General features: G+C 65.9%; 41 protein-coding genes, 1 rRNA gene and 1 riboswitch (1 of these 43 running past the window's edge). Of the genes, 37 read left to right on the top strand and 5 right to left on the bottom strand.

Features of this window, described 5'->3' with window-relative positions:
• Positions 1 to 977, top strand: the 3' portion of a protein-coding gene (locus G503_RS15450; RefSeq protein ID WP_051190854.1) for an MBL fold metallo-hydrolase. Its footprint begins 1,297 nt before the window's first position; the window shows 977 of its 2,274 coding nt (coding positions 1,298-2,274); its start codon lies beyond the left edge, outside the window; the stop codon is at positions 975 to 977.
• 72 nt (positions 978 to 1,049) lie between these two features.
• Here G503_RS15450 and G503_RS0103205 read toward each other — a convergent pair whose 3' ends face one another.
• Positions 1,050 to 2,177 carry an acyltransferase family protein gene (locus G503_RS0103205; RefSeq protein ID WP_028026451.1) on the bottom strand — a complete coding sequence of 376 codons (1,128 nt, stop codon included), beginning with the start codon at positions 2,175 to 2,177 and terminating at the stop codon, positions 1,050 to 1,052.
• 344 nt (positions 2,178 to 2,521) lie between these two features.
• On the opposite strand from G503_RS0103205, the gene G503_RS0103200 reads away from it, so the two are divergent.
• A complete protein-coding gene (locus G503_RS0103200) occupies positions 2,522 to 3,214 on the top strand; it encodes a flavin reductase (protein WP_035021607.1) in 693 nt (230 codons plus the stop codon).
• 377 nt (positions 3,215 to 3,591) lie between these two features.
• On the opposite strand, the gene G503_RS0103195 is transcribed toward G503_RS0103200, so the two are convergent.
• From G503_RS0103195 to G503_RS13385, 3 genes are all read right to left on the bottom strand, one after another.
• Positions 3,592 to 3,957 carry an Hpt domain-containing protein gene (locus G503_RS0103195; protein WP_028026449.1) on the bottom strand — a complete coding sequence of 122 codons (366 nt, stop codon included), beginning with the start codon at positions 3,955 to 3,957 and terminating at the stop codon, positions 3,592 to 3,594.
• A 186-nt stretch (positions 3,958 to 4,143) separates the two neighbouring features.
• Positions 4,144 to 5,289, bottom strand: coding sequence for a tRNA guanosine(34) transglycosylase Tgt (gene tgt, locus G503_RS0103190; protein WP_028026448.1), 1,146 nt, complete (start codon positions 5,287 to 5,289; stop codon positions 4,144 to 4,146).
• A gap of 3 nt (positions 5,290 to 5,292) precedes the next feature.
• A complete protein-coding gene (locus G503_RS13385) occupies positions 5,293 to 6,192 on the bottom strand; it encodes an HAD family hydrolase (protein WP_202805154.1) in 900 nt (299 codons plus the stop codon).
• 141 nt (positions 6,193 to 6,333) lie between these two features.
• Here G503_RS13385 and queA point away from each other — a divergent pair, with 141 nt between their 5' ends.
• From queA to G503_RS0103010, 31 genes are all read left to right on the top strand, one after another.
• Complete coding sequence (gene queA, locus G503_RS0103180) at positions 6,334 to 7,431, top strand: tRNA preQ1(34) S-adenosylmethionine ribosyltransferase-isomerase QueA (RefSeq protein WP_028026447.1); 1,098 nt, start codon at positions 6,334 to 6,336, stop codon at positions 7,429 to 7,431.
• Positions 7,432 to 7,892: 461 nt separating this feature from the next.
• A complete protein-coding gene (secD, locus tag G503_RS13380; protein WP_084636236.1) occupies positions 7,893 to 10,580 on the top strand; it encodes a protein translocase subunit SecD in 2,688 nt (895 codons plus the stop codon).
• 35 nt (positions 10,581 to 10,615) lie between these two features.
• On the top strand, positions 10,616 to 10,939 hold the full coding sequence (locus tag G503_RS0103170; protein WP_028026446.1) for a hypothetical protein: 324 nt from the start codon (positions 10,616 to 10,618) through the stop codon (positions 10,937 to 10,939).
• A 26-nt stretch (positions 10,940 to 10,965) separates the two neighbouring features.
• The gene (locus tag G503_RS16845; RefSeq protein WP_028026445.1) at positions 10,966 to 11,190 is read left to right on the top strand and encodes a response regulator transcription factor; all 225 of its coding nucleotides are present in this window, start codon (positions 10,966 to 10,968) and stop codon (positions 11,188 to 11,190) included.
• A gap of 82 nt (positions 11,191 to 11,272) precedes the next feature.
• Positions 11,273 to 12,106, top strand: coding sequence for a hypothetical protein (locus G503_RS0103160; RefSeq protein WP_028026444.1), 834 nt, complete (start codon positions 11,273 to 11,275; stop codon positions 12,104 to 12,106).
• Between the two features lie 4 nt (positions 12,107 to 12,110).
• Positions 12,111 to 13,130 (top strand): glutamyl-tRNA reductase, encoded by a 1,020-nt coding sequence (locus G503_RS0103155; RefSeq protein ID WP_028026443.1) that lies wholly within the window; start codon positions 12,111 to 12,113, stop codon positions 13,128 to 13,130.
• Between the two features lie 103 nt (positions 13,131 to 13,233).
• Complete coding sequence (gene nirJ2, locus G503_RS0103150; RefSeq protein ID WP_028026442.1) at positions 13,234 to 14,223, top strand: putative heme d1 biosynthesis radical SAM protein NirJ2; 990 nt, start codon at positions 13,234 to 13,236, stop codon at positions 14,221 to 14,223.
• A gap of 211 nt (positions 14,224 to 14,434) precedes the next feature.
• Positions 14,435 to 15,445, top strand: coding sequence for an ABC transporter substrate-binding protein (locus tag G503_RS13375; protein WP_235715478.1), 1,011 nt, complete (start codon positions 14,435 to 14,437; stop codon positions 15,443 to 15,445).
• A gap of 6 nt (positions 15,446 to 15,451) precedes the next feature.
• Positions 15,452 to 16,450 carry a FecCD family ABC transporter permease gene (locus G503_RS0103140; protein ID WP_028026441.1) on the top strand — a complete coding sequence of 333 codons (999 nt, stop codon included), beginning with the start codon at positions 15,452 to 15,454 and terminating at the stop codon, positions 16,448 to 16,450.
• The gene (locus G503_RS0103135) at positions 16,443 to 17,273 is read left to right on the top strand and encodes an ABC transporter ATP-binding protein (protein ID WP_235715477.1); all 831 of its coding nucleotides are present in this window, start codon (positions 16,443 to 16,445) and stop codon (positions 17,271 to 17,273) included. Before G503_RS0103140 ends, G503_RS0103135 begins: the two co-directional genes overlap by 8 nt.
• A 201-nt stretch (positions 17,274 to 17,474) precedes the next feature.
• A riboswitch (FMN riboswitch) is annotated at positions 17,475 to 17,619 on the top strand.
• A gap of 154 nt (positions 17,620 to 17,773) precedes the next feature.
• A complete protein-coding gene (locus G503_RS13370) occupies positions 17,774 to 18,415 on the top strand; it encodes an ECF transporter S component (RefSeq protein ID WP_257483050.1) in 642 nt (213 codons plus the stop codon).
• Entirely contained in the window at positions 18,416 to 19,276 is an 861-nt protein-coding gene (locus G503_RS0103125) for an energy-coupling factor transporter ATPase (protein WP_235715476.1), read from the top strand. It abuts the gene before it with no gap.
• Positions 19,252 to 20,298, top strand: a complete 1,047-nt coding sequence (locus tag G503_RS13365; RefSeq protein ID WP_051190853.1) for an energy-coupling factor transporter ATPase — start codon at positions 19,252 to 19,254, stop codon at positions 20,296 to 20,298. Before G503_RS0103125 ends, G503_RS13365 begins: the two co-directional genes overlap by 25 nt.
• Complete coding sequence (locus G503_RS0103115; protein WP_028026438.1) at positions 20,291 to 21,100, top strand: energy-coupling factor transporter transmembrane component T family protein; 810 nt, start codon at positions 20,291 to 20,293, stop codon at positions 21,098 to 21,100. Before G503_RS13365 ends, G503_RS0103115 begins: the two co-directional genes overlap by 8 nt.
• 22 nt (positions 21,101 to 21,122) lie before the next feature.
• Positions 21,123 to 21,551: a pyridoxamine 5'-phosphate oxidase family protein gene (locus tag G503_RS0103110; protein ID WP_028026437.1), complete on the top strand. Its 429-nt coding sequence runs from the start codon at positions 21,123 to 21,125 to the stop codon at positions 21,549 to 21,551.
• A 273-nt stretch (positions 21,552 to 21,824) separates the two neighbouring features.
• Entirely contained in the window at positions 21,825 to 23,255 is a 1,431-nt protein-coding gene (locus G503_RS0103105) for an alanine/glycine:cation symporter family protein (RefSeq protein ID WP_028026436.1), read from the top strand.
• Positions 23,256 to 23,588: 333 nt separating this feature from the next.
• On the top strand, positions 23,589 to 25,019 hold the full coding sequence (locus G503_RS0103100; RefSeq protein WP_028026435.1) for an alanine/glycine:cation symporter family protein: 1,431 nt from the start codon (positions 23,589 to 23,591) through the stop codon (positions 25,017 to 25,019).
• Positions 25,020 to 25,064: 45 nt separating this feature from the next.
• Positions 25,065 to 25,958: a pyruvate, water dikinase regulatory protein gene (locus G503_RS0103095; protein ID WP_028026434.1), complete on the top strand. Its 894-nt coding sequence runs from the start codon at positions 25,065 to 25,067 to the stop codon at positions 25,956 to 25,958.
• 132 nt (positions 25,959 to 26,090) lie between these two features.
• On the top strand, positions 26,091 to 28,808 hold the full coding sequence (gene ppdK, locus G503_RS0103090; RefSeq protein ID WP_028026433.1) for a pyruvate, phosphate dikinase: 2,718 nt from the start codon (positions 26,091 to 26,093) through the stop codon (positions 28,806 to 28,808).
• A 632-nt stretch (positions 28,809 to 29,440) separates the two neighbouring features.
• A complete protein-coding gene (gene mtnA, locus G503_RS0103080; protein WP_035021602.1) occupies positions 29,441 to 30,520 on the top strand; it encodes an S-methyl-5-thioribose-1-phosphate isomerase in 1,080 nt (359 codons plus the stop codon).
• A gap of 119 nt (positions 30,521 to 30,639) precedes the next feature.
• Positions 30,640 to 31,401, top strand: coding sequence for a ParA family protein (locus G503_RS0103075; RefSeq protein WP_035021600.1), 762 nt, complete (start codon positions 30,640 to 30,642; stop codon positions 31,399 to 31,401).
• On the top strand, positions 31,394 to 32,203 hold the full coding sequence (locus tag G503_RS0103070) for a hypothetical protein (RefSeq protein WP_028026430.1): 810 nt from the start codon (positions 31,394 to 31,396) through the stop codon (positions 32,201 to 32,203). Before G503_RS0103075 ends, G503_RS0103070 begins: the two co-directional genes overlap by 8 nt.
• A 943-nt stretch (positions 32,204 to 33,146) precedes the next feature.
• A complete protein-coding gene (locus tag G503_RS13360) occupies positions 33,147 to 99,962 on the top strand; it encodes a PASTA domain-containing protein (RefSeq protein ID WP_035021598.1) in 66,816 nt (22,271 codons plus the stop codon).
• Positions 99,963 to 100,275: 313 nt separating this feature from the next.
• Positions 100,276 to 101,193, top strand: coding sequence for an AzlC family ABC transporter permease (locus G503_RS13355; protein ID WP_235715475.1), 918 nt, complete (start codon positions 100,276 to 100,278; stop codon positions 101,191 to 101,193).
• A complete protein-coding gene (locus tag G503_RS0103040) occupies positions 101,190 to 101,519 on the top strand; it encodes an AzlD domain-containing protein (protein WP_028026429.1) in 330 nt (109 codons plus the stop codon). Before G503_RS13355 ends, G503_RS0103040 begins: the two co-directional genes overlap by 4 nt.
• A 278-nt stretch (positions 101,520 to 101,797) precedes the next feature.
• A complete protein-coding gene (locus G503_RS0103035) occupies positions 101,798 to 103,621 on the top strand; it encodes an ABC transporter ATP-binding protein (RefSeq protein WP_028026428.1) in 1,824 nt (607 codons plus the stop codon).
• Complete coding sequence (locus G503_RS13350; RefSeq protein ID WP_156891893.1) at positions 103,618 to 105,570, top strand: ABC transporter ATP-binding protein; 1,953 nt, start codon at positions 103,618 to 103,620, stop codon at positions 105,568 to 105,570. Before G503_RS0103035 ends, G503_RS13350 begins: the two co-directional genes overlap by 4 nt.
• A 100-nt stretch (positions 105,571 to 105,670) precedes the next feature.
• Complete coding sequence (locus G503_RS0103025) at positions 105,671 to 106,513, top strand: HAD family hydrolase (protein WP_084636234.1); 843 nt, start codon at positions 105,671 to 105,673, stop codon at positions 106,511 to 106,513.
• A gap of 180 nt (positions 106,514 to 106,693) precedes the next feature.
• On the top strand, positions 106,694 to 108,241 hold the full coding sequence (locus G503_RS0103020) for a hypothetical protein (RefSeq protein WP_028026426.1): 1,548 nt from the start codon (positions 106,694 to 106,696) through the stop codon (positions 108,239 to 108,241).
• Entirely contained in the window at positions 108,241 to 109,113 is an 873-nt protein-coding gene (locus G503_RS0103015; RefSeq protein ID WP_051190852.1) for an HhH-GPD family protein, read from the top strand. The genes G503_RS0103020 and G503_RS0103015 overlap by 1 nt, the downstream gene beginning before the upstream one ends.
• 15 nt (positions 109,114 to 109,128) lie before the next feature.
• Positions 109,129 to 109,746, top strand: coding sequence for a manganese efflux pump MntP (locus tag G503_RS0103010; RefSeq protein ID WP_028026424.1), 618 nt, complete (start codon positions 109,129 to 109,131; stop codon positions 109,744 to 109,746).
• 109 nt (positions 109,747 to 109,855) lie between these two features.
• On the opposite strand, the gene pheA is transcribed toward G503_RS0103010, so the two are convergent.
• Complete coding sequence (pheA, locus tag G503_RS0103005; protein WP_028026423.1) at positions 109,856 to 110,707, bottom strand: prephenate dehydratase; 852 nt, start codon at positions 110,705 to 110,707, stop codon at positions 109,856 to 109,858.
• Between the two features lie 282 nt (positions 110,708 to 110,989).
• On the opposite strand from pheA, the gene G503_RS13345 reads away from it, so the two are divergent.
• The 4 genes from G503_RS13345 to G503_RS0102985 form a co-directional block, all read left to right on the top strand.
• Positions 110,990 to 112,264 (top strand): hydrogenase small subunit, encoded by a 1,275-nt coding sequence (locus G503_RS13345; RefSeq protein ID WP_084636233.1) that lies wholly within the window; start codon positions 110,990 to 110,992, stop codon positions 112,262 to 112,264.
• A 16-nt stretch (positions 112,265 to 112,280) separates the two neighbouring features.
• Positions 112,281 to 113,954, top strand: coding sequence for a nickel-dependent hydrogenase large subunit (locus G503_RS0102995; RefSeq protein WP_028026422.1), 1,674 nt, complete (start codon positions 112,281 to 112,283; stop codon positions 113,952 to 113,954).
• A gap of 1 nt (position 113,955) precedes the next feature.
• Complete coding sequence (locus G503_RS0102990; protein WP_028026421.1) at positions 113,956 to 114,642, top strand: cytochrome b/b6 domain-containing protein; 687 nt, start codon at positions 113,956 to 113,958, stop codon at positions 114,640 to 114,642.
• A 540-nt stretch (positions 114,643 to 115,182) separates the two neighbouring features.
• Positions 115,183 to 115,343: ribosomal RNA gene (locus G503_RS0102985) — 16S ribosomal RNA — on the top strand; the annotation flags it as partial.

The following is a 115,343-nucleotide window of genomic DNA, read 5'->3' as shown; positions in this document are numbered from 1 at the left end:
CCGTGGCCATGGGTTGGAAGGACGTGGGGGGCACCTGGTACCATCTCGACTGGTCCGACGGCTCCATGAACACCGGTTGGCTCCACGAGGGAGCGAGCCACTATTACCTGAACGGCGACGGTTCTATGCACGTGGGCGCGGGCTGGGAGCGCATCGGGAACGCGTGGTACTACTATGCCGACCAGAGCGGCGCGGTGAAGACGGGCTGGCTTCAAGATGGCCAATCGTGGTACTACCTTGATCCCGACAGCGGCGCCATGGCCACCGGCTGGGTCGAGGTCGGCGGCACCTGGTACTACCTGAATGGCTCCGGCGTGATGCAGACGGGCTGGCAGCAAATCGGTGACACCTGGTACTACCTCAACGGCTCGGGTGCTATGGCCACCGGCTGGCTTGCCGTGGGCGGCACCTGGTACTACTTCCACGATTCCGGCGCCATGGCCACCGGCTGGGCACAGGTTGACGGCACCTGGTACTACCTGAGCGGTTCGGGCGCCATGCTCACCGGCTGGCAGTCCATCGGAGGTGCCTGGTACTACCTCGACGGCTCGGGCGCCATGGCTACCGGCTGGCTTGCGGTGGGCGGCACCTGGTACTACTTCCACGATTCCGGCGCCATGGCCACCGGCTGGGTCGAGGTCGGCGGCACCTGGTACTACCTTAAGGGCTCTGGCGCCATGGCCACGGGCTGGCAGTCCATCGGCGGTACCTGGTACTACCTCGACGGCTCGGGCGCCATGGCTACCGGCTGGCTTGCGGTGGGCGGCACCTGGTACTACTTCCACGATTCCGGCGCCATGGCCACCGGCTGGGTCGAGGTCGACGGCACCTGGTATTACCTGCGCGACTCCGGCGCCATGGCCGCTGAATGCTGGGTCGGCAACTACTATCTGCTGGAATCGGGCGCCATGGCCACCGATCAGTGGATTGGCGAGTGCTACGTCGGCAGCGACGGCCTGTGGGACGCGACGCGGTAGGCGCTATGGCGTAGCGGGCGCAATAATCGAGCGTGCGAGGGCGGCCGGTCTTTCGGGACTGGCCGCCTTTTATTACCCTTCCCGTGTGATGCCCGCGAACCATCGGTCGGCTCTGGCTAGTCGCGCGGCGAACCGTCGGCTGATCCACGCGAGCAGCGGCTTTTCCAGCCAGGTGCGGCGGGCGGCGTCGATGAGGGCGCCGAGGGCGTATACGGCCAGGGCCGCGCCGATGCCGCCGGCGAGGATGGCGGGCCAGCCGGCAGCGTAGAGGCCGGCCACGTGCGGCCAGAGCCATGCCCGCATGATCGGGTTGTCGTGGATGAGGTAGACGCCGAGCGCGGAGGCGGCGGCGCGGTTGATCCAGGGCACGCTGCCGATGGCCAGCTTCTGGAACGCCAGGAACGTGCCGAGTGAGGCGATGAAGGTGGGCACCATGTACTGCCAGATGAAGTAATCGGGCAGGATGCGGTCGAAGCCGAAGACCTGGTGGGCCCAGCCGAGCACGGTCATGCTGGCCCACACGAACCCGACGCCGCCCACGATGGCCCAACCGCCCATCCTTTCCGCAATGCGCACGGGGTCCAGGCGGCAAAGCCCGCCCGCCTTCGCTCTCGACTGCCCCGCCGCGTTGTCGCTTTCGGTCAGGTCGCGTATCCAACCGCCGAGCAGGTACAGGTAGAAGAACCACACCAGGTCCGACCCGAGGGGGTTGAACGTGCTTGCCGTGGGCACGAGCGACAGCACGACGAAGCCCACGGCGGCCAGGCGGCTCATGCCGACGGCGCCCAGGTGGCGGTACAGCAGGTTGAGAAACGGGCTCGCGGCCATGAGCGCCACGTAGCAGGTGATGAACCAGTACTCGCCCGACATCAGGGGCAGAAGCGCCTTCTCCAGCTTCTCGGGTGTGACCAGATCGGGCTGGACGACCAGGAAGATGCCGAGCAGAGCGAATGAGTAGAACCACGTTTCAAGCGCGACGCGCAAAAGCGATGTCACCTTCAGGCTGCCGCGCACCATGAAGTAGCCGGTGATCAGGACAAAGCAGTTCACGCCCAGCTTGCCGCCGAAGCTGAGCATCTCCACGGCCACCTGCGAGGCGAGCGGCCCTGTTTCGGGCCAGGGGCCATGGACGCTGAAATGGAACATGACGATCATGAGCATGCTCGCGATGCGCAGAAGCTCGATGTTGGAACGTCTCACGGGTGCTCCTCGGGGTTGGTTCTCGGGTGCGGGCGGCCTGAAGGACCGCCCCTACGGGGGCTCTGCCGTTGCGGGGCGCCGCGCCCGGGGCGCCTTGAGCGGCCGTGGGTCGTGTGGCACGGTCGGCCGCGGCGCCTCGGGCGGAAGCGGGTCGCGCGGCATTGCGGTTGCGTTGCCGCGTTGCTCCTCCGCTACGGATTGCCTACAGAAGAAGTATAATCTCTGCAGCCGTGATAGGCTCGCTTGTTGAGAAGGTGTCGCCCGAACTCGGTGCAACGCCGTCGAATGGCGTGGGGCTGGCGGGGCGCGTTCCCCGCCATTCCCCGTTCCGAAAGGAGATTTCCATGATCGATCGCAAGGCCTTCCGCTCGCTGAGCTCGGGGCTCTACCTCATCACCGCCCGCAATGGCAATGGCAAGTTCGGTTGTGTGGCGAACACGCTTGTCCAGGTGGCCTCCGAGCCGCCCACCCTGGCCGTGTCGCTGAATAAGGAGAACGCCACCACGGCGGCCATCCTCTCGTCGGGCCGCTTCGCCGCCACGGTGCTGACCGAGGCTGCTCCCATGGAGCTGATCGGCACCTTCGGGTTCCACAGCTCCACCGACATCGACAAGTTCGCCGACTGCAACCACGCCCTGGACGGCTCGGAGGTACCCTATGTGGCCGAGCACGGCTTGGCGCGCTTCTCGGTGTTCGTGACCGAGACCATCGACGTGGGCAGCCACTACCTGTTCGTGGGCACGGTGGAAGAGGCCGAGGTGCTTGCCGCTGGCGAGCCGCTCACCTACGCCTACTACCATGCGGTGAAGGGCGGCAAGACGCCGCCGAAGGCCGCCACGTACAACGGCGGTGACGAGGCGTCTCCCGCCGGCGTCACCGAGACGGCCGCGGGCGCGCCGACAGCTGGGAAGAAGATCGCCTGGCGCTGCATGCTGTGCGGCTACATCGAGGAGGGCTACCCGGACGGCCTGCCCGCCGATTATCGTTGCCCCATCTGCGGCGCCGCCCCCGACATGTTCGAGCGCATCGAGCTGTAGCGGTCGCGCCGCGAACCAAAGTGGGCGGAGTGCGCCGAGGATGGGCGGCCCCGCCCCGCCGTTCGTCGCGCTGTGAAAAATGGCGCAAAACGCCGCTTTGGTTCCCTTGGGTGTGTCGCAAAACGCCGTTTTGGTCCCCTGGTATGGTAAAACGCCTGGTCAGAATTGGCGCCGACAGATGGTTCTGGAACCAAAGCGGCGTTTTGCGCCACAAATGTAGGAAGGTGTGGCGCAAATGATCGCTTCGGTTCCCCGGCTCCGCGCGGCGCCCCTTCCGCATCGTCGGAATATCTCATGCCGCAAAAAAAGCCCCGACGAATCGGGGCCTTTCAATCGCGGAAAGGAGAGCGAGCTCACGCCGCTCGCGCGCCCAGTCGCTACAGTTCGCCGTTCTGCCAGGCCTCTAGGCCCTGGAGAACCAGCTTGTGGGCCTCTTCCACCTGGGGAAGGTAGTCGATGGCAGCATCGGACTCGCCCGCATAGAGGGCATCCGAGACGAGCGCGGCGGTCTGGTAGAGGTCCTTGAAGGACAGATTGCCGGCCACGCCCTTTAGCGCGTGGGCCTCGCTGTAGCCGTCGGAGAAGTTGTGGGCCTCGATGGCCGCCTGCAGCGATACCAGATGGGTGTCGTTCAGGTATTTCATTGCCAGGCGCTCGTAGAGCTCGGCGTTGTCGCCGAAGCGGTCCATGGCGTCCACGTAGTCGATCCCGTAAGGGGCCAGCTTGTCGGCAAGAGTGGTCATGGCAATCATTCCTTTCAACTGTGACGAGGCCGCGCGCCCGCGCGGCGCCGCCCCAGTTCTTCAGTAGAAACGGTTTGGCTGCTCGTCTGACACTGTGGTTCAGTTTAACGTTCCGTCAAAGAGTCGTTGGTATCGGCGACAACCCGTTTCCTTCCCGTAGGAAGTTGTAACCGAACGGTAAGAAACCTAGTAGTCGGCGGCGGCCGGCGAGTCCATCCAGGCCCGGTAGAAGTCCTCGTAGGCGTCGGCCAGCACTGCCTCGCGGGCCCGGCGCATCAAATCCAGCAGGAAGTGCAGGTTGTGCACCGACAGCAGCATGGCGCCGAGCATCTCGTTCTGCTTCACCAGGTGGCGCAGGTAGGCGCGGGTGTAGTTTTGGCAGGTGGGGCAGGTGCAGGCGGGATCGAGTGGCGTAAAGTCGCGGGCGAACTTCGCGTTGCGCATGTTCATGCGGCCCGTGCTGGAGAACGCCGTGCCCATGCGGGCCGTGCGGGTGGGCAGCACGCAGTCGAACATGTCCACGCCCTCGCGCACGGCACGCACCAGGGTGGTGGGGTTGCCCACGCCCATGAGGTAGCGGGGGCGGTCTTCAGGGCAGGCCCGGGCCACCTCGCCCAAGGTCTCGAACATCACCTCGTGGTCCTCGCCGACCGAGTAGCCCCCGATGCCGAAGCCGCCGAAGCGCCGGTGCCCGGCCGCCAGCGACTCGTCCTCGATCTCCCGCAGCCGGCGGATAGATTCCAGGCGCAGATCGAGATGCATGCCGCCCTGGACGATGCCGAAGAGCGTCTGGTCGGGGCGCGTGTGGGCTGCCAGGCACCGGCGCGCCCAGGCGCTCGAGTAGTCCACGGCCTTCGCCACGAACTCGCGGGCGGCCGGATAGGGGGCGCACTGGTCCAGCTGCATGGCGATGTCGGCGCCGATCTTCTGCTGGATGACCATGTTCTCTTCGGGCGTCCAGTGAATGTTGGACCCGTCGTAGATGGACTTGAAGGTGACGCCGTCGTCGGACAGCTTCACGGTGTCGGCCAGGGAGAACACCTGGAAGCCGCCGGAATCGGTGAGCATGGGACCGTCGTAGTTCATGAAGCGGTGGATACCGCCGGCCTCTTCCACCAGGTCGGCCCCGGGGCGCATGGCCAAATGATAGGTGTTGGCGAGCACCACCTGGGCCCCCAGCTCGCGCAGCTGGTCGGTGGTGACGCCCTTCACTGTAGCCGAGGTGCCCACGGGCATGAACATGGGGGTGCGGAAGGTGCCGTGGGCCGTCTCGTAGGAAAGTGCCCGAGCGTGGCCGGAGGCAGCCTCGCAGGTGCAGTCGAACAGTGCCATGGCCTACACCTCCCGGGAGCCGGTCGCCTGGGCGGCCAGCACGTCGTCGGTGGCCGCGGCGGCGTGGGCCGCGGCGGCGCCCCCGTCCAGGGAGCCTCCGTCGTTGGCGGCGCGCACGGCCTCGGCCTCGGCCGGGTCGATGGTGCCCGTCTTCACGGACGCGGCCGGATTGGCGCAGGGCGGCAGGGCTGCCGCGAAGGCGGCGAAGTCGGCCATGGTGCCGTGCTTCACCGAGGCCAGGTCAAAGCCCGCCGGGTCGAGCAGCCAATCGGTCACCAGGTAGCCGTCGGCCCCTAGGTGCATGAAGGAGAGGTCCTCCACGGTGTTGTTGCCCACCATGAGCACGTCGGTGCCGTCCACCCCGGCTGCCGCCAGGTTCTCGGCGTAGTAGAGCGGTCGCGGTTTCACGGTGCGGGAATTCTCGTAGTGGGTCAGGCGGGCGAAGGCCTTAGAGCGTATACCGGCCCAGGCCAGGCGGTGGCGCACAGCGGTCGGCGGGAACATGGGCATGGTGGTCAGCAGCAGGGGATAGCCCTTTGCCGCCAGGGTCTCGATGGCCGCCGCGGCGGCCGGGTTGGGCTCCACATCGGCACCGAGGGCCGCGAAGGGGCCGTCGTAGAACTCGGTCAGCAGCGGCTCCCAGTCCACGTCCGCATCACCCATAAGACCGGTGAAGGTGTCCCAGAAGGCCTCGGCGTTGGTGCGGCCGTCGTCATGGACGGCCATGGCGCGGGTGCCGGCCTTGAGGGCCTCCAAGAAGGGGCCGCCCTCGATGCCGCGGGCCTCCATGAAGTCGTAGAGCGCGGCGAAGTAGCGGCCCATGAACACGTCCAGGTCCATGGGAAGCAGAGTGCCGTCCAAATCGAAGCAGATGGCGCGGTAGGCGCGCGGGGTGGGGTCCATGGGATTCCTTTCCAGGTGGGGCCTTGGGGGGCGGGGCGTGGGCGCGAGCGGCCGAGCGGGCCGTCCGCGGGGCGCTCCCGCCGCCGTTTCAAGATCAACGTGGTAGTATACCGCCGATGCAATTCTTAAGGAGCGCTTTTCATGAGAACCGATGATTTCGACTACGCCCTGCCCGACGAGCTGATCGCCCAGGAACCCGCCGCCGAGCGCGACCGTTGCCGCCTGCTCGTGATGGACCGGGCTACCGGTGCGGTGGAGGACCGCATCTTCCGCGACATCGTCGACTATCTGCGGCCGGGCGACCTGCTCGTGGCCAACGAGACCCGCGTCATGCCGGCGCGCCTTTTGGGTGCCAAGCGCGGCACCGGCGGGGCGGCCGAGGTGTTTTTGCTGCGCGAGTGCGCAGGCCCCGAGCCCCGCACCAACCGCGTGGCCTTCTGGGAGGTGCTCGTGCGCCCGGGCAAGCGCCTGAAGCCCGGGGCTGGGGCCGTGGTGGACTTCACCGACGGCGCGGGGAATGTGGTGCTGTCGGCCGAGATCATCGACTGGGCCCGAAACGGCCAGCGCGGCGAGCGCGTGGCGAGGCTGACCACGCCGCTGCCCAGCCTGGACGAGGCCCTGCACGCCGTGGGCCACACGCCGCTGCCCCCCTACATCAAGGACTATGCCGGCGACGAGGAGCTCTACCAGACCGTGTACTCCCGCCGCGAGAGCTCGGCGGCTGCCCCCACGGCCGGTTTGCACTTCACCCCCCAGCTCATCGAACGTCTGCGCGAGCAGGGCGTCGGTTGGGCCACGGTGGAGCTGGAAGTGGGTCTTGACACCTTCCGCATCGTGGACGAGGAGGATCCCGAGAAGCACGTCATCCACACCGAGTTCTACACGGTGCCGCAGGCCACGGTGGATGCCGTCGCCGCTGCCCGCGCCGCCGGCGGCCGCGTGATCGCCGTAGGCACCACGAGCGTGCGCAGCCTGGAGAGCGCCTGGGATCCCGCGGCCAACGGGGGAGCCGGCGCGCTGGTGTCCCGCAACCGCGAGGCCACGAGCCTCTACATCCTGCCGGGCTACGAGTTCTCCGTGGTGGACGCGCTCATCACCAACTTCCACGTGCCCCGAAGCACGCTCATGATGCTGGTCTCCGCCTTCAGCACCCGCGAGTCCGTCATGGCCGCCTACGAGCACGCCGTGGCCGAGCGCTACCGCCTCCTCTCCTTCGGCGACGCCATGTTCCTGCACTAGGGGAGAGCGGGCGAAGTCCCGCGGGCTCCATCTGCGAACAGTAACCTGCAACGCGGCCCGGCGAACGATCGTCGGGCCGCTTCCAATATCGGACGTTGGGCCTCGCTTGGCCGCTCGTGGCTGTGCATCGCCGGGTCTTTTCGTTTTCTGGCTTGGAATGCACGGTGTCGGGGGCAGGGTACTCCAGTTCGGATCCCGCTGCCATGCGCCATCTGGGGAAAGCCGCTCAAGGTAATACGGTCCCACGCCTTTCGGGGCCATTTCGCCCCCAAAACCGCGTATTCGAAGCCGAAATCATCGATGAAGGGGAGTGGCGGGGTCTATAGTGCCAATTAACGGCTGGTCAGTTGGGATTCGTTGTGGCATACTAGGCAAGTTAACGTGAATGCGTGGGGGCTGTTGCGCTCGCAGGCGTTCACGAGGAGAAGCTTACGCATAAGGTTACAAGGAAAAGGCAACTCATGGCTCTGGAACGTACTGTCAAGAAGAAGCCGGCGCGCACGCACGACCGTCGCAACATCTGGCTGCTCATTCTCACCACGCTGCTCGTCGTCGCATCGGTGGTGCTGTTCATCCCGCCCCAGGAGAAGATCAACCAGGGTCTCGACATCCAGGGCGGCCTGTCGGTGGTGCTCACCGCGAAGTCGACCGACGGGGCGGCGGTCACGCCCGAGGACATGGAGAAGTCCCGCGCCATCATCGAGAGCCGCGTGAACGCGCTCGGCGCGAGCGAGGCCACCGTGCAGGAGCAGGGCACCGACCAGATCCTCGTGCAGATTCCCGGTCTGTCGAACACCGAGGAGGCCCTGGCCACCATCGGGCGCACCGGCTCGCTGGAGTTCGCCCGCCTGGACTCGTTTACCGACGAGCAGGTCAAGCAGGCCATCGAGAGCGGCCAGTACGCCGGCGAGGGCACCGTCACCGACGCCTTCGGCAACGCGTTCCCCTCGGGCAAGCCCGAGCATCTGAAGGTGGAGCCGGGCACCTACACCCCCATCGTCACCGGCGCCGATATCACCAACGTGCAGATCGGCAAGGAGAAGGAGGGCTCCGTCGACTATGCCGTGAACATCGATCTGAACCAGCAGGGCGCCGAGGCCTTCGCCCAGGCCAGTCGCGATCTGGTGGCCGATCACGGCCTCATCGTGATCATCCTGGACGGCGAGGTGCAGTCGGCCCCGGCCATCCAGTCCGAGATCCCCAACGGCCACGTGCAGATCACCGGCCACTACACGCTGGACGAGGCCAAGAACCTCCAGACCATCCTGGAGTCCGGCTCGCTGCCCGTGTCCTTCGAGTACGCCCAGTCCCAGGTGGTCGGGCCCACCCTCGGCCAGGACGCGCTGTTCTCCGGCGTGGTCGTGGCGCTGATCGGCCTGGCCGTGGTCATGCTGTACCTGCTTTTGTTCTACAAGGGCCTCGGCCTCATCACGGCGGCGGCCATGGCTGTGTTCGCCGTGCTGTACCTGGGCATTCTGGCGGCGCTGTCGGCCTTCCACCTGTTCAGCCTGTCGCTGGCGGGCATCGCCGGCATCGTGCTGACCATCGGTATGGCCGCCGACTCGTCCATCCTCACCGTGGAGCGCTTCCGCGAGGAGATCCGCATGGGCCGCTCGGTGAAGGCCGCCTCCATCACCGGCGTGAAGCACGCCATCTTCACCTCCATCGACGCCGACCTGGTGACCATGGTCTCGGCGCTGTGCCTGTTCTTCCTGGCGGCCTCGTCGGTGAAGGGCTTCGGCATGACGCTGGCCTTGGGCATCATCTGCGACATCGCGATGATGCTCATCTTCAAGGCCCCGCTCATCCGCCTGCTGGCGCCGAAGGTGATCGCGAAGCACCCGGGCTTCTGGGGTATCAAGGACTCCATCGACGCGTCGAAGGGCTACGCCGAGCTGGCCGCTGCCGAGGGCACCTCTGTGCGCGATGCCGAGATCGGAAGCCAGATGAACGCCGCCGAGACCCGCTCCCTCGTTGAGGCCGACGATCCGGCCGAGGCCTCCCAGACGGTGAGAGCCGTGCGCAAGATCAAGGGCCGCTTCATCAAGCACGACATCAACTTCCTCGGCTACCGCAAGGTGTTCCTGACCGCGGCCGCCGTGGCCATGGTGGCCTGCCTGGCCGTTGTGGGCTTCCGCGGGTTGAACTTCGGCATCGAGTTCGTGGGCGGCACCTCGGTGGCCTTCCACGGCACCGGAGACGTGACCACCGAGCAGATGCGCGAGGCCTTCAGCGAGGCCGGAGAGCCCGATGCGGTCATCCAGACCACCGAGTCGGGCGGCGAGGCCGGCTTCCTCGTGCGCACCACCACCACGAGCCCCGAGGATGCCACGGCTCGCGCCACCCAGGTGGCTGAGGCGCTGGGGCTCGAGGCCAGCGATTTCGAGGTGACCACCATCGGCCCGGACTGGGGCGCAAGCGTCATCCAGAGCTCGCTTATCGCGTTTCTCGTGTCCATCCTGCTCATCATCGTCTATATCGCCATCCGCTTCGAGTACAAGATGGGCGTCATGGCCATCGTGGCGCTGCTGCACGACCTTATCCTGGTGGTGGGCATCTACGCCTTGGTGGGCCGGGAAGTGAACCCGAACACCATCGCGGCCCTGCTGACCATCCTGGGCTACTCGCTCTACGACACCGTGGTCGTGTTCCATCGCATCAACGACAACATGAAGGGCGAGGACATCCGCTGCACCTTCATGACCATGGCTAACCACTCCATGAACCAGGTGTTCATCCGCACTATCAACACGACGCTCACCTCGTTCATCCCGGTGTTCGCCATGCTCTTGTTCGGCGGCGAGACCCTGAAGGACTTCGCCTTCGCCATGGCTATCGGCCTCATCGCCGGCTCCTACTCGTCCATTGCCATCGCCTGCCCGCTGTATTGTATGTGGAAGACCCGCGAACCGAAGTTCGCGAAGCTGCAGAAGAAGTACGGCACCGAGATCGGCCGCTTCGAGTTCGATCACTCGGCCTCCACGGGCATTGCCCAGGTGCCCCTGGCCCGCCTGGAGGCCCAGCGCGCCGAGGCGGCCGTGGCCGAGGGGGCGGACGAGGTCGCGACGGTTGGTCGCCACGCCGTATCGGCCAAGCCGAAGCAGACGGGCAACAAGAAAAAGAAGCACCGTCACGGACGGGCCCAATAGTGGCTCCGACCGGCGGCGAGTTACAAGGAGATTCTATGGTACGTGAAGGTTCCGCCCCCAATTTCTGCCCGCCGACCGAGGAGGGCGTCACCATCACCCTGGTGGACGAGAAGGGCGAGCAGGTCGAACTGGAATTCCTCGGCCTGGTGCTGAAGGGCGAAAGCTCGTTTGGGTTCTTCTTCCCCATCGACGACGAGCACCCGGCCACCTCTTCGGGCGAGGTCGTGGTGCTGGAAGTGACCGAGGTGGACGAGGAAGGCCAGCCGGCCTCCTTCGAGCTGGTGGACGACGAGGTTATCGCCGCCGAGGCCTACGCCGACTTCCAGGAAGCCGCCAAGGACCTCTACGACTTCGCCTAGGCCCCGGCCGCGAACGCCCCGTCCCCATGATTCTCGTCACCGATCCCGATCACGGGCTGACCCTGCGCGAGCAGCAGATTCTGTACTACATCGCCGGCGGCCTGTCGAACAAGGAGATCGCCGCTCGCCTGACCCTGTCCGAGCAGACGGTGAAGGCCCATCTGTCCCACATGACCGCCAAGTCGGGCCGCGCCAACCGCGCGGCTCTGGTGGCCTACGGCTTCGAGACCGGCATCCTCTGCCGCTGCTAGGGGCGGGATAGCCCGTTCGGGCGATGCCGTCGGGCGGACGGGGCGCTATCATGGAGCCGAAACGAGAGGAAATGCTGGCCCCATGGTCGTCTTCTATTTGGAAATACTCTGCGTCCTGCTCTACGGCACTGCGAGCGCCTGCGCCGCAGTGGGCGTGCTGCGCGATCGCCCGCGCGGGGCCTGGTGGGGCCGCGGGCTGTTCTTCGGCGCGGCGGCCCTGCACTCCGCCATCGTGGGCATTCAGTCGGCGGCCACCGCCGGCACGCTGCTCTCGGGACCCAACATCGTGATGCTGGCCTCGTGGGTGCTGGCCGCCGTGACCGCAGCCGGGCTCATCGTCACCAAGCGCGGCCTCGGCCTGGCCGCGATCACCGCGCCGGTGATCGCCCTGCTCATGGTGACATCCCAATGGATGCACATTCTCGATCCCGCCGGGGCCGACAACCGGGCCTTCTACGAGTGGCCCCTGCTCGTGCCCCATATCGTGCTCGTGTTCATGGCCTGCGCCTGCTTCGCCGTGAGCGCCGCCGCCTCGGTGATGCTGCTGTACCAGCGCCGGCTGATGCGCCGCCACAGCGCCCAGGTGCTCGTGACGGCCACGCCGGCCTTAGACACGCTCGCGAAGATGGCGCGCTGGGCGGCCCTGGTGGGCCTGCTGCTGTTCACCGGCGCCATGCTCATCGGGTTCACTCACATGGTGGCCCAGTTCGCCGCCATGACCCACGCCCACTGCGCGGGGAATCTGGCCTATCTGGCCCCGCGGGTCGCCCTGTCGCTGGCGGTGGCGGCCCTGTGGGCGGTCTATGCCGCCCTGTCCTTCCTCGCGCCCTGGGTGGCGGGCGCGCGCGCCCGTGCCCTGCTCTGTCTCGGCGGCTTCGCGGCCATGCTCGCGCTCATCGCCGTCTCGGCCGGGTGACGCCATGGCCCTGGTCATGGTAGGCGCCAATCCGCGCCGGATATCTTTCCTCCCGCTGCTTTGCGCCTTGGATGCGGAAGGGGCCCGCAACGAGCTGGTGGCCGCCTTGGGCGCCCAGCGCGGGGTGAGCGAGGTCATGCTGCTGGCCGGTGCCGGGCGGGTAGAGGTGTACGCTGTGGTGGACGAGGGCGTTGACGGCTACGAGGCCGTCATGGGCTGCCTGATCGAGAGGGGGCTCGTGCCCTCGGACGCGACGGCCCACGGCTATTTCGCCGCCGAGGGGGACGCCGCGGCGCACCTGTTTGCCGCTGTGGCCGCCGTCGACGAGTTCGCCCGGGCCTCCGAGGGTCCGCCGGCGGTGGGGGAGGCCCTGGCCCGTTCGAGCCGGCAGCAAGTCGCTGGCCCCCAGCTGGCGGCCCTGGCCGCGGCCGCGCGGGCCCTGGCGGCGCGGTTGGATGTGGCCCGCAGCGGCGCGTCGGAGGCGGCCTGGGGCGACACGGTGGCCGCCTTGGCGCGGCGCGTGTTCGACCATCTCGAGCGCCGCACAGTGCTGGTGGTGGGCGCCGATCCGCTGGCGGCGGCCGCCGCCGAGGCCCTGGGTCGGGCCGGGGCGGGACAGTTCGTCGCGGTGGGCCTTCCGGACGCCGCGGGCACCGCCGATGCCGCGGGCACCCTGGTGGCCACCGGTGCGCCGGCGAGCACCGCCGCGCTCGAGGCACTGCCCGTGGTGCTCGGCAATGCCGACGTGGTCGTGGTGAGCCCCGGAGTGACGGCCGCCTTCGACAAGCGCCTGGTGAAGGGCGCCCTGCGCGCTCGCCGGGGTCGCCCCCTCTTGCTGGTGGACACCTCGGACGGCGATGCCGTCGAGGGGCGTGTGGCCGCCCTGGACGACGTCTTCCTCTACAACCGCACCGACGTGACCCGGCTCGTCCGCGACACGCCCGGGACCCGCGGCGGCGCGGGCACGGCGGCGACGCAGCTCGTGGCCGATGCGGTGCGCGACTTCTCCTACCAGTTAGCTTGAGTGTACTTTTTCGGCGGCCAACCTAGGCCGTTCGGGTGATGCCGTGTCGGGGTGCGGACGGCTATGCTTTCCTATCGTTGGGAACGAGAAGAAGGAGAGCCCCATGATCGTATCGTGGATGACCACGAATCAATGTAACCTGAAGTGCGTGCACTGCTACCAGGACGCCGAGGGGGTCGACGAGCGCGAGCTGTCCACCGCCGAGGCGAAGAAGATGATCGACGAGATCGCCCGGGCCGGGTTCAAGATCATGATCTTCTCCGGCGGCGAGCCGCTTCTGCGCCCCGATATCTACGAGCTGGTGGCCCATGCCGCCTCCTGCGGGCTGCGCCCGGTGTTCGGCACCAACGGCACGCTCATCACCGACGAGGTGGCTGTCCGCCTGAAGGAGGCCGGCGCAGCCGCCATGGGCATCTCGGTGGACAGCCTGGATCCCGCCCGCCACGACAAGTTCCGCGGCCTGGCCAACGCCTACGACCTCACCATGGCCGGCATTGAGGCCTGCAAGCGCGCGGGCCTGCCCTTCCAGCTGCACACCACGGTGGTGGACTGGAACCGCGACGAGGTGTGCGCCATCACCGACTTCGCCGAACAGATCGGCGCCATCGCCCACTACATCTTCTTCCTCATCCCGGTGGGCCGGGGCGTCTACATCCAGGAGACGAGCCTGGAAGTGCTGGAGAACGAGGCGCTGCTGCGGGAGATCATGGCGAAGTCGGCCGAGGTGTCCATCGACGTGAAGCCCACCTGCGCCCCGCAGTTCACCCGCGTGGCCAAGCAGCTCGGGGTGGATACCCGCTTCAGCCGCGGCTGTTTGGCCGGGCTCACCTACTGTGTCGTGGGCAGCGAGGGGCTAGTGCGCCCCTGCGCCTACATGACCGAGGAGGCCGGCGACGTGCGGATGCAGCCCTTCGACGAGATCTGGAAGACGAGCCCCGTCTTCGAGCGCCTGCGCACCCAGGCCTATTCCGGCGCCTGCGGCACGTGCGACTACAGGTGCGGCTGTGGCGGCTGCCGGGCGCGAGCCGCCTACTACCACGACGGCGACATCCTGGCCCAGGACGACTACTGCGCCCACGGTCAACAACTTTAACCTCCATTCGTCTTGCGTCGAATGGAGGTTCTGACGCTGCGGTTCCGACTGGCACCTGGCCTTGTACTTCACCGCTTTCCTTCACGGCACGAAGGCCGCTCAGCCGCGGTTCAGCACAATTCCAGGCACCAGTCGAAACCTCGCTGGCTTCCTTGGGCGAACCAGTATCTCAAGAATTAGAATAAGAGGGGAGATTCGAATGAAAAAAATCATGCTGATCTTGAGCGGTGCGGTGCTCGCCCTGGCTCTGGTCGGATGCGGCCAGCAGGCTACCGACGCTCCGGCTGCCGACAGTGCTGCCGCTCCGGAGCAGCAGGCCGCCGCGCCCGATGCCGCCGACGCCGATGACGCGACGCCCGGCCCGGTCACCTTCACCGACGACCTCGGCCACGAGGTGACCGTGGACAACCCCCAGCGGGTGGTGGCCTGCATGGGCAGCTTCGCCAACGCCTGGGAGCTGGCCGGCGGCACGCTCGTGGGCGTGTCCGATGATGCGCTTCAGGCCGAGGGCTTCACCATCGCGAGCCCCGATGTGGCCACGGTGGGGGATTTCGCCAGCGTGAACCTGGAGGCCATCATCGCGCTCGATCCCGACTTCGTCATCATGACGAGCGGTACGGGCGGCCGCGGCGGCGACTCCAGCCAGGCCGACCTGCGCGATGCGCTGGTGGCCTCGAATATCCCCGTGGCCTACTTCGAAGTGACCACCTTCGACGACTATCAGCGCCTCATGGAGACCTTCACTGCCATCACTGGACGGGAAGACCTCTACGAGCAGAACGCCGGGGCCGTGGCCGCGGCCATCGAGGATGTGAAGGCCGCCGTGCCCGCCGGCGAGGCGCCGACGGCCCTCGTGCTCACCACCTTCTCGGGCGGCACGCGCGTGCAGAGCTCGGGCACCCAGACCGGGGCCATGCTGGCCGACCTGGGGGTGCGCAACCTGGCCGACGAGAACCGCAGCCTGCTGAAGGACTTCAGCCTGGAGGCGGTCATCGAGCTGGACCCCGACTTCATCTTCGTCATCCCCATGGGCAACGATGCCGAGGCCGCCACGCGCAGCCTCATGGAGGCCACGGCCGCCAATCCCGCCTGGGAAGCCCTGTCGGCCGTGCAGAACGACCGCTACATCACCCTGGACCCCACGTTGTTCCTGTCGAAGCCGAACGAGCGGTGGGACGAGGCCTACACGGCGCTCTTCGACGCCCTCTACGGGCAGAAGTAGGCGCTCGTGTTCGGCCGTGCCCATAACATCGCCGTGCTGCTGGCGGCCGTGGTCCTGCTGCTGGCTGCCACGGCCCTCGGCTTTATGCTCGGCTCCTCCTCGGTGAGCCTGCCGGAACTGGCGGCCTGGGCCACGGGCGGGGAAGTGACCGACGCCGCCCGGGCCATCCTGGCCAACGTGCGCTTGCCCCGGGTGCTCGCGGCCCTGCTGGCCGGGGCCGCCCTGGCCGCTTCCGGTGCCATCATCCAGGCGGCCCTGGACAACCCGCTCGCGAGCCCCAACGTCGTCGGCGTGAACTCCGGGGCCGGGCTGTTCGTGCTGCTGGCCGCCGCCCTCGTGCCGGGGGTGCTGTGGCTCGCGCCCCTGGCCGCCTTCGCGGGGGCCCTCGTCACAGCCCTCATCATCTTCGGCCTATCCCTCGGCGGCGGCCTGTCGCGGCTCACCGTGGTGCTCGCCGGCATCGCCATCACCACGGTGTTCGGCGCGGGCATGAACACCATTCTCATCGTGGACCCCGACGCCTACATCGGCTCGGCGAATTTCCTCGTGGGCGGCCTGTCCGGCGTGCTCATGGCCGATCTGGGCTGGCCGGCCCTCTACATTGCCGCCGGTCTGGTCGCTGCGGCTGTGGGGGCGGCGCGGCTCAACATCCTCGCCCTGGGCGACGAGACGGCCCACGGCCTGGGATTGAACGTGCGGGCCGCGCGCATGGCCCTTCTGGCCGTGGCGGCGGTGCTCGCCGGCGCCGCCGTCAGCTTCGCGGGGCTGCTCGGCTTCGTGGGGCTCGTGGTGCCCCACGCCGTGCGGTTCTTCGTCGGCCACGACAACCGCTGGGTGCTGCCGGTCTCGGCCGTGGTCGGCGCGGCCTTCGTCGTGGGCTGCGACCTGCTGGCCCGGGTGATGTTCGCCCCCTACGAGCTGCCCGTGGGCATCCTCATGGCCTTCATCGGCGGGCCCTTCTTCATCTACCTCATTCTGAAGAACAAAGGAGGCGGCCTTGACTGAGCTGAGCGATACCGCCGCCGGGCCCGAAGCGCGCCCGGCCATCGCCTATGAGGGCGTGGCCTTCGCCTACGGCCCCGGCGCCCCCTTCATCGAGGGGCTCTCGGCCGCCATTCCCGCGGGCCGCATCACGAGCATCGTCGGCCCCAACGGGTGCGGGAAGTCCACGCTGGTGAAGCTGGCCGCGGGGCTTCTGCGCCCGGCGGCGGGCCGGGTTGTGGTGGACGGCTGCGACACCGGTGCCCTGTCGGCTCGCCAGCGCGCCCGCCGCCTGGCTGTGCTCGCCCAGAGCCCGCGGGTGCCTCCCCTGACCGTGGAGGCCCTCGTGGCCTGTGGCCGCCACCCCTATGGGGGCCGCACGGGGCGCCTGGGGCCTGCCGACCGCGAGGCGGTGGAGGCGGCCCTCGAGCGCGCCGGGGTGCAGCGCCTGCGCCGCCACGACCTGCGCCGGCTGTCCGGCGGCGAGCGCCAGCGGGCCTATCTGGCCATGATCCTGGCCCAGGACACCGACCTCATCGTGCTGGACGAGCCCACCACCTACCTGGACATCAATGCCTGCCACGACCTCATGGCCCTGGTGCGCGATCTGAACCGGCGCGAGGGCAAGACCGTGGCCATGGTCATCCACGACCTGGATCTGGCCCTGCGCTACTCCGATCGCCTCGTGGTTATGGAGCGGGGGAGGGTCCGGGCCCAAGGAGCGGTGGCAGAGGTGCTCGCCGCCGATGCCGTGGGTGCGGCCTTCGCCATGGACGTGTGCCCCCACGAGCGGCGCCGCCCCGACGGGGGCGTCGAGCACGGCTATGTGCTGTACCCGCGCTCCTAGGGGTTTCGCGGCTTCGGGGGGGGGTTCCCGCGGCCGTGAACTTCCGCCGCGGGGCCCTTCTGCGGCCGTGGGCCAGCGGTCCTGCCGCCGCTCGGCGACGGTCGCGCGCCGCACCATCGTCGCTCCCGTCGCTTCTATCGGTCGCGGCGATGGGTGGGGGCTTGCGCGCGGGGAGGGCTTCTCCTACAATAGGCGCCGTGAATTCTGTTTCAGGGCGAGGTGGAAGTCCTCACTGGCGGTAAGCACGGGGCGCAACCCCGCGCGAGCCCGCGACCCTGCGCTTGCGCAGGCTGACCCGGTGAAAATCCGAGGCCAACGGTTACAGTCCGGATGGAAGAGGCAGACGTTCGCTCGCCGCGCTCGGCGCCGGCGACGGTTTTCCGACCGACGCGAACCTACGAGGCCTGTATGAACCGAATTCATACGGGCTCGTTTTCTTTCTGGCGAGGGGAAGGCGAATCCGCGCAGACAAGCCGCCTCGCCGAAAGAAGGTGATCGCCATGGCCGACAAGCCCATGATCCATCCCGCCGATGTCGCAAGCCCCGTTCGCCCCGCGAAGGCTCCCACGGCCCAGAAGACCCTCGCGAACACGAACGTGTGGTCCACCCGCGTGCTCGTGACCATCGCGCTCATGTGCGCCATCTCCATCCTGCTCACGTTCGTAGAGTTCCCGCTGCTGCCCGGCGTGGCATGGCTGTCCTACGACGCCTCGTTCATGCCCGCCATGGTCTGCGGCTTCGCCTACGGGCCGGCGGCCGGTCTCGCCTGCGGCGTCATTTCGGTGGTGGCCCACGGCATCCTGTTCGCCGACTTCACCGGCGCGCTCATGAACTTCCTCGTGGTCATCGGCTACATTCTGCCGGCCGCCCTGGTGTACCAGCGCATCCACAACATCAAGGGCGCTGTCATCGGTCTGGTGCTCGGCATCGTGGTGGCCGTGGCCATGGCCGTGGCGGGCAACCTGCTGGTGACCCCGGCCTGGCTCGGCGTGCCGCTGGATGCCGTGGTAGCCATGATCGTGCCCATCCTCATCCCGTTCAACCTGCTGAAGGGCATTCTGAACTCGGTGCTCACGCTGGTGGTGTACAAGGCCATCTCGAATCTGATCACCCCGAAGAAAGACCAAGTGAAGGGCCTTTAAGTGACGAACCCCATCGATGCCGCCCCCGCCGACGACCTCTTCATCGACGCCGCTGACGCCGGGTTCACCTACGACGGGGAGCACTTCGTGTTCCGTCATCTGAACCTCACGGTGCCCCGGGGGCAGTTCGTCTGCCTGCTCGGCGGCAACGGGTCGGGGAAGTCCACCCTGGCCAAGCACATCAATGCCCTGCTCACTCCCGACGAGGGCGCGGTGCGCGTGTTCGGTTGCGACACCCGCGATCCTGAGAGCACCTACTTCATCCGGTCGAACGCGGGGCTGGTGTTCCAAAACCCCGACGACCAGATCGTGGCGAGCCTCATCGAGAACGACGTGGCCTTCGGCCCCGAGAACCTGGGCATTCCCAATCCCGAGCTGCGCGAGCGCGTGACCCCGGCGCTGAAAGAAGTGGGTCTGCAGGGCTTCGAGGAGCACGAGACCTGCGCCCTGTCCGGCGGCCAGAAGCAGCGTGTGGCCATCGCCGGCGTGCTGGCCATGGACCCGGCCATCCTCGTGCTGGACGAGGCCACGGCCATGCTGGACCCGCGGGGGCGCGCAGGGCTCATGCGCGTGGTGCGCGACCTGCACGCCGCGGGCATGACCGTGGTGATGATCACCCACTACATGGAAGAGGCCGCCTGCGCCGAGCGCGTCGTGGTGCTCGATGGCGGCGAGGTGCGCCTCGACGGCACGCCCCACGAGGTGCTCACCCAGGCCCGCGCCCTGCGCGCCCTGTCGCTGGAGGTGCCGTTTGCCTGCCGGCTTTCCCTGGAACTGCAGGCCCGCGGCGTGCCCGTGGCCACCTGCATCACCGACGACGCCCTGAAGGAGGAGCTATGCGCCTTGCGTTCGAAGCAGTGAGCTACAGCTACGCCGGCGGGGATGCGGCCAAGAAGCGCGGCCGCAAGAAACAGCGCGAGCGCCAGGCCGACTGGGGCAACGCCCCCGATGCCCTGTGGGCGCTGCGCGACGTGAGCCTCACCGTGGAGCCGGGGGAGTTCCTCGGCGTGGCCGGGCACACCGGCAGCGGGAAGTCCACGCTCATCCAGCACATGAACGGGCTGGTGCACCCCACCTGCGGCCGCGTGACGGCCGACGGGGCCGATCTGGCCGAGAAAGAGGTGGCATCGCGCGTGCGCTCCCAGGTGGGGCTCGTGTTCCAGTACCCCGAGAACCAGCTGTTCGCCAACACCGTCTACGACGACGTGGCCTTTGGGCCGCGCAACATGAAGCTGGACGAGGCCGAGGTGGATCGCCGCGTGCGGGAGGCCATGGAGCTGGTGGGCCTCGATCTGGACGCGATCGGCGAGCGCAGCCCCTTCGATCTGTCCGGCGGCCAGCAGCGCCGCGTGGCCTTCGCCGGCGTGCTGGCCATGGAGCCGGAGCTGCTCGTGCTGGACGAGCCCGTGGCCGGCCTGGACCCGCTGTCCCGTGCCGATTTCCTGGCGCTGATCGCGCGCTTCCACGCCCGGGGCATGACCGTGGTCATGGTGTCCCATTCCATGGAGGACCTGGCGGCGCTGTCCGATCGCATCCTCGTGCTGTCCGAGGGTCGCGTGTTCGCCCTGGGAACGCCGGCTCAGGTGTTCGCCGACGCCGCGTCGCTCAAGGCCGTGGGGCTGGGCGCGCCGGCGCCCCAGGCCTTCGCCAGCAGTCTGCGCGATGCCGGCTTCAGCCTGCCCCGCGAGCTGTACGACGAGACGAGCCTGGCCGTGGATTTGGCTGCCCAACTGGCTGCGGGCGCTCCCAATGCCGATGGCACAGCGGCCGGCGCGGCGGAGGCCGAATCGGCCGGGGAAGCGGAGGCGGCCCCGACCGGGGATGCGCCCTGTGGCGCTCCCAACGCCGATGCCCCGACCCGGGCGGGTGATCGGCGTGGGTGATCGCATGATGATGATCGGCCAGTACTGGCCGGCGGAGTCTGTCGTGCACGCCATGGACCCGCGGGTGAAGTTCATCCTGTCGCTGGTGCTCATGGCGGCGGTGTTCTGCGCCGCCACCCCGCTGGCCCTGGCCGTGGCGGCCCTGTTCGTGGTGGGGTTCTACGCGGCCGCCCGCATCCCGCTTCTGCGCGTGCTGGGATCGCTCGCGCCCCTGCTGGTGCTCGTGGCGCTGACGGCCGTGCTCAACGTGCTGTTCGTCCAGGGCGGCGAGGTGTACTTCCAGTGGGGCATCATCTGCATCAGCGAGAAGGGCCTCCAGTCGGCGGCCTTCATCGGGTGCCGCCTGTTCCTGTTGCTCATGGGCATGAGCCTGCTGACGCTGACCACCACGACCTTGGACATCACCGCGGCCTTCGAGCACCTCATGGCGCCCTTGGCCCGCATCGGCGTGCCCGCTCACGAGCTGGGCATGATCTTGGGGATAGCCCTGCGCTTTTTGCCCCAGTTCGTGACCGAGCTCGGCATCATCTACCGCGCCCAGGTCAGCCGCGGCGCGCACTTCAACCTGAATCCCTTCACCGGCGGCGTGCGAACCCTCACGGCCCTGATGATCCCGCTGTTCACGAGCACGTTTCGCCATGCGGAGACTCTGTCGGCGGCCATGGAGGCCCGCTGCTACCATGGCGGCGCCGGCCGCACGCGCCTGGTGCCCTTGCACCTGACCTGGCGCGACGGCGCGGGCTGCGCGGCTCTGGTGTGCATGACGGCCGCCGTCATCGCGACGAATTTCATTCCCCTGTAATATTCCGAGAAAGGAACCGGTTATGTCCCAAGGAAAAGAGACCATCGTCAGCTATCTGACCAGCATCCCCGCCTGGTATCTCGCCACCGTTGAAGAGACGCCTGAGGGCGCCAAGCCCCACGTGCGCCCCTTCAGCTTCGCCATGATGCAGGACGGCGACATCCAGTTCTGCACCGCCACCACGAAAGACTGCTACCGCGAGATGGCCGCGAACCCCTTCGTGGAGCTGACCGCCTGGAAGCCCGGTGCCGGCTGGGTGATCATGCGCGGCAAGGTGAACCTGACCGACACCGCCGACGCCGCCACCCGCGAGGAGGGTTTCAAGCACATGGTGGCCCTCGGCGAGACGTGGGAGAGCGCCGACGACCCCGCGCTCACCTTCTTCACCATCGAGGAGGCCGAGGCCTGGATCTGCGACATCGACGGCTCCTGGAACCCCGTAGAGCTGTAACGATCTCGTTTACTAGGCAGCGAAGGGGGACAGATGGGTCTTGATCTGCGGTAACGCTAAGTGAGAAGCGTATTTTCGTGAGAGAAGCCGAGCGGGGGGCGGGAGGGCTTCGCGCGCAGATTCCGCAGACTCGGAAATAATGGTGTAAAATTTCTACACCATTATTTCCGAAAGCGAGGACTTGTTTGAGCACGGGGCCCTCCCGCCCCCGCTCGGCGGTCGGGGCATGGGGTTCTGGCTCTTTTGCTCGACAGGCAAGTCCCTAAGGACCTCATGACTGAAATTCTCACAACGATCGATTCATTCGTGTGGGGGCCGGCGATGATCGCGCTCCTTCTGGGCACCCACATCTACCTTACCTTCCGCACTGGCTTCATCCAGCGCAAGCTGCCCCAGGCCATCCGCATGTCGGTGCGCCGCGATCCCGACGGCAAGGGCGACATCTCCAGCTTCGGGGCGCTGGCCACGGCGCTGGCGGCCACCATCGGCACGGGCTCCATCGTGGGCGTGGCCACGGCGCTTTTGGCGGGCGGCCCGGGCGCTATCTTCTGGATGTGGATCGCGGGCCTGTTCGGTATCGCCACCAAGTACGTGGAAACCTATGCGGCCGTGAAGTACCGCGTGCGCGACAAGAGCGGGTCTATGCTGGGCGGTGCCATGTTCGTGTGGAAGCGCGCCTTCGCCCGCAAGGACGGCAGCGTGCCCTGGTGGGCGACGCTGGGGGCCGTGGTCTTCGCCGCCTTCGCCATCATCGCCACCATCGGCACGGGCTCGGCGGTGCAGTCGGCGGCCATCTCCGGCATCGTGACCTCCTCGGTGCCCGCTGTCCCGGCCGTGGCCGTGGGCGTGGTCGTCGTCGTGGCCGTGGCGGCGGTCATCTTCGGCGGGGTGAACTCCATCGCCCGCGTCTGCGAATGGCTCGTGCCCTTCATGGCCGGTGCCTACGCGCTCGGCTGCGTGGTCATTATGATCATGAACGGCTCGGTGCTCGGCGAGGCCGTGGGGCTGATTCTGGAATGCGCCTTCACCCCCAAGGCCGCCTTCGGCGGGGCCGTGGGCTCGGGCATGATCATGGCCCTGCAGTTCGGCTGCGCCCGCGGTTTGTTCTCCAACGAGAGCGGCCTGGGCACGGCTCCCATCGTGGCCGCGGCGGCCAAGACCCGCAACCCCGCCGAGCAGGCGCTCATCTCCATGACCGGCGCCTTCTGGTCCACGGGCGTCATTTGCCTGCTCACGGGCTTGGTGCTGGTGTCCACCATGATCGCGCATCCCGAGATCGGCCAGCAGATTCTCGCCGACCCCTCCATCGCCACCGGCGCCGCACTGGCCAGCGCCGCCTTCGCCGAGATTCCCTATTTCGGCACGCCCATCCTGGTGTTGGGCATGTGCTCGTTCGCCTACTCCACCATCCTGGGCTGGTCCTACTACGGCAACCGCTGCGTGGCCTATCTGTTCGGCCCCAAGGGCATTAAGCCCTACCAGGTGGTCTACGTGGCCGTGGCCTTCCTCGGTGCCATCGGCGTGGGCGATGTGGTGTGGACCATCTCGGACATCGGCAACGCCCTCATGGCCATTCCCAACATCATCGTCATCCTGCTGCTGAGCGGTATGATCGCGAGGGAGACGAAGCATTTCGTCTACGACCACCACCTGGACGAGGAATACGCCGAACCCGTCCCCACCGTGGACAAAGCCCAACTGTAGGGCGGCGCGCGGGGGCGGGCTTTAGCCCGTCCGCGGCCCGGGAAGCGTCCGTGGGCTGAGGGCGGCCCGAAGGCCGCTTTCGCGGAGGGGCGTGTGCGTTTTTGTCCACAAAAAGGAAAACTGCTCTCGAAGGGACCATTGGCGACCCGCCGTTCGCTGGTAATTCTCTCATTGTTAACATTGCCGCTCAGCTTCTCTGCCTATAATGCGGATACTTTAGCGCGTTAAAGTGCCGGGGTCGTCCTGTCGGCGGCTCGGGTCGCGGTTGGGGTCCAGGGCCTCACGCTCGCGGCCCCATGCGCTGGCGCGCCCGTAGGAGAGGAGAAGCGATTCATGGACGCGATCGTGAACGCCATCAACGCCGTCGACGGCTTCGTGTGGGGGCCGCCGATGCTCGTGCTGCTGCTCGGCAGCCACATCTTTCTGACCATCCGCACCGGGTTCATCCAGCGCAAGCTGCCCACGGCTATCAAGCTGTCGGTGACCAAGGACCCGGACGCTCCTGGCGACATTAGCCAGTTCGGCGCCTTGTGCACGGCGCTCTCGGCCACCATCGGCACCGGCAACATCGTCGGCGTGGGCACCGCTATCATCGCGGGCGGCCCGGGCGCGGTGTTCTGGATGTGGATCACCGGCGTGTTCGGCATCGCCACCAAGTACGCCGAGACCTTCGCCGCGGTGAAGTACCGTGTGAAGGATCACAACGGCGACATGCTCGGCGGGGCCATGTACGCCTGGAAGCGCGGATTTGCCGACAAGGCCGGCAACACCCCCTGGTGGGCCCTGCTCGGCGCCGGGGCCTTCGCCCTGTTCGCGGGCATCGCCTCCTTCGGCATCGGGAGTGCGGTGCAGTCCTCTGCCATGACCGAGGTCATCGCCACGAACCTGCCCGGCGTGCCGGCCTGGGGCATCGGTCTGGCCATCGTCATCATGGTGTCCATCGTCATCTTCGGCGGGGTGAAGGTCATCGCGAACGTGTGCGAGAAGCTCGTGCCCTTCATGGCCATCGCCTACATCTGGGGCTGCGTGGTCATCCTGGGCATGAACTGGGAGTTCGTCTGGCCCGCCCTCTGCCTCATCGTGGAGAGCGCCTTCACGGCCAAGGCGGCCTTCGGCGGAGCGCTCGGCAGCGGTCTCATGCTGGCCCTGCAGTTCGGCTGCGCCCGCGGCCTGTTCTCCAACGAGTCGGGCCTGGGCTCGGCGCCCATCGTGGCCTCGGCGGCCGCCACGCGCAACCCGGCCCGCCAGGCCCTCGTGTCCATGACCGGCACCTTCTGGGACACCGTGGTCATCTGCCTGCTCACGGGTTTGGTGCTCGTGTCCACCATGATCGGCAACGCCGATTTGCAGGCCGAGATCATGGCCGGCAACATCGCCGCCGGCGCGGCGCTGTCCTCGGCGGCCTTCGCCGAGATCCCCTACATCGGCACGCCCATTCTCATCTTCGGCATGATCCTGTTCGCCTACTCCACCATCCTGGGCTGGTCCTATTACGGCAACCGCTGCGTCACCTACCTGTTCGGCAAGCGCGCCATCCGCCCCTACCAGGTGCTCTACGTGCTCGTGGCCTTCCTGGGCGCCATCGGCGTGGGCGAGGTGGTCTGGACGGTGTCCGACATCACCAACGCGCTCATGGCCATCCCCAACATCATCATGGTGCTGTTGCTGTCGGGGCTCATCGCCCGCGAGACGCGCCACTACGTGTACAATGGCAACTTGGATGAGCGCGACGAGACGCCCATCCCGCAGCTCGACAGCAAGTAAGCCGGCGGCTGCGCTATCGCGACCATTCCGATAAGGCGGCCAACTATGCATAACCATACCCCCGACGAGCGAGCGGCCCGGGTCCCCACTATCCACGTGGTCTCCGATTCCATCGGCGAGACCGCCCAGGTGGTGGCCCGGGCCGCCGCCGCGCAGTTCGGCGTCACGAACCCCCGCCTGGAAGTGTTCTCGAAGGTGAAGAGCTACCGGGAGGTCCACGACTACCTGACCGAGCACGTGCGCTACCATCAGCAGACCTTGGGCGACGATCGCATCCTCGTGTTCTACACCATCGTGGACGCGGGCATCCGCCGCGAGCTGGCGGCCTTCACCGCGCGCCACCCCAACATCTTGGCCGTGGACGTGATGACGAGCGCCGTGGATGCCATCGCCGAGATGAGCGGCATGGAGCCGGTGAACGAGCCGGGGGCCCTGCGCGTGGTGGACCAGAACTACTTCCGCCGCATCGCCGCGCTGGAGTTCACCATCGCCCACGACGACGGGCGAGCGCCCGAGGATCTCACGAAGGCCGACATCGTGCTTCTGGGCGTGTCGCGCTCCTCGAAGACGCCGCTGTCCATCTACCTGTCCCAGCAGGGCTACAAGGTGGCCAACGTGCCTTTGGACCCGGCCACCGAGCCGCCCTCCCAGATCTTCGACGTGGACCGCACGCGCCTGTTCGGCCTCATGACCACGCCCGAGGTGCTCGGCCCCATCCGCCAGCGGCGCATGAAGAAGTCGGGCCGCGTGGGGCTCATCTCGCAGCGCTATGCCGACCCCGCCTACATCTACGAGGACCTGGAGAAATCCCGGGCGCTCATGCGGCGGCTCGGCTGCATCGTCATCCACACCGAGCAGCGCGCCGTGGAGGAGACCGCTCAAGAGATTTTGCGTTACTACGAGCGAAGCCACCCGACGAGCGCTGATATTATCGATTAAATCCCTTATACTAGGGAACGTTCGCGCGCAACCGGGCTTCGCGCCTGGTGGCGAGCGCGCCTTCCGGCTCGTGCTGGCAGGGCGGACAAGGCAATCGCACCGCGCGGTGCACAGCTCTTAAGGAGAAGTAAGGTGACAGAAGCAGTGAAGCGCGTCTACGCCTTCGGCAAGGACGCCAACGGGAACAACGTGACCGAGGGCAACACCGACATGAAGTGGATCCTCGGCGGCAAGGGCGCCAACCTCGCCGAGATGGCCAACATCGGTCTGCCGGTGCCTCCGGGATTCACCATCACCTGCCAGACCTGCATGGAATACGCCAACGCCGACAACGTGTGGCCCGAAGGCGCCCTCGACACCATCGCCGAGTACCGCGCCGATTTGGAAGAGCGCATGGGCAAGCGCCTCGGCGATGCGGAAGACCCGCTGCTCGTGTCCGTCCGCTCCGGCGCCCCCTTCTCCATGCCGGGCATGATGGACACCGTGCTGAACTTAGGTCTGAACGACGCCTCCATCCAGGGCCTCATCAAGCAGACCGAGAACCCGCGCTTTGCCTGGGACTCCTACCGCCGCTTCATCCAGATGTTCTCCAACGTGGTCATGGGCCTGGACGGCGACCTGTTCGAGAACGCCATCGTGGCCATGAAGAACGACCGCAACGTGGCCTCCGACACCGACCTGACCGCTGAGGATCTGCAGGAGCTCGTGGACGAGTTCAAGGCCATCTTCGCCGAGAACGTGGACGCCGAGGCCTACCCGACGCTGGTGGTCGACGGCGCCGTGCAGTTCCCGCAGGATCCCATGGTGCAGCTGCAGCTGGCCATCGAGGCCGTGTTCGGTTCTTGGAACAATCCCCGCGCGGTGCTCTATCGCGCCACCAACAAGATCGCCGACGATCTGGGCACGGCCGTGAACGTGCAGTCCATGGTGTTCGGCAACAAGGGCAACACCTCTGCCACCGGCGTGGCCTTCACCCGCAATCCCGCCAACGGCGCCAAGGAGTTCTACGGCGACTACCTGGTGAACGCCCAGGGCGAGGACGTGGTGGCCGGCATCCGCAACACGAGCCCCATCGCCGAGCTGAAGGAAGTAGAGGGCCTGGAAGAGGCCGGCGCCCAGCTGGAGGAGATCTTCGGCGTGCTGGAGAACCACTTCCGCGATATGTGCGACATTGAGTTCACCATCGAGCAGGGCAAGCTCTGGATGCTGCAGACCCGCGCGGGCAAGCGTACCGCCGCGGCCGCGTTGGGCATCGCCATCGCCATGGAGCGCGAGGGCCTCATCTCCAAGGAGGAGGCCGTCATGCGCGTGGCCCCCGACCAGCTCGATCAGCTGCTGCATCCGCAGTTCGACAAGGACGCCACCTACGACGTGGTGGCCCGCGGCCTGAACGCGTCCCCGGGCGCCGCGGTGGGCGAGGCCGTCTTCTCCGCCGCCGACGCCGTGGCCGCCGCCGAGGCCGGCCGCAAGTGCGTGCTCGTGCGCTGGGAGACCAACCCCGACGATTTGGCCGGCATGATCGCCGCCGAGGGCATCCTCACCTCCCATGGCGGGAAGACCTCCCACGCGGCCGTTATCGCCCGTGGCATGGGCGCGCCGTGCGTCTGCGGCGTGGAGGCCCTGAAGATCGACGCGGCCAAGAAGGAGGCGGCCATTGCCGGCACTGACATCGTCATCCGCGAGGGCGACATGATCTCCATCGACGGCACCACCGGTATCGTGGTGCTGGGCGCGGTGGATCTGGTGCTGCCCGAGCTGACCGGCGATTTGGACACCATTCTGGAGTGGGCCGACGAGTTCCGCACCCTGGGCGTGCGCGCCAACGCCGACAATCCCGAGGACGCCGAGCTGTCCCGCGGCTTCGGTGCCGAGGGCATCGGTTTGTGCCGTACCGAGCACATGTTCCTGGGCGATCGCAAGCAGATCATCCAGACCTTCATCCTGAACGACGATGAGCTCATCCGCGAGAAGGCCGTGGCCGATCTCTACGAGGCCCAGGTGGGCGACTTCTACGGCATGTTCAAGGCCATGGACGGCCTGCCGGTCATCGTGCGCCTGCTGGACCCGCCGCTGCACGAGTTCCTGGAGAGCCCGCGCGAGCTGGACGTGGAGATCGCCAAGCTGGAGGTGTCCGGCGCCTCGGCCGACGTCATCGCCGAGAAGCGCGCGCTTTTGGAGAAGATCGACGGCTTCGCCGAGCAGAACCCGATGCTCGGCATGCGCGGCTGCCGTCTGGGCATCGTGTACCCCATCCTGCCCGTGATGCAGGTGCGCGCCATCGCCACCGCCTGCGCCCGCCTGCAGAAGGAGGGCTTCGCGCCGAAGCCGGAGATCATGATCCCGCTGGTGTCGGTGCTGCCCGAGCTGGCGAAGCTGCGCGGCGTGGCCGAGGCCACCATCGCCGAGGTCGCCGAGGCCGAGGGTGTGGAGCTGTCCATCCCCGTGGGCACTATGATCGAGCTGCCGCGCGCGGCCGTCACCGCCAACGAGATCGCCACCGAGGCCGACTTCTTCTCCTTCGGCACCAACGACCTCACCCAGACCACCTTCGGCTTCAGCCGCGACGACGTGGAGGGCGAGTTCGTGCCGCAGTATTTGGCCGAGCACCTGCTGCCCTACAACCCGTTCGCCACCATCGATCCCGGTGTGGCGAAGCTCGTGGAGATGGGCGTTGAGTTGGGCCACGAGGGCAACCCGGACATCGTGTGCGGCGTCTGCGGCGAGCACGGCGGCGATCCGGAGTCCATCCACACGTTCAACCGCATCGGCCTGGACTACGTGAGCTGCTCTCCCTACCGCGTGCCGGTGGCCCGCCTGGCTGCCGCCCAGGCTGCCATCCAGCAGCGCTAGGGCGCGATCGCGCATCGAGAAGGGCGCGGGAGGCTTCGGCCTCCCGCGCCTTTTTGCGTGGAAGGGGAAGAGATAGGGGAGGAGGCCGTAGGGGAGGCCTTTAGGCCTCCCGCGAGCCGCCGTGAGTCGCGGGCGGGCTAAAGGCCTCCCCTACGGGCCTGGTGGGGCGGGTCCTCGGCTCTTGTGCGGGACGCCCGAACTTGTTAGAATAGGCGCCAACGGAGGCCCGGCTGCTAGCGGGCAGTGCCGTTGGGTTTGTGAGCCTCGAGTGCGCTATCACTCGAGGCTTCTTTGCTGCGTGGGGCCGTCTTGACAACGGGGGACGGCATTCTATAATGGGGCAAATGACAGGTGGACACCTTGGACGGGACGGCTGCCTCTCATTTTCACATTGTGTGAAGAGGGGCCGTGCCGCCGGTTGGCGGGGCGGCTCTTCTACTCTTGTCTGCGCTCCAAAAGGTCGCTGGTCAAGCGTATAAGCTCAATTACAACTAGGCAAAACGTGAGAAGTTCCTGCGTAGTAACCATGGTTGGGCTCCTTCCTAGGAAAGAGGCAACCACTCCACCTGTCATGCTTACACTATACCATGGATATAATACAAACAAAAGTACTATTTTCGAAAGAGTCTGCGATGACGTTGCATCTCGATAACCTGCCCCGCACCATCTACGTTGAGCGGGAGGGGGATAAGCCGCAGGTCGTGATGATCGACCAGCGGGCGCTGCCTGGCGAGCTCCTTTGGATTCGCACCGATGACTGGCGCGCGGTGGTGGACGCGGTGAAGACGCTGGCGGTGCGGGGTGCTCCGGCCATCGGCATCGCCGGTGCCGCGGCGGTGATGCTGGCGGCCTTCTCGCTGGCGGAGGAGTGCTCGAGCGCGGCCCTGTTCGCCGCGCGGCTGCGGAAGGTGGCCGCTCGGGTAGCCGAGGCGCGCCCAACGGCGGTGAACCTGGCGTGGGGCGTGCGCAGAGCCACTCAGACGGCCGCTCGGGCGCTGGAGGCGGGGAGATCGACTCACGAGTGCGCCGAGGCGCTCTACGGGCTCACCGAGGCCCTCATCGCCGAGGACGAGGCGGCGAACCGGGCCATCGGTGCCCACGGCGCGGCGCTCTTGCGCGCGCGGGCGGCCGCGGCGGGTCGCCCTCTCGGTCTGCTGACCCACTGCAACGCCGGCAGCCTGGCCACGGCCTTCTACGGCACGGCTTTGGGCGTGGTGTACGCCGCGGCAGAAGAGGGGCTGGTGGCCCGCGTGTACGCCGACGAGACGCGGCCCGTGGGCCAGGGTGCGCGCCTCACGGTGTGGGAGCTGGCTCAGGCCGGTGTGCCCACCACGCTCATCTGCGACAACATGGCCGCTACCATGATGGCCGCCGGCCTCATCGACGCTGTGGTGGTGGGAGCCGATCGCATTGCGGCCAACGGGGATGCGGCCAACAAGATCGGCACCCTGGGCGTGGCGGTGCTGGCACGTCACTTCGGCATTCCCTTCTACGTGGCAGCGCCCGTAAGCACGGTGGATCTGGATACGCCCGACGGGACGGCCATCCCCATTGAAGAGCGCGACGCCTCTGAGGTGCTCCCCGCGCCACTGTCCGGCGTATCGGTGCGCAATCCCGCTTTCGACGTCACGCCGGCGGAGCTTATCACGGCCGTTGTCACCGAGCGCGGCGCGGTCAGTCCGGCCGACATCGGCTCCTTTGCGAAGGAATAGTGGTTACACCCTATATTCCCAACAACATTATATGTTATAGTGCTTCTTACCAATCAGGGGAGAGCGGTCTGCGGCCGCAATGACCGCAGGTGGAAACGGACGACGAAACGAGGAAGCCCATGATTACTCTTGCGGCGGCGTCGCAGAAGGGCGGCGTGGCGAAAACCACTACCAACTTGGCCATTGGCGGGAAGCTGGCTGCCGACGGGGCCCGGGTGCTCTACATCGACCTCGACCCGCAGATGAACCTGTCCACCACGCTGAAGGCCGCTACCTCCGGCGTTGCGTCGTCGCTCGATGTGCTCACTGGTGATGCGACCATCGCCGAGGCCGCCCAGGGCATCGGCAGCTACCACGTGGTGCCTGCGAGCCGCCTGAACGGCAAGGCCGACGACCTCATGTCCAGCGTGGGGAAGGACTACCGCCTGCGCAAGGCCCTGTCCACCGTGGCCGACGACTACGACTTCGCCATCCTGGACACGCCGCCGGCGTTGGGCACGCTGACGGTGAACGCGCTGACGGCGGCGGACTGGGTGGTCATCCCGGCTCAGGCCGACACCTATTCCCTCGACGGCGTGACCGATCTGGCCGCCACCATCGAGGCCATTCGCGAGTACACCAATCCCGACCTGAAGATCGGCGGCATCTTGCTCACGCGCTACAATCCGCGCACCTCCATGTCGCGCATCATCCACGAGGACGCCGAGGCCATGGCCGCGGAGCTGAACACCAAGGTGTTCCGCGCCTGGATCCGCGAGGCCACGGCCATCAAGGAGGCCCAGGCCGTGAAGCAGTCCATCTTCGAGTACGCGCCGTCGGCCAAGGTGGCCTACGATTACCGCTTCTTCATCGAGGAATTGATGGGGGACATCCATGGCTAAGAAGGATTTGCGCGCCCAGATGGATGCCGCCCGCGCCGCCGCGGCCTTCATCGGCGCCGCCCAGGAGGTCGAATCGCGCACGGCCGACCGCGAAGAGGCCGAGGCGGCTGGTGACAGGGCTCCTGTGGCTCGCGCGGGCGTCGCTGGGGCTCCGGCCGCAGGTGCGGCGGAAGAGGCGCCGGCTGGCTCTCGCGCCGCGGCCGCGGGAGCGTCCGCGCCGCGCGTGACAGGCGACGGGTCGCCCCTCGCCGACGGCGCGACGGACGCGGCATCGGCAGGGACCAAGGACGCACCTCGGGCCAAGCGCTCGGCGCGTTCGGCGAAGGGCGCTGCTTCCGACGGCACGACGGGCACCGCACGCGATTTCTTGAGTGAAGAGGCGGCTGCTCCCTCGGTCGAGGAGCTGCTGGGCTTCTCGCAGTCTGCCGGCGCGGGCGGGGCGCAGGATGCTGCAGCGAGGGGGACGGCGCCCGCGGCCGAGGCTCCTGAGGGGGCCGCGGGGCGCGGGGCGACGACGGCGTCGCGCTCCAAGGCGACGCGGACGCGCAAGCCCCGCAAGAAGGTCGAGGCGGCCGACGAGGCCGAGGAGGGCGAAGGGGCCAACGCCCGCATGACGGCCCAGGTGCTGGTGCCCATGACCGCCGAGCAGCGCGAGCACGCCGATCTGCTGGCCCAGGTGATGAAGGTCACCCGCGCCGAAGTGATGCGCCAGGCTCTGGACGAGTACTGGGACAACCACAAGGCCGATCTGCAGGCCGCTGTGGCCGCCTACGAGCAGCTCATTCGCAAGTTGATGAAGTAGCCTTGAGCGGCAAAAGCTCATTTGGTAAAATGGATGCCAACGGAGGCCCGGCTCTTAGCGGGCAGCGCCGTTTTTGGTGTGAGCCTCGGACGGGTCAGCGTCCGAGGCTTCTTTTTCACCAAACCTGCTTCTCTGCTCGGTGCTCTGGGTGCAGAGCTTCATGATCGCTGTGGCCAACCCTGTTAAAGCGGTTAGCAACCTTATCGCGAAAAGAATTATCTCCATAGGCCATCACCTCCCGCCTTGTTGGACGAGCCATGAGGGTTCAGGAGGCGCTGCCAGCACGCGGGGCTTACACCGTCGGTGCTGCCTGCTATATTGGAGCCGTTTACCGAATGGAATTGGAAAAAAAATTTCAAGGGATGGGACTTGTTGAGAAATTGTTACTTTTCTGATGCTTATGACATATAAGGATTATCACAAATAATGTCATAGTTACTATTCCACTTTGGAAAAGGTGAGAAATATAGTCATAGAATCATTTTATAATTATGCAAAAAATGAGAAAGTAAATATTCTACCAGGCATTCTTTCACTAATGCTTATGGCAATAAATGTCTCTACTATTAATTAGTAGAATGATAGAATCATATAATGACTATTCATTTTCAGGAAATTTTCAAGGATGAGTGAATTTCTCGCAATTTTGTGTGGCGGCATGAAGGGCGAAAGAGGGGTTGCGGAGCACAAATCTAACGCCGAGTCAACAGTAAAAGCCCCGTATAACAGCCGAAATTGAAACCTTCTCGACTTTACTTCGTTGCCATTTTGTAGATAATTATCCATGAACAAAAACGCTCTTTGGCATTCCTATGCCCAAAAGGCGAAACCGACGTTTTTGAGAGAGAAAAAACCTGTCGGCCTCAAAAGGGGAAACGACAGCGAAATAGCTGATCAGAGACAAAAAACCTCTGAAAAGGCAAGAGAGAGAACGAGCGAAGACATGAGCAACGAACGAATCGAAACTCAGGGTTTGAACGAAGAGACCGCCTTCCGCGAGCCCGGTGTGGTGCCGACTCCGGTGGACGTGAGCGCCTTGCAGCAGGGGGTGATCAGCCGCAACGCGCCCCGCCAGCTCAGCCCCATGGGCAAGGCCCTGGCCTGGGTCCTGTCGGTGCTGCTGGTGCTGACCTGCTGGAACACCTACGCTCTGGAAGAGGCCAAGCGCATGATCATCGGCGACGATGCCGTGCCCATGGCCTCGGGCAACGGCGGCGACGAGATCTTGGACGATCTGGATGACGGCGACACCAGCCAGATGGCCAACAAGAGCGATGACGCCGAGGCGGCCGACGAGGGGTCGGAGGACGGCGATGAGCCGGCCGACACCGGGGACGACGCGGCCGCTGACGATATCGTCAGCGAGGCAGATATGCAGGCATATCTGCCTGAAAATCTGCTCGATGCCGAAAAGGTGCTGCCGCAGCTGTCCGACGACGCTCAGCAGAAGAAGACCGAGGGTATCCAGAACGCCGCCTCCCACAGCGACGAGGAACTGGCCGCCGCCTTGGGTGCGCGCGCTGCGTTCTCGCTGAGCGCCACCGGCGCCTGGCGCGCCTCCGACGAGGCCTTCCAGGTGGCCGCCGGCTCGCTTACGCTCGTGCCCTCTCTGGGCAATCTGGCCCTCAGCCTGGAGGGCGGCTACCTGGGCGGCGCCGAGGACGCCGATGCCGTGGCCCTCACCTTCACCGCGCCCTACCTGTACCAAAACGCCGCCGGCGAGTGGGTGCGCACGAACTCCGCCGAGGACTGGAAGGCTCACGGCGGCGAGGCCGCCAATGCCCGCGCCGTCCTCAGCTTCCCGGGGCTGCCCGCGGGCTGGACGGTGTACACCGAGCACATGGGCCAGTACCTGAAGCACACGGCCGAAGAGGCCGCCGCCGGTCTGTCGGGCACCATCGTGGTGCGCTTCGACGGCGTGCAGGACGAGCACGGCATCACGGTGAACGAGACCCGCGGCCAGCTGCCCGCGGGCACCGCGCTGCCCGGCGCCATCGCCACGCTGACCGAGAACACCCCGGCCGCCGAGGCTGTGGAGGTGTCGGTGGCGGCCACGGTGAACTCCTACACCGCGCCGCGTAACGAGGACGGCACCCCCATCCTCGCCGATGACAACAAGACCCGCAAGATCGAGGACGTGCGCTACGTGGCCGCCGAGGACGCGCCGGTCACGGTGAAGCTGACCAACGCCGAGCCGCAGGTGGCCCTGACCACCAAGGTGGAGCCCGTGGGCGAGCCGGTGATGGAGAACGGCACCGGCTGGATGGCCTATCTTATTACCTTGGAATCCGCCAAGGGCGCCATCGCCGAGAAGGGTTATACCCTGCGCGTGGCCGACCAGCCCGACACCGCCGAGGGCGCCGGTGCGGTGAACGCCGCCGGCATCGTGGCCTTCGACGCCACGGGTCTGACCGCCCAGGATCTGGCGACGGTGAACCCGGCCGACCCCGCCACCGCCGAGGCGCTTCTGGCCGAGGCCGACAAGGATAAGCCCGAAGAGAAGCGGCGCGCCCTGGCCGCGGTGACCCCCGTCTCCGACGGCGTCGCGGATGTGGCCATCGCCACGAATGAGGGCGACGCGCTCACCTACGACGCCATGGAGGGCAAGGCTGAGAACAACCGCGTCATCTATGTGGCCGTGCCCTATGCGGAAGGCGCGCTCACGGTGCCCGCCATCGAGGTGGCCCCCGAAGCGGTCGAGGGCGACAACGCGGAAGGGGAGGGCGACGCCTCCGAGGGGGCCGAGCCTACCGAGGTGCCCGATCCCGACGCTACCACCTACAACCCCGAGACCTTCGCGCTCACGCTGACCGCGGCGGTGAACGTCAAGGCGGTGCAGGAGGAGAACGTGGCCGGCGCCGCCACGGTGAACGACACGTTGGCCGACGAGGATGCTACCTATATATATAGTATAGAGTCGCAGACCGTCACCTTCCCGAAGCCGGCGGCCCCCGAGCCCGTCGAGCCGACCGAGCCCGAGCCTAGCGACGAGCCCGCGACCGATGAGCCCGCGACTGACGACGAGCCTGCCGCTGACGAGTCGACCGACGAGCCGGCCGCTACCGACGAGCCCGCTGCCGAGGACGAGGCCGCCCCGGCCCCCGAGCCCGTGGATCCCGACCCCATCCTGAACGCCTCGCTCGAGGAACTGATGATGCCGCTCATGGCCTTCGGCATCGACACCTATGCCCTCGCTCCTTCCACGAGCACCGGCGGCGTGCTGTCCGATACGCTGTTCAATCCCGCCCTGGTTGTGGACAAGGTGTCCACGGCTCTCGGTTCCGATACCTATTTGGTGAATAATCAGGAAAAACCGACGATTTCGATGCAGGTGGAGTCCAGTGGCGGACAGGGTTACTGGGGCGGTTGGAGCCTTTATGGTGAAAACTACTTTGGCACTTACGTCAACAATACCTACAAGCAACCTACTACGGCGAATGGTATGACCTATGCCAGCGCTGATGCCGCTATTGCCGCTGCTGAGAACCCGGCTGGTGTGGCAGGCCTTACGGTGTCGGCGGCTTATAAATCGCGCGTGGAAGCTGCTGAGGCCAAAGGCGATACCAATCTTGTGAAGTCGCTGAAGCTCGAAGACTACAATCAACAGATGGATGCTCTGGGCTACCAGAAGTTGGGTACCCGACTGTACCTGCATGTTCCCTACTTGTACTATGATGCTGCCAGCGGTGCCACCATGTCCACCTACGAGTACAGTGACTGGAAAAGCAAGGGGGGAGCCTACAATCAGCAGACGGGCGAGCCCATGGAGCCTTCCAAGCACCAGCTATTCGCGGTGGAGTTGCCCAATGTAAACAATCTGCAAAACAATTGGAGTGTTTACCTCATCTTCACCCATGAGGGCGATGAAGTGAAAGTGAAGCTGGACGGTTTTCTCTCTTCGGGTGGTTTAGATACTTCAAAAATTCAAGACTTCGACAAATATCCCGAGCTTGATGGTCTGAATTTCATGCGTGGCGTGACGGGCAAAATCATGTTCGAGTGGCACGGCTCCACCGTGGGGTATCCGGCCGAGGATAATCCGAGCGGCACCGCTACCGGGTATGATGAAAAAATGCCCAAATATCAGTTGAACTCGAAGGTGCCCAATGGTGTGGTGAACATGATCGGCAATCTGCCCGAGAACGCGGGTGGCACCATCTACTATGGTGGTGAGGCTGGCGTGTGGACCGAGAATGTACTTGGCGTGGATAAGTACTGGTATCCCGCGGGCGGCCGCGGCGAGAAGCTGGTGGCCGAGATGGGAAAGGGCTATGGTGGCAAGTCCCGTAAACTGACGCTGTTGCGCACGAACCTGAATTGGGACACCACCTACGAGGCCATCTCCGACAACGTGCTGTTCGACCGCTACAACTATATGGTGTACAAGGTGGACACGAAGAACTCCTCCACCGGCAACTCCGAAGTGGACTATCTGGAGTACTTCTTCCGTCTGTTCAACACCTCGGACAACGGCAACCAGGGCATCACCAACCAGGACCTCATGCAGTGGAAGTACGACCCGGCCACCGGTTCTATCGACAAGAACACCTTCGGCCAGGTAACGCGCACTCCCTCGCTTGCGGCCGATGGCGATGACGAGCCAGCGGCCGATAACTCCATGTACATCGGCAAGCCCAACGAGGGCGGCGTGCTCATTTACAACACCACCGACTGGCTGCAGAAGGACTATGACGAGCTGGATATGCGCACCTTCGCGAATATCGACTCCATCAACACCCGCGCCAAGAGCCGTCCGAAGAACTATGTGGATTCCTATGATAAAGATGGCAAGCTCATCGGCAAGAAGATCGAGTACGACACGAGCCACGACGACGATTACCCCATCGTGGACGGCAAGATCGACCCGACCACAAAAGCGGAATTCAAATACCCCGCCGTTTCCATTCCCTACCGCACCAACGGCCAGTCGGGTCTGGTGAACTTCAACGTGTACAACGATAAGGACGAGAACAACAATCCCGTGAAGCCGGAGTACAGCGGCGGTCATCTGTACCCTGAGAACCGCATTCCCGCTGAAGACACCAGCGGTGCGGCTGATTCCCACTACAGCTTCCTGTTGGCCTCGCCCTACACCACCAACATCAACCTGAAGTCGGGCGCGGTGGGCAACGCCTACTACGTCACTCTGGGTGCTGTTACCACCATCAGCTTCGGCAAGCTGGGCGTGGGCAAGGACTACTCCTGGTCGAAGACGAACCCGTCCTTCGAGTCGCCCTTCGGCGTGCCCGAGTCGTCCATGACCGGCGAGAAGGCCGTCATCGACACGTGGCAGCCGCGCAAGAACGCCGGCGGCACCATCATCGGCTTCGATCAGCGCGAGAAGCCCGTGGAGACCCGCACCACCACCAACACCTTCTTGGGCTATCCCTTCAGCTACAAGATCAAGAACTTTACCACGGAAGGCAACATGCCGCTCTACGGTGAGCAGGCCCTCTCGCTTACGGCCGGTCCCGAGATCCTGGACACCCTGCCGAACAACTTCCGCTTGCACAATTTGGAGCTGTTGGTAGACACCGACTACGAGCTGGGCACCGACAAGAACAAGCCTCTGGAGGAGTACTTCAACACCCACAAGGGCGACTTCACCGAGCAGATCAGCAACCTGCCCGGCGGCGCGCTGAACGACTCGGCCGTGGCCCAGTTCGAAATTGCCGTGACGGGCACCTCGGAAGAAGAGGGGGACGCCAACAAGGAAGAGCACTACTGGGTGAATCTGGGCATGCCCAGCTACCTGAAGTCCGAGCAGGTGACCAACGAGAACGGCGAGACGGTGTGGCGCCACACCTATCGTTTGGGCGGCGACGATGACGACCGCTCTGCCAGCCTGGCCGCCAAGATGGAGGCGCGCGGCATCTCGCCTATTCCCGGCATCGCCACGAAGCTGACGCCCGAGAGCGACGAGATTATCGCGTTCACGGGCCGTATGCGCATGCAGCTGGTCACGCCCATCGACATCGAGAAGGACGAGCAGGGCAACCCGGTGCCCCTGCCCATCGCGGTGAAGGTGACCGGATCCATGCTGGTACCCCAGACCGACTACAAGAACACCACCAGCGTGAAGTACGGCCAGCGCACGTGGAACCACGCGGCCCAGAACTACACCTCGAAGGTGCAGACCTCCGAGCAGTCCACCGCCACCTTCCTGCAGGATCGCACCTGGACGCCGCCGAAGCCCACCGTGTCGGCCACGGCCGTGGCCATGGCCAGCCAGCTGTACGACCCGAAGAGCGCCATCAGCTCCAGCGATCCGGATGTGCAGCCCATCCTGTCCCGTTCGGGCGCGGGCTGGCGCTTCACCCTGGGCAATGGCGACAACTCCATGATGGACCCAGCCACGTTCACCGTGGGCGACATGTTCACCCGCAACGACGTGAACGGCAACCAGGAGGCCGCGGGCTTCACTACCGATTGCGTGGGCCTGTCGGAGGACCTGCTGAACGCCGGCACCATCACCTCCATCACCATCCGCTCGCTGTCGCAGCTGGGCAACGGCGCCATCACCACCACACCGACCACCTACACCGGCGAGGCATTGCAGAAGATGCTGGACGCCCATCGCGTCACCTTGGCCGACGGCACCCCCAACGGCGTGACGCTCACGCCGGAAGTGTGGCTGAACCAGTACTTCAGCTCCATCAGCGTCGAATTCGAGCAGTTCAAGGGCACCCACGAGCTGTCGGGCAAGAAGATGTACGTGGAGATCAACGGCACTCCCGAGGAACTGGCCACCATGGCCATGACCGGCGTGTTCACCACGAGCTACGAGAAGTACTCCACCACCTTCGGCGGCCGCAACGTGAAGGCCTCGGCCACGGCGTCGTTCACGAGCCGCAAGGCCCCCTACAACCTGCAGGTGGTCACCGAGGGCATGCGCGAGAGCCAGACCTACGGCGATGCCGAGGCGCTTCTGGGCAACTGGGAGTACCTGCGCAATGCCGACGGCTCCATTCGCTGCGACAAGAACCACACCCACCAGGGCTCCTATAAGAGCCAGGACGGCTGCCGCCCCCTGATCGAGAAGGACACCCAGAACAACGACAAGGTGTTCGAGGGCTACATCGGCGACCCGGGCACCGGCTGGCGCGTGAACGTGTCCAACGACTCCAACTTCGCCATCGGCAACGCCGTGATCAAGGGCGGCGTGGTGCTGAAGGACTCCCAGGGCGCGGGCATTCCCGTGTCGTCCACCGAGACCGAGGATCGCAAGATCCCCTTCATCACCAACGGCCGTACCGACTACAACACCCAGGCTTTGGTGATCAGCCCCGCGCTGTGGAAGACCACCACGGTGACCGAGGACGACGGCGAGGGCAACTCGGTGACGAAGGACGTGTTGAAGGGCGGCGTGCTGGCTGACCTGAAGCTGGAGTACTTCGATGCCACCAACCCCGATCCGAACCAGGCGCCGCAGTACCTGACCATCGACGGTCTGCTGCTGCGCGCGGCCACTAACACCTTTACCGAGCAGGACGAGGCCGCCTTCGCTGCGGGCACCAAGACCCGTCCCACCGCCGCCGAGATCGCCGACGCCGGCATCAGCGTGGTGAACGATTACGTGATCATCAACCTGGAGACCAGCAAGCTGTGGGGCAAGAACAACTACCTGCGCGGCTTCGAGCAGTACTTCACCAACTTCGGCATGGGGCTGAAGCAGGAAGACCACGCCTACATGGACGTGTACGGCACCATCGTGAATCAGGACCTGCTCACCTTCGGCGCCGTGTTCTCCACGGCCTACGCGAAGGCCAGCTGGGACACGGCCGTGGACTCCCTGGGCAAGGTGGACGGCATGCCGTACCCTGCCAACGGCACGCCCATCGTGGACGCCTATGCGAACCTGGATTCCGCGAGCGACGTGGCGGGCCAGTTCAACCCCGACTTCATCGGCCTGAACCGCGACGGCCAGGTGGAGCAGGATGGCCTGCAGCTCGACTGGAAGCGCGGCATCCTGACCAAGAGCGCCACGGGCCTGGAAGAGAAGCCCGTGCTTGATGCGAACAACAAGCCCGTGGTGGCCCCGCAGCAGAAGTCCTTCTACGACTACGAGTCGGGCTATCGCGTCACCCTGGCCAACGACACCAAATACGCCATGAGCCTGGGCGCCACGGTGGACATGGGCCCCATGTCGCACCACAGCCTGGTGGATGCCCGCGACCATTCCGACGGCGTGGAGCGCCTCATCGACTTCCAGACCTATCAGGTGGTGCTGTCCAAGGAGCTGTTCTCTGGCAAGGCCTCGGGCCTGGATGAGAAGCAGAGCTATTATGCCGGCGACATGATGGACGCCTACATCGAGTACTTCGAGATGGACGATGCCGACGCCTCCGATCCGCTGCGCTTGGAGTTGAAGGATCTGATCGAGGGCATCTACGGCTATGAGCTGAACGACGACGGCACGCTGTCCTCCACCCCGGCGGCCATGCCCGCCTGGGCCGAGGCGTTCGTCACCGACGAGGCGGGCAATCCCACGGCGACCAAGGTGGTGTCCCAGGACGCCGAGGGCAACTACATCATCGACTGGCAGGCCTGGGGCCGCGGCTATCTGAACCGCGTGTTTCTGGACTACGCCAAGTTCAACGGCTGGGTGAACGAGAACACCGGCGCCTATGTGGAGTTCCACGGCAAGAACACCAACCGCGGCACCTTCCAGCTGGACGCCAAGTTCAAGACGAAGCAGGCCATCGAGGAGTGGACCCGTTCCTGGACGAGCAGCGTGGCCCTGCACGCGGTGCTGCCGCCGGTGCGCCCGAATTCGGCCATCGGCGCCTACGGCCATGAGGCCAACGCGAGTGCGCCCGGTACGCCGGACGTGGCCACGAAGCACGTGAACCAGCAGACGTTGTACGATCACCCGTCGAACTCGGTGGCCGACCGCACCAACTTCGCGCAGAACTATTACAAGCAGTACCCGGCCGTGTCGGGCGAGATCAAGGTGGACAAGCCCATCGCCTACCGCGAGGAGCGCAATTCCGGCTACCGCGCCATCGTGACCAACAAGTCGGCCTACCCCATGTACATGGGCGCGAAGTTGACCATCGGCAACCTGGTGCCCCGCTGGGACAGCTTCGGCAAGGCCCTGGACGAGACGCTGTCGTACCACGCCACCGACCTCACACTGTCGGAAGGCCTGCTGAACCACGCGAAGGTGGACTACATCACCGTGCGCCACATCCCCGCGAACAGCAAGGTGGCGAGCGGCTCGGGCTCCGGTAAGCTGAACGGCCAGTACGTGGTGCCCAGCGGATCGAACAACCAGATCGTGGTGGGCGGCAACATCGGCCTGGTGGCTGTGACCGGCGCTGCCGTGGCCACGCTGGACTGGGATACCACGCTGAAGAAGTACTGGGATACCGACGGCGACGGCGCCTGGGACGGCGGCAACGTGACCATCCCCGCCATCGAATGGCTGAACAACGACGCCTACTATTTCGAGGTGCACTTCAAGCGCATCGACGCCAATGTGACCGAGGCCGACAAGGCCTGGGCCGACGTGTTCGGCTACGCCATCGACTCGGCCAACGTGTCGCTGGCTACCGACCCGTATCACGCGGAGTCGAGCGACTATAACCCTAACTTCAATCAGCGCGATGTTGTGCACATTGGTTCGAACCACTCGTGGGGCTGCCCGGGCGGTGGCTATGGCGTGTCGGGTCGTGATCCAATTGCTAGCGATCACGGCGGTATCGACAATCGCTATCTAGGCTACAACGCTTACGTGGGCAACTACTACGTATGCATCCAGGCCGACTCGCGCCTGAAGGCCACCTATCCCAACAAGGATTGGGATCTGGCCGGCAAGCCGGGCGCGGTGAGCCCCGACGGCGAGCTGACCTATTCCGACGACCAGGCGAACCTGTACGCCATCGCCGGCATGCCGAACATGGCGCTGACGGCTAAGGCCTACTTCGATGCCGGCAAGACCGCCGATGAGGCCATGAACGATCTGGCTCCCTTGAACCTGAGCTCCCAGAACGACAACGGGGGCGCGAAGGCCTACTGGGGCGAGGACGGCGCAGCCTACCGCTTCAGCTTCAGCAACACGGGCCGCGCCGTGTTCGAGAGCGAGCTGCAGATCGGCACCACGAACCGCAAGAACTACCAGTACGCCGACGGCACCACCGACAACGGCTTCGTGCCCACAGGCTCCAGCGTGTCCTACGAGCTGGTGGCCAACCGCGACGACGTGGAGGAATACGAGAACGTGGTGCGCGGCTTCCAGACGAAGAACATCATGCTGTCGGCCGACCTGTTGGCGTCCGCCGATGTGAAGGAGATCGAGGTCCAGTACTTCCCGCGCGGTTTGGCCGCTTCCGGTCCTCTGACCGCGGTGCCGGCGAAGCAGACGAAGTACTTCGCCCTGGGCGATACCCGCGATATCATCACCCATCAGGTGCGCGTGGGCGGGGCCGTGGGCACCGACGCGCCGCTGGTGACCCATACCGGCGTGGTGCAGCTGCCCCGGGCCGATTACACCGATGAGGATGGCAACACCGTGGTCGGCTTCATCAACGGCGACGGCAACCTGATCATCCCTTGGGACGAGTGGGGTCAGGGATACGTGACCAACGTGGTCATCCGCTTCAGCCACATCGATGTGGATGCCGGCGCCACCAGCAAGAACGGCCAGAACGCCTATGTGGATCTGTGGGGCGAGGCCAACAACGTGAAGGACATGCCGTTGTCCACTTGGTTCGGCTGCACCTACAAGTATGACGGCTGGCACTACATGAAGGACGAGCCGACGCGTCCCTACGGTGCAAATGTGGCCAACTACAAGTTGGAGACTTGGCCTAACAAGTGGAACAACGGATCGAGCTCTCCCTACGGACACATCACTGGCTATACGCGCGTTGGAGATTTTGTTCAATACGCTTTTGGCAATACTGGCTGTCCTCAGTATAAGCGCTGCGTGGCCGAGTGGCAGACTTACTGGCGCGGCGCGAACGTGTACCAGTCGGGTGACGCCACGGCCTGGATCTACGGTCGTCCCTATGAATCGGACGAGCAGATCACGCCCACCACGTTCATGCGCTCGACCCATCCGGCCTCCGATTCGGGCTACGACGACTACACCGACGGCACCGATCAGACTGGCAGCAAGTTGCAGCGCGCCCAGACCACTACGGCCTACTATGAGGACGAGGGCTCGGGCTTCCGCTTCACCCTGCGCAACGAGGCCCAGAACGATCCGGTGAATACCAACATCGCCTTCGACATGAAGAAGGCCTACTTCGCTACTGAGGCCATTCCCTTTGTGGAGAAGATGGTGAAGGACGAGGACGGCAACGCGGTGAAGGCAGGGGAGTACGTGAACTTCACCACCGACGCCGTGGTGGTGTCCAAGGGCGTGTTCGATCGCTCGCGCCCCGTGGACCTGTCGCTGTTCTACCGCGTCTACGATGCCGCGGCCGACGAGCATATCACCGTGCAGGGCGCCGACCTGATCGCCCTGACCGCCGGCGAGGTGACCCCCGATCCCACCGATACGACGGCCGAGAACCCCTATTCCGGTGATGACTGGGTGAGCACCGTGGCCGTGGAGGACGGCTTGGTGACCGCTCGCAACGCCGCCGGCGAGGTGACGCTGTACCGCGATGCCGACGGCAACGTGATCATCAACAAGGCGACCTGGGGCGGTCACTACTTCCGCAACGTGGAAACCCACCTGCGCGACTTCAAGGCCAATACCACCGCCGCTGAGAACGCCTTCATCGAGTTCTGGGGCACGGGCACCTATCGCTGGGTGGACAACTCGGGCATCTCCCAGGCGGCCAACAACACCATCTACGCCACGTTCCGCTCGGACTGGCTGACCAGCTGGTGGAACAACAACACCCAGAACCGCTACGATGCGGCCCAGAGCAACCGCGGCTCCATCACGTCGCTGAACAGCAACTTCGCGGTGACCACCATTTACGATAGCCAGATCAAGAACTACGACTACCCGGCCGTTATCGGCAGCAACAACTACAGCGGGTACTCCACCTACAACCCCTATTCCACCTACCGCGGCTACTGGTTCAACCCGGTGGTGGCCGGCTCGCCCACCACGGCGAATTTGGCCAACCATCCCTCGGCCCACCAGTACAAGGACGCCTCGGTGGGCGGCAAGGCGTCGTACAACTACACCACCTGGGCGCGCCTGAACGTGGCCCTGCAGCCCGTGCGCCCGAAGGTGGAGATGTACTCCTACAACAACGCTGGCACCTGGAACCTCAGCCTGGATCAGCTGGGCGCCAACGCCGTGGAGGCGCCGCAGAAGCGCGCCACCACCTCCTCGGCCAACCAGGGCACCACGGGCAGCGCCCTGCGCTCGGTGACGTGGGAGTCGAAGCCGAAGGCCTACTGGCGCGACGAGGCCGTGGGCTACCGCGCCGTGGTCAGCAACGACACGCGCTACGCCATCAACCACGGTGCCCGGGTCACCCTGGGCAACATCCTGCCGCTGTCCAACAGCGCCGCCCCGGCCCTGCTGCAGAACGCGGGCTTCCGCACCACGCACCTCACGCTGTCCAAGGCGCTGTTCGACGCGGGCCAGCAGCCCGTCTTCGACGCGGCGGGCAACCAGACCGGCACGAAGAACGCCATCAAGTCCATCACCTTCAACTGGTACGTGAAGGACGCCACGGCCGCCTCGTTCCACGGTACGCCCGACTCGGGCGGCACCATCACTGAGGCCGGCGCCGTCATGGGCTCCCCGGTGTTCAGCACCACCTACACCGGCGAGCAGGTGGAGGCGTGGTTCACCAGCGGCGGCGACCTCACCGGTACCATCACCGTGCCCGGCGACGGCACGCCCGAGAACCCCGATTCCACCACGACCGGCCCTCTGGAGGGCACCTCCACGGGTGACTCCGGCGACAACGGCAACACCACTTCCACCCTGGGTGCTATCACGAAGAATGCCGCAGGCGACGTGGAGCTGACGAGCGCCAAGTGGCTCGGCGGCGACTTGGCCGGCGTGACCATCGAGTACGACTACTTCGACAAGCAGCTGAAGGCCACCGACAATGCCTACGTGGACTTCTTCGGCTATGCCATCGACTCGCCCGACGTGAACAAGCGCCAGGAGTACAAGGACACCTGGTGCGAGAACCACGGTTGGGAGAACAACGACGGCAATTCCGTGGTGCAGTTCTGGGATTGGTACTACGACATCGTGCGCCTGAAGAGCGAGTTCCGCACCACCTACGATGTGGACGAGTGGAACTACCTGTACGCCGGCAACGACACCGGTGCCAACAAGGCCCCCAACAGCTTCAACGCCTACGGTGCCAACACCTTCAACGAGCTGACCAACACCCGCGACTTTGGTGATCTGTACGCGCACATGCCGGCGTCCAGCCAGAAGGTGACCGCGAAGGCCTACTTCGTGGACGCGGCGGAGCCCTTGAAGAACATCGCTTTGGGTGCCGATTCGGTGAGCGTGCCCGACGACAAGCTGCACGACTCCACCCCAGCCTACTTCCGCTACTACGGCGCGGGCTGGCGCTTCACCTACACGAACTACGCCAACCCGCAGGTGGCGCAGTCAAACAACGCCTATACCGGCCTGACCGGCGGCAAGTCCACCTGGGATCCCGATTCCTACGTCTACGATAAGGCGAACCCGGCCACCGAGGGCGCCTACGAGATGTTCGACAGCTACATCCAGGTGGGTGCCATGCCCGAGGAGAAGGTGCCCGACGGCACCGCGGCGAACACCGTCGACGAGCGCAGCGACTACGACAACGACTGGCGCAGCTTCGACGCGAAGTACGTGAGCCTCTCGAGCGGCCTCATCGATGCCATGACCTGGGATCCCGCAACGTGGGACAACGCCACCTGGCATCAGCAGGCCATGACGGGCAACGGCTTTGCCGACGGCCGCGGCAACGCGATCAAGACCATCAAGCTGACGGTGTTCCCGTCCACGAGGAAGGCGGCGGGCAACACTGGGGAAGGCGGGGCCGATTCCGGCGACGCCGACGGTGACGGGGAGGCCGACCAACCCCTGTTCACCGAAGGGACTCAGGTCGACCCGGCCACTGGCGCCACCATCGACACCGTGCAGCGTGCCGATGGCACCTTCGTGCGCACCTACACCTTCACCGTGGAGCAGATTCTGAAGGTGCCGGGCGTTGAGTATAAGAACGGCAACCTGATCATCCCGGCCGAGGCCTGGGACGAGGGCTACTTCTCGGTGCTGCGCGTGGACATGTACCACTTCAACGCCAACGTGAAGGAAGCTGCCGAGGCCACCATCGACGTGCTCGGCCGCACCGACGTGTCCGAGAAGGACCTGGTGCTGCACTCCACCTTCAACACGAACTACGGCGAGCAGGACCGCGCTGGCCATCCCAACGGCGGCCGCCAGCAGCACGACGTGAACGCCGATGCCACCAAGAGCGGCTCGTGGGACCACCGTGCCGACAGCTACGCTCTGGGCAACGACACCATCGGTCGTGGCATGGACCTGGACGACGCGGCCACGCTGCGCGCGCAGATCGACCCCATTCGCCCCCGCATTTCCGGCTATACCTACCTGTACGCCGAGACGGTGGGCGAGGAGCAGGCCTATCCCAAGATGGAGTACAGCCCTGACGGCGTGCACGCCGGCGCCAACGGCGTGCTGAACCAGCCGAACACCCCGCTGGAGACGCTGATGGGCTCCGAGAACTCCGGCTGGCGCTTCTCGCTGACCAACGAGCCGTCCTACGCCATGGACTCGGCCCGCATCACCATCGGCACGAAGTACGATGCCAAGGAAGTGACGGGCGACAACAAGGGCACGGGCTGGGGCACCACCGATACCACCACCGGCGAGACCACATCCACCGGCTCGGCGGGCCACGCCGTGCCCGTGAGCGGCGCCGCCAACAACTACGACGGCGGCGACGCCATCTACGGCGAGCTGGTGGACGGCCAGTGGCGCGGCTTCGAGATCAACGAGCTGTACTTCAACAACGCCGCCGTGGCCGCTCTGCTGGCCGGCAAGATGGCCGAGGATGCGTCCGCAAGCCGCGTGGCCACCGGTGACTACGAGCAGCAGGGCAGCTACGTGGCCCCCACGGCCGATGCCGCGGCACTGAACGCCCTTTCCGAGGAGCAGGTGAAGAAGTACCTGGCTGATGCCACCGTGGACGTGTACGCCGTGGGCCACACCGACACTACCTTCAGCGCCACCAAGACGGTGCAGCGCGTGCAGGGCAACGGGTCCTACGCCACCGAGACCATCACCGTGGCCACCAAGCCCGCCAGCCTGCTGCCCATCCACCAGATGGCCGGCGCCGCCGACACCACCCCGGCCGATAAGGACGGCAACCAGGTGTACACCTACGCTGACGGCACGGCGAAGTTCGCGGCCATCAACCTGGCGAACTACGTGAAGAAGGTGGACGGCCAGTGGGTAATCGACGTGCCGCGCGAGGCGTGGCTCGCCCACGATAAGGACTGCCAGCACAAGGACGGCGTGAACCACACCGGCACCCTGTGCAAGGACGAGCTGTACGTGGTGGGCGTCACCTTCCACCTGCCCGGCTTCGCCGCCAATGTGACGGCTGCCGACAAGGCCTTCGTGGATGTGTACGGCGTGCCCACCCGTGCTACGGTGATGGCCCTGAACGGCGAGTTCTCCACCGAGTACAAGACCGAGAGCTGGAACCGCAACGTGAACAGCCGCACCATCGACGGCGACTTCGCCAAGATGCTGCCGCTGACCGCCGAGCCCGAGCTGAAGACCTTCTTCAACTGGACGGGCGGCAAGACGGCCGAGAAGAACCTGGAAACCGACCTGGTCACCCATCGCCCGCTGACGCAGACCACCAACAACGCCGGCGCTACGGTGAACACCAACGTCATCGACGACGCGCTGCGCTATACCGTGACCCACGTGCCCTATCGCTGGGGCGAGGGCAACTTCGCCAACATCGGCGCCGACGGCAAGCCGGTGTTCAGCACCGACAACCCCCAGGAGGACGCCTGGTACGAGTACATTCTGGTGAACCGCTCGAAGTCGACGGCCACCGACGGCTATGTGGACTTGGCCCTGAACGGCATGATGTCGCTGACGGGTAGCGACGGCCTGACGACCGCCACCCGCGGCTTCATGGGCGAGCGCCTGGAGATCGACGGCTACTACCGCTATGCCGACGGCGACGATCGCAACCGCGCCAAGCTGCCGGCGAGCGACACCACCACGAGCTACCACTGGACCAACCGCGCCGGCACCGTGAGCACCCTGTGGCTGTACGGCCACACCGCCACCGTGCCCCATTCCGGCAGCGTTGACTTCACCGACGGCAGCGTGAGCTGTCGCCGCTTCGTGGCCACGGCCGCCAACGCCGCCGCCTCGGGCGGCAAATACGAGGCCGGCGATATCGTGGTGCAGAAAAACGATGCCGCGGGCACCTTCGTGTCGGCCACCAAGCCCGTGGCCGTGGTCACCTTGGACGATGCCACCATCGAGGCGCTTCTGAAGCGCTCGGGCAGCTCCATCGCCTACACCACGAAGGCCACCACGGCGAACGCCTCCGAGCACGAGGCCACCCTCAGCCTGCCGCTGAATATCGACGACTTGGAGGCCCTGGTGGCCGCCGGCGGCGTGAACATCAAGCTGAACCCCAACACCCAGGGCAAGCTGGACGACATCGCGAACGTGCGTCTGGTGTACAACACCATGAACGCCGAGCTGTACGAGACCTATCCGACCGACGGCTTGAAGGCCACCGACAACCCAGCGGTGGTGGGCACCAACACGAGCCTCACCGCCCGCATCTATGGCGACGTGCAGACCCACGGCACTCCCACTACCCCCATCACCGGCTTCAACACCCTTACCGTGGGCGACCGCAACGCCAGCTTCAACGAGCAGACGTCGTCCACCATGTACTACTTCCCGCTGTCCAGCTTCTACGGCAACATCGACCGGTCCAGCGAGAAGAAACTGGATATCATCAAGTACGCCGGCGCCTCGGAGGCCTCGGCCATCAAGGCGGCCGCCTCGCGCCCTGCTACGAGCGCCGACAGCGTGAACAAGGCCAACGAGTACGTGACCAACGACACGCTGTCGTCGAACCAGGCCGTGGTGACCCTGGCCAACAAGTCGGCGGGCGGCTACGAGTTCACCCTGCGCAACACCACCCGCGCCCGCGCCGACAAGACCACGCTCTCCATCCGCTTCGAGAGCGTGGGCATGAAGGCCAAGAACATGCTTGTGCCCGGCTATGCCGACGACGATCTTGATTCCAACGGGCTGTACGCCTACCGCGGCGTGGTGCGCGGCTTCAAGACCGATGCGCTGACCATCTCGAAGGCGCTGAAGACCATGGGCGCGCTGACCAGCGTGGACCTTACCTTCTACCAGCCCAACGGCGAGAAGTTCATCCTGAAGGTGCCGGCGAATTCCAGCATCCTCACGGCCAAGACCGATGGTTCCTACGAGATCGACTTCAATGCCGTATGGGGCACCAGCGTGGTGAACACCCTGGGCATCGACAAAACGCGCGAGGAGTACATCCCCGTGGGCCTCGCCACGGCTGCAAACGATTTCAAGAGCACCGCCACGATGCCGAACCGCGCCGACTACACCGGTCCCACCACGGTGAACTCCCTGGCCTACAAGGTGACTGACTGCTACCTGTACCAGGTGGACTTCCAGTACGACTCGCTGGAGCCCTCGTGGCGCGCCAGCAAGGTGAGCAGCACCCAGACCGACGCCACCGGCGCCGCGGGCAAGCTGCCTGCCACCGCCGCCAACAACGGCCAGCGCGAGAGCGCGGCCGATGATCTGGGCATGCTGACGGTGAAGGCCCGGGGCAAGGCCGACTGGTACAACTCGGTGGGCAACACCGCCGCCTACAACACCTCCAACGTGAACAACAACAACTGGAGTGCAGCCGGCTTCCTGAACGCCACCGACAAGACACTCACGCCTTGCGTGAACGGCTACCGCACTTACTCCTACTCCTCGGGCGGCAATGACTACTACAACCATTACTACCCGCACAACCAGACCCTGCACGCGCGCCTGTTCCTGAAGCAGAAGGGCGACTACGACTCCCGCGGCAGCCGCACGAGCGACTGGCAGGACAACAGCGCCCTGAACACCGCCGAGAAGGACCAGACCTCACAGAGCAGCGCCCAGTTCACGTACGACACCGTGCGCAAGTGCGCCGCCCTTTCCGTGGCGCGCCCCTATATGGAGGTGCACTCCTATGTGCGCTACGGCAGTCGCGACAACTACACCAACGCCACGGTGGGCGGCGAGTCGTCCACCTACGCCTCCGACGGCAACCGCACCGAGGTAAGCGTGCCCTACGGCAAGACCTTCAACTTCTGGGCGAACCTGAAGAATGAATCCGCCGTGTCGAAGCTGGACGACACCGATGTGAACATCACGTTCCCCATCGACTACGAGCGCGACATCAAGACCGACAAGGGCGCCATCGCCAATTCCGTGAAGAACATGTACACGGGCTTCCATCCCATTAGCTACAGCATCTCGCGGAACTACCTGAAGTGCTTCCCCGACGAGTCGGTGGGCAAGATCCGCATCTTCGGCTACTCGCCGGCCCAGGTGGCCGAGGCCTCAAAGACCAGCTTCACGAGCGATCCCTACGCCAACGCCCGCGCCAAGGCCGTGCTGTGGCCCTACTACAAGGAGGAGGGCGGCAAGAAGGTGCTGGCCGGCTTCGAGCTGGAATACACCACCGGCGCCGCCACGGGCGAATCGGTGCTGCAGGCCCGGGGTGCCGCAGGCATCAACGAGACGGTGCTGAATGCCGCCACGCTGACCAAGCACGGTTTCACCGTGGCCGATGCCACCGTGGGCGGTAAGGCCGTGAAGAAGCTGCGCATCCCGCTGAACGGCGATGGCAGCTTCTCGCTGACCGAGCAGCAGGTGTACGATATGGGCATTGAAGTGCCCACGCTCTTCCAGCTGTACGCGTGGAAGAACATGGCCGAGGACTGCGCCAAGAACGCCAACAACACGGCCGGCGGCATCGACAAGCAGACGGTGCTCATCCAGGGTTACACCGACAGCAACTTCGAGACGTCCCGCTGCATCAATGTTAAAACATATAATCATTTAGACTCGTTCCGTGAGGCCCCGCTCGACCTGCCTGCCATCAGCGGCGGCGTGATGGGCAACGGCGACAAGGTGGTGAACAACACCGAGGATGCCTACACCCTCACGCGCCAGGACCGCTCGCTCATCTTCGTGTCGAAGATGTACTTCGATACCGTCAGCCGCACCGCCTACGCCGACGTGGATTCCGGCGAGACCGTGAACGACAAGAACCACGAGATGGACGACGCCAACAAGAGCGAAGTGGACAAGGTCGTCGGCACGAAGTACGAGGAAACGGCCGATGCGCCCGTGGTGGCCGTTGACGGCAGCGCCCAGAAGTTCTTCCGCTTCAACCAAAACCTGGTGAACGACGGCTACGCCGCCATCGACGCCGCGGACATCGACGCCTACGTGACCACCACTTCCACCGACCCGGAGAACCCGGCGCCCACGCCGCAGCAGGCCTACGTGAAGATGGAGGACGGCACCTACCTGGAGGCCGTCCTCACCCGCGCTGAGGACGGCACGTTGATGTTCCGCACCAATGAGGACGGCAGTGTTGACGCTCCCGCCGGTGACACGGTGTTCTACCGCATCCACGACGGCTATGTGGCCGTGGCCACCGAGGACTTGGTGAGCACCCAGAACGGGGCGGGGGAGACCAAGGGCACCCAGCTGTATATCAAGCAGGAGATTACCGAGAACGGTAAGAAGAAAACGGTTTACTACGCCGCCGTGGTGGAACAGGACAAAGAGGGCACCCTGACCTGGTGGCAGTCGACCCGCGGCCCGGCACCCGAGGAGGGCGCCCAGGGCGAGCTGTACGCGCCCACCGAGGCCGACAAGGAAACGGCCAAGTGGATTCTGCGTAATCTCGATTACGAGCTGCAGGTGACCTACGAGTACAGCAGCGCCACCTACCAGGTCGTGGACGGCACGGGCAACGCGGGGGAGACCCTGTACGAGGCCGTGGTGGACACCGACAGCGGCAACACCACCTATGTGGAGGTGGCCGATCCCACGACCGCCGTGCAGGCGGGCAAGCAGCTGTACCGCCTGGTGCCCGGCGTGCAGGCCGGCTACGTGATCTCCGCCGAGAAGGTGAGCGAGGCTACCGAGGCTTCGAAGGCCGTGGTGAAGGTAGTGGTGTCGCGGGGCGAGGAGCCCGTGGTGGACGAGGCCGCCGATCAGGTGGGCAAGACCCTGGAGGCTGCGCGCGAGGCCCTGAAGGAGTTCAACTTCGTCATCAACGACGCCGATATCACCTATGCCTACAGCGACAGCAAGGCGGGCACCATCATCAGCGCCGTGAAGCTGACCGAGCCGGTGATGAGCGACGACGGCAGCACTCCGCAGACCCAGGGCACCGTGAGCGTGGTCATCTCCCGCGGCCCCGACCGCTTCGCCGATTTCCGCGGCATGACCCAGGCCGAGGCCCTGGAGGCCCTGCCGAGGGCCACCTATACGGTGGGCGAGGAGACCTACACCGGCTACGAGGTGAAGACCATCACTATGGCCTTCAGCGACGTGGTGGCCGCCGGCGACGTGATGGACTACAAGGTGATCACCGAGGCCTTCACCGAGCCGGCCGTGGAGGGCACGCTGAAGCCCGAGTACCAGCCCGGCTACGTGAACCCCGACACGAACGCGCCCCTGCCCGAGCCCGATAACGAGGCCGACAAGTACGTGGACGGCATCGTGCCCAAGCCCGCCGTGGCGCACCCGGCCCAGATTGAGATGACGGTGTCGTCGGGCAAGAGCCCCGACGCCTTGGAAGTGGAGGAGCTGGCATCGAAGTACCGCGGCTGGGAGCTGGATGCCGCCATCGCCGACTTGGAGGGCCTGGGCTACACCGTGGACCGCACCCTGGGCGTGGTGGAGGCCGAGAGCGACCCCGTGGGGGATGCGGCCGCCGTGCCCGCCGGCGCGGTGATCAGCGTGAAGCGCGACGGCGCCTATTCCGTGGACCGCGACCACCGCGGTGCGGTGACCATCACCATTTCCAAGGGGATGAGCGCCACGGCCACCCGCGCCCTGCTGTTCCAGGATTGCGTGAACAACACCGTGGAGGAGGCCACGGCCAAGCTGACGGCCGCCGGCTACACGGTGGACGTGGCCACCGATTTCGCCTCCAGCGACGAGATTCCCGCCGACCACGTGGTGTGCGTGGGACTCGTGCAGGTGACCACCGATCCCGACACGAAGCAGGATGTGGAGGAGATCATCACCGGCGACGACGCGCCCCTTGATCTGAAGCGCGTGCGCCTGGTGGTGTCGTCGGGTGCCGACAGCTCGTCGGGCGGCACGGGCACGCTGACGCCGAGCATCCCCGGTGCGGGCAGCACGGCCAGCGACGAGCCGAAGTACGACACCTGGGACGTGCTGAACGGCGGCACGGTCGACCCGAAGACCTCGCGCTTCACGAACTACTCCGTGGGCTCCAACGACGGCCACTCCCACTACGGGCACAGCGAGTGCTGGGGCAACTCGCTGGACGAGACCTCGGGCGACTTGGCCATCGGCTACAAGGCCCAGGGCTCGTTCTTGGTGGACTTCCGCCAGGTGGACACCTATCCCACCGGCTACCCCAACGCGCTCGGCAACATCACCTACCGTCCGGCCAACCATTCGGGCTACGACCCGAATCCGGCCCGCGGCACGGTGACGGCCAATGCCCCCGAAGGCACCTTCTTCATGGAGCAGGGCAACTCGAACTTCTACCTTACCCGCTGCCCCAGCTGCTACAACTGGTCGTTCTACGACCGCAACAGCCGCTGGATCTACGGCACCAAGGCCGTGGGCGCCGGTTCCACCGATCCGGCTGCGGCGGGCAACATCGTGGACCAGGCCCACTACCATGCCACCCATTACGGCCATGCGTCGCACTACTGCTACGACTGGGCCAATGGCAACCCGAAGTACAACTCCATCGGGTCGTACACCTACAACACCGGCGCGCATCTGGAGATGGTGCAGAATTTGCAGGGCGACGGCTTCGATGCCTACTACATCAAGATCAAGCGCCAGGCCTTAAGCTACATCGACAAGGTGACGGTGAAGTACGAGCACACCGACGGCTCCACCAAGACGATGACGGTGTCGGGCAAGGACATCCGCGCCGCCTACTACAATTCCCTGGCCACCGACCGCACCCAGGCCGAGGCCAACGGCGCGGCGGCCGGCAGCGCGGCGGCGGCCACGTCGGTGCAGCTTGATAACGGCACGGGCAAGAGGGCCGATAACGGCACGAGCACCAGCTACGGCGCGGGCCAGTACTTCTTCCGCCTGAACCTGATGAAGTACGAGGACGGCCAGCACAAGCCCGACTTCGGCAACAACCCCACCTACGCCTACCGCGATTCCTTCAACGACTACCCCGAGGGCAGCCAGCCCGAGTTCAAGGTGACCCAGATCGTCTACGACGTCACCATCAACCAGGGCACGCTGGACACCGCCGGCAACCCGAAGTACCCCGACTACGGCCAGTGGTTCTCCGAGAGCCTGAGCGCCTCCAGCGCTGAGTGGACGAAGAACATGTCCTTCGAGGTGACGGGCCGCTTCATCAAGACCGACTCCCCGAACAACGCCGAGGTGACCTCTGCCACCGACAACAACACGGTGACGAGCACCACCACGGTGAACATGACCATCGGCGGCGATTACTCCGGCTCCGACTACGTGCATCCGGCGGCCCAGCGCTACGACTCGCCCGACCAGCGCGCTGACGGCGCCAACGCTACTACGCCGCCCAAGCGTCTGTCGACCGGCGCCTGGGCCGATGCCTATGGCGGCAGCGCTCTGGGGAATGTCTACGGCGAGACTGCTACCAGTGGTGCGGCTGAGTCGTTGAACATTTATTCCGATGAGTATAACCGCGGCACCTGGGGCTACAAGAACTTCCACCGCTCGGGCGCCTGCTGCCGCAGCGGCTGGTGCAGCTACCACGGTTATCACCACCACGCTCACTACTACCAGTTCGACGAGGGCAAGATGCGCCATTTGAAGACCTCGTCGCGCATGATCACCTATGAGAGCCGCAACTACGTGCAGAAGTCCGTGACGCGCGATAGGGGATCGCTGGGCTGGGCCGGTAACACGAATGTGTCGGATAATCACACCGATCAGGCAGAGTTCGGCGGCGACGAGGCCTACTACGTGTCGCTGTACCGTACCGAGCCGGGCACGAACGACACCTCCTACAGCGACCACGACTACAAGCCCTGGTCCACCTACGTGTCGGCGGCCGACAACATCCGCATCACCGACAACCTGCCCACCATCTATCCCGACCAGGATATCGAGTACTACGGCTATCTGGGCATGGGCATGAAGTTCTTCCGCACCAACGCGGCCAACGCGAACGCGGTGGACACGGTGAACAGCAAGGTGAGCTCCATCACCGGCATGACCGCCGCCAACGTGTGGGCGCACCTGAACCCGCTGACCAACTACGCCGGTATCGAGCGGGCGGGCAACCTGGACCGTGTGTTCATTACTCTGCGCACCACCGCGTGGGACAAGGACACCGATTGGACCGAGGATGACGCCGCCACCGACAACGGCTGGACGAAGAACGCTGCCAAGGCCCGCACCATCCGCATCCGCCTGAACAACATGTACCTGGTGAATGCCGACGGCACCGAGACCATGGTGGACTCCAGCCTGCAGCCCACCACCGACGAGAGCAAATCGCCGGGCCTGACCTACCTGTTCACCAAGGGCCTCGATGCCAACGGCGACGCGGTGATGTACTTCAAGCGCGTGAACGACGCCGGCGAGGCCGTGGACTACACCCCCGACTTCATGGACGCCCGCTACTGGAACAGCGCGCCCAAGTACAGCTACGTGAAGAAGGGCAAGGACGCCGCGGGCAACCCGGTGTTCGAAAACGACGGCAAGACGCCGGTGGTCGATCGCCTGACGCTGGACGCCCTGGAGGGCGACCATGCGCCGCTGACCATCCAGCTGGCCGAGGGCGAGTTCGTGACCAGCTACACGCTGGATCTGGGCCCCTACGGCGGCGATGCCGACGCCACGGCCGAGACCGCCCGCGCCTACGACGGCGACCGCGGAAGTGGCCAGGGCGTGAGCGACTACGCCGTGCTGGGCCGCCCCTTCATCTACAAGGGCCAGAACAACAAGCTGTTCGTGAAGGACAGCACCGCCCAGGAGACGAAGTACCAGGACTACATCAACAACGCCATCTCCACGGCCACGGTGGACTTCAACCATTTCTACGCTCCCGACACGTTCAAGCGCAGCGAGGACAAGCAGACCCATTCCTACAACAGCTGGACCATCACCAACACCTACCAGAAGCAGTTCAATTCCGTGGGCGCCGGCAACCGCTGGGTGCCGCGCAACTCCGCGGTGGACACCACCTGGATGGCCGGCTACAAGGTACGCTACGGATACAACACCGGTATCCAGACGGAGAACAACGGCGCTAAGGGCATCGCTCCCGAAACCGTGGTGGGCAACGGCACTAAGAAGGCCAGCGAGAACTACCGCAGCGAGGTGCTCACCCAGGGCAACAGCTTCGGCTACACCGGCACCTCGGCCTCCATCGTGCCCGCGGCGCCGTGGAACTACGACTTCACGGTGAGCTCGTCCACCTCGGGCGGCTACACCACCAACACCATCACGCGCCAGACCGACATCAAGCATATCTACGACTTCGGCGACGGCGTGGATGCCGATAACCTGACGCCCACCAAGGCCACCTACGAGGTGCGCTTCCAGAACACCAAGGACGCCGCCAAGGAAGGCGGGGTGCTGGGCGAGGACAACCTGCGCGCGGCCCATCTGTCCCGCGTGAAGCTGAAGAGCACCTTCGACGACAACATCACCAAGGCGGGCAAGGCCGCCTCCGAGAAGGTGTTCCGCCTGCAGAACGTGTACGTGCCGGCCTACCTGGTGCGCGACGGCGGCGCGAACGCCAACCAGTACACCGACCACGCCCACTGCGCCGACCACCGAAATGGCACCTGCATCGCCTACCAGTACACGCCCTATGTGAAGGTGGACGACAAGACCTACGAACCCTACACGGGCAAGCGCGTATTGAGCGCCGATTGGACCAAGCAGGTGACCGAAGACGGCCGCCAGATCTACCTGTCCATCGTGGGCGAGCAGTACACCACCGAGGACTATGCCTCCGGCCGTGCCTTCATCGAGGCGCTGGCCTGCGGCGGCCAGGACGGCAAGGACTGCCATTGCGTGGAATGCGACGGCGGCTGGTTCAATGCCACCGACTTCACCTTCACCTACATCGACGCCTTGGGCGTTGAGCAGCAGAAGTCCATCACCTGGGGCGAGCTGAAGGAGGCGGGCCTGGTGAGCGGCCCGTGGAAGATCGCCGACGGCACTCCCGTAGTGGACGCTTCCGGCAATCCCATCGCCACCACCGACCACAACGACAACGCGCTCGACGGCAAGGTGACTGCCCAGTTGGTGTACGGCCCCGACCATAAGCCCATCTACGACCCCGACGGCGATTACGTCATCGACTTCGAGGGCCTGTTCCGCCAATGCGTGGCCACCGACACCAACATGGGCACCGACGACGATCCGAAGCTCATTACAACATATAATCATTTAACCATTAAGAACGACATCCTGCTGAAGGACGCCAACGGCAAGGTGACCGAGGTTCAGAAGAACGTCGGCGATGCCCTGTCTTTCGGCACCTATCGGGCCACCGAGGCCACCAACTCCATCGCGGGCTTTGCGAACCCCGGTGCGGCGGCCGACCCCTACGACGAGGACGAGGTGGACCAGGTGTACGCCAAGGCGCTGTTCACCTCGCTGCAGATCACCTTCGAGGCGCCCAACGCCAACCGCCGCTTCACCAACACCCTGCTGGATTCGGGCCAGTGGCTCGCCCGTGCCAGCCAGGTGAACGTGGGCGCGGCCAACAACGCCACGCCCACCGCCGACGACATGCTGCTGAACTACGCCTTCAAGTACGACGGCACCTTCGTTGATCGCCCCGTGGCCCAGTTTTTGGCGGCCACTGCGGCCACCAACACTCTCACGCCGAACAATGTGCTTGACGGCGACAAGGACAACGCGGCCCGTTGGGACTACAACTCCACGCCGACCTTCGGCAAGGAGGCCAGCCACTTCCGCGGCACCGACGCCCGCCACCTGCTGACGGTGGACCTGAAGGCGAAGGATCCCAACACCGAGTCCATCGTCATCTCCAACGACGACACGGCCACCTACCGCATTGACCACAAGCTGGGCACCATGGACGTATCCTACGTGCGCGGTACGAAGATTCAGCCCGTGGGCCATGGCAGCGCCTCGGGCACCTACAACAACGGCACCGACGGCGACGGAAACCCGATCACGGCCACCCAGACCTACCCGGTGAAGAAGGACACCGTGTTCGCCTACGACGCCGACGACCGCTCCGTCACCAACATCTTCAGCTACCAGCCGGCCAATGCCGACGGCATCGCCAACGACATTCCCGACGGCGCCCTGTACGCCGGCGACTACTTGGAGTATACCCTGTACGTGGGCGCCACGCTGAATTCCATGCTGCCCTTACAGCATGTGGACGCCCGCTTCACCGTGGGCCGCGGCCAGCGCATCGTGGGCTGGGAAGTGGTCACCGAGAAGGTAGGCGCGGCGAAGCTGTCGCTGAACTCGGTGGGCAACGACACCGTGTGGGGCGTGACCGACGACAACGAGAACAAGCTGGCCGACAAGACGGCCACGGTGACCGCGCGCCTTCTGGGCGACGCCATCGTGACCGACAACGGCGACGGCACCACCACGACCTCGGACAACGTGACCATGGCTGTGGCGCCGGCTTCCACCGACCTCACGAAGTTCCCCCACGACAACCCCGCCACGCTGACGGCCGGGCCCTCGGCCCAGTCGCTCGTGGAGGGCGTGGCAGGGGAGTACGCGGCCTCGAACCGCGGCCTCGCCTTCTCGGTGGGCAGCCTCACCCAGCAGGTGCAGCCCGGCCAGGGCGTGTATCTGCGCGTCATCACCCAGATGACCGACGAGCTGGAAGCCGACGAGCATTACAACGACACGGTGAACGGCGCCTTCAACAACGACGCCGACGCGCCGGCCTACGACGCCGACAAGATCAACGCTACCTTCGAGGTGACCGCCAAGCCGCGCCACGGCTACACCCAGTACAAGGTGCAGCAGGCCGATGACCGGGGCGACGCCACCTACAAGATCATGCACGACGAGGCCCGCGACGTCATCGAGTACCACCACAAGGACCACGTGGACGCGAACCTGTCGGGCAAGGACCAGTACGGCGCCTTCGTGGAATCCAACGTGCAGTACTACAGCAACGGCGCCAACGCCAACGGCTACCATTCTACGGTGACCAACCGCACGAGCGGCGTCGCCCTGCCCTTCGACCCGGCCACGGCCGGCGATCAGCTGATCAAGGTGACGGCGGAGGACCGCGAGCTGAAGAACATGACCACCCTGGACGGCGTCACCGATGCCGATGGCAACCTGACCGACCCCAACCTGGCCCAGATCGCCGGTTGGAAGGGCACGACGCTGACGAAGCCGACCGACGTCATCACCAACAGCGGCGACGTGATGAGCGACGTGAAGGACGACCACTTAAACGACGTGCGGATCACCACGGAGTACCCCGAGGTGTCGCCCACCCGTAACACCACGGCCAACCAGGACGGCAACCCGCTGAAGGTGAAGATCTCCAACCTGGCGAACCCCACCTTCCACACCAACGACATCCGCGTGACGGTGCGCTTCACCGAGCGCTTCAACGACGAGCTGCAGCGCCCCGAGGGCAAGCGCATCTTCGAGGTGTACGGCCACAACCTGGCCTACCCCGAGAACCTGCCCGACAACACCACCATGGCCCCGGGCGGCGATCGCCAGAACACCGCCTTGGACGACGTGACGCCCAAGCACCGCTACGACACCATCTTCGGCGACCGCTACCCGGCAAGCGCCGAGGGCGCGGGGGATACGGCCCATCGCACGAATAAGGGCCGCGAGAACATCAAGGTGGAGTACTACGTGCCGCTTGCCTTCGACGCCGACCGCGCGAAGGTGCTCGCCATCATGGAGGCCGATGCGGCCGCGGTGGACCTGGTGTATCTGACCACCGTCACGCCCGAGGAGACCGATGGGGAGGGCAACGTGACCGCGCCGGCCGTGACCGACACGGCTCTCGTGGGCGCGTGGCTGACCGAGGATCAGGAGCACAAGGCCCTGACCAGCTACATGGCCGGCCGCTCGAACAAGGTGGCGGGCACCACCGGTGTCATCGACATCAACCTGTTCCGCGAGGCCGAGGCCATGCGCTGGACCTACTACGATATCCCGGCCACCGCCGACGGTCTGAACCCGTTCAAGCTGGACGACGTGGTGCTGGACGGCGTGGCGCGCTTCAACGACACCCGCGACCTGCTTTCCACCACCCACAGCGACATCAACAACTACTATACCGGCAACGTGGCCGTGGACGTGGCCTACACCCACCATCACAACGAGACCACCACGCTGCCCTTCGACGGCCCGCTGTACGACAAGGCGGCCACGGTGAACGGCACCGAGGCCGGCAAGGCCGCCTCCACCAACGTGCAGCATCTGGGCTGGAAGACGAAGCAGAACCAGTGGCAGACCTCCGCCGACTTCCGCGTGTACCGCCGCGCCCCCAACGCGCAGTTCCAGAACCAGGTGTTCCAGACGCGCGAGGAGGCCACGGCCCTGTACAACGAGAACGCCCCCCAGAAGGTGGGCTATGTGGCCGGCGAGACGTTCTGGTACAAGGACACCCTGATCAACGCCAAGCTGGCGGTGGCCGCCAGCGCCATTCAGTACAACATGGGCACCTGGGCCAAGGGCGACTCGCACAACCGTGGTGCCCAGTACTACTCGACGAACCATGCCGATGGCTCGAACGGTTCCATGAGCGTGAGCTTCAAGGTGTACAGCACCACCACGCTGTCGTTCCAGTACTTCGTGTCCTCCGAGAGCAACTACGATACGATCAACTGGAGCTCGTCGGGCACTGGCTCGAACTTCAGCGGCTGGTCGGGCAACATGGGCGGCTGGGCCACGGCCACCTACAACGTGACCCCCGGCACCTACACCATCACGTTCACCTACCACAAGGACGGCTCGGTGAGCCGTGGTGACGACACCGCCTACCTGCGCAACTTCTCCATCGTGAACGGCGCCGACGGCGATGCCTCCTTCGACTACGGCAGCGCGGACGCGGCCCCGGTGAAGACCAATACCTCGGTGACGGGCACCCAGGAGGAGAGCGCCGGCGAGGGCGAGATCTACAACCCGGTGTTCTACGAGCGCATCCCCATGGACTATCTGAAGCAGGCGGCCTACGGCGGCAACAGCTACGGTGATGCCGCTTCCCAGATCGGCCAGGACATCACCACCGAGTATCTGGAGAACGTGCTGAACACCCGCGCGGCCGACGGCACCCTGGAGAGCTTGGCTTGGTACGACCGCTACGGCAACGACGTCACGGCCGAGCGCACCCGCGGCCTCAAGGTGAAGGTGACGCTCGTGGGCGTCAGCGAGGAGGCTGCCGACGGCGACGGCACCACCACCGCGCCCGACTACGGCGGATCGATGAACTACGAGTCCCACGAGCTGGGCGTGTGCCCCAACGGCGGCCTGAAGAACCCCTGCACCTTGGGCGGTTCCTCGAACTACACCGCGGGCAAGACCTACAACGACATCGTGCCCACCGATGAGGGCGTATCGAACACCACCACCTTCGGTCTGTTCAAGATCGAGTGGGTCATGGATGACCAGTATGATGGTATCGCCGGCGTGGCCGATCCGACCGATCCGGCCGACACCCGTTTCCTGCCCGAGAACGAGCTGAAAACCGGCTCTCAACTGTGCGACGGCACTCAGCCCCAGAACGGCACGGTGCCCACCGACAAGCACCAGCAGCTGCGCCCGGTGGACCGTCCCGGCAACAACGGCACCGTGGTGGAGGTGGGCGACACCCTGTCCATCGCCATCCCCGTGCGCGCCGCCACCGAGAACCTGCCCCAGGTGTTCAAGGATCTGGACGCCTCCACGACCACGGCCACCGTGGGTGCGGCCCGCGTGGACGATCCGAACGCCGTGTCGAACACCACGGGCACCCGTCCGGCCTACCTGCCGCGCCTGGGCGAGTACTACTTCTCCAGCTACCACCTGCACTGCGGCCACACCGGCTGCGCTGCCGGCTCGTTCTTCGTGAACCCGGGCCCGGGCAGCGCGAACTTCGGCCTGTCCAACGCCGTGCTGGATCCGTTCGGCACCGGCACGGTGACGGGCAACCGCATTTGCAACGAGAACGTGCTCATGGACATGGACTCGCTGCTGCACGAGGCGGCGTTCACGGCCGACAAGCCGAAGAACGTGGACACCTACGAGATGTTCGACCATACCTACACCTTCATCCCGGGCACCGCGTCCAACGTGGTGAAGAACGGCTCGGGCGCCATCGGCGAGAGCGTGGTGAACACCGCCGGCTACACGGCGGCCAACGATTACGGCTCCTCGGGCCGCAACAACCAGTTCATGGACGCCGACGTGATCACCACCAACAACATGCAGAAGGTGAGCTATCTCACCACAGCCGGCAAGCCGGCCACCATGGAGCTGGGCCGCAACCACCTGCCCATGGAGTACACCTATACCACGCCGGATTCCTGGCAGCTGAACGCCCAGGGTTACTCGGTGGTCGATAAGAACTACGTGCGCGACTACTTCCGCTTCGTCACATCGAGCCGCATCGCCGACGCCCTGTCCACCAAGGCTGGCGGTGTGGGAGACGTGCAGTCGACCACGGTGAAGATGGGTGTCGACTCGCCGCTGCGCGACGCCGCCGAGGCGCTCTCTCCCACCCCGCTCGTGTGGTCTCAGACCCGCCTGCACATGCAGAAGGCGTGGCTGGCCACCACCTCCGAGATGGTGAGCGACTTCGATCGCGGCGTGGGCGCTGCCAACAGCACCGACGACTACAAGGCCGCGCGCAAGTACAGCCACGAGACCACCCTGTCCACCGGCTCCTCGGGCAGCTTGGCCCTGAACACCCGCTTCCCCCTGGCCCACGATGTGAACTACACCGACCCGAACAAGGATCTCTACGACGTGTCCTGGGCCAACGATCTGAAGCACTGGCAGTACGCCGCCGACTCGCAGATCGAGTTCGGCCAGTACGAGGACGCCTTGGAGCTGGGCCAGGAGTACACAAGCCAGCTGACCGCCTACAACTACGGCGACCGCAACCTGGACGGCGTGGAGTTCACCTACATCATGCCGCGCGGCGTAGAGCCCGTGCTGAACGACGACGGCACCGTTCAGGTGGGCGCCGAGCTGCTCAGCAAGGTGAACGGCATCTCCAAGGGCATCGGCGCTGACAACGACGGCGCGCCCTACGTGAGCGAGACCTACGCCGCCATCCCCGACGAGCTGATCGACGTGGAGATCGTGCAGACGCCCTACGGCGAATACAAGGGCTACGACGCCCCGGCGGCCAAGCAGGATCCGGCGGCCTATCGCACGGGCAACGTGACCACGGCCGATGTGGACTACTCCGAGCACGTGGAGCGTTCTACCTACACGAGCGTGAACGCCTCCACCGGCACTGCCTCGGTGCTCGGCGAGGGCGCCGACACCGTGGTGGACGGCAAGATCGTGGCCGACAAGGCCAAGATGACCGGCGCCGCCTATACCCAGGCGAGCCAGCCCTGGGTGCTGAAGATCACCGTGAAGCAGGATTTGGGCAAGTGGTTCGGCCGCGCCGTGGACAACGCCGCCAACGGCACCGACCTGGACCCCGTGTCCATGAAGGAGTGCTACGCCGAGGGCGGCTACAAGATGCGCGTGAACCTGCGCAGCCACATCTTCGGCAACAACGAGGCCGAGGCCTGGTACGACCGCGTGCTCACGGCCCCGTGGGACGATCTGGACAACACCGGCAATGTGGACGCCGCCACGGCCGGCACGGCGGGCGATGAGACCACCGCTGCCGTGCCCGGCAAGGAGCCCTTCAACTCCAGTGCCTTCTACCAGATCTACGACGTGGACACCTACGAGGGCGGCGCGGCCCTGCAGACCCGCCGCCAGAACGTCCAGCCCTTCGGCATGGACTTCAACTGGACCCTCATCGCCAAGGGCCGTCTGGGCGTGCACGCCCCGCTGTACGGTCAGTTCTACGGCTCGCCGAACATGCCGGCCGTGAACGGCTACACGGTGCTGAACAACGCCGTGGCCGCTGATGAGTCCTTCGCCACCAACGACGAGCAGAAGGCCTTGAAGAACATGGGCCTGCGTCTGACCGACAACGAGAAGATCGACTACACCGACGCGCTGAAGGGCGGCGTGAAGCTGTACGCCCAGACGGGCACCCATGCCGTGATGCGCAAGCCCCTGGTGCGCGTGTGGAACACCGTGAGCGCCTATGAGCCCGAGGTGGGGAAGACCTCCGACTCGGTGATCGCCGTGAACGAGACCTACTACGTGGACACCGAGGCCGACACGCGCCAGATCAACGTGCACGTGGAGAACCGCTACTGGCTCGATGAACAGCCCTACCAGTGGGAGCAAGTGGGCGGCTACCATGACCGCACCGTGTACACCTCGGCCTACCACAACAACTACGCCGTGGACGGCGGCCAGAAGGGCTCGCTCACCCTGCCCGTGGTGACCGTGGTGCTGCCCTACGGCGTGGCCCTGTACTCCAAGACCACCAAGAAGCCCTACTCCATCGAGGGTACCCAGGCCGTCGACGTGCGCGACTGGGACATCTCCACGCCGAGTAAGGCCGATGCCGACAACTACCACAAGCTCCAGATCGGCGAGAAGGCCTACTGCCAGTACGTCCCGGCCACCGACGCGGTGTTCACCGCCGTGGCCGACCCGGCGAACTTTGCCGGCGACTTGTACGTGACCGATACCGACGCCGACGACAACACCATCTACGTGAAGAAGGCCTACGACCCGACCGACACCACCGGTACCGTGTACTACGAGCTGACCACTCCGGCCGTGGCCGCCACCTACCAGGCGCTGACCCGCGACGAGCTGGAAGCCTTCAAGGGCGACATCTTCCTGCTCGCCGCCGCCGATCCCTCGGCAAACGCCGATGGCTACGTGCAGTACGCCCGCACTACCGACAGCCTGTGGGTGGAGAAGGTGTCCGTGCGCGGCACCGAGCGCGACGTGAACCTGAACAGGGATGATGCCTGGAAGAGCGCCAACTGGAAGGTGACGAGCACGTTCGAGCCCGTGACCACCAACACCGGTGCCACCGAGTACCGCTACGTGGTGCGCTTCGAGCCCACGTCCACCGGCTACAACGACGCCAACGACCTGGTGACCCAGATCATCTCGGGCGACATGGACATCTTCAAGCTGAACGTCATGACCTTCGACGAGCCGAAGATGGGTGTGGACCCGGCGGCCATGGCCCGCTCCTACGAGAACATCCGCGCCTTCGTCACCTCGAAGGTGGACGGCTACAAGTACCTGACCGACGACATGATCACCGTGGCCAACGCGCCGGAGACCAAGTCCATCGAGCAGCGCGACGCCGCGGGCAACGCCCACTACCTGGCCGGCGCCGGCTCCGACAACCCGTTCACTCCCGGCGCTGCCTCGCAGCTGTCCGACGAGGGTGGCATGAGCGCGCGCCAGAAGAAGCTGACCTGGCTGAAGTACCGTGGCGACAACGCCAACTGGGGTTCCATCAATTCCACCACCTACAACAACAACCTGCGCGCCACCGGTTGGTATTCCGCCGACAAGCGCCTGGACGCCACCGAGACCACCTACTACACCTACGCCGCGGTTCCGGGCGAGGGCTGGGGCGGCTCGGTGTACACCGCCGTGCCCCACACCGAGGGCTTCATCCCGGCGAAGTACATCAACAGCGGCCAGAACACCTCCGAGAAGGTGCCGAGCAACTACCTGGCCGGCTTCTCCGGTCGCTACACTGAGAACCAGGACGGCAACGGCACCACCCGCAGCCGCCTGGCCCTGGGCGGCAACGCCGTTGCCACCCGTCCGCTGTACGGCGCCGACATGGTCACCGTGGGCATCAACGGCGAGGCGCTGCCCGCCGATCAGCAGCGCGAGCAGGGCCGGGGTCTGCTCGTGGGCGACTACTTCTTCGACGGCACCCAGTACGGCCTGTCGAAGGCGACCACCGAGAACCTCAATCGCGAGGGCGATAACACGGCCAGCCGCGCCGAGCTGTTCGAAAGCCGCGTGACCGGCGAGGCCGCCACGCACTTCGACGACGGCGTGTACGCCACGGTGAAGCTGCGCACCAAGTCGCCCACGCTGAACGTGGACTACGAGGTGGAGGCGAACCCCACCGACCGCCCGAGTGACACGGGCAAGAACTACGCCGACAAGACCGACCCGAACTACGTGCACGGCACCGAGAAGACCGGCATGGGCGCGGGTGCCGGCTCCATCATCAAGGTGGACGGCTCCATCATCTCCGCGCCCACGTCCATTGTGGACGCGGCCGGCAACACCATCACCGACCGCGTGATGAGCGACGCCAACGGCCACGAGCTGATCAAGGTGGAGCGCACCGAGCGTCCCGACGGCTCGAAGGTCACCACCATGCACCACGACACCTACGACGAGGCCACCGATACCTCCATCCCGCAGCGCACCGCCAAGCGCGAGGTGAGCGCTGATGGCAAGACCATCGTGGTCACCCTGAAGAGCTACAAGAACGGCCAGGTGGAATGGTCGCTCGTGAAGACCTTCAAGAAGTCGCAGATCACCGATACCGTGGAGTCCACCGAGGCCAAGCTGTACACCGGCGACGTGGACGCTGGCGCCATCAACGTGGTGACCGAGAAGTACAGCCGCACCAACAAGGTGACCCTCACCGACATCGTGGGCGGCGGCACGCCCGAGACGGCCGTGGGCACCACCTTCTACACCCGCCAGAAGCACTTCGAGGAGGCCGAGGCGGGATACACCGGCGTGAAGTACGTGAAGCGCGTTGACAGCGCCAGCGGCAAGGACATCTACCTGCCCGAGGACCAGGCCACACCTCCCGCCACCACCACCGAGCCGCGCTACAAGCACGTGTCCGAGTTGGACGTGTACACGCCGGTGCCCTACACCTTCGAGGACCTGGAGCGCGCCTATAAGGCCCAGCTGAAGGGCGATGACGATGCGAAGCTGTACGTGGGCGAGGCCTCCGGTTCTGGCGAGGCCTACGTCGGCGTGGTGCTGACCATGCTGCCGCCGAAGGTGGAAGAGGCGGTGGATCCCTACAGCTACTTCGAGTACCAGGCCGGCAACCCGGGCAACCTGGACGTGTTCGGCACCACCTTCTACACCCAGAACCGCACCTCCAAGGAGTACGAGGTGGTCAGCCTCACCTCCGAGGTGGATCTGGAGTACTACAGCGGCGCCAGTGCCCCGAACCTGTACGTGAAGCAGCAGTTCGGCGACACGGTGAACTACGTGCGCGCCAAGCTGGCGAAGAAGACCATCGACCCCATGGAGTCCCACGGCTACATCGTGGAGGGCACCACCAAGGAGCTGTCCTTCGACGATGTGACCTTCTACACCTACAAGCAGGTGGAGGAGCCGAAGCTGGATGGCGATGGCAAGCCCGAGTATGACGACAACAACAACCCCGTCATGGTGAAGAAGGACGTGTACACGCCCTTCACCGTGGACGCCACCAACGTGGAAAGCCTCGTGGGCGCCCTGGACGCCGATAGCCAGCTGTACGTGGAGACCGCTTCGGGCTCCGGCACGTACAAGAAGGTGACCATCTGCGAGAAGACCGTGCAGCCGGCCACCAAGTACACCTACAGCCTGGACGCCTATCCGCAGGTGAGCGCTGTGGGCGGCGAGTTCTTCGTCATGGAGGAGAAGCAGCAGCAGAAGCTGGACGAGGACGGCGAGCCTATGGTGGACGAGTCGAACCAGCCGGTGATGGAGACCATCTACGTGCCCCGTGCGCTGAAGAAGGACGACATCAAGCTGGGCGACTATTTGGAGCCCGAGGCCGACCGCCTGTTCGTGAAGCTGGAGAACGCCCAGAAGCTGGAAGTGGACGGCGAGCTGAAGCAAGGCTCGGTGGTCTACGTGCGCAACGCCACCACCAAGGCGGTGGACGTGTACGTGCAGATCGATCTGGTGCGCGTGAAGGACGAGCCGGTGGCCGTGGAGCCCGACGAGTACGACCGCTTCGAGTTCAGCCGCGACCAGGTGGTCAGCGACGTGCGCGTCGTGGTGAACCGCTCGGTGGACTTCGTGGCCCCCTTCCGCGATCCTGACCACCTGCTCAACGACGACGGCACCGACCACTACATCGAGGGCGGCACCTATTCGGTGAACAGCAAGACCCTGGAGTGGGTGGCGGCCAACGACCCCTACTTCCTGTTCAACGAGTACGTCTACGATCCGAAGTTCCTCGAGCAGTTCGGTATGGAGAACGACTGGGTGAACCACGACACGCTGTTTTTGCCGGCTTACGAGAACGACGCCTGGCAGTACGACCAGACCCCGTGGTTCGCAGCCACCGTGCAGAATCTGGCCGACGAGAACGCCAAGCCCGGCGAGCCGGGCTACCTGGAGCCGGGCGACTACACCGACATCGTGGAGGCTCAGGGCGACATGAAACACGCCAAGCTGGTGTACGCCCTGCATCTGCCCAGCCAGGTGACCTTCTACGACGACCGCATGCTGACCGACAACAAGGAATTGGCCCAGGTGGATGCCGCGGGCGTGTCCAAGTCGAAGGACTACAAGTACATCGGCGACTACACCGATGACGATTACGCCTTCTACGTGGAGCGCGTCTACACCGATCGCAAGACCGGCGAGCGCGTGACCGAGCGGCTGACCCCCAAGCAGCTGATGGAGAAGGGCTGGACCGTGAAGGTGTCCTATCAGCCCAACTACGGCGACAACAACTTCGCCACCACCGGCACCCTGGCCCTGCGCGGCAAGGCGAACAACGCCCACTACGGCAAGGCCGATACCGATGATATCGAGGATACCGTGGCCAGCCGCGGCCTGGTGACCGACGTGCTGTCCGGTTCTACCGACGCCAACCAGGGCGAGGGCTCCTACAGCACCGTGAAGCCCCGCGTGCACGACCGCGAAGTGGTGGTCTTCGAGATCGCCGCGCCCGACGACGCCTCCGACTCGGAGTTCGCCGAGTTCGACTCGCTTTTGGGCGCCTACTACGCCGGCGTGCATCCCGACGGCTTCCTGGGCCATGGCGATTCCATGACCCTGAAGGTGAAGACCCGCCTGGACAACTTGGGCGACACCGACACCGCCCTGGACGACAGCCTGTTCAACGGAGACAAGCTCGTCAGCTACAAGAAGCAGATGGAGACTATCGCCAGCTGGACCGGCGACGATTCCCAGGTGTACGCCACGGCCCACGAGACCAAGCTGAACTGGATCGACGACGAGGACGAAGAGGGCTGGGACCACATCTACGACGGCGACGATTTGACCGGCGTGAACCCGGGCGATACCGGCCTCGGCCAGCTGCCCGACAACGGCGGCAGCGTGACGCCCGGTGCCGACGGCTCGGTGACCGAGGGCACCACGGGCCTGAAGCCGAAGAAGGATGTCATGACGCTCATCGGCACGTCCTTCCACGGCCAGTCCGTGAACCGCTTCTACCGCTCCGGCGAGAAGGCCGCCGACCATGCGGCCACCAACGTCAACTTCGACCGCGACAGCGATCTGGACGATCTGTACGTGACCGACGCCTCCGGCTGGTTCCGCATCCGCAAGCCCTCGGCCTCGGTGCGCATCGACACGGAGAAGGCCCGTACGCTCATTTACAACTCCGACTTTAACGTGTACTCCGGCCAGGACGTGCAGCTGCGCGGCTCCAACGGCTTCTACCTCACCCAGGCCATCAACACCGGCGGTGCGGTGAACAGCTTCGTGGTCGACTGGCAGGTGCCCTTCTGGGCCACCGCGTCGGAGAACCCGGCCAAGAGCGCCATGACCGTGGCCAACGCCCCCTTCACCAAGGACACCGAGTACGCCGTGGGCCGTATCCAGTCGGCCTTCGAGAGCGTGTCCACCGGCGTGTGGGAGGTGCCCGGCGCCCTGTACACCGATGACACCCGCGCCTATGTGGCGGGCAACGCCCCCGGTGCCAAGCCGGCCAACGAGGCGGCCGAGACCGAGACCCAGCTGCGCCTGTTCATGTTCGCCCGCGTGTCGTCCACCAACTTTGCCACGGCCGGCAACGTGTTCGTGGAGCAGAACGGCAACGTGGAGCGCGACCGCGAGAACTTCGCCCTGGCCGGGTCCGACGCCGACCGCGACTACTGGTACGGCGAGGACGAGATCGACGAGGCCTTCGGCGAGAGCACCGACTTCAACACCGCCGATGCCAAGCAATGGGTGCAGATCGGCGCCAAGGAGGGCTACGACATCTCCAAGAAGGAGAACCTCACCATCACTCGCAAGGAGATCGTCGGCGACGACGACTCGGTGCAGGTGCGCCAGATTCGCTGGGTGATCAAGGCCGTGCCCGCCGGCTCGACGGTGGAGGACGACTCGCTCGCCCACGAGGTGCCGGTGCCCCACGGCTTCCGCCTGGACGTGGACGCGGTGCCCGACAAGGCCACGGGCCTGAAGGAGCTGAACGGCCACATCTACGAGGACGACGATCCGGCCCTGTTCAAGGATGCCGCCAAGACCGAGTACAAAGACGGCGTGACCGATCCGACCTTAGACGACGGCACCGTGCTGTCCGACACCAAGGGCAAGTATTTGGCCGACAACGGCGTCCTGGTGGAGACCGCCGGCAAGCAGGAGGCCGACGACTTCGACCCGCTGCGCCTGAACGTGGGCTGGGGCTACCGCAAGACCAACATGGGCAAGGTGGAAGTGCTCGATGCCGCCGGCAACTACCATCCCGAGACCGTGGACGCGATGCACGCGGGCATCACCGACAACGCCCCCTACGTGAAGTTCACCACGAGCAAGCTGACCGAGCCCTCCCACGGCCAGGCCGTGGACGGCGTGCCTGACGATGCCGAGGACACCGGCAGCGACCTGGACGTGCACGTGAACCACTTCGCGAGCGCCACCCCGCGCTACGACGACACCAAGAGCGTGGAGACCGAGCGCTCCCGCGGCGGCTTCATCCGCACGGCCGAGTCGCCGGTGCTGGCGCTGGAGATCTTCCAGGGCTACTTCTCCGGCTCGTCGCGCAATTCCGGCTACGCCGAGGCCGATCCGACCGAGGGCTACAGCTGGACCCGCGGCGCGAGCACCATCAACAAGGGCTCGTCGCTGATGATGCGCTACAAGATCGTGCTGACCAACCTGTCCGACAACCAGATGAAGGCGCTGAACTACACCGGCTACGAGCAGGACTCCTGCGCCAACCCGCAGATCTCCCAGGTGCTGCCCTTCGTGGAGGGCTTCTCCTTCGATTCATCGGGCAACCTGGTGTCGCCGAAGGGCAAGCGTCTGACCTATGTGTCCTACAACGACCTGCAGGCCGATAAGTACAACGCCGACGGCACTGAGAAGACCATGTGGGAGCGCGCCTACGGCCACTTCGACTGGGATTACACTTCCGAGTGGATTCCGGGCAGGCCCTACGTGAACATCGACAACAAGGATCCCATCTGGACCTACTATGTGGCCGATATGACCGATTACCTGGAAGTGGAGTCGGTGAAGACCACCCTGTCCGAGTCGACCCCGCGCATGAACGACCCGGTGATCGGCAGCGCCTACAAGATCGTGGACAAGGCCTCCGGCGTGGATGCCGGCTCCAACCTGGCCCGTAAGTTCATGAACTGGCGCTTCACTGGTCAGAAGACCGACAAGGGCGCGGCCCGCGGTGTGCTGCAGCCCGGCCAGGCCGTGATCGTGGAGCTGTTGGTGCCCATCGACCCGGATGCCAACGATCTGATCTCCGAGGATTTGCTGACCACCTCGGGCTACGGTTACAAGCCCGGCAACTTCAAGCCCTACACGCCCTCTACGGCCTCTTCCGACGGTTCTACCCGCGGTTTGGTGTCCGATACCCGCGACGTGAACCTGGACAACCAGACGAGCCAGTCCATGATCATGATGCAGCTGCCCACGTTGAAGTTCGAGAGTGCCGGCACCGTGGACTCCGACAAGACCGTCACCACCCAGCTGGAGAGCTTGGCTAATTGGGCAAAGAACGGTCCGGCCGGCGTTCCCGAGGGCACGAGCTACACCTACTACAACACCGTGACCAACCCCGAGGGCGTGGGCGAGGGCGGCGTGAACTCGCCGACCCGCTTCCGCAACGTGGTGTTCTACGACATGCTGCCCCATGAGGACGACGTGGACGTGTTCAATAACAACAACACTATGGAGCCTTCCAAGCCCCGTGCCTCCAAGTGGGCCGGCACCTTGGCCAACCTGGATTCCATCCAGGTGCGCCGCTACACCGCAGCCGGTGGCGGTACGGCCGATCCCAACGGCACGCCGCTGGTGGACGGCCTGGACATGAACATCTGGGTGGGCCCGTTCAAGAAGGTGAACGGCGAGATCGTGCCCGGCGAGATCGACAAGCTGCTGTGGCTGTACAAGTTCGGCGAGCGCCTTGATATTGATGCGGGAAAGCCCAATGATAACGGCATCAATGATTACCAGGCCGACACCCGCTTCCAGGTGTTCGAGGAAGTGCGCAACGGCACCTACAAGTACGTCAACGGCCAGGCCGTGCCCGACAAGACCGGCGACGAGGTGAAGGAAAGCTACCAGATGGTGAAGCTCTCCGAGCTGAAGGACTACGTGAACGCCAACCCGGATAAGGAAGCCGAGCTGACCCGTGCCCTGCGCGCCATCTGGGCCCAGCCCAAGAGCGAGCTGCACGTGCAGGCCCGCGGCTACATGCGCCTGGTGTACGAACTGGATGCGCCGCTGAACCTGCCCAAGTTCCTGGGTACCAAGACTGGTGACCCGAGTACTGACCTGCAGGCTGAATTGGCCAACCCTGAGGGCACTTACAAGACTCCCGAGGAGCTGGCCGCCTACTACAAGCGCCTTAACCGCGCCAACCAGCTGCGCTCTGTGGTGCAGCAGAACTCCCTGCTCGTACGCGTGAACCAGAACGATGCTGGCGACCAGGCAGGTACTTATTTGAATGAGGTTGCTCGCGCTGGCGCCTTCATCGACGCCCCCGACGGCCGCGGCTACATCGGCGATTACGTGTGGCTGGACTCCGACTGGTCCGGCAGCCCCGAGGACGACGTGCTCGGCAAGGACGGCAACGACGTCACCGTGGACGCCAACGGCTCCGGCGGCGCCAACAGCGCCTACCAGACGAGCCTGAACGGCCGTAAGCTGCTGCGCGGCATCGACCCGGCCACGGGCAAGGCCTTCGACAACACCGGCAAGGACGGCTCGCACCTGAAGGATCTGGACTACGACAAGGAAGTCGAGGATCCGGGCATCAACGACGTGAAGGTGGAGCTGCTCAACGAGTACGGCAACCCCGTGAACCGCGATGGGGAAGTGGTGCAGCTGGTGAACAACGAGGGCACCGGCTTCCAGGACCGCTGGGTGCGCTGCGACGCCCGCACGGGCAAGCCCGAGCGCGACGCCTGGGACAACTACATCAACGCCGACAGCGGCGCGCCGTACGTGACCTACACGAAGTTCGACTACTACGGCAACCCCGGCTACTACATCTTCTCGAACCTGGCGCCGGGCTCCTACCGTCTGCGCTTCACCTTCCCCGAGGAGTACTACAACTTCTCGCCCACCCAGAAGTCCATCGGCCAGAAAGATATCTACTCCAACGCCGGCGATATTGAGGTGTCGGTCGAGCGCGTGGAGCGCGACGATGTGGCCGGCACCGATGCCGCCCTGCGCATCACCACCGCCGCCATCGAAGTGAACGAGGTGGCCTACGACAGCGCGAACATCGGCACCGACAAGTACAATGCCGCTATCCACGAGGCCTATGACGCGCGCATGACCTCGATGAAGTTGGGCATCGCCCAGGGCGTGACCTTCGAGGGCGTCACCTACCGCGATGATGTGCTGGCCACCGGCGATGTCGAGGAGAGCACCGAGATCAACTCGCTGCTGGATTCCGTGCGCGCCGGCTCGGGCGACACCGAGGCCCAGATGAAGGGTGCCACCTATGTGCCCGAGAAGCGCCTCGAGGGCATGCGCGTGTCGGTGTACGAGTACGAGGACGGCGTTATCAAGGCCGCCCTGGCCGACGACGCCGACGGCCAGCCCGCCACCGTGGTGACCGACGACACCGGCTTCTTCCGCTTCCGCCTGAAGGCCGGCCATACCTACGTGATCAAGACCTCCGACACCGTGTCCACGCGGCTCATCAAGCCGACGCTGGTCACCTGGAGCCAGGACCCGCTGGAGTACCAGCAAGACGGCCTGTTCTACGACGGCACTCGCAACCTGGTGTCCGACAATGACCTGCGCTACGTGTCCGGCTCGGCCCGTACCTATCCCATCAAGGCCCAGCTGCCGCTGGTGGACGGCAAGGCCGTCTACGAGGACGAGAAGGCCAAGTGGAAGGGCTACAAGCGCCAGAACAAGCTGGCCTTGGGCTACATCGACGGCACCAAGGGATACTTGGGCGACAAGGTGTGGGCCGACGAGAACTACGACGGCCTGCAGCAGGATACCGAGACCGGCGTGGGCCAGGGCCCCGAGAACGGCGGCCTGAAGGTGAAGATGGAGACGTGGTACTACGCGCCCGTGTCCTCTTCGGTGAAGTACCAGCAGGCCAAAGACGAGGCCGGCAACCCCGCGTTCTACAAGAAGGACGACGGCACCTACGAGCTCGACCGCGACGGCCATCGCATCCCCGTGATGGAATGGGTGGTGCAGGACTCCGAGGAGTACCAGTGGCAGCTGTACCCCGGCGAGGAGCTGCGCGAAGTGTACACCGGCGACCAGGCGGCTGCCGGCACCTACCTGTTCCGCGACGTGTCCAGCTACGTGATCGACCCGCGCGACACCCGTGATGTGGCCGACGACTACAAGACCAAGCGCTTGGCCGGCTACCGTCTGCGCGTGGATCAGGAGGACATGGCCAACCTGGACGAGGACTACGCCATCACCATCCGCGACGCCTTCCAGAAGACGACCGGTTCCGAGGGCCAGTCCATCGGCACCGATTCCGACGCCATGACCAAGCCTGTGGCCACCACCGTCATGCGCCAGGCCGATGCCGCCACGGTGAACGCCGTGGATAGCACCGAGTACTTCCGCTACGACGCCGCCTCCGGCGACTACGTGGCCACGACCGCCGATTTCGAGGGCGATCTGTACACCAAGGTGACCGATATCGAGAACGGTGCGCCGGTGGACATCTACGTGAAGGTGGAGGGCAAGGCGCCCACGGCGCCCGCGGCCCCGACCGATCCTGCGGCGCCCACGGTGCCGGCGTCCGGCACCCAGAACGCCGACGGCACCAACGACTTCGGCGGCAGCACCTATGCCTACTATCTGAACGAGAAGGGCAGCCAGCCCGAGACCGGCTCGTTCACCGACGGCTACATCGTGCTGGCCACGGTGGGCCAGCACGCGGCGAGCCCGGCGGCCTTCACCGAGTACAACGAAGACGAGACGGTGGACATCACCTACACCACCACCTACCGCAACGCCACCGAGACCACCCAGATCCTGAAGCTGACCGATCCGTTCCCCGAGGGCAACCTGCCCGCGGGCGCGGCCTCGAAGTTCGTGAGCGCTGCGGGCTCCTACACCCTGGACGGCACCACGGTGCCCGTGACCGGCGTGGTGGGCAAGGACGCGCAGCTGGGTGATGCTGTGGTGTTCCAGAACATCACCCTGAAGCCCGGCGAGACCGTCACCATCAAGGTGCGCTACCGGTTCGTGGCCACCCGCACGGTGACTCATGCCGTCACGGTGTCGGGCGGTCCGGACGGCGATGTGGAGACCAACACCATCGCCCATAAGGTCAAGCGCGACCTGGAGCGCATCAAGCCGAAGTACCCGCAGTTCAAGGGCGGCATGATCGACGATGCCGACATCATCATCCGCGACGAGGTAACCGACCAGATCCAGCAGACCATCAAGCCGAGCATCCCGACGCCCAACGTGGTGGGGATGACCTATGCCCAGGCCGTCACTGCCATCGAGGCCGCCGGTCTCACCATCGGCCGCATCACCTACGAGATGCCGGTGACCGTGGCCCCGCCGGCTACCGCCACCCCGGGCACCGTGATCCGCCAGATCACCCCGGCCGGCTCGCTGAAGCACGCCAGCGCCCCGGTGGAAGTGGTCGTCTACGGCACCAAGGCCCTGGAGGACTCCGGCGTGGTCACCGAGAAGGTGAACCGCTACGCTTCCAACGAGGACGTGGAGAAGGCCCTGGACAACCTGTGGAGCAACGTGTCCACGCTGAAGGCCCAGATTCCCAAGAAGCCCACCGAGCCGGTGAACCCCGACGAGCTGGATCCCGACAAGAACGAGAAGTACGATCCCGAGAAGTTCCTGACCGGCGTGGAGCCCGGCACGGCCCCCACCGACGACCAGCTGGCTGCGGCCGAGCAGGCCGCCAACCTGGCGTGGCTGGCCGACTGGCAGCTGTTCTGCGCCAGCTACTACGACGTGATCGGTTTCGGCTACTACGATGCCAACGACAACGGCAACCTGCGCATCCTGCCCACCGACGAGAACGCCGCCGAGGTGAAGCAGCCCTACACCAAGGAGGGCATCATCCTGACGGGCAACAGCGACAAGGAAGCCTTCCTGGCCTACAAGAACGCCTACGAGGGCGCTCCGGGCAAGGAGTACGTGGTCAACAGGCCCGATCCGGACAAGCACACCAACACGACCATCACGACGCTGCCCGACTTCCCCGGCTACAAGAAGATCTACGACACGCTGAAGGCCGAGTACGACTTGCGCGTAGCCCGCTACGAGGCGGCGCTGGCCATCTTCAACACATTGAACGACGAGTTCAACACCTATAAGAGCGACTACAAGCACTACCTGTCCGAGAAGCTGGCCTACGAGTCGGAGCAGGACTACAGCACCGGCAAGCTGCTGGACGGCCAGACCGTGAAGAAGGAGCCCGGCAGCCTGAACCCGGACGACGATCCGCTGGCGGCCACGGCCCCGGTCATCTACGACATGGGCGACGCGGCCCGTCTGTACAACTGGGATATCGGCCTGGTGCCGGTGCCCCGCTCGAGCATCGCCGGCAAGGTGTGGGACGACTCGCACTACACCGAGGTGCCCGCTCCCGTCGCTCCGGTGCGCGCCGACTTCGCCACCGACGACGAGTACAACGGCGCTGTGGCCACCTACAACGCCGATCTGGCCCAGTGGAAGGCCAATGCCGAGAAGAGCTACAACGGCATCCAGGACACTGGCGAGCCCGGCATGGTCGGCGAGACCGTGTACCTGACCCAGTGGTACTACCTGCCGCTGGCCAACCTGAACGCCGGCGCCGGCGACCTGTCCAACCCGGACGACACCTCCTTCCAGTGGAAGGCCGATGCGGCTTTGGCCGAGCTGGCCGCGAAGTGGGCCGCCGGCACCCTTTCCGCCGAGGACGAGGCGGCCCTGACCGAGGCGGCCAAGAAGGCCGGCGTGCCCGTGACCTACGCTACCGACGAGGACGGCAACGCCACCGACGTGGTGGACTCCATAGCCGACTTCGAGCCCGCCAGCGATGGCTCGGGCTTCTGGGTGCGCAACATGGAGTTCGGCCACGACAAGCTGACCGGCCGCTTCAAGACCGAGACCTACCGGGACGAGACCTCCGACGAGATCATCACCACGACCGAGTTTTTGGGTCCGCGTTCCACCGATTCGTGGTACGTGGAGGGCAAGCGCGGCGTGGTGGCCGTGAAGACCGCCGACGCCACGGTGGCCTCCGAGGAGGGCGCCGACGGCACCGTGACCGAGACCGTGGACGAGACGACCCGCGGCACCTATAAGTTCGATCACCTGCCCGCAGCCTACACCGCTCCCGACGGCGGCCACTACCTGGCCTCCTACCGCGTGGAGCTGGCGAAGACCCGCGAGGTGGACACCGACGCGGCCCATGTGGCCGACGATGCCAAGTGGCTGCTGTCCCGCTACCACCAGCCCCTGCGCACCGGTGCCGATCTGGTGCTGAACCTGGCCGAGGGCGTGGTGGCCGATATGAACGACGCCGCCCAGGTGGAGGCCCTGCGCAAGTGGGCCGACTCCGATGCGGCCAGCACCCGCGGCGCGGCCGACGGCCTGGCCCTCACCGCCGATGACACCGTGGTGTCCATCAACGGCACCTCCTACACCGGCACCCGTGCCCACACGGGCCATATCGTGCTGGCAGGTGAGGCGGCCGATACCCGCAACAGCAACATCGACGTGCGCACCCGCGGCGTGGATCTGGTGGCCTCCCGCGTGACCGTGCCGGTGACCGACCTGGTGGACGTGGCCGTGACCGGGGATGCGGTGACCGATCCCAACCTGCTGGTGCCCACCGATCGCTACATTACCTACGACTGGCTGAGCTACCGCTCCAAGACCGATGCTCTGGGCAACGTGATCACCGAGGAGGTGCCCGAAGTCGACCGCAACGGCAATCCGGTGCTGGACGCCTCCGGCAAGCCGAAGGTGACCGAGGTGCCCGTGCGCGAGGTGTTCGGCGGCGACGCCGGCGAGGTGGCGCCCCCGAACCAGGCCATTTCCGGCGTGGTATGGAACGACGCCGACAACGACGGCATGCGCGGCGTGGCTACAGCCGACGGGTCGGGCCGCGAGCTGGCCGAGGGCGAGGAGATGCTCGCCGGCATCCAGCTGACCCTGGAGCGCTACTACTACGCGCTGGACGACGCGAATGCCACCTGGACCTACGATGCCGACTGGGCCTCCAACGACGGCGACTACGCTACCGATCCCACGGTGGGCCTGGCCGGCCATAACACCCTGGGCGCCTACGTGGAGCCCGACCCCGAGCCCGAGCTGGACGAGGACGGCAACCCCATCGAGCCCGAGGAGGACGAGGGCGCCGACGAGCCCGCCGAGCCGGCCGAGCCCGCCACCCATAACACGGTGACCGACGAGGACGGCGCCTACCGCTTCGACAACCTGAAGAGCCAGGGCTTCGTGATGGTGCCCGTGGCCGCGCCGGCCGCCGACGCCGACGGCACGGTGCCCGTGGTAGACGGCGACGGCGCGACGCTGTACGTGCGCACCGAGGCCGCCAAGCCCGGTCGCATCGAGTACGTGGCCGCCGACGACGCCACGGCCGCCGACGCCCAGCGCTACGTGAAGAAGCGCGCGGTGTTCGGCTACAAGGTGCGCGTGACCGACGAGAACTGGTGGAACCGCTACTGGGGTACGGCGAAGTACCTCCAGGGCGACGACTACAGCCTTGACGGCACCGACTACTTGGCCGACTCCGATCTCGTGCACGAGACCGGGTATCTGATGGCCGCCGCCGAGGACGGCGTGCCCGCCGAGTACACGGTGCTGCTGGATGCGGCCACGGCCACGTCTCCCACCGAGAACGACGCGGCCATCGCCAATCCGAACCATGCCGCCATCAACACCATCGACCGCTACGGCGACAACGTGCGCTACGGCACCGCCGATGAGGGCTACGAGCCCCGCGACGGCGAGACCAAGATCGTGCCCGACGTGTACACCACCGGCGCGGTGGATGCCCACAACAAGACTGCGGCCGATGAGGACAAGCTGACGTTTGCGGCCACCACCACCTTCGACATGGCCCGCGGAGCCGACCGTGCCGGCAACGACGCCGGTCTGCGCGAGCCGGTGTTCGAGTCCATCGAGGGCATCGTGTTCCACGACGCCGACTACGACGGCCTCTACGCCGCCGACGAGAACACCGCCGATGCGGGCCTGGCCGGCAAGCGCGTCATCCTGAAGCAGTGGTACTGGGCCCCCGTGCCCGTGGAGGCCGAGGGCGATGGCGAGGGCGCCGAGGGCGAGACCCCGGACGTTCCCACCACCGCCGACGACGCCGAGGCCGGCGACGGCGCGGAGGGCGAGGGCGACGCTGAGCCTGCCTACCAGTGGCAGTGGGTGCTCAATCCCGCCTTCGGCAACGACAACTACACCTGGGCCGCCGGCAACACCGCCGATGTGCCCCACGAGTCGCTGACCGCCATCGACGGCGGCACCTACGATGCGGCCCTCGGCGCGGTGTACACCTTCACCGACGACGGCGCGGCCACCGCGGCCGACGGCGCCGGTGCGGCTGCGGTGCGCGGGCACTACGACTTCTCCAGCCTGCCCACCCGCTACGTGGCCGACCGCCGGGCCGAGGGAGCCGACACCTCCAAGCCCGCCGCCGAGTACCTGGCCGGCTACACCGTGGAGGTGCTGGGAGGTCCTGTGACCTCCACCAACGCCGAGGCCATCCAGGGCCTGCCCGCCACGCTGCTGCAGCAGGGCTCGCTGGAAACCGACGAGGTGAACTCCAAGGCCATCTCGGCTCTGGCCGCCAAGGGCAACGACGCCTACGTGGACGGCAACTACCCGGTGCGCTGGAACGAGCTGACCGTGCAGAACCCGGCCGCCGACGAGGACTTCAACGCCAAGGCCACCCTGGACGGCAAGATCGTGCTGGCCGCCCGGGCCCAGGCCAACAAGCTGGCCGGCGATGGCGACGAGCCGGAGCTGACCATCTCGGCCGTGGCCGCCGAGGGCATCACCGGCACCGGCGCCACCCGCAACGCCGCGGCCACCAACCGCGCCCAGGCTGCCACCGCCGCCGCCCGCGGCACGGCCAAGCAGTACTACGTGGAACAGACCCGCGATGCGGCCGCCGCCGGCTCCAAGGACGGCGCGGACGTGCCCGCCGCCGAGGATGTGACCGTGCGCTTCGACATGAGCCGCGGCCAGTCCGAGGTGCGCATGAACGCCGGCTTCGGCGAGTACGGCTACACCGAGATCAACGGCAAGGTGTGGCGCGACGAGAACTTCGACGGCATCTTGAACCCCGGCGAGGAGCTGCTGACTAACGGTGTCCTGTCCATCACCCAGTGGTTCTGGGTGACCGACGAGGCCCTGATCGCCGCCTTCGATGCCGACCCGGCCAACTACGAGGTGGACCGCCGCACCAACACGGTGACCCGCGCGGCCGACGGCACGCCGGATAAGACCGAGCAGGGCGCGTGGATTCACGTGAAGGAGGGCTCCGACAAGTCGAGCTTCGCGCGCGACGATGCCTACACCGACAACCGCACCGGCGACGGCGAGGGCGTCTATCGCTTCAAGCAGCTGCCGAGCTTCGTGTACGTGCTGACCGACACCGTGGAGGCCCCGGCCGAGCCCGATCCGGACGCCGACCCCGACGCGCCTGCCCCCGAGCCGGTGCGCACGGTGGCCGTCGATCGCATCCTGCAGCCCAACGACACTACGGCCGACGATGTGACCGAGGCCAACGCCGCCTCCCTCGACCAGCTGTACCTGTGCGCCTACCGCATCACCATGGCCGATGTGGCGCCCGACTTCGCGCTGACCACCCCGCACGTGGGCGTCAACGTGGACAAGAAGGTGCTGCCCAGCGACATGACCGCCATCACGGTGACCAAGGACGGGGCTCCCTTGGAGGAGTCCGACTCCGATGCCATCCGCAACGACGACCGTGTGATCCAGATCGTGCAGGAGTACTTCGACAACTCGCTCGATCTGCTGCCGGGCGACGACCACATGTCCGACGCCGCGGGCAACGCCACCAACTGTCGCACCGACGGCTACGTGATCGTGGCCAAGCGGGGAGACGCCTCGCAGCACTACCAGTACGAGGAGATCTACAATTCCGTGGCCTACGACGTGCCCCGTCCCATGGGTGAGCAGCGCGGCGGCGAGGCCGGCCTGGTGAAGATTCCGCGCTCGGCTCTGACGGGCCGGGTGTGGGACGACACCGGCGTCAAGACCGACGACGGCGCGGGCAATGCCGTGCTGAACGAGAACGGCCAGCCGGTGTACAACTACGCCACGGGCTACAACGGCGTCCAGGACGACGGCGAGTCGGGCATTCCCGGTCAGACCCTGTACCTCACCCAGTGGTTCTGGGTGCCCGGCGACGAGTGGGTGCGCTTCGCGAGCCTGCATCCCGAGCTGGCGGCCACCGTTGACGCGAACGTGAAGCGCAAGGAGTCCGGCGAGGGCGACGATGCGGCCGTGACCTGGGACACCTCTGCTGTGGTGGCTCCCGCCGAGGAAGTGGGCGGCTACTGGGTGCACAACACCGCCTTCGGTTCCGACACCTTCACGTCGAACCTGTACAGCCGCGGCACTGGCGAGGACGTGGCACCCATCGTGTACGACAACGCTACGGGCAAGCCGTTGGCCTACCAGGATGCCGCCAACGGCGTGCTGAAGGTGACCACCGACGATGAGGGCCGCTACACGGTGACGAACCTGCCCACGGCCTATGTGACCGACAACGACGATACCTACTACCTGGCTTCCTACCGCGTGGAGCTGGCCGAGCTGTACCACGACCACAGCAACGCCATCGACGACACCGAGAACCAGTGGATCCTCACCCGCTACCACGCCGACGGCGCGGACGCGGCGAAGACGGCCACGGTGAACAACGCCGCATCGGTGGTGTCCGACTCCGACGTGGCCAGCGAGGTGGACTTCGGCATCGCCGGCGGCATGGTGGTGGCCGGCCGCGTGAGCGGCGACTCTACTGGCGTGGCTTCCGATGCGGCCGATGCCTCCGGCACCACCCGCACCCACGACGGTCAGGTGATCCTGGCCCGCCAGGTGACCGATCTGGACGTGAAGCCCTCGGTGGACGAGGACGGCAACTACTCCGACGGCGACCGCAATGCCTGGGTGTCGCTGCCGGCCGGCCAGGGCGCGGGCCGCGAGGTGGAGACCTACAGCTGGATTTCCGACCCCGATGCCGTTGGCGGCACGGGCGAGCGCACCGTGGTGCCGGTGAAGCCCGGCTCCGATGAGACCGTGGTGGCCGTGGAGGCCGGCGACATCGGCCAGGTGCAGCAGCCGCGCCAGAGCATCTTCGGCACCATCTGGAACGATGCCAACAACGACGGCCTGTACAATGCTGGCGCGCTTACCGTTGATCCCATCACGGGTGACTCGCTGACGCCGGATGGTGAGAAGCTGCTGGCCGGTGAGAAGGTGGTGCTGGAGCGCTTCACCATCACCGCCAAGCGCACCGAGAACGGCTCCTTTGCCGTGGCCGAGGGCGCCACCTGGACGCGCGACACCGATTGGGCCGACGCTGATTCGTGGGAGGCGTACGAGAAAGACCCGGTGAACGGTCTGAAGAAGACCTTCACCGCGGCCGACGGTACCACCAAGAAGGAGTACGACCGCACGGCGACCACCGATAAGAACGGCCGCTTCGCCTTCAACGACCTGCCCAGCTACGTGATGGTGCCCGGCGCCACCACGGCCGCCGATACGCTGGTGCTGTACGGCTACCGCCTGCGGGTGATCGCGCCGGATTGGTGGGATCGCTACTACGACACCGCCAAGTACCTGGTGGCCGGCGGCGTGAACAGCTTCGCCGTGGATTCCGACCTCATTCACGAGGACGGCTACCTGATGGCCCCCGGCCAGTACGACGTGCTGCTGAACGTGGTGACCGACGAGTCGCCCGTCAGCAACCACCTGGTGGCCCCCTCGTCGAAGAACATGAACCAGAACTCTGCCGACCGCTACGGCAACGCCCCGAAGGCCACCGCCGCGGACAAACTGGTGAGTGCCGGCAACCTGAAGCCCGCTGCCGGCGAAGATGGCGTCGAGGCACCGGCGGCCGGCGAGCCCACGGCCGCGGTGAACCTGACCTACGACCTGGGCCTCGGCGCGAACCGCGACGACAACGACGCGGGTATGCGCACGCCCATCAACCAGGCCATTAGCGGTGTGGTGTTCCAGGATGCCTCGGGCAAGGCCACCAACTTGGCCGCTACCGACTACAACGGCAAGCGCGAGGAGGGCGAGCCCGGCATCGCCGACAAGAAGGTCATCCTGAAGCAGTGGTACCTCACCGAGGACGGCTGGAAGCAGAACACCGCCTTCGGCAACGACAACTACACTCGCGCCGAGACCATCGACGGCGACGCCGCCACCGAGAACCACGCCAACCGCAAGGTCATCCCCGGTTCCACCTACGATGAGAAACTGGGCGGCGTGTGGGTGCTCACCGCCGACGGCAAGCCCGCCGACGACGGCACCGTGGTGGAGGAGGGCCGCTACTGGTTCAAGCAGCTGCCCACCCGATACGTGCAGAAGCACCAGGGCACCCAGCCCGGCCGCCAGTACCTGGCCGGCTACACCGTGGAGCTGGCCGGCGGCAACGGCGAGAACGACATGCAGGGCGCGGTGGCCACGCTGCTACAGCAGGGCAAGGGCGTTGACGACATCGTGAACTCCCAGGCCTACAGCGGTCAGCGCACCGTGGCCGGCATCAACCTGGCCGACGGGGTGACCACGACCTACGCCGCCAACAACTACCCGCTGGTGTGGAACGAACGCACCGCCCAGGACACCTACGGCACCACCGTTGAGGGCGAGGGCGATGACGCCGTCGTCACCGGCACCGCATACACGAAGCACAACATCCAGGGCATGATCGTGCTGGCCGGCGCCTCCGACGCCGAGAGCGCGAACGTGGCCGAGGCCGTGGTGGCCGTGGACGCCGACGGCAACGTGGTGGATGCGGCGACCGAGGGCGCGCTCGTGTTCGACTGGACGCGCGGCCGCGACGAGGTGAACCTGAACGGCGGCTTCGGCTTCTACGGCACCGGCAAGGTGGGCGGCTTCGTGTTCCAGGACAAGAACGTGGACGGCTTCTACACCCTGCGCGAGCCCGTGGAGCTGAAGGAGGACTACAACTCCACCGACGAGAATGCGAAGGTGTACTACGACGCCGACGGCAACAAGGTGATCACGGCCTCGGCCGGCACCACCGTGTTCGAGGACACGGGAGATGTGCCCGTGGCCGGCGAGACGGTGCAGGTGGCCCAGTGGTTCTTCGTGCCGAAGGACGAGACCAAACTCATCGTGGACCTGAAGGCCGCGGGCTTCACCTTCGACGAGGCCACCACGTCCGACGGCGTGTGGTTCAAGTCGAAGACCTTCAGCTACCGCACCCACCTGTCCGAGCTGCCGGAGGTGGGCGAGGGCGACGCCGCTGCGCGCCTGGCCCTGGACGGCCGCATCAAGGTGGATGCCAACGGCTACTTCGAGGGCACCTTCACCGGCGTCGACGGCACCTACGCCTTCGACGAGCTGGCCAGCTACGTGTACGTGGACAAGCTGACGGTGGGCGAGGGCGATGACGCCGTGACCACCCTGAGCGACATCCAGCCCTACTTCGCCAACCGCGATCATGTGAACCTGCCCGTGGACGAGGACGGCACAGTGAAGGTGATCGGCGCCAAGCCGGCGGCCCAGGCCGACGAGGACGGCGACGACGAGAACACCGGTGGCAACGAGAGCACCGAGGACGGCAACGGCGACAACGAGGGCAACGGCGGAAACGACGGTAACGAGGGCAACGGCGGTAGCGAGGGCGGCAACGGCGGTGCGACCGAGCCGGTCTTCCCGGCCATCGACGCGGCCGACGATCCTCTGCTGGCAAACGCCCAGCAGGTGACCTCCGACAAGCTGTACATGACCGGCTACCGCCTGGTGCTGGACGAGGTGGAGCCTGATTACGCCATCACGTTCCCGCACGAGTCGATGAACCCCGATCTGACCCACGACGCCGACCACAACATGACCAACGACTCCGACGCCCTGCGCGGCGCCGGCAACGTCATCAACCTGTACGAGCAGTACGATGCTGCCAACGCCTACGGCACGGCCGAGACGTCGGGCGACCGTTTCGCCGAGCTGCAGAATCGCTACGGCACCAATCCGCGTCATGACGGCTACGCCATCGTGGCCAGCGAGCTGACCGACAAGGTGGAAGGCGACGCCCGCGGCCAGTACCAGATGAACAACGGCGCCGCGGCCGGGAACACCACCGCCTTCTACAACGGCAAGCGCTACGACCTGCCGCGCCCGACCACCAATCTGGTGGCCGGCGGTGATGCGGGCCTGGTGGAGCTCTTGAAGGGCGAGGTGACCGGGCGTGTGTGGGACGACGCCGACTACGACGGCGTGCAGGCCACCAAGGAGGTCACCGAGACGGTGGACGGCAAGGAGGTGACCTCGGTGGTGCCCGACACTGCCAAGGAGCCCGGCATCGCCGATCAGGAGATGCGCATCACCCAGTGGATCTACGTGTCCGCCGACAAGTGGCGCGCCTTCGCCGCGAACCACGGCGATCTGGTGGCGGCCTCCATCGAGGATGTGCGCGCCGCGGCCAAGGCCGACTCCGCCGAGGCGGAGATTCCGCTGACGGGTGCCGACGGCACTCCGATTGTGGGCGCCGACGGGGCGGCCCTGACCGCTCCCGGCGAGCTGCGCGAGGGCGTGTGGGTCCGCAACATCATCTTCGGCGAGGACCGCTACACCGCGCTCACCAGCACGGTGACCGAGCTGGACGAGACCGACCCGGACAACCCGGTCATGGTGCAGAAGGTGTTCCATAAGCCTTATATGACCGGCTCGTTCTACAACGGCAACGGCGTGGTGTCGGTGTGGACCGGCGACGGCAGCCAGAAGACCGACTTTAACGGCAACGACGTGGTGGACGCCGACGGCAACCCCGTGATGACCACCCCGGGCGTCTACGCCTTCGACAACCTGCCCACCGTGGCCGTGGTGCAGTCGGCCGACAAGCTGTCCGACGAGTTCTACCTGGCGGCCTACCGCCTGGAGATCCCGGCCATGAACGTGACCGTGGCCGGCGACGCGGCGGCCATCGCCGATTCCGCCAACGACACGTGGCTGCTCACCCGCTACCACGATGCCTCCAACGAGGACATCGCGCTCGACTCCGACGTGGCCGACCTCACCGACGCCAGCCGCGGCGTGTCGGGCGGCTGGGTGGTGGCCCAGCAGAACAACGACGCCGACAAGACCCGCCGCCAGAACAACGGCCAGATCATCCTGTCCGCTCAGGTGGCCGAGGGCGAGCGCAACCCGAATACCTCCGAAGAGGTGGACAAGAACGAGAATATGGACCAGAACAAGGTCATCTACGACTGGATGAAGGAGGCCAACGGCCAGAGCGTGCACCACGGCGGCGACGTGGGCGAGGTGCGCCCGCCCTACGAGACCTTGTCGGGCTACGTGTGGTACGACAAGTCCAACGACGGTCTGCAGGGCGAGTACGCTCCCGATCCGGAGCAGCCGAACGCGAAGGTGACCGAGCCGCCCGTGGCCGGCGCCCAGATCTCGCTCGAGCGCTACGTGCAGGTGGTGGGCGACGGTTACACCGGCGATTGGCTGTGGGATACCCAGTGGGCCGACGAGGCGCCGGAAAGCTACCGCGACCAGTTCGCCGGCAGCAAGAACAACATGAAGCCCGGTGTGGGTCGGTGGTACAAGAACGGTGAGGGCGTCGATGCTGACGGCAACCCCGTCACGGGCCTGGCCACCGATGCCGACGGCTTCAGTCTGGACGCCAACGGGCACCATGTGTTCAGCGCGACGGGCTACGGCTACGCCAACACCACGACCGACGCCGACGGCCGCTTCTCCTTCGGCAACCTGAAGACCTCCGACTACCGCTACATGAAGGACGGCGAGCTGGTCAGCTTCGACACGCCGGGCGCCACCCGCGTGCTGGTGATCTACGGCTACAAGACCCGTGTGACCGACGAGCGCTTCCGCAGCCGCAATCTGCTGGCCGCCAACTACCAGGAGGGCACCGACTACACGCTGGATTCCGATCTGGTCTACCGCGACGGCTACATGATGGCCGACGGCGAGTACGCCGTGCTGCTGAACGTGGCCGACGATGCCGACTACGTGGCCGATGCCGACAAGCACGCGGCCGCTCCGGTGTCGGTGGGCTCCCAGGCCTCCAACCTGGTGGAGGGCGCCAACTCGGGCAACGCCGACCAGAACAACGTCGACCGCTACGGCCGCTTCCCGGCTCTCGTGGCCGGCGCGAGCGAGCCTGAGGCCGCCGGCCACGAGGTGGTGGCAGGCGTCGCGCCCGCCACGCTGTCCTACGACCGCGCCAAGGGTGCCGGCCGCGCCCACAACGACGCGGGCATCATGGATATTCCCACCCACTACATCGCCGGCTACGTGTTCAACGACGCCAACTACGACGGCGTGTACAACAACGGCACCTCCGACGACTTCGAGGTGGCGGGCAACCGCTACCACGAGCAGGGCCTGGTGGGCAAGAAGGTCATCCTGAAGCAGTGGTACTTCAAGCCCGCGGCCGACGGCAACGGCGGCCAGTGGATTCAGAAGGCCGACTTCGACAACGGCCAGCGCGCCGAGGAGCCGAAGAAGCCCGAGGTGCCCACCGATCCGACCGATCCCGCCAATCCGGTGGACCCGGCCGACGACCCCGCCACGGCCGTGATGCTGGCGGCCTACCCGGCCTTCGCCGCGGCCACCCTGGCCGAGGCCGGCATCGCGCTGGCCGACGCCCCGGGCGCCGGCACCCCGGTGACGGGCAACGTGGAGGTGTCCACGCTGACCATGGAGGCCACCACCATCGACGGCGACAAGGTGCGCGATGGCTACTACCGCTTCGACAAGCTGCCGGTGTACGTGGCCGTGGACGGCACCGAGTACCTAGCCGGCTACACCGTGGAGGTGCTGGGCGGTACCGATGCCATGGCAGTGAACTACCCCGTCACCAAGATGGAGCAGACCCGCACCGTGGACGGCACCGGCGTGACCAACGACGATCAGAACTCCACCGCTCAGGTGATCGGCACCGAGCTGGTGAACGGCAACGGCATCACCTACGCCGCGGCCGATGGCGGCGACGTGTTCGCGAACACGAACTACCCGCTGCTGTGGGCCAACCGCACCGGCCAGGGCTTCGCCAAGGACACCCACAACGCCGGCTGGACCAGCGCCGACGGTGCCGAGAAGGTGGGCCCGGTGGCCAACAGCTCCGTCTCCACCCTGGACGGCATGATCGTGCTGGCCGGCAACACCACCGACTTCACCCAGGACGACAACTACAAGGTGGCGGCCACCCGCGGTGCGGGCGACAATGCCACCACCGTGGCCTTCGACATGGCCACGGGCCGCGACGAGGACAACCTGTCCGCCGGTTACGGATACTTCGGCACCACCGAGGTGTCGGGCTACGTGTGGTACGATGCCAACTTCAACGGCGTGCGCGAGGTGACTGCTGGCGCCACCGTGGGCGAGAAGGCCATCTCCGGTCAGGAAGTGCGCCTGACCCAGTGGTACTACCTGGACGGCGAGCTGTCCGCCGATAAGACGCAGTTCATCGCCGACGCCAAGACCTATACCACCACCGCCGGTGCCACTGCGGCCCTGCGCGGCGATCTGACGGCCGGCATGAAGACCTTCGACGCTACCGATGCGGAGACGCTGGAAGTGGTGTACGAGGCCGACGGCACCACGGTGCGCGGCGCCTGGATCCGCAACATGAACTTCGGCGACCTGTCCGCCGCGCCCGATCCCGACCCGACGCCGGGCGATGGCGACGGCGCGGGCAGCGGTACCGTGGCACCGGCCGCTCCTGCGGGCGGCACTCCGCTCGGCTACGCGCGCGCCTTCACCGAGGCCGACGGCGACTACCGCTTCGGTGATCTTTTGCCCTACGTGCAGTTCGACGCCGAGGGCAACCCGCTGACCACGGCCGAGAACGTGGCGAAAGCCACCGACGACATGCTGGCCATCGCCGCCTACCGCGTGGTGCTGCCCGAGCTGCCCGAGAGCCATGTGCTCACCCTGTACCAGTCGGGCCAGGGTGCCTCGAACAACGACTCCGACGCCAAGCGCGATGTGCTGCGCACCGAGGCTGTGACGGTGTACCCGCAGTTCACCGCCACCGGCGAGCAGGCCGACGGTGCTTACGCCAAGAAGACGGGCTTCATCACCACGGCCAACACCACGGTGACGGGCGTGAAGCACCCGCTGCCCTACACCATCAGCATCGGCGGCGCCGCCTACGACATCGCCAACGAGTTCTCCACCCGCGAGAACGTGAACACGGGCCTGTTCAAGGTGCCCACTTCCCAGATCACGGGCATCGTGTGGGACGACACCGAGCGCGATGCCAACGGCCGCGCCGAGAACACCGCCTCCGACGGCATCCGCGCCAAGGACGAGAAGGGCATCGCCGGCCAGACCGTGCTCGCCACCCAGTGGTACTACGTGCCCGCCACCGCCGCGGCCTTCGGCCAGCTGGTGGGCGATGTGCACGTGGGCATCATCGAGTGGGTGAAGTCCGACGGCGCCAAGCAGGTGAACGGCACGGTTCCGGCCGATGCCGTGGGCGCCTGGGTGCAGAACGCCCAGTTCGGCAGCGACTGGGTGACCACGAAGCTGCCGGACGGCGCCAGCGACCGCGTGCCGGTGGTCACCGGCGGCGTCAGCCGTGCCGATGCCGCGGGCCTGCGTTCCGTGGTGGCCGTGAAGACGGCTGCGGCCGACAGCAGCGCCACCAAGCTCGACAAGGACGGCAAGAAGGTGGCTGTGGAAGAGGGCGAGTACGTGTTCGACAACCTGCCTGCGGGCGTGGTGAAGTACAACACCCAGACGGGCACCGACGAGTACTTCCTGGCTGCCTACCGTATCGAGCTGGCAGATCCGGTGGATTACGTGCACGAGGCCGATGTGACCGACAGCGAGGACAATGTGCTGCACGCCCAGGGCACGCTGAACGACCCGTGGCACTTCACGGCCGCCAACCAGGGCAACGATGTCGCGGCCGATTCCAACGTGGCCGCCACGGCCGCCGGCATCGCCGGCAACGCCGACACCGTGGGCGCCACCCCGGTGGCCATGGCCGACGAGGACGAGCGCAAGCTGTATCACAGCTCGCCGGTGGTTCAGCGCTACGATGCCGCCGGCACCCTGCGTGCCAACAACGGCCAGGTTATCCTGGGCTCAGTGGCCGGCAAGGACGCTACGGGTCTGGACGCCTCCTTCTCCACCATTCCGGTCGGCCATGCCATGGACGACCGCGGGGAGGTGCGCTACCAGTGGACCGAGCCCGTCATCACGCGCAATGCGGGTGATGTGGGCGAGATCGAGCCCGCCTACCAGATCATCGCCGGCTACGTGTGGAAGGACAACGACTACCACGACGGCCTGTACACCTACAAGCTCGATCTGCCCCTGGCCTCGGCCACGGGCTACCCCGACCCCGAGGAGACCGATCCGAACTACGACAACCGCACGAAGCTGAAGCTGACCGATCCCGAGGGCGGCCGCGTGGGCACGCATATGTACCTGCGTCAGTGGTACTACGACCCCGAGAACACCAACCCGAAGATGGGCAACAGCCACTGGTTCCCCACGCAGGCCTACGGCGACAGCGTGGCCACCGACGAGGCCGAGGAAGCCTTCGCCTTCAAGAACACCACCACCCAGGGCGCCAACGCCGCCCGCGGCACGCTGGACGGCTACTACGAGTTCACCGACCTGCCGGTGCGTGTGTACGTGAAGGGCAAGGAGTACCTGGCCGGCTACACCGTGGCCATCAAGGGTAACCCGGGCTTCAAGCCCTCGGATAGGGAAGTGATGGTCACGCCCGACCCCTATATCACCACCGATAGCGGCTTCGTCGGGTTCGACCACTGGAACTCGAAGGGCTTTGCCTACGTGAAGCCCAACGCGTCCAACCCCGACGAGAACCGTCACGGCGCCAACACCTTCCCGCTGAAGCGCAACGAGGCCAATTCCAACACCGGCTACGTGCATACGCTCGACTCGATGCTGGTGCTGGCCGGCTCTACCGCCGACGATGCGGCGGGCACGAGCGTGGCCGCGGGCCAGTACGTGAAGGGCGACGGCACCTACAACTTCGACCTGAGCTACGGCAAGAACGACCTGTACATCAACGGCGGCTACGTGATTCCGCCCAGCGCGCCCATCGAGGGCTTCATCTGGAACGACGCCGACTACGACGGCGTGCGCGACGAGGATGAGGAGGGTATCGCCGGCGTGACCGTGCGCATCACCCAGTACTACCTGAAGGACGGCGTGTGGGTGCGCACCGAGAACGTGTTCGCTGACGAGGTGACGGCCGACGACAACGACAAGGACGGCCTGCCGAAGGGCAAGTACGTGTTCGAGGACATGCCCGCCAGCTACCAGCCCGATCAGACCGATACGACCGAGTACCTGGCCGGCTACCGCGTGGAGGTAGTGGAGCTGCCGAAGGGCGCCACCCTGACGAAGCCCCATGCCACCACCAAGGCAACCGACGACGGCTATGCCGACGACTCGGATATCTACCGCAGCAGCGAGGGCACCTTCCCCATGGTGAACCGCTTCACCACCGTGGCCGACGGTGCCACCGAGCCGCGGGCCGACGGCATGATCATCGTGGCGCGCAAGCGCACCAACGAACATAACGACGCCTACCCCTACGCGGGTGTGGACTACGACATCAAGATGGCCGTCCAGCGCCAGCAGGGCGGCGACGGCGGCCTCGTGTTCGTGCCCTCCACGAACATCGACGGCGAGGTGTGGGACGACAGCTACCATCCGGTGGCCGGCGACCCCGTGCGCGATGCCGCGGCCCGCGCCAACGCCTACAACGGCGTGCACGACGCCAACGAGCTGGGCCTGGCCGGTCGCACCATGATGCTGTCCCAGTGGATCTACGATCCCTCGGAGAGCACCCCGTGGCAGCCCTACGGTGCCTATGGCACGCGCGAGCAGGTGACCGACGGCAACGGTGCCTACCGGTTCGATAAGGTGCCCACGGCCATTTGCGAGACGGTGGCCGATCGCGCGATCTCGCTGGCATCGCTGCCCGACCACGCTGACGAGAAACTGTTCAACGACAAGTACTACCTGGCCTCTTATGAGGTTGAGGCGAAGGGCCTCGAGTCGGGTTCCGATGACGGTGTGTGGATGCTCACCGGCTTCCACCAGGGCACCGACACTGCCAAGGATTCCGACGCGGCCCACATCGACCGCGTGGGTACCGCCCACGGTATCGTGGTGACCGACACCACCACGGTGAACGGCAAGGACGCGGCGGGCAATGCCGTTACCTTCACGGGCACTCGCGCCGGCGCCACCACCACCATCGGCACGGGCGACGCCACCGTCACCCTGCCCAAGGGCGGCCGCATCATCGTGGCGGCCGAGGGCGCCGAGGGCGTGACGGCTTTGGCCGACACCGCCGACTACAAGACCGTGGCTGCCAACCAGCTCGTCATTGCCGACGGCACCACGGGCGCGAGCGTCGCCTACGACTGGCTCACCGTGGCCGGCACGTCGGTGGCGGGCGGCAACGTGGGCGCTGTGGCTCCCACGAAGCAGTCCATCTCCGGCATTTTGTGGAACGACGAGGACAACGACGGCGTGCAGGACGACAACGAGCGCGCCGACCAGCTGAACGGCTACGAGGTGGCCCTGGAGCGCTACTACTTCGACGGCACGAACTGGGTGAAGGACGCCGACTACCAGTACGGCGAAGTGGTGCAGGAGGACGACGGCACGGGCACCGGCACCATGGTGGACGTGCTCAAGCCGATCCAGGTGACCACCGAGGCCCACGCCATCGGCTCCATCGACAGCGCCTTCGCCGGCCTCATCAAGGGCTGCGGCCTGCGCACGGTGCCGGCCGTGGGCGGTTACGACATCGTGCAGGACGGCTACTACGAGTTCACCGACCTGGAGCCGGCCGGCAAGAAGGACGGCCAGTGGGTGGTGTACGGCTACAAGGTGAAGGTGACCGACGCCCGCGTGACCTCCGGCGACCTGTTCAAGGCCAAGGCCCGTGCCAGCGAGACCGTGACCGAGGACGGCGCCGAGGTGACCCGCCCCGTGGCCTACGAGAAGAATTCCGACCTGTTCGTGAACAATGAGCTCACCCAGACGGCCACGCCCGGGGCCGCCACCGTCGACCCGGCCGTGGAGGACGAGTTCATCGTGCTGCTGGAAGTGGTGGACGCCGAGGGCAACACCCCCGAGTACGTCCGCGACAACAACGGCACCCCCGAGGTGGTCATCGCGAAGCGCCATGCGAACGCCTCGAACATCGTGTACGCCCCGGCTTCCCATAACGACGACCAGACCAACGCAGCCAACGCCGACAAGCGCGGCAACCTGGTGGCCTACGACCTGATGATGTCCCACAGCCGCAGCCATTCCGACGGCGGCCTCATCATCCCGCCCACCTACAGCATTTCCGGCTACGTGTGGGAGGACTACGACTACGACGGCCTGTACAACTTCACCGACGAGATCCGCGTGGTGAAGAAGAACGGCAAGAACGAGATCGAGATGCACCGCGAGACCGGTTACACCGGCAAGCAGGTCGTCCTGAAGGCCTGGTACTTCGACCCGGCCGCGAACGGCGGCGCGGGCGCGTGGGTGGCCGGCGGCCAGTCGGTGCTGCGCGGCGCGGGCGTGACCGACAAGCGCGTGCCCATGGTGAGCGCCGCGGGCGTTCCCGACCAGCTGACGAGCCTCACCACCACCAAGAAGAAGGTGGAGATCACCGCCGACCGCCTGGATGCGGCGAAGTACGACAGCTTCGAGGAGCTGGCGGCCGCCGATGAGGCCGTGTACTCCGAGGGCACCGGCGACGCCAAGAAGTGGTACAAGGACGTGGAGGGCTACTACGAGTTCGCCGACCTGCCCACGGCTGTGAATCTGGGCGGCACGTGGTATCTGGCCGGCTACACCGTGGAGGTGGACGGCTCGAACACCGCCACCGGCATGGCCTCCACCCTGGTCACCACCCATCAGTGGCAGACCACCAACGAGGACGCCTGGAACTCCAAGAGCCAGCCCATGACCAACGCCGAGGATAGGGCCCACGGCTCCTTCTACGACGCGGGCAACTACCCCGTCTTCTGGGCCGAGACCGACCTGCAGACGGGCGAGGCGGCCCACGTGGGCGCCGGCTCCAAGACGGGCGTTTCCAAGAACGTGTACTCCGGCAAGACCGATGCTGACGCGAGCGTGCTGTTCGGCGGCCGCATCGTGCTGGCGGGCATCGCCGACGACACCTCTATGGAGGGTCAGCATCTGGACGTGACGGTGCCGAACAAGGTGACTGAGAACGGCGTGGAGTCGGTGGTGGAGACCCCGCTCGACTTCGACTTCGCCCGCGGCCAGCACCAGACGGCCATGAACGCCGGCTTCGCGCCGCCCGACCGGTCGAGCCTGGCCGGCGTGGTGTGGTACGACGAGAACTACGATGGCATCCGCGACAACTTCAACGACGTGGTGGACGACCCCGAGAACGCCCCGGCCGAGGACACCGAGGAGGGCCTCGAGGACATGACCGTGGTGCTGACCCAGTACTACTTCGTGCCCAAGTTCGACGAGACCCACACCCACCAGCTGGTGGAGGACGAAGACGGCAACATGTTCTACTACGCCGACGACGCCAAGACCAAGCTCACGCTGTACAAGGCTTCCGCCGCCAACAACGTGATGGCCGCTTCCAACGGCCAGGTGTACTACGTGCGCAACGGCCGCCTGTACAAGTACGAGACCACGAGCCGCTTCCAGAACCTGAAGGATTCCGGCACGTGGGTGGAGAACAAGGCCTTCGTGGGCTCGGGCGCCTACCTGGTGAAGACCCCCGAGGTGAAGAGCGCCGACGGTAAGGTGATCGAGGCCAGCCGCGTGGTGTTCGCCGATTCCGTCGGCACCATCACCGAGGATCCCACGACCCACTTCGAGATGGCCGACTGCGTCATCGACGGGGTGGCCGTGGCCGGGTGCACCATCCTCTCGAAGCCCTACGAGCGCACCACCCTCACCGACGGCAAGGGCACCTACGACTTCCGTCAGCTGCCGGCTTACGTGCTGGTGGACGATAAGGAGGCCATGCCCACCCAGCCGAACTTCGACAACGTGTACCAGCCCGAGATCGTGCTGACGGCGAAGTCGTTGGCGGCCCTGCAGGCGCGCGACGTGACGGCGAACATGCTGCGCTCGCTCACCTTGGCCGAGCTGGAGGGCCTCTCCGCGGCCCAGATCGCTAAGATTCACGAGCCGAAGTTCGTGGAGAAGCAGGTCCAGAAGACCGAGGAGCGCCAGGCCACCGACACCGACGGCAACCTGCTGTTCGAGGACGGCGATCCGATCATCGACCCGAATACCGGCCAGCAGGCCACCGATCCGGTTACCGGCGACCTGCTGTTCGAGCAGGTGCCCGTCATGGAGACCGTGCCGGTGTTCGAGGAGAAGCAGAAGGTCGACGAGAACGGTGAGCCTCTGTTCAACCGCGTGCCCGTGGTGGACACCGATGGTAACCCGGTCATCGACGAGACCACCGGCGAGCAGATGTTCGAGCGCGTGCCGGTGATGGAGTCGGTGCCCGTGATGGAAACCGTCACCGTCGAGGTGGAGAACGACCTGCTCACTATTTACAACGAGCGTCTGGCGGCCCTGAAGGCCGACAACGCCCGCAAGTACGACACCGCCTCCCCGTACCTGGCCGGCTATGCCATCAAGGTGCTGGAGGACGGCAAGTACGTGGCCAGCCGCTTCCATGTGGATTCCGAGGGCGCCGACCGCGACTCCGACCTGAAGACGTTCAACGCCTCTATGGCCGGCAAGTACAACGAGGACGGCTTCAACGAGGACACTTACGCCGTGGTGGCCCAGGCCGCCAAGGAGAACGTGGCGGTGTCCGAGCGCTACGACGTGGCCTACAAGGGCGTGCAGTACGACCTGGCCAACCGCCTGTATCTGAAGCACGCCGGCGACGCGGGCCTCGTGCTGCAGGACCCGGTGTACATCGCCGGCAAGGTGTGGGACGACGTGAACGGCGACGGCCTGCAGGACGAGGGCGAGCCGGGCGTGCAGGGCGCCACGGTGAAGCTCGTGCGCTACTGGTTCGACACCACCGGCGCCGGCTTCCTGGAGCGCGATCCGCGCGAGCAGTACGACGTGGAGCCCTCCGACGCCATCACCGAGGAGCGCATCAAGGAAATCCAGGCCATGGCCAACGACGAGATCACCGAGGCGTGGCTTATGGATGCGGCCCGCACCCTGGACGAGCTGAAGGTGCTCGCTGGCGTGGACGACCACTTCGACTACATCTTCGGGTGGTCTACCACCATCACTGATGAGGTCACCGGCGAGATCAAGATCATCGAGCATCCCGGTGCGCTCGACGGCAAGCTGGCCGCGGCCTTCGATGCGAAGTGGAACGAGCTGGAAAGCAAGCTTATGCCCGGCGACGACGACAAGGGCGTGTGGCGCCGCGACTGGAGCTTCACCCAGGAGGACGTGGCGGTGCTCATGGAGGACGAGGACGGCGAGGCCGGCTCTTCCAACTACACCATCGACGAGCTGAAGGGGCTCATCCGCGAGGAGACCTACGATCCGGGCGAGGCCGGCGAGGAGTACGTGCCCGGCGGCGCCTTCGACCAGACCGTGAGCAGCGGCGACTGGGCGTTCTTGGCACCCGGCACCGGCTATCACGACCTGCGTACCGACGACGGTTCCGTCGTGCCCTTCCCGGTGCTGTTCGGCTACCGGGTGGAGATCGTGAGCTACCCGAACGAGGAGAAGTACATGCCCACGCTGCAGCAGGTGGGCGACGACGACACCATCAATTCCAACTACGATGCGGTCACCGATGCGCTGCTGCCGAATGAGGCCGACGTGAAGCTGCCCTCCGGCTACGACGCCGTGGGCGACCTCATCGTGCTGTCCCGTTTGGCCGACGACAACGAGTCCGAGGGCTCGCGCACCGAGGGCCCGGTGGCCAAGTTCGCCGACATGAACGGCGGCGCGGGCTCCGGTTCCGGCTCTGGCTCCGGTGACGAGGGCGAGGGCGACGGCTCCGAGGACGGCGATGAGACCACTGGCGGCGAAGGTGCCGGCGGCGAGGGCGACGGTTCCGATACGGGTACCGAGGGCTCTGGCTCCGGCTCCGGCGACAGCGGCGCGACCACGTTCGCGACGGGCCGTTCGCTCCTGCGCGCCTTCGCGGCGATGGACACCGTGGCCTTTGCCAACGCCGTGGCCGCGGCCGAGGGCGACGCCGATGCGCCGGCGACACCCGAGCTTTCCCCCGAGCAGCAGAGCGTGCTGGACGAGATTCTGGCCGCGACCACCCTGGAGGAGCTTCAGGCCATCGACGCCGACGCCGCCAAGCACGTGCTCATCTTCGGCAAGCCGCTCATGAACGGCGGCGTGCCGGTCATCCAGGACGGCCTGCCGGTGTACGAGGTGCCGCAGAGCAAGCGGCTCATGGAGGCCTACGAGGCGCGCCTGGCCGAGCTGTCCGCTCCCGTTGAGGCGAACCTGTGGTCCGACATCAACTGGCAGAACTCCATGGACCACGACTTCGGCCTGGTGAAGATCGCCGAGGCCGACATCCGCGGCCTCGTGTGGCAGGACAACGGCTTCGACGGCACCCGCGACGCCGGCGACACCCAGCGCTTCGGCGGGGTGCCGGTGAGCCTGGAGCGCTACTGGTACGGCCAGACTGCCGACGGCTCCATGGGCTGGATCGCCGACGACGCCTTCAACAGCTCGGCGGCCGCGCACACCGTGTCGGCCGGCAACGGCGAGTGGGCCTTCGAGAACCTGCCCACCGCCGGCATCCGCCGCGACCAGAAGACCGTGGTGCTGTACGGCTACCGCGTGAAGGTGGACGACCTGCCCAAGGGCTACGGCGTTACCCTCATGAACGAGGGTGCGGCTGATGTGGATTCCGACCTGGACGAGATGACCAAGATTCTCGATCCGGCGAACCCGGTGTCCGGCATGATCGTGCTGGCGGTGCCGAGTGAGCGCACCGACCTGGCCACGGGCGGCCTGACCGTGTACCTGGCCGGGCCCGGCGGCACCTGCTGGCTCGCCAGCGAGGCCGAGGACTCCGACCACAACGACACGGGTCTGGTGCCCTACGCCACGGCCACCATCGCGGGCGTGGCCTACAACGATCCCGAGGGCGACGGCCTGCAGGATGCCACGGCCGAGTACCTGCCCGGCATGACGGTGCACCTGGAGCGCAAGACCCTGGACGGCCAGGCCGCCGTGGGCTTCAGCGGCGCGTCCTACACGCCGACGGCCCTGCAGGCCGTAAGCGGCACTACGGTGCGGGCCGACGAGGGCTGGACGGAAGTGGCCTCCATGGAGACCGACGTGAACGGCGCCTACCGCTTCGCCGGCCTGCCCATGGTGGACGGCTCCGACACCCCGTATCTGTACCGGGTGCGCGCCACCATGCCCGACGGCGGCGAGTTCATGGTGCTGAACGCCGGCGACGACGACAATAACGACAACGACTGGGGCGAGGCCACCGGCCAGGTCATCGGCGAGGGCCGCCAGGGCATCACGCCTTCCATGTGCGTGCTCGGCAACTTCCGCGTGGTGCGCAGCGAGCCGAACGCCTACGGGCAGAAGTTCAACCTGCTGTCGCCCTACAACTGGACGCCCGAGGTGAACCGCTCGGTCGACCTCGGCATGACGGGCGCGGGCGGCTGGCGCACCCTCATCTTCACCACGCCGTGGGGCACCAAGGTGTTCTACGTGAAGCTCCCGCAGACCGGCGACGAGCTGATGCCGCTCATGTTCGGCGCGGCCCTGCTGGGCGCCATGGCCCTCCTGCTGGCCGTGATCGCCCGCCGCAAGAAGAAAGAAGACGAGGAGGAAGAGGAAGAGTAGCAACCAGGGGCGGCCTTCGGGCCGCCCCTTTCAGTTGTGTGTCGCGCCTTTGGTGCTCTTGATGACGCCAAGAGGTGTGCCCATCCCGGGCGCCCTGACGCGGACGCAGACTCCGGGACGGTCCCGTAGGGGAGGGCTTTAGCCCTTCCGCGAGCGGGAGGCGCCCTCAACCGCGAACCCGGCTACCGGGCGGCCTGAAGCCCGCCCCTGCGGGGGCATGGAGAGGCTGCCAGCCGCAACCCGGGTTGCGGTTGCGGGCTGAAGGCCGCCCCTACGGGATAGCTGGTTCGCGGGCTGCTTGGGGCGTTCTTTTGTGCGGTTGCGCAAACTGGTGGTGCGCGAGGTGGGTCAGTTGGCTATAATGGGCGTCATGTTTTCTCGAGAGCACATACTTTCCGCGTTTTCTGCAGCGGCGCCTATCATGCTGGGGTACGTGGCCATCGGCCTGCCTTGCGGCATCCTGTCGAACACCATCGGTCTGAATCCCTTGCAGGTGTTCCTGCTGTGCGCCCTTTTGTACTCGGGCGCCGGTCAGTTCATGATCTGCAACATGTTCCTGGCCGGGTCGTCGATCGCCTCCATCACGGCTAGCGTGTCGCTGGTGAACACGCGCCAGATGCTCTACGCCGCCTCGTTCGCCCCCACTTGCGAGCGCACGCCGCGCTGGCTGGCGGCCCTGTTCGCCGCCACGGTGACCGACGAGTCCTACGGCGTGAACACCCAGCGCTTCGCCGAGGGCAACTGGTCGGTGGACCGTGCCCTCATGGTGAACCTGTTCTCCCAGAGCTCCTGGACCATCTCCAACGTCATCGGCTGCGCCGTGGGCGCGGCGGTGGCCATTCCCGTGAACATCGCTGCCTTCGCTATGACGGCCATTTTCATCTGCCTTCTGGTCACCCAGAAGTTCACGTCCGCGAATATCATCGCCATGGCCGTGGCGGCCCTCGGCGTGTACGTGTGCAAGGCCGCTGGTCTCACCGGCCCGGCCATCCTCATCGGTGCCGTGGCCGGCGTGGTGTGCGCCATGGCCTTCGCCCTCACGGTGGGGAAGAGGGACACGGTGGCGCCATCCACTGCGGCGACAGGCGACGCGGCCGCGACGGCCGGCGACGCGGCGGCCGGGCTGAAGGGCGCCTCTCCGGAGACGCCGCCGGGTTGCGCCCCTACGGGGGCGGCGGCCTCGCAGCCGGGCTCGGGCGTTGCGGAAGAGAAGGGCGGTGAGGGTCGATGAGCTGGGATCAGTTCTGGATCGTGCTGGTCGGCTGCGTGCTGGCCATGTGGGCCTGTCGCGTTATCCCGCTGTTTTTGCTGAAGGGCAAGGCGCTGCCCGAGAACCTGGAGCGCGCCCTGGGCTTCATTCCGCCGGCGGCCTTCGCGGCCCTTGTGGCCAACGACCTTCTGAACCCTGGCATGTTCGATGCCGGCATCTGGCCGGCGGCCATCCCGCTTGTGGCCGCGGTGGCCTCGGCCCTCGTGGCCGCCAAGACCCAGTCGCTTCTGTGGACGGCCGTGGCCGGCGTGGGCGTGTACGCGGCCCTGGCCTTCTTTGCCGTGTAGCAAGTGCGCTCTTTCCCGCCGTCTGCTCCCCTCTTTCGCCGCGCTTGTTCGCGTCACTTCCGCCGCTCTTTCCCGCCGCCCCCTCCCGCCGCCCGTTTCCGCCGCAGCCCCTCGCCCTGGCGCCCGTTGCCCGCTGCGTGCGCTGCTGCGCCCCGCGTTCCCGTTCCTCAACTGTTTCGCTGCACTTTCGGGGACCGTCGCGGGTGCGGTGGCGGGGCTGCATTAGAATGCTCGCAAACGAGACGGGCGCCGGGAGCGCCCAAGCGAGCGAGGTGCCTATGGGTGTGATTCGGTTTCTCGGCGGCCACAAGGGCGCCGTGGCGCTGGTAGTGCTGCTGTTGGCGCTGAAGGCGGCCTGCGATTTGGCACTGCCGGTGTTCACCTCCCAGATCGTGGACGTGGGCATCGCCCAGTCGGGCGTGGAGGACGTGGAGGTTTTGGAGGGCTATAAGGCCGCCGGCGTCGATCTGTTCCCCATGCAGATGGCCTATCTGGGTCGCATCGGCGTGGTCATGCTGGTCGTGGCGGCTTTTGCCATGATCATCGACGTGGCCATCAGCTTCGTGGCCTCGCGCACCGGCGCGAGCATCGGCCGCGACCTGCGCCGCCGCCTGTTCGCCCGCGTGGTGGCTTTCTCCGATGCCGAGATCAACCGCTTCTCGGCCGCCTCGCTCATCACCCGCGGCACCAATGACGTGGTGCTCATCCAGAACGTGTGCATGATGATGCTGCGCATGGTGCTCTACGCGCCCATCCTGGCGCTCGGCGGCGTGGTCATGGTGATGGTCACCAATCCCCAGTTGGGCTGGATCGTGGTGGTGGCCGTGGCCGCCACGTTCGCGGTGATCGCCGTGCTGTTCCGCCTCACCCTGCCGCGGTTCAAGATCATGCAGAAGCTGATCGACCGCGTGAACCTGGTGGCCCGCGAGATGCTGACGGGACTGCCGGTGGTGCGCGCCTTCAACCGCGACGGCTACGAGGAGGCCCGTTTCGACGACGCCTCGGCCCGTCTCATGCGCACCCAGCTGTTCACCAACCGCGCCATGGCGTTCATGATGCCCGCCATGATGCTGATCATGAACCTCACCTCGGTGGCCATCGTGTGGTTCGGCGCCGGCTCGGTGGCCGCGGGCAGCCTGCAAACCGGCGACCTCATCGCGTTTATCACCTACGCCATGGTCATCATCATGGGCTGCCTTATGATGGGCATGATCTCCATCATGCTGCCCCGCGCCGACGTGGCCGCCCAGCGCGTGAACGAGATCCTGGGCACCGAGCCTTCCGTGCGCGACCCGCAGAACCCGGCCGAGAAGGGGGAGAGCGGGGAAGCGCGCGGTGCCCGCATCGCGTTCGAACAGGTGTCGTTTCGCTACGAGGACGACAGCGAGCCAGTGCTCACGGACGTGTCGTTTACGGCCGAGCCGGGCACGACGCTGGCCATCGTGGGGTCCACCGGGTCGGGGAAGTCCACCATCGTGAAGCTGATCGAGCGCTTCTATGATGTGAACGAGGGCGCCGTTACCGTGGACGGCATCGACGTGCGCCAGTGGGCCCAGGCCGATCTGCGGGCTCAGCTGGGCTACGTGCCCCAGAAGGCCTTCCTGTTCGCGGGCACGGTGGAGTCGAACATCGCCTACGGCGATGAGACGGCCGATACGGACGACATCCGCGCGGCTCTGGCCGCCGCCGAGGCCCTGGCCTTCGTGGAAGAGCGAGAGGAGGGCCTGGCCGCCCCCATCGCCCAGGGCGGTACCAACGTGTCGGGCGGCCAGCGCCAGCGCCTGGCCATGGCCCGGGCCTTGGTGCGCCGGCCGCGGGCCTACCTCTTCGACGACTCGTTCTCGGCGCTTGACTACGCCACCGATGCTCAGGTCCGCGCCGGCCTGGCGGCCTTTGCGGCGGGCTCCACGGTGATCATCGTGGCCCAGCGCATCTCCACGGTGCTTACGGCCGACCGCATCGTCGTGCTGGACGAGGGCCGCGTGGTGGGCACGGGCACCCACGCCGAGCTGATGGAGGCCTGCCCCGCCTACCGCGAGATCGCCCTGTCCCAGCTCTCCGAAGAAGAACTGAGCTGCCAAGAGAAGGGAGGGGCGCTATGAGCGGACATCCGGCGGGGATTCCCCGGGCGGGACGCGGAGCGGGCGGCCCTGGTCGCGGGCCCGGTGGGCACGGACCGGCCGGGGCCGTGATGGGCGGCGAGAAGCCGCTGCACTTCGGCGCCACCATGCGGCGGATGCTGGCCTTCATGGGGCAGTTCAAGGGGCGTATCGCACTGGTGCTCGTCTTCGCCATCGGCTCCACGGTGTTCTCCATCGTGGGCCCGAAAGTGCTCTCCGAGGCCACCACCGTGCTCTTCGACGGTACCGTGGCCGCTGCGGCGGGCACCGGTTCCATCGATTTCGACGCCATCGGCCGCATCCTGCTGGTCACGCTGGGGCTGTATGTGGCCTCGGCGGCCTGCGCCTGGGTGCAGTCCTGGGTGATGAGCTACGTGTCCCAGCAGACCTGCTACCGTCTGCGCGACGCCATCGCCCGCAAGATCGAGCGCGTGCCCTTCGGCTATTTCGAGAAGAGCTCCACCGGCGACACCCTCTCGCGCATCACCAACGACGTGGACACTTTGGGCCAGAGCCTGAACCAGGGCGTCACCCAGCTCATCACCTCGGTGGTCACCGTGGTGGGCGTGCTGGCCATGATGCTGTCCATCAACTGGGTCATGACGCTGGTGGCCCTGGCCATGATCCCCGTCTCCAGCGCGCTCGTGGTCGTGGTGGTGCGCCTGTCCCAGAAGCACTTCGTGGCCCAGCAGCGGCTGTTAGGCGCCCTGAACGGCCAGGTGGAGGAGACTTTCTCGGGCCACGCCGTGGTGAAGGCCTTCGGGCGCGAGGGCGCCACCGTGGAGGCCTACGAGCGCGATAACGATGCTCTGTTCAACGCCGGCTGGAAGGCCCAGTTCCTCTCGGGCCTCATGATGCCGGTGCTCGGCTTCGTGGGGAATCTGGGCTATGTGGCCGTGGCCGTGTCTGGTGCGTTCTTCGCCGTGACCGGCGCCATCACCGTGGGCGACATTCAGGCCTTCATCCAGTACGTGAAGAACTTCACCCAGCCCATCACCCAGCTGGCCCAGGTGTCCAATGTGCTGCAGTCCCTCGCCGCGGCCGCCGAGCGCATATTCGCCTTCCTCGATCTTCCCGAGATGGACGACGCGCCGGCCACGGTGGACGCCAACGGCCTTGCCAGCGACGTCGCCTTCGACTCCGTGCGCTTCGGATACAGCCCCGATGCCCCGGTCATCCGCGACTTCTCGGCCCAGGTGGCCGCGGGGCGCACCGTGGCCATCGTGGGGCCCACAGGAGCGGGCAAGACCACCATGGTGAAGCTGCTCATGCGCTTCTACGACGTGGACGCCGGGGCCATCCGCATCGGCGGCGTCGATATCCGCGATCTGACGCGGGCCCAGGTGCGCGGCCTGTTCGCCATGGTGCTGCAGGATACCTGGCTTTTCTCGGGCACGATCCGCGAGAACATCCGCTACGGCCGCTTGGACGCCACCGACGAGGCGGTGGAGGCCGCGGCCCGCGAGGCCTGCGCCGACCACTTCATCCGCACGCTGCCCGGCGGCTACGACTTCGTCATCAACGAGGACGCGTCGAACATCTCGGCGGGCCAGCGGCAGCTGCTCACTATCGCCCGGGCGCTTTTGGCCGATCGCCGCATGCTCATCTTGGACGAGGCTACCTCGTCGGTGGATACGCGCACCGAGGCGCGCATTCAAAGGGCCATGGACCGCCTTATGGAGGGCCGCACCTCGTTCGTGATCGCGCACCGGCTGTCCACCATCCGCCGGGCCGATCTCATCTTAGTGATGCGCGACGGCGACATCGCGGAGCAGGGTACCCACGACGAGCTTTTGGCCGCGGGCGGGTTCTACGCCGATCTGTACGCCTCCCAGTTCGCCGCCTGCAACGATCGCTTCGAAGGCGAGGGGAGAGGGACTGCGGGGCCACCGACCCTTCGACATCCTCCCGCTATTCCCACGGCACGGTAAAAGTTTCCTGGTAATTCGCGGAGGTGTGGGCGCTCTTCGGGGTTTTTGGTATCATAGAGGCTCGTTTGAAGCGACCAACTCGAAGGATCGACGACTCATTATGGCCAGAGCGCAGAATTCCTACGTGCTTATCCCCGAGGGCGGCGACGATGCTGCAGATTGCGGCACCGAGACCCGGCTTCCCGAGGGCGTTTGCCGCGTGACGCCCGCCGCGCTCGGTGCCACGCGCCTGATCGGCGGTCCCTTCGCGCGTACTCCCGAGGGGCGCGTGCAAGTGGCGGCCTTCGACTTCGATGGCACCTGCATCCGCGGCAACTCGCCGGTGCTGCTCGTGCGCTACCTGGCGCGCCACAAGCTGCTGGCGCCGTCGGTGGTGGCCCGCATCCTGGTGTGGGCCGGCTGCTACAAGGCCCGCCTGCCCCAGAACGAGAGCTGGGTGCGCGGTCTGGTGTTCCGTGCCTTTGCCGGTATATCGGCGGCCGAGGTGAACCGCTTCCTGTGCGAGTTCTACGACGAGTACATCGACGAGCGCTTCCGTCCCGAGGCCGAGCGGGCCATGGCGGACCACGAGGCGGCGGGCCATGCGGTGCTCGTGGTGTCGGCAACCTTTGAGCCCATCATCGCCGCCGCCATGCAGCGCCATCCCATCCAGTACGCCATCGCCACGCGCATGCGGGTCGACGGCCGGGGAAACTACACCGACCAGGTGGCCAGCCTGCCCGTGGAGGGCCCTCAAAAGGTCCAGGCCCTGCGGAAGGTGTGCGACGAGCTGTTCGGAGAGGACGGCTGGGAGCTGGCCTGGGCCTACGGCGACCATCACTCCGATCGTGCGATGCTGGCCGCGGCCAAGGAGGCCTTCGCGGTCACGCCCGATCGTCCGCTGACGCGTACGGCCAATGCCGAGGGCTATGCGATCCTCGATTGGGCGTCGGGGGAGAAGTAGCCTGATGCGGGCGAAAACCCGCTCGCTGTCCCGTATTGGCCCCACAGAGGGAAAAGCCGTGGAGTGGGTTGTTGAAATGAGAAAATACCCTATTCAAGCGATCTTTTGTTCGATAAAATAGCGCCGACACACGATGAGCGGGCCAGTTTCGGGTCCGCGGCCTATGAGAGGTAGCAGCTTATGTTCGAAAATACGGATGCGAATGTGCCCCCTTGCGGCGATGGCGCTGCCAACGCGTCAACAGATTACCTGGCTCGGGCCACGGCGGCCTGCGAAGCAGGAGATGCCCGCCTGGGCCTTCATCTCTATCTGGCGGCCTTCGAGCAGGCCTCGGAAGCCGACTCGCCTTCGGAAGACGCCATCTTCGGCCTGAAGCAGGCGTGGCGGGTGGCCTGCTCTACGGGCGAGCGATCCCTGGCCGAGTACATCTTCGAGCGCCTGGAGCCCTATCTGTCCACCGACGAGCTGGCCGCCTGCACCGAGCAGCTGCAGGGCCTGGCCCTCGATCGCCTGGAGCAGTTCGGCATCTCCCGCGACGATCTGGAGGAAATGTCCGAGGCCCTGTCCCAGGAAGCCCTGGGGATGATTATGGCACCGCCGCTGGCAGGCGCCCCTTTCATTGCCGCGGTGGCGTCGGTGCCCGGCGACGCTCCGGATGATTCGGGACCCGGGGCCGATGGACCTGGGGGCAAGGTGCCGGGCCCAGATGGTCCGGCCGGCACGCCCGCCGGCGCGGTGATGCCGGGGATGGTTGGGCCCGGGGTCGTGCCCGGCGGGGCCGTGGCCGGTCCGGCGGCGGCGCCCGAGGGGGCGCAGCCGGTGGACATCTTCACCTACAACTCGGTGCCCGGCTTCGCCGCCGCCGTGGAGCGCATGCGCGCCCTCGGCATCGGCTTGGCCGGCGACCCGGAGTTCGACGCCTTCGTGGCCATGCTGAACAGCCGTCACGGCCTGGAGGGCATGCCCGTGGCCGATAACCTGCTGTTCTGCTCGCCGGCCCGCGAAGATGCCAGCCGCTTCATGATGGCCACCGTGGGCGAGCTGGGGCTTCCCGCGGTGCGCATGCGCATGGAGGAGTCCTTCCAGGGCGTGCCCATGCTGTGCGTCACGGCCCAGGCCGCCGATGCCGACGGGCTGGGGGCCCTACGTCGCGGCTTCGAGGGCGGCGGGGTGCTCGTGCTGGAAGATATCGACCTGTGGGGCTCGCCTTTGGCGGAAACAGCCGACGATATGGCGGGCTTTCTCATGGCCGCCATGTCCCGGGGTGCCCGCGAGGCGGTGAACCTCATCCGCCAGGCGGTGGAGAATCCCGACGTGTACGTGCTGGCCTCGGCCCATTCCCCCGAGGTGATAGATCCGTTCTTCCTCGATCTGCTCTACCCCTTCACGCCCGTCGAGATCGACTATCCCACCGAGGCCGAGCGCGCCGATATCTGGATGGACCTCGCTCGGGCCCATCCCTCCATCCGCGCCGTGAGCCGCGACGAGCTGGTGCGCCTGTCGGCGAACATGCCGCGCTACGACATCTACATGGCCGCCCGTGAGGCTCTGGAAGACGCCTACAAGCAGGGGCTTGTCGCCCGTCGCTACCAGCCGGTCACCCGCGACAACCTCTTCGACAAGCTCGCCGCCTACCAGCCGCTGGAATCGTCCGAGTACGCCGAGCTGGAGAACGCCGTGATCGCCGACTTCTCGGCGAGCTTGGGCGATTTGGAGGACTTGCTGTAGTGGGGGCGCTGTGGCCCGAGGGCGCCGAGCCCTTGGATGAGTTCGTTGCCCGTCTGCTGCGCGTCGGCGACGAGCTCTACCGCGATCTGCCTTGGCGCCATATCGACGACCCCTATGCGGTGCTCGTGTCCGAGATCATGCTGCAGCAGACCCAGGTGACTCGCGTGGGCCGGTTCTGGGAGCGTTTCTTGGAGGCGTTTCCCACGCTGGACGCGCTGGCGGCCGCCGCCGTGCCCGATGTGCTGGAACGGTGGCAGGGCCTCGGCTACAACCGCCGCGCCCTGGCGCTGAAGCGCACGGCCGACCAGTGCGCCGCCGACGGTCGGGGGCGCCTGCCCGACAGCTACGAGGGGCTGCTGGCCCTGCCCGGCATCGGTCCGGCCACGGCGGCCGGCGTGATGGCCTTCGCCCACCAGGTGCCCGGCGTCTACGTGGAAACCAACGTACGGGCCGTGTTCCTGCACGAGCTGTTTCCCCATGAAGATAAGGTGAGCGACAAGATGCTGGAGCCCTTGGTGGCCGCCGCGGCCTTCCATCCGACGGCTGCGGCCGACCCGCGCCGCTGGTATTACGGTCTGCTCGACTACGGCGCGCATCTGAAGGCCACGGGTGTGAATCCCACGCGGCGCAGCGCCTCCTACAGCCGCCAGTCCGTCTTCGAGGGGTCCCGCCGTCAGAAGCGCGCCTGGATCGTGCGCCGCGTGCTGGCCGCCCCCGAGGGCGTCGAGGTCGCCGCCGTGCGCGCCGACCTCGACCGCGCCGAGACCGAGGCCGCCCGCGACGGGGTGGACGAGGCCCTGTTCGCCTCCATCGTGGACGATCTCGTGACCGAGGGCTTCTTCCGTCGCGAGGGCGCCCTGCTGATTCCCTGAAGGAGCCGTGCCGTCATGGGCGTTATCGAACTCATCCTCACCGGTGCGGGGCTTTCCATGGACGCGTTTGCCGTGGCCGTGTGCAAGGGCCTCGGCATGCGCCGCATCCATTGGGGCCAGGCCCTGGTCATCGCCTTGTTCTTCGGCGGCTTCCAGGCTCTCATGCCCTTGGTGGGCTGGGCCGTGGGCAGTCTGTTCTCGTCCTACATCACGGCCGTAGACCACTGGATCGCCTTCGGGCTTTTGGCGCTCATCGGCGCCAAGATGCTGTGGGATGCCTTTCACGAAGACGAGGACGACCGGCGCTGCAACCGCAACTGCGCCTGCTGCGAGCGACGGGGTACCGCTGACTGCGCCGATGCGCCGGCGAAGCTGGACTACCGGGAGCTGACCATGCTGGCCATCGCCACGAGCATCGATGCGCTGGCCGCAGGGCTCACCTTCGCCTTCCTCGGTGTGAACATCCTTCTGGCCGTAGCCCTCATCGGCGTCACGACCTTCGCGCTGTCCTTCGTCGGGGTCATCGTGGGCAACCAGTTCGGCTCCCGCTTCGAGAGGCCCGCCGCCATCGCGGGTGGCGTGGTGCTCATCCTGCTCGGCGTGAAGATCCTCATCGAGCACCTCACCGCTTAAGGGCGGCAGGGGAGGGGCGGCCTCTTCGTGCGCCCGTGCGGCGGATTCGCCTCGGCACGCGCCTGTGCGGCGCGTTGCGCTTCTTCCCGAGCGGTTTCCGTCAGGCGCCCTAGGCGATGGGATAGCTGCCGAGCACCTTCACCTCGCGCAGCTTCAGGCGCAGGCACTCCAGGGCCGTCTGCACGTCGATGTCGTGGATGGAGCCGGCCAGCTCCACGAAGAACATGTAGTCGCCCAGCTGCTTTTTCGTGGGACGCGACTGCAGCATGGTCAGGTTGATCCCCGCATAGGTGAACTCCGACAGGATCATCTGCAGGGCGCCGGGCTTGTCGGCCCGCAGGAACAGGGCCAGCGAGGTCTTGTAGCGTTCCCCGGTCAGCAGGTCGGCGTCGGCCAGGCGCCCCACCAGCGCGAAGGCCGTCTGGTTCTCGGGGTTGTCCTGCACGCCCCGGTGCAGGACCCGCGCGCCGTGCACCTCGGCGGCCAGGGCGTTCGATATGCCCGCGCAGGTGACATCGCTCGCCGCCATGCGCGCGCTCTCGGCCGTGGAGGACACGGCCAGGGTGGACACCCCGGCCAGGTTCTCGGCCAAAAAGCGCCGGCACTGGGCCAGGCCCTGGGGATGGGAGGCCACTCGCTGAATGTCGGCCAAGCTGGCGTCGGGGTGGGCCACCAGACAGTGGTCCACGTTGATCACCTCTTCGGCCAGGATGACCGCTCCGGTGCGGAAGGCGAAGTTGTCCAGGGTGGCGGTCACGGGGCCCTCGAGCGAGTTCTCCTTGCCCACCACGCCGAAGCGCGCCGCGCCCTCGTCCACGCAATCGAACACCTCATCGAAGGAGGAGCACTCGATGAGCGCGGGATCGTCGATGCGAAGGCGCGCGGCGAAGCGAAGCGCCGCCTCGTTGCAGTACGTGCCCTTCGGGCCGAGAAAAGCGATGGAATGCTCGTATGAGGTCATAATGAGGTGCTCCTGAGTGATGTTTGCTACAACGGGAACCCATGATAAACGTTTCCGCGTCCTTTTCCCGCCCCACATCGGGAAGTCTGTCCCGTGGCCGTTCCTATTGACTGGTTGACGGTTCCTATGGGTTTGTTACCCGCATTATCGCGCGTAACATTTTCCGACCGTTAAGAGAATGTTTCGCCGTTCTCCGCAACTTGTGAAGCCCGTATGTTGATTGAGAGGATAACCTGATACCTGCATGTAAGAGCGACGAGAACACCTTGAGGAGGTGTACGCATGGAAAATCAGGCAACGATGTCAGATCTCGACAGCATCTTGTCCTCGCGTGGCGTGTCCCGCCGCAGCTTCATGAAGCTGTGCGCCGGCATCGCCGCGGCCGCGGGTCTGTCCCCGCTGGCCGTCCCGCGCGTGGCCGAGGCGCTCGAGTCTGTTATCGGCGCAACGTCGGGCAACCTCTATCCGGTCATCTGGATCGAGGGCGCGTCCTGCACCGGATGCACGGAGTCCTTCGCCCAGGTGGAGACTCCCGACGTGGCTTCCGTGGTGCTCGACTTGATCTCCCTGAACTACTCGGAGACCCTGTCGGCGGCCGCGGGACACTCCGTGGAGGAGGCCAAGGCCCAGACCATCGCGGCAGGCAACTACATTCTCATCTATGAGGGTGCCGTGCTCGAGGCCTTCGAGGGCAATGCCCTGCGCGTGGCCGGCGAGACGGGCATCACGGCCCTGGTCGAGGCGGCCGAGTCCGCCAACGCCGTGGTCGCCGTGGGTTCCTGCGCGGTGAACGGCGGCTGGATGGCCGCGCACCCCAACCCGGCTCAGGCCCTGGGCGTGCAGCAGTACCTGGAGAAGGTCGGCGTCACGACGCCGGTTGTCAACGTGCCTGGCTGCCCGGTGAACCCCGAGTGGGTCATGTCGGTGCTGGTGGACGTCGTGGTGATGAAGGACGCGGACCTGCTGCTGAGCCGTCTCAACGAGTTCAACATGCCGGGCGACCTGTTCAACCAGACCATCCACGACAACTGCGAGCGTCGCGGCCACTTCGAGAACGGCGAGTTCGTCTACGAGTTCGGTTCCGAGGAAGAGGCCCTGGGCTACTGCCTGTATCCCGTGGGCTGCCGCGGTCCGCAGACCCGCTCCGTCTGCGGCGTCACCCTGTGGAACAACCGTCGCAGTTGGTGCGTGCAGTCCGGTGCTCCCTGCATCGGCTGCTGCGAGGCCAACCCGATGAACCCCGGCGACAACTGGGTGGAAGTGAACACGCCCTTCTACAAGCGCATGCGCGACCTGCGCATCGGCGACTTCCAGTTCCAGCCCACCACCATCGCGGTCGCCGTCACCGGCATCCTGGCCGCCTGCCTGGTGGTGCACGGATTCGGCATGAAGATGTCCGGCCGCATGGACGGCGGCGCGCCCTTCGAGAAGATCCGCAAGTGGGACGCGAAGCATCCCGAGCAGGAAGTCGGCACCTACGCCGATCCGGTTGCCGGCGGCCCGGTTCTCGATGAGGAGCTCGTCCACAAGAACGCCGATCCCCGTAAGAAGAATTAGAAGGAGGTGAGCTGACTTGACACGTTCTGTTATTGATCCGATCACTCGTATCGAGGGCCATCTCCGCGTCGAGATGGAAGTTGACAACGGCATTGTGCAAGACGCCTGGGTTTCCGGCGGCTGCTTCCGCGGCATGGAACTCGTGGTGCAGGACCGCACTCCCGAGGACGCGGCCCAGATCGTCGAGCGCATCTGCGGTGTTTGCCCGGTGTCCCACGCCCATGCTTCCAGCATCGCCGGCGACAAGGCCTACGGCATCACCATTTCCAACAACGCCCGTATCGTCCGCAACCTGCTGGAGGGCGCCCAGTTCCTGCACAGCCATATCCTGTGGCTGTACAACCTGGCGGCTCTGGACTACGTGAACCCGCTGAATGCCCTGAACGCCAACGTTGACGAGGCCTACGCCGTGGCGCTGGAGAACGGCCTGGCGCTGCACTCCGATCTGAACCAGCTCTACGACAAGCTGGGCGCGTTCGCCAAGAACGGCCAGCTGTCCATCTTCTCGGGCAACTGGTTCGAGGCCGACAAGGGTCAGGCCTACAAGCTGACCCCCGAGCTCGACCTCATCCTCACCTCTCACTACCTGGAGGCCCTGAAGATGCAGGCTCGCGCTTCCGAGATGGCGGCGCTGCTCGGCGGCAAGATGCCCCACGTGATGACCTCCATCCCCGGCGGCAACATGTGGGTGCCCACCGAGTCCAAGCTCGATGACCTTCTGGCTATGGCCACCGAGGTGCGCGACTGGGTGAACGACACCGTCCTCGCCGATACCGTGGCGCTGGCCGGCCCCTACGCCGATGCCCTCACCTGGGGCAAGGGCTGCGGCCGCTACATCGCCTGGGGCGTGTTCGAGGGCCAGGGGTGGCCCTACGGCGACGACTACATCGAGCAGATGAAGAACCGCTACCTGCCTATGGGCGTGCTGGACGAGAAGTTCGGCGTCACCGACGTGCAGGAGGATCTGATCCAGGAGTACATGGGTCGTTCCTGGTATGAGGGCTCCGAGACCTACACCTCGCCCTACTTCGTCACCGATCCGGCCTACACCGACTACAACGTCGACGACCGCTACACCTGGGTCAAGTGCCCCACCTATGACGGCAAGCCCATGGAGGCGGGTTCCATGTCCCGAATCTTTGCGGCTTACGTGCGCGGCGTTCCCTTCATCAAGGAGAACGTGGACGCGGTGCTGGGCATCCTGGGCGCGAAGCCGGGCGACCTGTCCGCCTTCCAGTCCACCCTGGGCCGTACGGCCATCCGTCAGATCGAGACCATGTACGTGGCCGACCTCATGGTGCAGTGGGTCAACGAGCTCGCCGAGGCCATCAAGGGCGGCGACTCCGAGTACTTCCGCGCCCCCGAGCGCACGACCGGCGAAGGTTCCGGCTTCTGGGAGGCCCCCCGTGGCGCCCTGTACCACTCCGAGAAGGTCGTGGACGGCAAGATCGAGGGCTACCAGATCATCATCCCGTCCACGTGGAACCTGGCTCCCATCAACGCCGACGGCGAGCACGGTCCGCTGGAGCAGGCGCTCATCGGCATTCCGGTGGAGGACATCGAGATGCCCATCAACGCCCTGCGTACGGTTCACAGCTTCGATCCCTGCACCGCCTGCGCCGTGCATGTGACCGAGCGCCGTACCGGTAAGAGCTTCGAAACCGTGACCAGCCCTTGGGGGGTGAAGTAAGATGGCCCATCTCGCACATTACAAAGAGGCCCATCCGCTTCCGTTCGTGATCACCCATTGGATCAACCTCATCGCCATGGTGGTCCTCATCATCTCGGGTTTCCTCATCCACTTCCCGTTCTTGCCCTTCCTCATGGGCATTGCCCGCGGCGCGCACTTGTTCTTCGGCTTCGTGCTGTTCATCAACTGCATCGTCCGCGTGGTCATGGCCTTCTTCGTGAAGTCGGCGCCCACCGCGGGCACCCGTCAGCAGGTCACCGACATCAAGACCTGGATGCCCCAGAAGGACAACCGCCATCAGGCCGGTGCCTGGATCACCTACTACCTGTTCCTGAAGAAGGATCATCCGCTGGGTGCCAAGCTGGGCGTGCCTCAGAAGATCAGCTATCTGCTGATCCCGCTGCTGATCATCATCATGTTCTGGACGGGCCTGTGCCTGTGGGGCGTGACGATGAACGTGCCGGTGTTCCTGGCCACCACCAACCTGGTGGGCGGGCTCATGTCCATGCGCATCATCCACTACTTCATGATGTACGTGTTCATCTGCTTCATGTTCATCCACATCTACCTGGCCAACGTGGAGGGCTTCGAGCCCACCAAGCTGATGTTCCTGCACAAGGAGCACGGCGGCCTGGTGTACGATCCCGATCTGCACAACATCGTGGGCGAGGACCACGACGTGCACTAAGGTTCGCGCACAAGCATGAAGTGAGGGCGGCTCCTCCGGGGGCCGCCCTTCTTATATATCGAGGGACGGCTCGGCCGAAGGCGCTAGGGAAGGGGAGCATGAGCCGTTGATTGCCGCTCGGATGCCCTCGGGCGGCAGAAAAAAAATCCAAGAAATTGAAAATTGCCCCTTGCGCTTTGCAGCGGTTCGAGTATTATAAACAAGTTGCTTTTTTCGGAAGTAGAGAGCAACCCTCGAAACGGGGTTCTGTCAATGGAGAAAACAAAGTTGTCAAGATTTTGTGACTCGGTTGACAAGGAAAACCGTCGAGCGTAATATACTTCCTTGCGCCGCTCGCGAGAGACGGCAGCGGCCGGAAGGACCGCGGAACCTTGACAACCGGATACTGAGGATGGAAGCCCGAGACGAGCTCTCGGGCGTCAGACGGACATTCGAAGCGACAAGCTTTAACTTTGAACCCCGTCGGGGCGGCGGGCCCCGCGGAGAGTTTTAAACAGAATCGAGACTCACGCGATCTGTCGCGGCCCCCGGGCCGCACTTTGAACGGAGAGTTTGATCCTGGCTCAGGATGAACGCTGGCGGCGTGCCTAACACATGCAAGTCGAACGGTTAAGCCGGCTTCGGCCGGGAATACAGTGGCGAACGGGTGAGTAACACGTGACCAACCTGCCCCCCGCTCCGGGACAACCGCTGGAAACGGC

The sequence above is a fragment of the Adlercreutzia mucosicola DSM 19490 genome (genome assembly GCF_000422625.1).
Taxonomy (GTDB): Bacteria; Actinomycetota; Coriobacteriia; order Coriobacteriales; family Eggerthellaceae; genus Adlercreutzia; species Adlercreutzia mucosicola.
The sequence above is the reverse complement of the archived record's forward strand: the minus strand, read 5'-3'. Positions and strand labels throughout refer to the sequence as shown.

Coding starts and splice junctions, on each gene's coding strand:
- G503_RS13360 (WP_035021598.1), top strand. CDS start 33,147: ATGAGCAACGAACGAATCGAAACTCAGGGTTTGAACGAAGAGACCGCC.
- G503_RS13385 (WP_202805154.1), bottom strand. CDS start 6,192: ATGGACCCCACCCCGCGCGCCTACCGCGCCATCTGCTTCGATTTGGAC.
- mtnA (WP_035021602.1), top strand. CDS start 29,441: ATGACGTTGCATCTCGATAACCTGCCCCGCACCATCTACGTTGAGCGG.
- G503_RS13345 (WP_084636233.1), top strand. CDS start 110,990: ATGGAAAATCAGGCAACGATGTCAGATCTCGACAGCATCTTGTCCTCG.
- G503_RS0103195 (WP_028026449.1), bottom strand. CDS start 3,957: ATGACCACTCTTGCCGACAAGCTGGCCCCTTACGGGATCGACTACGTG.
- G503_RS0103105 (WP_028026436.1), top strand. CDS start 21,825: ATGACTGAAATTCTCACAACGATCGATTCATTCGTGTGGGGGCCGGCG.
- G503_RS13375 (WP_235715478.1), top strand. CDS start 14,435: ATGCTGATCTTGAGCGGTGCGGTGCTCGCCCTGGCTCTGGTCGGATGC.
- nirJ2 (WP_028026442.1), top strand. CDS start 13,234: ATGATCGTATCGTGGATGACCACGAATCAATGTAACCTGAAGTGCGTG.
- G503_RS0103070 (WP_028026430.1), top strand. CDS start 31,394: ATGGCTAAGAAGGATTTGCGCGCCCAGATGGATGCCGCCCGCGCCGCC.
- G503_RS0103155 (WP_028026443.1), top strand. CDS start 12,111: ATGGCCCTGGTCATGGTAGGCGCCAATCCGCGCCGGATATCTTTCCTC.
- G503_RS0102990 (WP_028026421.1), top strand. CDS start 113,956: ATGGCCCATCTCGCACATTACAAAGAGGCCCATCCGCTTCCGTTCGTG.
- G503_RS16845 (WP_028026445.1), top strand. CDS start 10,966: ATGATTCTCGTCACCGATCCCGATCACGGGCTGACCCTGCGCGAGCAG.
- queA (WP_028026447.1), top strand. CDS start 6,334: ATGAGAACCGATGATTTCGACTACGCCCTGCCCGACGAGCTGATCGCC.
- tgt (WP_028026448.1), bottom strand. CDS start 5,289: ATGGCACTGTTCGACTGCACCTGCGAGGCTGCCTCCGGCCACGCTCGG.
- G503_RS13365 (WP_051190853.1), top strand. CDS start 19,252: ATGCGCCTTGCGTTCGAAGCAGTGAGCTACAGCTACGCCGGCGGGGAT.
- pheA (WP_028026423.1), bottom strand. CDS start 110,707: ATGACCTCATACGAGCATTCCATCGCTTTTCTCGGCCCGAAGGGCACG.
- G503_RS0103035 (WP_028026428.1), top strand. CDS start 101,798: ATGGGTGTGATTCGGTTTCTCGGCGGCCACAAGGGCGCCGTGGCGCTG.
- G503_RS0103095 (WP_028026434.1), top strand. CDS start 25,065: ATGCATAACCATACCCCCGACGAGCGAGCGGCCCGGGTCCCCACTATC.
- secD (WP_084636236.1), top strand. CDS start 7,893: ATGGCTCTGGAACGTACTGTCAAGAAGAAGCCGGCGCGCACGCACGAC.
- G503_RS0103170 (WP_028026446.1), top strand. CDS start 10,616: ATGGTACGTGAAGGTTCCGCCCCCAATTTCTGCCCGCCGACCGAGGAG.
- G503_RS0103020 (WP_028026426.1), top strand. CDS start 106,694: ATGTTCGAAAATACGGATGCGAATGTGCCCCCTTGCGGCGATGGCGCT.
- G503_RS13350 (WP_156891893.1), top strand. CDS start 103,618: ATGAGCGGACATCCGGCGGGGATTCCCCGGGCGGGACGCGGAGCGGGC.
- G503_RS0103010 (WP_028026424.1), top strand. CDS start 109,129: ATGGGCGTTATCGAACTCATCCTCACCGGTGCGGGGCTTTCCATGGAC.
- G503_RS0103100 (WP_028026435.1), top strand. CDS start 23,589: ATGGACGCGATCGTGAACGCCATCAACGCCGTCGACGGCTTCGTGTGG.
- G503_RS13370 (WP_257483050.1), top strand. CDS start 17,774: ATGGCCGACAAGCCCATGATCCATCCCGCCGATGTCGCAAGCCCCGTT.
- G503_RS0103075 (WP_035021600.1), top strand. CDS start 30,640: ATGATTACTCTTGCGGCGGCGTCGCAGAAGGGCGGCGTGGCGAAAACC.
- G503_RS0103200 (WP_035021607.1), top strand. CDS start 2,522: ATGATCGATCGCAAGGCCTTCCGCTCGCTGAGCTCGGGGCTCTACCTC.
- G503_RS0103110 (WP_028026437.1), top strand. CDS start 21,123: ATGTCCCAAGGAAAAGAGACCATCGTCAGCTATCTGACCAGCATCCCC.
- G503_RS0103025 (WP_084636234.1), top strand. CDS start 105,671: ATGGCCAGAGCGCAGAATTCCTACGTGCTTATCCCCGAGGGCGGCGAC.
- G503_RS0103040 (WP_028026429.1), top strand. CDS start 101,190: ATGAGCTGGGATCAGTTCTGGATCGTGCTGGTCGGCTGCGTGCTGGCC.
- G503_RS0103160 (WP_028026444.1), top strand. CDS start 11,273: ATGGTCGTCTTCTATTTGGAAATACTCTGCGTCCTGCTCTACGGCACT.